This is a genomic window from Rothia mucilaginosa ATCC 25296 (genome assembly GCF_000175615.1).
GTDB lineage: Bacteria > Actinomycetota > Actinomycetes > Actinomycetales > Micrococcaceae > Rothia > Rothia mucilaginosa.
Genome location: NZ_ACVO01000015.1, coordinates 1 through 115,343 on the forward strand (window position 1 = coordinate 1; position 115,343 = coordinate 115,343).

Consider the following 115,343-nt stretch of genomic DNA (forward strand, 5'->3'; position numbering starts at 1 on the left):
CTTGATGCTGCCTATCAGGTGAGGCGGTGGCGCGGTGAGGCGTCTGCGGTACGTGCTTAGTTCTGCGCTGCCTCAGACTATTGAGCTGCCTCAGACTGCTGTGCCGCCTCAAGCTTGGCGATCCAGGTGCGTGCCGCCTCCCAGAGCTGCGGGTCATTGAACGAATCGAAGCGCCCAAAACCGGCCGGTGCCTTTGCCGGGTCGGTGCCTTCCGGAACGTAAATCATGACCTTCGTACCGGCGTCACGTGCCGCCTGCGCGCCCGCGGGGGAGTCCTCGAACGCCAGCGCCTCGTGACCTTCAAAGCCGAGGCGACGTGCCGCCTCCAGGTACATGTCCGGGGCGGGCTTACCGGCCGGAACGTCGTTGCTGCTGACCCAGGTGCGCACCAGCGGGGCGTAACCGTAGCTTTCCATTTTCAGGGTCAGAATGTTCGCGGTGGAGTTCGACGCCACCGCAACCGGCATGTGCTCGCTCAGGAAGCCCAGGAACTTCTGCGCACCCTCAATCAGGTCCACGCCGGAGCTGATGACCTCGTGCTCGGTGGTGAGCAGGTCCTTCATCACGCGTTCATGGTGTTCGGCGTACTCTGCGGAGGCGGTGTCCGGCTTCTGGCCGTTCTGCGCCTCGTAGGAGAGCAGTGCAAGCTCCTCGGCGACATCGGCTGCTGCCAGGCCGGTGAGGCGATGCTCCACCTCCTCGGTGAAGGGAACAGACCAGCGGGCGAAAAGCTCACGCTGCACATCGTTCCAGACGGTCTCGGAGTCGAGGAGGATGCCGTCGCAGTCGAAGATTGCGCAACGGGGGAACCAATCGGAGGGTACTGTGTGTTCAAACATAATGTCAGTCTCTCACAGGGTTTTAGGCTATGGAAGCGGTGGCCCGGTGCGTGAGAAAACATGCAGGGCGCAAACCGGGTGAGGGCACAAAAGCACACAACACAAAAGCGCACAGCACATCAGCAGACATAAAGAAACCCTCCCGCCGCATCCAGAACGGACGCAACGGGAGGGCAGAAGCTAAAACAGCTTAGAGAGCGGACACCGGCTTATGAGTCACCTGACGCATAAACGGAATGGTCGCCAACAGGCCCACATAGACCAGCGCCAGACCCAGCGCAATAGCGCCGAAGGTCATACCGAACATCTTCGTCAGAATCTCACCCGAAAGACCCTGCGCCGCAATCAACGCCGTCAGCGGCAGACCCAGCAGCGCAGAAACCACGCTAATGAGCACCAGCGGACCGAAAACCACGGTAAGGCGCGAAGCCTGCAACATCCTCGTGGGGGTACCCATCATATTCAGCGAAGAGTACAGGGAACCACGCTCGTAAATGGCGGCGCTCTGGTTCAACACTGCGGAGAGGGTGACCAGCAGGTACGAGAAGAACAGCATGAGCAGCATGCCCTGGAACATGTCCGACATGATGGTCATGAAGGGGCCGGCGGCGGGGCCTACCTCCTTCGCCGTTTTGTTCATCTCACCCGCCAGAATCAGGATGGGGCCGAAGAAGGTCACCAAGAAGGTCGACAGCGCCACACCCGAAACCTGACGCCACGCCCCGCGCGGGGACTCCAGCACCGCACGATAACCCAGCAGAACCGACGCCTTCTGGGTCATACGCACACGGATCTTTGCGTACGCCCACACCAGGAAGGTACCAATCAGGTCGATAGCAACCATCATCAGCAGACCCGGCAGAGCAATGAAAATCGCTAGGTTCTTAATCGCACTATCGGCACCGCCGTCCTGGAAGGGTGAGAACATGCTAAAACCCTTCGAGGTCGAAGCCAGAATCATCACGGCAATGACCAGAACAACACCGATACCCAGAGCAATGTAACCGGCGGAACCAGCCTTCGCGCGGGTACGCACACCCAGCGGGCTGATGCTGACCTTCGCCAGACCGAAGAGGGAGCTGAGAGCCGCCAAAACCATACAACCCAGGAAGCAGTAGAAAATCACGCTCACCGGCAGGAGCATATTCTCAGCACCCAGCGGAACGTTCATGAAGTGCAAAGCGCCAAAGGGGAAAATCAGCACCAGGTAAAGCAGCAGACCGATGATGAAACCCACAAGAGAGTACACCAGCGCGTCCGCAACAGACAGACCCACAATCAGGGTCGTGGAGGCACCAATCAGGCGCAGGGACGCCAGACGCTCATCACGGCGGCGGGCACTCAAACGAGCAGCCGAAGCGCCCAAGGTAAAGAGCGGAACAATCAGCACCAGAGCGGCAACCCACGCCAAACCCATGTAGAGCTTCTGAATGCCCATCAGGTTGATCATTTCGTGGTCAACATTGGCGTGCTCAAGCCACGTACTCAGCGCTTGAACACCACCGGCAACCGTCAAAAACAGTGCCGAGGAGGCGGCAAAAGCCAGCACGGGAAGAATCGCCTGCGAACTCCATAGGGTTCGTTTGGCGAGTAGAGCATAGATTTGCATTATGCACCTGCCTGAGACTGAGCGCCGAAGCTCTGAGCGTGGTTCTGGGAAGCGGGAACACCGCCCTGGTTATTGCGCTGGTCGCTCACGATCTGACCGTCCTGCAGGTACACCACGCGGGAGCACGCCGCCGCCACGTTCGGGTCGTGAGTCACCACCAGCAGAGTCTTACCCTGCTGCGGAATCATGGTCAGCAACAGCGCCATCACCTCACGCGCGGTCTTCGAATCCAGTGCGCCGGTCGGCTCATCCGCGAAAGTCACGGGGGCACCGTTTACCTGGGAGCGGGCAATAGCCACACGCTGCGCCTGACCACCGGACATCTCACCCATACGGCGGTCCAGCATCTGCCCCAGACCCAGACGGTTCAGCAGATCAGCCGAAATGGAACGCGCCTGCTGGCGGGGAACACCGGCAATCATCGCGGCGAGGGAGACGTTCTCCTCCGCGGTCAGCTCGGGAACCAGCAGACCCTGCTGGAACACGAAACCAAACGAGTTAGCGCGCAGGGAGGTGCGCTCACGCTCGCTGAGGGACTCCACCGCCACCTGACCGGTCGGGCCGTTGAACAGTACGGAACCGGCATCGAGCTTGATAATGCCCGAGAGCGCATGCAACAGGGTGGTCTTACCGGAACCGGAAGGACCCATAATCGCCACGGACTCGCCGGGGAAAATATCCAGGCTCACGTTACGCAGTACCGGGTTATTGCCGTACGACTTGTGCAGGTTACGGGCAGAAATAATCGCGCCGCGCGCGAAGGGCGCCTGTTGCATCTGCTGAGGTGCCTGAGCCGGGTAGCCCTGCGGCTGACCCTGATAGTAGCCCTGCTGGCCGGGCTGACCCTGCTGAGCGGAATACTGACCGGCAGGCTGCGCCGCCTGCGGAGGGGTCATTGAATACGGGTTCTGAGCCTGGAACTGCGGGTTCTGAGATTGAGGATTCTGCGTCATGACAACCTTCATTGGGTATGAACTAACGGAAGTACTCTTCTATCATCTCAGCTTCTTGGCGGCTCACCCCTCCGTCTGGAGGCTGAAAAATATGGGAATACCCTGAAAAAATTTGCCCGATCGGGTGCTCAACCGCCCCGCAGCTCATACCGCGGGATGAGTGCGCTTCATGAGAGAATACGCCTCTTGCCCCCTTGAACTGCGCGGGGGCAATGCCATACTAGAAGGATGACCGACGCACAGAACACCCCCATCATCACTCCGGTACCCAACCCCGAAGCAGGAACCCGCATCATCTTCCTGCGCCACGGCCAGACCGACTGGAACATCGACCACCGCTTCCAGGGCGGCACCGACATTCCCCTCAATGACACCGGCAGGGAGCAGGTCCGCGCCGCTATCGGCGCCCTGCAGCAGGCAGCAGCTGAGGGCACCACCGTGGACGCTATCGTCTCCTCGCCCCTTTCCCGCGCCGTAGAAAGCGCCGAAATCGTAGCCAAAGGCCTGGGCGTACCCTACCGCGGTGCCATTGACGGCTTCCAGGAACGTTCCTTTGGTGACCTGGAAGGCCAGATTGCTACCCGCGAGCTGATCCTCGCCTCCCGCCAGTCCAACAATGCTTTCAATGTGGAACCGAAGAAGGACTTCCTCGCCCGCTCCCTCGCGGCGCTGAACCGCGTCCGCCGCGAATACGAGGGTCAGACCGTTGTGGTCGCCGCGCACGGCATGCTGATTGCCATGACCATGACCGCCCTGGTCGCTGAACGCCACCCCGAACTGCTCAACGAGGACGGCATCTACCCGATCCCGGTGAACGCCTCCCTGACCGAGGTGCCCCTGCAGTACCTGGACGACGCGATCGATCGCCTGGTTGTGCAGCACCTGGAACCCGAGCTGAGCCCCGAAGAGGTCCCGGCGGGTGCCGAGAACACAACCCTCACCCTGATTCGTCACGGCCAGACCGACTGGAACAAGGCGAACCTGATGCAGGGCATCACCGACATTCCGCTCAATGACACCGGCCGCGAACAGGCACGCACCACCGGCAAGAAGCTCGCCGACATGGGTCTGGAGTTCACCGTGCTGGTGTCCTCGCCGCTGTCCCGCGCCCACGAGACCGCGCAACTGGTCGGTGAGCACTTCGACCTGCAGGTGCACAAGACCTACCCCGAACTGGTGGAACGCGCCTACGGTGCCGGCGAGGGCCTGGACATTCCCGCCCCCGAACGCCGCGCCCCGGAACGCTACTACCCGAACGTGGAATCCGAACGTGACGTGTACATCCGCGCGGTGCGTACCCTGCGCAATATCGTGCGTGAACTCTCTGAAGCCGCGGGCGACCAGAAGATTATTGCCGTCAGCCACGGCAGCTTTATCCGCCGCGCCCTCTCCGCAGCGGCCGGTGAAGAATGGACCGTGACCGTGCCGAACGCCGAACCGCTCACGATTGACGTGCCGGGCCTGTTCGCGTGGGACTCGAGCAAGCAGTTCGACGAGGTGGGTCGCCTTGTTTGGTAAAAGTTGGTCTAGCGCTCGCGTGTGGCGGCTGATTCTCTGGCCGGTCACGGCGCTGTACTGCGCGGTGGTGGCGAGTATTGTGTTCGCCCCCGTGCACGTGGACGATAACGAGATGGGCGGCCGCCTGGCGCAGCTGCTGGATACCGGCCACGCTGAGGGTTGGTTGCCTGCGTTCATTACCTATTCGAGCATTGAGCAGCTTTCGAACGTCATCATGTTCATTCCGGGCGGTTTTCTTTTCGCCCTGCTGCTCAAGCCGAAGGCTCGCCCGCATGTGCTGTACTCGGGATTTTTGGTCAGCGCCTGCATTGAGACGATTCAGAGTTTCATGCCTGATCGCACCGGCGACCCGGTGGATGTGCTGATGAACGGTTCGGGTGCCCTGCTGGGTGCGGCGGGTGCTTTGGGCGTGCATCGTTGGCGTCGCGTGCGTCGCGAACGCAAGGGCAAGTAAACGAGCACCCAAATAAGCGCGTATTAATTGCACATGCTCTGCTGGTGGAGGCGCCGGTTCCGAGGGTTTATCGGAGCCGGCGCCTCCACTTTTTGCCCTGCTGTGGGTGTGCTGGCGGGGCCTATCAACACCGTGGGTGGTGGGGGAGCGGGAAAACCCAACAGTTCATTAGGTCAAACAGACATAAACAGGCAACAGCTCGCAAACAGGTGTGGTTTCGGTAGGGAACAATCGGGTAATATTCCGGCAAATACAGCGTTTTATATTGACTTACCCACAAAAACCCACATAAAATCAAGTATTACCCTAAAGCGTTCTGTCGGTTCGCTGAAACCATGTCTCTCACGGTCCTGAAAGCCGAGCAGAACGCAGAAAAGAACGCACAGATTTCCTCCCACTAGCCCAAAGGAACACCAGATTTATGTTCGCAGAAGAACGCCGTGCCGAAATTGCAAAGCTTGTTGCCTCCGCACGTCGTGTCAACGGCGCTGACCTTGCGCGCCGTTACGATGTGACCATGGAGACCGTGCGTCGTGACCTCGCCGCACTGGAAGAGGCAGGTAAGCTCCGCCGTGTCCACGGTGGTGCTGTCACCATTGAGCAGTCCACCTCCCTGGAGTCCTCCATCTCCTCCCGACAGGGCATGAACACCCCCGAAAAGCGCCGCATCGCCACCAAGGCATACCAGATGCTGCGCGACTCCGAGGCGGGCTCCATCGTCCTGGACGCAGGCTCCACCATCGAAATTCTCGCCGACCACATCGGCGCCGAGAACTTCAGCCTCAAGACCGGCAATGACCGCATCGTCATCACCCACGCACTGCACATTGCAGTCAAGCTCGCCGAAGCCGAGGGCGTGACCCTTGAACTGGTTGGCGGTCAGTTGCGCAAGATGACCTGGGCTGCTGTTGGTGCACGCGCCGCAGAGCACTTCGGCACCATGCGCCCCGATATTGCTTTCATTGGTGCCAACGGTATTGAAGCCCACTTCGGCATCTCCACCCCCGGCATGAACGAAGCCATCGTCAAGACCGCAATTTGCAAGGCGGCCCGCCGCGTGGTCTTGCTCTGTGACTCCGCGAAGTTCGGTCAGGAATCCCTGGTCCGCTTCGCCGGATTTGAGGATATTGACACCCTCATTACCGATCGCGAGCCCGAAGGTGCCCTCCGTCAGGCGCTTGAGGCCGCAAACGTTGAGATTGTGATTGCCTAATGATTATTACTCTGACCGCAAACCCCAGCCTGGACCGCACCATTGAACTCGGCGCGCCCCTGGCCCACGGTGCCGTGCAGCGTGCTGTCGGTGCCGTACAGGATCCCGGTGGCAAGGGCGTGAATATTTCCCGCGCCCTGCAGGTTTCCGGCGTGCCGACCCTCGCCATTGTGCCCGGTGAAGCCACCGACCCGGTGCTGACCGCACTGCAGGCTGTGGACGTTGAGTTCGCTAACCTGCCCACCGGTGAGCCGATTCGCTCGAACATCACCGTGGTTGACCCGGACGGCACCACCACCAAGCTGAACGCCCCCGGCACCGTTTTTGATGCTGAACTGCGTCAGAAGCTGGACGAGCTGGTGGTTGAGCGTTCCAAGGGCGCCGACTGGGTGGTTTTGGCTGGTTCGCTACCTCCGGGTCTGGAACCGACCTACTACTCCGAACTGGTGGCGGCACTGCGCGCCTCCGGCTACGAGGGCAAGATTGCTATTGATACCTCTGAGGCGCCGCTGATTGCGACCGTCGCCGGTGAGCACAAGCCCACCCTGATTAAGCCCAACTCGGAGGAGCTGGCTCAGCTGACCGGTAGCGATAACTGGGAGGAGCTGGAGGCTAGCCCCGAGCTGACCGCCCGCACCGCCCAGAAGCTGCTCGGCGACGGCATCGAGTACGTGCTTGCCACCCTCGGCGGCGGCGGTGCAGTGCTGGTCACTGAGCAGGGTATCTGGCATGCTGTGCACGAGCCGATTCAGGTTCGTAGCACTGTGGGTGCCGGTGACTCGTCGCTGTCTGGTTTCTTGATTGCTCACACCCGTGGTGAGGATGCCCCCGGTTGCCTGGTTCAGGCGGTAGCTCACGGTTCGGCTGCTGCTGCTCTGCCCGGTACCCGCATGCCTTCGCTGGAGCAGACCACTCCTGAGAAGGTCACTGTTCGTCAGCTGCAGCTCTAATTCGGGCTGTTTTCGCACCTCCAGCTTTTATTCTCAGAAGGGAATATAAGCTGGGGTGCTGTGCGCATATGTCACACATATACGCACGCTGCACACTCAACACACACTGCGCACACTTTGAACTCATATAGGGGAGAAGCCCGGCACCGCTGAGCGAATCCCCGCCCCAACACATACCCGAGGAGGGAATATGTCTGATCTGATCACCGCAGATCTCGTCCTGCTGGACGAGAACCTCGGCGAGACCCGATTCGACGTAATTGCCAAGCTCGCCCAGGCAGTCGTAAATGCCGGACGCGCTACCGACTTCGAGCAGCTCTACGCGGCTGCCGAGGCACGCGAATCCAAGACCGACACCGGTATCCCCGGCGGTATTGCGATTCCGCACTGCCGTAGCGCCGCCGTCACCGAGCCGACCCTGGCAATGGCACGCCCCAACCCGGCAGTTTCCTTCGGTGCAAAGGACGGCCCCGCCGACCTGATTTTCTTCATTGCTGCACCCGATGGCGCTGACCAGGCCCACCTGAAGCTGCTCTCCACCCTGGCACGCTCCCTGATGAAGAAGAGCTTCACTGCGTCCCTGCGCGAAGCCTCCTCGGCTGAAGAGATCGTTGAGCTGGTTAACGGTGCGCTCGGCGTGGGCGAGAAGAAGGCAGAGGCTAAGCCCGCCGAGGCTGCGCCCGCCGCCGCACCTGCCACCTCCGCTCAGAAAACCCCCGCTGCTTCGGCTCCGGTGAAGAAGATTGTTGCTGTGACCGCATGCCCCACCGGTATCGCTCACACCTACATGGCTGCGGACGCCCTCAAGTACGCTGCTGAAGAGCTCGGCTACGACCTGAAGGTTGAAACTCAGGGCTCCTCGGGTAATGAGAAGCTGACTCAGGCTGATATTGACGCCGCAGACGCCGTGATTTTCGCGGTGTCCGTGAACGTGCGTGAGCGTAACCGCTTCGCGGGTAAGCCCTTCGTTGAGTCTCCCGTCAAGCGCGGTATTGACGAGCCTAAGGAAATGATTGCGGAGGCTCTGGCTGAGGCCGAGAACCCCAACGGTGCACGCGTTGCCGCTGCCGCATCCAGCGGTGAGGACAGCGCAGGCGCTACCGAAGGCGCTTGGGGCTCGCGCATCTACAAAGCTGTGATGACCGGTATCTCCTACATGATTCCGTTCGTTGCCGCCGGCGGTATTCTGGTTGCCCTGGGCTTCGTTTTCGAGGCAATTACGGTGCCGAACCTTGGTGATGTGAACACCAAGGCGATTCTCGACTCGGCAACCCTGTTCAACCTCGGTGATGTGCACTGGACCCTGTACCTGGGTGCTGTTCTGCAGACCATCGGTGGTTTCGGTCTGAGCCTGATGGTTCCGGCTCTTGCCGCGTACATTGCGTACGGTTTGGCTCAGCGTCCCGGTATTGCTCCGGGCTTCATCGCCGGTTCGGTGGCTCTTGCGGTGAACGCGGGCTTCCTTGGCGGTATTGTTGGCGGTATTCTCGCCGGTCTGATTGCGTACGCTCTGGGCACCCTGAAGCTGCCCCGCTGGCTTGGCTCGATGATGCCCGTGGTCATCACCCCGCTGGTGACTTCTCTGGTTGCCGGCCTGGCAATGTACCTGTTGCTCGGTGCGCCCCTGGCGTGGGTTATGACCACCCTGCAGGATTGGCTGACCTCCATGTCTGGTGGTTCCGCTCTGCTGCTGGGCCTAATCCTGGGCGCTATGATGGCTTCTGACCTGGGTGGCCCCATCAACAAGGCTGCTTACCTCTTCGCAACCGCTGGCCTGTCCTCGGGTGCGACCGTGAACCAGGAAATCATGGCTGCCGTCATTATTTCCGGTATGGTTCCGCCGCTGGCTATGGCTCTGGCAACCACCCTGCGTCCCAAGCTGTTCAACGAGAACGAGCGTGAGAACGGTAAAGCTGCGTGGCTGCTGGGTGCATCCTTCATCTCTGAGGGTGCTATTCCCTTCGCTTCGGCTGACCCGGCTCGCGTGATTCCTTCGACCATTGTTGGTGGCGCTATTGCCGGTGCAATCTCTATGGGTGCGCACGTGGCTTCCCCGGCTCCGCACGGTGGTATTTGGATTATTGGTCTGGCGCAGAACCCGCTGATGTTCCTGGCGGCTGTTGTTGCCGGTACCGTTGTTTCGGCGCTGCTGTACGTGGTGCTGAAGTCTTTGGGTGCCCGCTCTAAGGTATCCGCATAAAGGCCGTATAACCTCACCTTCATTTGATCGTCTGTTTGCAGGCGTGAGCGTGAAAAAACACGTTACACTGTAGACAAACCACAGATAGGACATGAACTCTATGACTACCTACAAGGGCGTCGGCGTATACGCCGGCCGCGTTATTGGCCCCGTTCTTCAGATGCCTAAGCCCATCGAGGAACCCAAGGATGGTCTGCGTCTGAGCGGCGAGACCGCTGAGGCTGCAGCGCAGCGCATCAAGGACGCTTCGGTCCGCGTGAAGGAAGACCTGCTCGCTCGTGCAGAGCACGCCAGCCGTGACGGCAAGGCTGTTCTGAAGTCCACCTCTCAGATGGCTACCGACCGTGCACTGATTAAGAGCGCTATCAAGCTGGTTGAGACTCAGGAGATGGCGCCCGAGCGCGCAATTTGGGAGGCTGCAACCTCCTTCGCAGACCAGATGGCTGCCCTGGGTGGCTACATGGCTGAGCGCGTCACCGACATCCACGACGTGCGTGCCCGCATCGTTGCTGAGCTGACCGGCCAGCAGGCTCCCGGCATCCCCGTTTCTGATGAGCCGTTCATCCTGGCTGCTATTGACTTGGCACCGGCTGATACCGCGACTCTGGACCCCGAGAAGGTTATCGCTCTGATTACCTCTGATGGTGGCCCCCAGGCACACACCGCTATTCTGGCTCGCGGCCTGGGTCTGCCCGCTATTGTGGCGGCTAAGGGCGTGACCGAGATTGCTGACGGCACCGTCGTCTACGTGGAATCCAACGAAGGCATCGTTGATACCGAGCCGACTGACGCTGACCGTGAGGCAGCAATCAAGTACGCAAACCGTAAGCCCGTCGCTGACTTTGACGGTCAGGGTGTGCTGGCTGACGGCACCCGTGTTGAGCTGTACGCAAACGTTGGTGACGGCAAGTCCGCTGAGAAGGCTGCAAGCCTGAAGGCTGAGGGTGTTGGCCTGCTGCGCACCGAGTTCGGCTTCCTGGGCCACGACTCTGAACCTTCTATCGAGACTCAGGCTAAGACCTACAAGTCCGTGTTTGACGCATTCCCCGGCAAGCACATTGTGGTTCGTACCCTGGACGCTGGTGCTGACAAGCCCCTGCCGTTCCTGAACGTGAACCCCGAAGAGAACCCCGCACTGGGTGTTCGTGGCTTCCGTACTGACTGGACCGTTCCGGGCGTTCTGACCCGCCAGCTGGAGGCTATCAAGGCTGCTTCTGAGGACTCCGACGCTGACATCTGGGTTATGGCTCCGATGATTTCGACCACTTCCGAGGCACGCAACTTCGCGAACATGCTCAAGGAGATCGGCCTGCCCGTTCACGGTGTGATGGTTGAGACCCCCGCAGCTGTGATGAACGCTGAGGCTATCCTGGGCGAGGTCGACTTCGTGTCCATCGGCACCAACGACCTGACCCAGTACACCATGGCGGCTGACCGTCTGCTGGGCGACCTGGCGCACCTGAACAACCCCTGGCAGCCTGCAGTGCTGAAGATGATCAAGATGACTGTTGAGGGTGCTCAGCGTGCATCGGTCACCGCGGGTAAGAAGAAGTACGTGAGCGTCTGTGGTGAGGCTGCGGCTGACCCGGCTCTGGCTGTTGTTCTGATTGGTCTGGGTGTTGACACCCTGTCCATGAACGCTGGCGCTATCCCCGCTGTGGCTGCGGTTCTGAAGTCCGTGACCAAGGAGAAGGCACAGCAGATTGCGGCTATCGCTCTGCAGCAGATTTCTTCTGCTGAGGCGAAGGAGAGCGCACGCAAGGCTCTGCCGATTCTGGACGAGCTGGGCCTCTAAGCCTTAAAACGATTTCGGGGCTGCCTGCCGCTTCTTGATGGGGTGTGCTGGGCGGTGCCTGAGTCCATGAAAATGCCGGGTGTAGAGTTTTATTTCTGCATCCGGCATTTTTTGTACTTGTTAGCGTATGGCTGAACGGTACAATTTATAGAGTAAGGGCGGGTCCTGAAGCGCCCCGTTCATTTAGAATAGGTACTGATATATTTCGGTTCCTTGATCAAAGGAGAAACATAATGGCAGAGCGCGAAGCCACTATTGCAAGCCGTGTTGGCCTGCACGCACGTCCGGCAGCTATCTTCGCTGAGGCAGCTGGCGACCTCCCCGTCGAGGTCACCATCGCAGCTAAGGGCGAGCCCGCAGATGAGGCTATGGACGCTGCATCGATTCTGTCCCTGATGTCCCTGGGCGCAAAGCACGGCGACGTTGTTGTCCTGCGCGCTGAGGGTGAAGGTGCTGAAGAGGCTCTGGACTCGCTGGTTAAGATCCTCGAGACCGACCACGACGCTGAGTAATTGACTTTCGCCTCTGAAGTGACCCCGAGCGGTGCGCTTCGGATGCTGTGAAGGCTACAGCCTTAAAGCGTGAATATCCCGTCACTTCGGTGGCGGGATATTTTTTTTGTTATGAATAATTCATTTCTTATTGAGGTGCGAGTGGGGGTAGGTGGGGGATATTTCTCTGCAAATCTTAATGTACATATAACCTTTATTTTTCCTCGAAAATAGCTCTAGAAATATCTCCCAAAATATCTTCTGTACAGTAGTGACCTGGATTTCTCTTCATATCAATGAACCTTTCTGCCGTAAGTTCCGCAGAGCGCTTTTGCTCACAAAATCACCGGGCAGAAAAGTGATATTTCTGCTCTTCAGTGCTACCGCAGAATCGTGCCCTTGTTAGACTAAAAAGGCACTGTCTATCTGGGAGGGACATTGGCAGAATCGAGGAACACCCCCGCGACCCCCACATCGCGGGAAGCTTCGCATGCAGGCGAAGCAAACACTGCCGCAACGGAAGGAAGCGAGCAGAATACCACCGCGGGCTACATCGCCGGCAAACGCGGTTTTCCCCTGGTTTCACTAGACCAGGTCACCGACGAGAAATTGCGCCGCGTGCTGGCTCAGCATGCCGCCTCCGCGAAGAACCCCGAGGGCACCGTTAAGGCAGAAGCAGTGAGTGAGGTGCTCCAGGAAGCTGCTGCCGACATGGGCATTACCCCGCAGGAGACCGCAGAGCCCGATTGTGGCCCGGAACTGTGCCCCCACGAGCACGATCATGGGGCGCGCACCGTCATTGACCCCTCCCTCGTGCCTGATGACGACCTGGATGCGTACCGTGAGGACCCTAACCCCGTCACATCCAGCAACTTGGTAACTGAGGCGGCGCTGACTCGCCCCTCCCAGCCGGTGCCCATGACCGGCATGATTCCGCAGGTGCCCAACTCTCACGCAGCCCGCCGCTTTGGCGCGGATCCTACCGCAAGGCCGAAGACCGGGCCTGTCTCGATGCCCACCACCTCCGTACCGCTGGTTGAGGGCGGCTCTCGCGGCCTGTTTGGGCGCGGTAGCGGTGGTCGCTGGGGTTCGCGTCGCTTCCGCTCCTTCGTGCGCACTGAGGAGGCGGCACCCGCCGCCCCGCGCGGTGCCCAGCGCATCGCGCAGCGCCAGTTCGTGCCGACGATCCGCTCTGAGGAGCATGAGCGCCGTGAGGCGTTCCGCCGTGAGAAGGAGTACGCCCGCGATACTCTGAACTTCACCCTGCGCCTGGCGGAGGCGATGTTCCACTACGGTGCGGACGCAATGGACGTGGACTCGGCGATTATTGCGGTCTCTTCGGCGTACGGGCTGGACTCGGTGGAAGTCGATATTACGAACCAGTCGGTGACCATCAACTACACGTCGGACCCCGATATTTACATGGAGTCCCGCATCGCCAAGCGCAATGCGAACGCTGACGAGCGCTTTACCCACACCCTGGTGCGTGTGGTTCGTTCCTCTACGGAGAACTACGAGGCGCTTTCTGAGGTGTACGGCCTAATCTACAAGATTACTCGCGGTGGTATGACCCTGGAAATGGCTGATTTGAAGCTGAACCAGATTACCCACCGACCCAAGCCGTTCCCGCCTCTGGTGGTGTGGTTGGCGAACCTGGCGTGTGCCGGAACCCTAACGGCGGCGCTGGGTGCAAGTTTTGCGACGGCGTTGAGTGCGGCGATTATTTTTATTCCGGTGTACCTGCTGATTCAGTGGTTGAGTTCGATTGGTATTCCGGCGTTCTTTCGTATGGCTGCTAGTGCGGGTCTGATGACCTTCTTGGCGATTTGGCTGGGCGGTGAGGGATCCATTCTTTCGGTGTTGCAGCGTCAGGGGGAGGCGATTTCGGCGCCTCTGGTGGTGGCTGCGGGCATGATTATGTTCTTGCCGACTCCGCGCCTGGTGGGTGCCGTGCAGGACGCGATTAATGGCTTCCCGGTGACGGCTGCGGGTCGTTTCGTGTCTACGGGCATGAGCTTCTTGGGTCTGGTGGTTGGCATTGCGACCGCGGTGAGTGCGATCAATATTTTCAACGGCCCGACCCTGGATATTGAGCAGCTGCGTTTTGAGCCGACGACCCCGCTGGTGGCGTCGTTCTTCTTCCTGGTGGCGATTGCGACCTTTGCGATTACCTTGCAGACGAAGCTGGTGAAGGTCGGGTGGCTGATGGTCATCACGGGCTGCGGTCTGGCGGCGTATTACGGTTATGAGTTGCTGGCTGGCCCGAGTACGGGCCGCGGTCCGACGGCGTGTGCGGCGGTTGTGATTGGTGCGTTGAGCACGTATTTTGCGTACCGTCTGCATGTGCCTCAGGCGATCTTCTCGATTCCGGCGATTACGTTCTTGCTGCCGGGTCTGTCGTTCTTCCGTGGCATGTATCTGTTGACGGTTGAGACGGACGTGATTCTGGGTATGCAGAATATGATTACGGCGGTTTCGATTGTGGTGGCGATGGCTTCGGGTGTTGCGTTGGGTAATTACACGATGCAGTATGCGCTACAGCGTTTTACGACTCCGAGGAACGTGGAACCGGCGGATTCTTAGCCCTTTTTCAAGGTATATAGCCAATATTGCATATATTGGTGGCGAAAAAGGGGCGGTAGCTTGCGAGTTCAACTCACAAGCTACCGCCCCTTCACTACGCCCAATGCGCCAGCTCTCATACTGGCTCATGTGCTGCGCCTAGCGGACCGTCCAATCCACCGGCTCAGCACCCTGCTGCACCAGCAGGGAATTTACGGTCGAAAACGGGCGCGAACCAAAGAAACCACGACGAGCAGATAGCGGCGAAGGATGCGCCGACTCCACGCTCGGGTACGGCTGCAACATGGGTGCGCACTTGCGCGCATCCGCACCCCACAGCAGACCCACCAGCGGCTGATTACGCGCCACCAGTGCACGGATGGCGCACTCGGTAATCTCCTCCCAACCCTTGCCGCGGTGCGAACCCGCATCAGACTCGCGCACCGTCAAAACCCTGTTGAGCAGCATGACGCCCTCATCAGCCCAACAGGACAGGTCGCCGTGATCAGCCGGGGCGATACCCAGATCGTCTTCAAGTTCCTTGTAAATATTGTTCAGCGAACGAGGTAGCGGCATACCGCGGTGCACCGAGAACGACAGACCCATCGCATTGCCCGGAGTAGGGTAGGGGTCCTGGCCAATAATGAGGACCTTCACCCCGCTCATCGGGCGGCGGAACGCATTGAAAATATCGGCGGCAGGCGGGAAAGTACGGTAGTCCGCCGCGTGCTCCTCACGCAGGAAAGCGCCCATGGCGTGAATCTGCTCTTCGACGGGGGCGAGTGCTGCCGCCCAATCCTCGCTCATAATGCTGCTGAGGGGCTGGTTCATAAATCTCCTCGGGCTGATGCGGCTCCGGCGGTCACGGTGCCGGGCGCGCTGCGGTTACTTCTCTTCTAGACTAGGGGATGACGAATACTTGCGGTAGGCGACGCCAACCGCGGCAGACGAGCTGCAGACAGGAGGGAACGTGTCAGAACAGGAACGAGCTGAAACCGCTGAGGCCCAGCCGGAAGCACAGAACCAGCCGGAGGTAGGGAGCCAACCCGATGGCCTGACCCCGGTGGAGCGCCGCATTCTTGAGGTGGAGCGCCGCCGCTTCAAGCACCAGGGTTCCAAAGAGAAGGCGATTATCGCCGCCGGATTCACCCCGATTGCCTACTACCAGCGCCTGAACGTGATGCTGGACGATGAGCGGGTACGCGCCGTAGCGCCGCAGATGATCGACGTTCTGCGCGTCCGCCGAGACGCTGACTAGGGGCTCAAACTGGGGGAGTCGTGCGAGCTTTCCAACTCCTGCTTTCAACCCCGCGCACCTCAAGTTCAGCTAGAGATTGAACACTGTGCGGTGCCCGTCTCTTTCACAGCCGGTTGCGGGGCGTTCACGTTGGTTCTCGCTAGTTGAGACGGTACTCTAGGTACTAGAACACCAAGACCGTACCTTCCGTAGCCGCGCGATGCGTCAGCCCATGCGCCAGGCAGGACGGTACGGTACCAGCCGGTAAACAGAGACCCGTGAAATGAGGATAAATGAGCTACCCCCGCGACGAATTTGACGAGGTAGACGAAAACACCGCCCGCCGCGGAACCTACCGCGCGGTCAATGCTGACCCGGCAAAGAGCCCCAAGGGTGCCATCCCCCTGGTAGCTGCAGGCGTAGTTGGTCTGCTCATCGGCGGCGCAATGTACGTGTACGCGCCGCGCACCGCCTCCCCGCAGTATTCGGCGTCCACCGCGAAGAGTAGCTCCGCCCCCGCAAGCGCCTCTGCGTCCTCTGCTCCGGCTAAGGCTTCCGCCTCGGCAAGTGCTACGAAGACCGGTCTGGCTGAGTCCATCTCTGTGGCGGTCTACAATGCGGCGGCTCCGGCGGGTAGTGCATCCCGTGCGGCGGCTCTGCTGACCGGCTACACCATCAACGAGACGGCAAACTACACGGGTGTGGCACCGGCAACCAGCGTGGTCTACTACGCTGAGGGCTACCAGTCGCAGGCACAGAGCATCGCCTCGAAGCTGGGCATTACTCAGGTGCGCCAGGCGACCGCCAACGTTGAGATGGGCAACCACGAGGTCATCGTGATTCTGTCGTCGGATTACACCGCCTCCGCTACTGCCGCGGAATAGGTTTAGGCGGTTGCTCGGGTGATTCTAAGCCCGCGCCAGCTGTTTCACCCATAACGACTTCTGCTCAACCCCACCCGTGCATTCCCACTGATGCACCGGTGGGGTTGATGCTTGTAACGCCCCTTTTGACGGGGTTGATGAGCGCAGATTAAGCACTGGGCGATTAACCCTTCAACCTTGGGCTTAAACGTTTGCTCCATGCCGGTGCGGGTGCCACAATTGATGTAGCGTTCGGGTGCTTTATGCCCTACTCTGCCCGCGCCTCCGTAACGGGGGCGCTGTGGAGGGGCAGCCACCCGATTTTAGATGTACCGCACCCGCAGGGGTGAAGGAAAAAATCCGATCGTCCAGGAGGACACTTATGGCAAAGCTCATTGCTTTTGACGAAGAGGCACGCCGCGGCCTTGAGCGCGGTTTGAACACCCTCGCCGATGCAGTGAAGGTGACCCTCGGCCCCCGCGGCCGCAACGTTGTGCTGGAGAAGGCGTGGGGCGCCCCCACCATCACCAACGACGGTGTCTCGATCGCGAAGGAAATCGAGCTGGAGGATCCGTACGAGAAGATTGGTGCGGAGCTCGTCAAGGAAGTTGCTAAGAAGACTGACGACATCGCAGGTGACGGTACCACCACCGCTACCGTTCTGGCTCAGGCACTGGTCCGCGAGGGCCTGCGCAACGTGGCTGCTGGCGCTGACCCGCTGAGCCTCAAGCGCGGCATTGAGAAGGCTGTTGAGGCTGTGACCGAGGCTCTGCTCTCCTCCGCGAAGGAAGTTGAGACCGAGGAAGAGATCGCTGCAACCGCGTCTATTTCCGCTGGCGATGCTGAGATCGGCAAGCTCATTGCTGAGGCAATGGAGAAGGTCGGCAAGGAAGGCGTCATCACCGTTGAGGACTCCAACACTTTCGGTCTGCACCTCGAACTGACTGAGGGTATGCGCTTCGACAAGGGCTTCCTGTCCGGTTACTTTGTGACCGACCCGGAGCGTCAGGAAGCAGTCCTGGAGGACCCCTACATCCTGGTTGTGAACCAGAAGATTTCGAACGTTAAGGACCTCGTCCCCGTCCTGGAGAAGGTCATGCAGTCCGGCAAGCCGCTGCTGATCGTTGCTGAGGACGTTGAGGGTGAGGCTCTGGCTCTGCTGGTGCTGAACAAGATGCGCGGCTCCATCAAGTCTGTTGCTGTGAAGGCTCCGGGCTTCGGTGACCGCCGTAAGGCTCAGATGGCCGATATCGCCATCCTGACCGGTGGCCAGGTCATTACCGAAGAGGTTGGCCTGTCCCTGGACGCAGCAACCCTGGACATGCTCGGTTCCGCTCGCAAGGTCGTTGTGACCAAGGACGAGACCACCATCATCGAGGGTGCAGGCGACGCAGCGGCTATCGAGGGTCGCGTGGCTCAGATTCGCGCAGAGATCGCTAACTCTGACTCTGACTACGACCGTGAGAAGCTGCAGGAGCGCCTGGCTAAGCTCGCCGGTGGCGTTGCTGTGCTGAAGGCTGGTGCCGCAACTGAGGTTGAGCTGAAGGAACGCAAGCACCGCATTGAGGATGCTGTGCGTAACGCTAAGGCTGCTGTTGAGGAGGGTATCGTCCCCGGTGGTGGCGTTGCTCTGATTCAGGCTGGCGTAAAGGTCTTCGACAAGCTGGAGCTGACCGGCGACGAGGCGACCGGCGCGAACATTGTGCGCGTGGCTATTGACGCACCGCTGAAGCAGATCGCTGCTAACGCTGGCCTGGAGCCGGGCGTTGTGGTTGACCGCGTTCGTTCCCTGCCTGCTGGTACCGGCCTGAACGCTGCGACCGGCGAGTACGAGGACCTGATGGCTGCTGGTATTGCTGACCCGGTGAAGGTGACCCGTTCGGCTCTGCAGAACGCTGCGTCTATTGCTGGTCTGTTCCTGACCACTGAGGCTGTTGTTGCGAACAAGCCGGAGCCCGCTGGTGCGCCCGCTCCCGGTGCGGACGGCATGGCAGGCATGATGTAGTAGAAATTTATCCCTGATGGGGTAAATTTCTACGGAATCCGTGGCACGCGAAGCGTGACACGGTGGTGACCTAACGCTGGTACCCAAACCGGCGCAGGTCCACGCATCCGTATGAGGCGGGGGCGGCTACCCATGAAGGGTGGCCGCCCCCGCTTTTTCTGTGCCGTTTGGGCGGTAACTCAAAGAGGCGTTTGCGAGGCGAGGAGGGGGCAAACGATATGCTGAGAACATGAGCTCTCACACTACGTCATCCCGTCATTTCTCGCAGACCCCGGACCGCGCCAATCGGAGCGTGAAGAGCATCGGATCGCGGGGCTCGATTCTGAGCATCGGGTCGGTGAACTCGTTCTGCAGTATTGGCTCCGTGAACTCGGCGTTTTCGATTGGCTCGGTATTCTCGCTTGGGTCCATCGGCTCTGTCTTTTCTGCCGGGGCCATTGCCTCGTGCCTGGGCTTTCTTGGGGTGCTGTCAGTCTTTTCGGGGCTCTCCGTGCTCTCGGTGGGGTCGTATCGGTCGGTGCTGCAGGTAAATCGTCGCCAGGGGACTCGGCCATCCGATTCTTCGCGTTCCTAAGCGCCCGCGCGTCATGGGCCGGCGGCGTGCTGGCTCGTGGAGGCGGTAGAATGGCTCCTTATGGAATGCGCCTATTTTCGTGATGACCTCTGCTCCTCCTGCCCCAGCATTGAGACCGCCTACACCGCGCAGGTGCAGGCGAAGCAGGAGCACGCCCGCGCCCTGCTTGCCGCCCACCCTCAGCTGCAGTGGCTGGACCCGGTGACCAGCGCGGAGGCGGGCTTCCGCAACAAGGCGAAGCTCGTGGTGGGCGGTTCGGCGAAGAACCCGACCCTCGGCATTGTGGATTACCGTACGGGCGCCTCCACTGATCTTGGCGAATGCCCGCTCTATATGGAGCCGATTCAGGCGGCTATTCCGGTGTTGCGTGAGCTGATTCAGCGCGCGGACCTGACCCCTTATGACATTCCGAATCGTCGCGGTGAGCTGAAGAATATTCTGGTGACTGCTTCGGCGGCGGGTGAGCTGATGGTACGTTTTGTGTTGCGTTCGAAGAAGCTGCTGGTGCCGATTCGCCGCCAGATGGACTGGCTGCAGGAGCAGCTGCCGAACCTGGCGGTGCTGTCGGTGAACCTGCTGCGTGAACCGGTGGCGCGCGTTGAGGGCGATGAGGAGATTATCCTTTCGGAGCGTCAGACCCTGCCGATGCAGGTGAACGACCTGACTCTGCATCTGCGTCCGCAGAGCTTCTTCCAGACGAACACGAAGGTTGCGGAGGCGATGTACGCGCAGGGCCGTGAGTGGGTGCGTGAGGTGGCTCCGCGCTCGCTGTGGGACCTGTACTGCGGCGTGGGTGGTTTTGCTCTGCATGCCGCTTCGGTGATGGACGGCGGTTCGGTGACGGGTATTGAGATTAGTGCGGAGGCGGTCGCTTCGGCGCAGCGCACGGTGGCTGAGTATGGGCTGGAGGGCGTGGGCTTTTCGGCTCAGGATGCTCCGGAGTTCGCGGTGTCTTCGGGCACGGTCCCGCAGATGCTGGTGGTGAACCCGCCGCGCCGCGGTATTGGTGAGAGCTTGTGCGCGTGGATTGAGGGTTCGGGTATTGACCGTGTGGTGTATTCGAGCTGTAATGCGGTGACTTTGGCGAAGGACCTGGAGCGCATGCCCTCGTATGCGCCGGTGCAGGGCCGCGTGTTGGACATGTTCCCGCATACGGACCACTACGAGGTCATGGTGCTGTTGCAGAGGCAGTAGCGGCTTTCATACATGTAGGCGGTGGCGTCTCGGACGGTCGTGTCCGAGGCGCCACCGCTTTTTCGTGCCTGCTGTTGGGGTGAGGTTTAGTTCTCCGCTCTTAACCCTGCGCGGCGAGAATACCCGCCGCGTACGCCGCCTGACCCACGTGCTGTACCGCGTCGTCAATCATGCTGACCAGGCGCACACCGCGAGTCACCGGCGGAGTCCACGAACGGTCAATAATCTCACTCAAATCAGCCTCGCTCAGCGTCTGCGCGTAGTCGGCGAGCGCCTCGCCGGTCGCCACAAGGTACTCCACCAGTAGCGCAGAATCTTCAACCACGATGGAGCGCGCCTGCTCGGCGGTGTGGCCGTAGCCCATGGTGTCGCCGAGTTCGCCCAGGTTGAAACGTTCCCTGAAGCCCTGAGCCTCCCAGACCTGCGGCTGACCGTTCAGCGCGGAGAGCTGCATGTCCATCTGTCGTCCGGCGTGCCAGAGCAGCCAGGCGATAGAGTTCGGGTGCCCGCCCGGGTGGGCGTTGAGCGCCTCGGGGGATAGCCCCTTGACGGCTACGGCGGCTTCGATACCGGGGCGGCTGGCGGCGTCACGCAGAATATCGTGGGTTTTCATGGAATCCTCCTGAATTTGCTGGCTTCTTGTAGGGAGCCGGGTAGTTTTAGTCTACGCCCGCGCGGACTGAGGGGTGGCTGTGGAAGAGGGGAGGGCGCTTTGTGTTTATGGCGTACATCCTAGAGATAAAACTTGACGGTGTAAGTTTTTACTGTCATAGTTGTACTTGTACCCGATACGGATACAACTAAGGTATGCGGCACACAACCCAGGAGGGGACATGGACACCAAATTCTCGGTAGCACTACACGTCCTAACGATGATCAGCGAAAGCGAAAAAACGCTCAGCTCCGAAGACCTCGCGCGTAGCGTCGGCACCAACGCCAGCTACATCCGCAAAATCATCACCCTCCTCAAAAAGGCAGACATCCTCAGCTCCCAGCGCGGCAAACCCGGCTACCAGCTCACCCGCCCGGTAGAGAACATTAGCCTCCTCGACATCTACCTTGCCGTCCAGGAAAGCCGCAGCATCAACCTCTTCCACACGCACCACAACGCGAACGAAGAATGCCCGGTCGGCGCCCACATCCTCCAGGCGGTCAACCCCATCTTCGAAGAAACCCAGCGGCACCTGGCTCAAGACCTCGCACAGCGAAGCCTGCGCAACGTCATCACGAACCTCTACACTGTGGCAGGAAAAACCCCTCCCGCATAACCGGCTCAAACACGGCTAAACCCGGCACCAGAACTTACCGAATAACACCACACCCGAAAGGACACCCCATGAAGGCAGCACAGATCGTTTCTTACAACAAGAACAACATCGCCCTCACCGTCACCGACGTACCCGCACCCCGCCCCGGCGCACAGCAGATACTCGTCAAGGTCAGCACCGCAGGTGTCAACCCCCTCGACAACATGATTTCTCGCGGTGAAGTCAAGCTCATCACCCCCTACGCACTGCCCCAGATCGCAGGCAACGAAATCGTCGGCCGCGTAGAAGCCCTCGGCGAAGGCGCCACCTCCTTCAAGGTCGGCGAGCGCGTCTTCGCCCGCCTGCCGCTGAACAGCATCGGCGCTTTCGCAGAATACGTAGCCGTGGATGCGGCCGCCCTGGCTCGCGTACCCGAATACCTCAGCGACGAAGAAGCGGCGGGCGTTCCCCTGACCGCCCTGACCGTCATGCAGGCATTCGACCTGATGGGCGCTCAGCCCGGCAAGACCATCTTCATCTCCGGCGGTACCGGTGGTGTGGGTGCCATGGCAATTCCCCTGGCAAAGGCTAAGGGCCTGACCGTCATCACTAACGGTAGCGCCTCCGGTAAGGAACGCGTGCTGGGTCTTGGCGCTGACCGCTTCATCGACTACAAGACCGAAAACTACGCTGAAACCCTCAGCGGTATCGACTACGTGCTCGACACCCTCGGCGGCGACGAGACTGAAAAGCAGATGAGCATCATGGCGCCCGGCGGTCAGCTCGTCTCCCTGCGCGGCATGCCCAACAAGGCATTCGCACAGCGCATGGGCATGCCCTTCTGGAAGCAGCTGCTCTTCGGCGCGGCAGGTCGCACCATGGACCGCAAGGCGCAGAAGTATGGCGTGACCTACCACTTCATCTTCGTTGAATCTAACGGTGCGCAGCTGCAGCAGGTTGCTGACATCTTCGCTGAGCGTCAGATTAAGCCCTCCATCGACACCGTCTTCCCCTTCGAAGACGTCAATGCCGCCCTGGACAAGGTCGCTAACGGCCGCTCCAACGGCAAGACCGTCATCTCCTTCACCGCATAAGCGCCTCACTCAACGAAAAGAAGAATCGTGTCTTACCTCGAAACTCCCACCCGCCACATCACCGTCAACAACCAGAAGATTGCCTACCGAGAGCTCGGCGAAGGCAACTCGGACATTCCGCTGGTCATGCTCGTGCACCTCGCCGCCACCATGGACGACTGGGACCCCAAGCTACTTGACCTGCTCGCTGAGCGCCAGCACCTGATTGTGATGGACCTGCCCGGCGTGGGTTCCAGCGAAGGCTCTGTTGCGACCACCATCCCCGGTATGGCTCACCAGGCAGCAGAAATTATTCAGGCCCTCGGCTATCAGAAGGTCAACCTGCTGGGCCTGTCCATGGGTGGCATGATCGCTCAGGAAGTTGTGCGCGCATACCCCGCCCTCGTCAACCGCCTGGTGCTGGTCGGTACCGGCCCGCGCGGTGGCGCTGGAATCGATGCCGTCACCGGAGCCACCTTCGGCTACATGGCGCGTGCAGCCCGCGAGAAGATCAGCCCCAAGCGCTACATCTTCTACACCCACGACGCACAGGGCGGCATTGAGGCGCAGCGCGTGCTGGACCGTATGGATGCCCGCACCGAGGCGCACCGCGGTGCCCCGATGAAGGTTGTCGGCTTCCTGCGTCAGCTGGTGGCTATCCGCCGCTGGGGCAAGCAGCCGCAGGACGATATGGCATACATTGCCCAGCCCACCCTCATCGTCAACGGTGAAACCGACATGATGGTGCCCAGCGTCAACTCCTACGATATGCACCGCAAGGTTGCCCAGAGCGAGCTGAAGATGTACCGCCGTTCCGGTCACGGTGCTCTCTTCCAGTACGCAGATGAGTTCGCTGAGGACCTGCTGAAGTTCCTGGAAAACTAGAGTCCCGGCCACTGACATGGGCGAATACGGCAAGTAATCCGCCAAAATATCACCCATAAAACCTACTTTGAGGCCCCTGCCGCGCCCCCTGCGGCGGGGCCTCACCTTATACCCCATCGCCTGAGCCTGCCCCAAAGAAAACCGGCACCCGGAAATAATACGCCTGCACCCTCGTTGAACTCTGCGAAGACATCATCATCTAAATTTCACAGGAGAATATTATGACCACCCCCGCTCAGCTGCACTTTGACATGGTCGTCATCGGCTTCGGCAAGGGCGGCAAGGCCAACCGGTGCAATAACGCTCACCGCCGCCGCTCTTTCACAACTGACTCTGCGCAACAACCTCATGGTAGTGCTCGCCCCACGCCCACAGCGCATCGAACAGGGTGCGCATGCTCTGCCCCAGCTCGGTCAGCTTATACTCCACGCGCGGCGGCACCTGCTCGTAAACGGTGCGGGTGAGGATTCCGCGAACCTCAAGCTGGCGTAGATTTTCGGTGAGCACCTTCTGCGAAATATCGCCAAGCGAGCGCTGAAGCTCCTTATACCGCAGGGGCCCGTTGAGCAGATTGCGCACAATCAGGGCACCCCAGCGAGTTGAAATAACCTCCAGAGTGGTTTCGACGGGGCACTGCGGCAATTCGGCATTTTGGTAAAGGTACTGGTCCGTCACAATGGTTTCCTCGGGGTAACTGGGGCACTTTAAAGTGCCGTCTTCACAGGTGTTTATCGCGTCGGTATCATTGAATACGTCCTAAGAATACAACGTTTATCGCGGAGGAAACATGAAAATCGCAGTCATCGGTGCAAACGGTAAAGCCGGTACTCTCGTCGTGCGCGAAGCCACCGAACGCGGGCATGAAGTTACCGCTATCATGCGGTCCGAACACCCCACCCAGGCGCAGCACGCACTCATTAAGGACGTTTTCGCGCTCACTCGCAACGACCTGTCGGGGTTCGATGCAGTGGTAGACGCCTTCGGCGCGTGGACTCCCGAGAGTCTGCACCTGCACAAGGACCACCTGGTCCATCTTGCAGAGGCGCTCAGCGGCACCCAAACTCGTCTGCTCGTTATCGGCAGCGCCGGTAGCCTCTACCCCGACTCGACCACGGATCAGCGGCTTGTAGACTCGCCCGCTATGCCCGAAGAATTCAAACCGCTGGCTACCGCGATGGCGCAGGCGTATGATGCGCTGCGCATCCGTGAGGATGTTGCCTGGACCTACCTGAGCCCGGCCCTGGTGTTTAACCCTGAGGGTGAGCGCACGGGTGAATACCAGCTGGCAGGCGATGTGCTGACGATGAATGCCGCCGGGCAGAGTGAAATTAGCTATGCGGATTTTGCGGTCGCCGTGCTTGACCTTATTGAGTCGGGGGAGCATCAGCGCGAGCGCGTAAGCGTGGTGTCGCGCTAGCTTACGCCCCTGCTGCTGGGTGTAAAAAGAGCCTTTATGTGAATATAGCGTTGGAAATCCCGCTTTATTCACATAAAGGCTCTTTTTAGGTTGCCTGGAAAAGGTAGGCACCCCCAGCGCAGCGTCAAGAAAAAATGTGGCGCGCGGGAATAATACTCATTTCTTCCCGTTGAACTCTGTGAAGACATCATCATCTAAATTTCACAGGAGAATATTATGACCACCCCCGCTCAGTTGCACTTTGATATGGTCGTCATCGGCTTCGGCAAGGGCGGCAAGACCCTCGCCGGCGCATACGCCAAGACCGGTAAGAACGTTGCCCTCATCGAACAGTCCACCGGTATGTACGGCGGCACCTGCATCAACATCGGTTGCGTACCCACCAAGGCGCTCGTGCACCGCGCCGATGAGTTCCGCGCCAGCGGCGAGCGCACCCTTGAAGAGGCAAACGCCGCCTACGAATCCGCCGTGGTTTTCCGTGATAAGCTGACCGGCATGATGCGCGCCAAGAACCGCGAGATCCTGCTGTCCAACGAGACCGCTAAGCTCATTGACGGTCACGCACGTTTCATCTCCGACACCGAGGTTGAGGTCACCGCGGGCGAGGACACCCTGCGCGTTACCGCCGACTACTTCATCGTCAACACCGGTGCCGTGTCGGTTATCCCGCCGATTGAGGGTATCCGCGAATCTGAGCGTGTGCTCACCTCCACCGAGCTGCAGAAGCTCACCCCGCGCCCCAAGCGTCTGGGCATTATCGGTGGCGGCCCCATCGGTGTTGAGTTCGCCGGTATTTTCTCCTCCTACGGTACCGAGGTGACCATTCTGGATGGCGCACCCGCCCTCTTCGGCCGCTACGACGAGGACGTTGCCCAGGTCGCCCGCGAGATTATCGCAGACCAGGACATTACCGCTCACACCGGCGTGCGCGTGCAGTCCTTCAAGGACGGCGCTGACTCGGTGACCGTGACCTACCTCGACTCCGAGGGCGCTACCCAGCAGCTGGAGGTGGACTACGTGATGGTTGCGACCGGCCGCAAGCCCGCCACCGAGTGTCTGGGTCTGGAGAACACCAGCATCGAAACCAACGACCGCGGCGCAATTGTCGTGGATGAGCACCTGCGCAGCACCGTGCCAAACATTTTCGCGCTCGGTGACGTGAACGGCGGCCCGCAGTTCACCTACATCTCCATGGATGACTACCGCGTGGTGCTTTCCCAGCTGGTCGGTGACGGTTCCCGCTCCACTAAGGACCGCAAGGCAGTGGCTTCGACCATTTACATGAACCCGCCGCTGTCTTCCGTGGGCCTGACCGAGCGTGAGGCAATCGAGGCTGGCCACAAGGTGAAGGTCGCTTCGAAGCCGGTTGCCGCGGTTGCCGCGATGCCGCGTGCGAAGACCCAGGAGAATCCGCGCGGCATCATGAAGTTCGTGATTGACGCGCAGACCGACCAGATTCTGGGTGCCCAGCTGCTGGTAATCGAGTCCATGGAGGTTATTAACCTTGTGGCTCTGGCGATGCGCCACGGCATTACTGCCTCGCAGCTGCGCGATGAGATTTACACTCACCCCTCGATCACTGAGGGTCTGAATGAGATTCTTGCCGTCGCGGTGCCCGTGAACTAGTTGAACTAGAATCGCGTCTGGATTCGCGGTTCATATAGCGTTTCTGCTTGTCCGAGTGCTTCCCTGCCCGTTCCGCCCGTTGTGCCATCAACGGAGGTGCGGGTGGGGAAGCATTTTTGTTAAGGCTCATATATACCTAGTAGCTAAGCATGCCCTAAGATGGTTATGAGATAAGCGCAAGCTCACCGGTTGGGTGGTCAGCGCGAGAGGGCTCGGAGGAGACACCCACTCGCTGCTACACCCGCCACAGTGCACCGCCTGCGCCGCGCATACAACCGAAAACCAAAGGCACGAACCGGGAGAATCATGGCACTGCCCAAAATTAAGCCCTACACCTACGTCGACCGTGAACACAGCAACCGCGTGAGCTGGCCCGTGGACCCCTCCCGCGCTGTACTGCTCGTGCACGACATGCAGGTACACTTCGTCCAGGCTTTCGAAGGCGCCAACCTGGGTGAGAGCAACGGCAACCCGGATGCCCAGATCAACATCGCCATTCGGAACCTGCGCCGCCTCATTGACGCCGCCCACGCCGCCGGAATCCCGGTCTACTACACCGCGCAGCCCCCGCGCCAGAACCCCGAAGACCGCCGCCTGCTCATCGACTTCTGGGGCGACGGCCTGCAGAACGACGAGTCCGCCCGCGTGCTTGACGAACTGGCACCCACCGACCGCGACACCGTGCTGACCAAGTGGCGCTACTCCGCGTTCGTGCGCAGCCCCTTCGAGGACCTGCTCAAGGAGTCCGGTCGCGACCAGCTCATTATCGGCGGCGTGTACGCGCACATTGGCTGCCTGACCACCGCCCTGGAGGCGTTCATGCGTGACATTCAGCCGTTTATGGTTGCGGATGCGCTCGCCGACTTCTCGGAGGAGGAGCACCACACGGCGTGCGAGTACGCTTCGGGTCGTTGCGCCCGCGTGCTGAACACCGCCGATGTGCTCGCAGACCTGCAGGCTGCAGAAGGTGCTGAGAAGGCTGAGACTGCTGAGGAGGCGCGCGCATGAGCTGGGTCATTGTGACCGGCGCGAACGGCGGTATTGGTGAGGCAACCGTCCAGCAGCTCATCAAGAACGGCTATTCGGTGTTTGCGGCTGACCTTGCAGAGCAGCCCATTGCCTCCTTCGGTACCTACGGGGACGCGATCTTCCGCTACCGCGCCGTAGACGTTACGAGCGAAGAGTCCGTCACCGCCCTCGCCAACGCTGTAGCGGCACTCGACGAACCCATCACCGGTGCGGTGCTCGCCGCGGGCATCGCCCACAGCCAGCCGCTACTGGAAACCAGCTTCGACACCTGGAAGCGCCTGCACGCGGTCAACTCCGACGGCGTGTTTCTGTGCCTGCGCGAATTCGCGCGCATCATGATTGACCAGCAGGAAACCGACCCGGCGAACAGCCGCTCCCTGGTGACGGTCGCCTCCAACGCGGCGCGTGTGCCCCGCGCGGAGTTTGGTGCCTACGGTGCGTCGAAGGCGTCGGCGGCGCGCGTGAGTTCCAGCTTCGGTCTGCAGCTTGCCGCGCACGGTATTCGCGTGAACTCGGTCTGCCCCGGCACCACCCGAACCCCCATGGTGACTGACGCCTGGGAGGGCGAGGACCGCTCCGCCCTGCCGGTTGCCGGTAACCCGCAAACGTTCCGTCTGGGCATTCCGCTGCGCCGTATTGCCGACCCGGCGGATATTGCGGCGGTCAACGCCTTCCTCATCTCGGAGGCGGCCCGCCACATCACCATGCAGGAGATTGTCGCCGACGGCGGCGCGACCCTCTAACGGCACCCCGCGTCCGGCGTTTAGATGCCCGGCGCGAACCCACACACCACTGATAGAAGTACGATGACGAACCTTCCCGACTTTATCTTTGCCACCGGCACCCGCGTTCTGCGCGCATCCGGTGCGATGACCCCTGTAACCTTCGATAATGCCCTGGACGAGGCGAAACGTGCCGGTAGCGCCGTCGTGGGTCTGATTCCTTTTGACCCCGATATGCCCGCCTACCTCTTCGTGCCTGAACGCCTGGAGGAGCAGCAGGTGCCGGTCCCCGAGCAGACCGTGGCGCTTGCCGAACCAGTATCGGTCACCGGCCGGCAGAACGACCGATTCCGTGCCGCCGTTGCGACCGCCGTGGAGCGCATGAAGGCGGGCGAGCTGAGCAAGATTGTGCTTTCGCGTGTGCTCACCGCCCGCTACGCACCCGGCGCCCTCAACCTGGAGGCGCTGTACAACAACCTGCGCGCCCAGCAGCGTTCCGCGTTTAACTTTGCGGTGCGCCTGCCCGACGGTGAGCGCGGCATGAACGGAAGCTACCTGATGGGTGCCTCCCCGGAGCTGGTGTTCCGCACCGAGGGCCGCGCCTTCAAGACCCACCCGCTTGCCGGTAGCGCCCCGCGCATTGCCGAGCCCGGTAGCGCCGAGGACGAGGCGATTCGTGACCGCCTGTTCGCCTCGCCGAAGGACCGCCACGAGCACGCCTACGTCATTAACGATATTGCCGAGCGCCTGGCACCCATCGCCGAGGAGCTGAACGTGCCGCAGGTGCCCTCGCTGCTACAGACCCCGCAGCTGTGGCACCTGGCGACCCCCATCGACGGTGTGCTGAAGGAGGGACTGACCTGCCTGGACGGTGCCCGCGCGATCCACCCGACCCCCGCGATTTGCGGTGCCCCCACCGAGAAAGCACTCGATTTGATTCGTCAGCTGGAGTCTTTCGAGCGCCGTTACTTTGGCGGTCTGGTCGGCTACATGGACGCCGAGGGTAACGGCGAGTGGGCGCTGGTGCTGCGCTGCGCCCAGGTCAGCCCGGACGAGGCGGTTCTGTACGCTGGCGCGGGTATTGTGGCTGAGTCTGACCCGGAGCTGGAGCACACGGAGACCGGCACGAAGCTCGGTAGCTTCGGCCGCGCCCTGGGCGTGGATACCCTGGGCGAAGATACCCCTTAGGCTCTGCCACGAACGCCTTGACGAGGCAGAATACAACGACTGAATACAACGACGGAACGCGCTCGCTGGCATGGCGGGCGCGCTCTGTCGTTGTATCAAGTGTTAGGAGATTGAGCGCGGCTAATCGGTGAGCAGGCGCTTGAGCTCCAGGGGAGTGGCCACGGGCAGAAGCTCGACCTCAACCTGCGCGGGATCGCCCTCGGCGGGGTTCTCAACGGCCAGGGCGATGAGCATCTTCTGCACGTGCTCGGGGTTCTCCGCGTCGGGGAGCGCCACGGGTACCCACTGCAGGCTAAAGCTTCGCTCGGCAGCCTCGCCACCCTGATTACCGCCCTGATTACCGACATGGGGCGCGCTAAAGGTCGCTTGGGCGGTCAAGCTGTCCTGAGTCAGTACGCGCAGGGCGGTCGGCTCGGGAGCGTCGCTACCCAGAAGGTCCCCCGGGACCTCTTCGTGCATGGCAAGTTCGAGCGCATCCAACAGGTCATCGGTGAGCTGCACCCGAACCAGGGACGGCACCACGCTCAGGCCGTGGCCGGTCGCTTTGAGCACCGCCTCCTTAGCAGTCCACAGCGCCACCGAGAGCAAGTGCAGTACGGGCGCGGGGCGTTCTTGCGCCACCCGCTCATAGAATGTACGTTCTTCATCGGAGAGCGCCAGACGCGCAAAACCGGAGAACAGACGCGCATCCAGGGTTTCAACATCCACGCCGAGCACCGCCGAGGAATTACGACTAAACGCACCCACCACCAGCGGATTCACCTGCGACATATTGAAATTTACGCCCGCAATGCGCGGCTTGCCGTGCTTCTTACCGCTGGTGCACAGGGTGCAGGAACGATCCACCTCAATCTCAGAAGCGGCACTGGACGGCACATCCAGACGCGCCGCCGCCATGGCACGCATGAGCGCCTGAGTGCTCAGGTAGCTGACCGCCGCCGTGGAGGTCGGCAACTGCGCCGCATGCTGCTGCTCAGCAAGCCCCAGGTAGCTCAACCAGCTAAAACGCAGGGAACCGTACATCGTGCGGGTGGGAAGAGCGAAAATCTGCACGCACTCGCTCGGACGGGCGGTAGGGTGCTCCGGGCGCTGTGCGCTGGGTGTTTCGGGGGCAGAATAGCTCATAGGTTTAGTGTACCCGCCCGGCATTACGGCAATTCGCGTTGCGAGGCTGCTTGAGGTTGTCCACAGCTGCGACCGCGCGCTACGCACCCTCGCCGCCGGTGCGGTAAAGTCATCACAGACATCATTACGGACTGCCGCCCGCACGATAGAGCGGCGGCGCAGAAAGAAGGTACCGTGAACAGCACGCAAGAGATCATTGCCGCCGCAGACGGCTCGGCGCTGGGCAACCCCGGACCGGCGGGCTGGGCATGGTATATCGACGACGACCACTGGGCGAGCGGCGGCTGGGCGCACGGCACCAACAACATGGGCGAGCTCAAGGCTGTCCTGGACCTGTTCGAGGCGACCGCATCCCGCCCGGAGGCGAAGCTGCGCGTGTACTGCGATAGCCAGTACGTCATTAACTCGCTGACCAAGTGGATGCCCGGCTGGAAGAAGAAGGGCTGGAAGAAGTCTGACGGCAAGCCCGTGCTCAACCGCGACCTTCTGGAGGCGCTGGATCAGGCGCTGACCGGCCGCGACTACGAGTTTATTTGGGTGAAGGGCCACGCGGGTCACGAGCTCAACGAGAAGGCGGACTCCCTGGCGAATGGTGCTGCGCGCGCCTATCAGGAGGGTCGTGAACCCGCGCACGGCCCCGGCTTCGGCGCGTCTGCTGAACCCGCTACTGTGGCTGTGGAGACCCCGGTAGCTGAAGCCCCGATTGTGAACGCTCCGGTTGCAGAACCTGCACTCTCTGACGTTGCCCTCTCTGAGGTTGCGTTCTCTGAGCCGGAGCCCTCCGAGTCTTCCGCGGACGCCCACCTGCCCGTACAGGAATTCACCGCAGCCGAGATTGAGAACGCCCAGCGCGGCGTGGAGAGCCTGCGCCTGTCCGGTCTGCTGCGCCCCGCCTCCGCAGTGAACGCCCCCGACCCGGAGGCAGTTCGCACCCGCAAGGAACAGCTGGCGCTCGCGGCAGAGCGTGCCGCTGAGCGTGACGCAAAGGTGCTGGCTCGCCAGCAGGAGACCGCTCAACAGGCATCCAACGCCGCGCAGGCGGAAGAAGGGGATGACCTGACCGGTCTGGAAGAGTTCGCCGGCATGGATCCGAACGATGTTGACCCGGCGGAACTGCTGGGTGAGACCGAAGGACATGCAGAAGAGCAGGCGGTAGAGCCTGCCGCGGCGCCCATTCAGGATGCTCCCGCTCAGCCTGCTCCTTCCCAGCCCGCTGAGCCCGCACCGTCTGCTCCTGCGGCACCCGCGGCACCCGCTCTGAACCCCGAGGAAGCCGCCACCGCAGAACAACTACTCGAAAGCCGCGGCTCCGTCATGGAGGCGCCGCAGCTGGAGTCCATGTTGCACGAGCGTCTGGTGTGGGTGACCGCCACCGGTAAGTCGGTGTCCCGCTCCTCGGTGCTGCAGTACCGTGAACGCGCCTTCGCTCAGCAGGGTGCCCCGCTCAAGCAGGGTGTGCAGGTGCTGGATTCTTCCAGCGTGCTGGTTATGGCGGCGGTTGCGACCGCGCGTGGTCGCGTGAGCCGTTCGAGCATCTGGCATTACGATGCTGAGCGCGGCCTGTGGCGTCTGCGTTTCCGTCAGGAGACCCCTGCTTCCTAAAGCCCAGCTCCTAAGGAATGGGCTCTTGGGCGCAAAGATTTCCGTGCAATAAAACCCCGCCGCATCCTCACTTTCGAGGATGCGGCGGGGTTTTCTCAATAGATATTCGCCGCCTTCTGGCGAATCTGGCAGGCGGTGTGCCGTGCGGCCGGGACCTTTTAGCTGTCCGGTCTGCCACCTGCCTGCGGGTGGGGTTTTGGGCTTGCCGCCCTGACCCCTTAGCCGACGAACATGGAGGCGTTAGCCTGCTCGGTGTCTGCGTAGTTTACGCCTGCGCGGGTGAGTGCCTCGTTGATCTGGGTGATGGATGCTTCGACCTGGCGCTGGGTTGCGTGCCACTGGTCCAGTACGCCCTGGAAGTTGGCGGATGCGGAGCCGGTCCAGGAGCTCTGCAAATCGTGCAGGGATGCGGTCATGCCGTTGACGTCTGCGGTGATGGATGCGACGTAGGATCGTGCCTGTGCGCTCTTGGCTGCGATGACTTCGGAATCGACATTGAACTGTGCCATGGTTTTTCTCCTTTGAGATATGTGAGATAGGTGGGGCGGTTGCCCCGTGGTGGCGCTTGGGGTTTGGATCTCTGGAAGGGTTGAGTTCCTGACCGGAAGCTTGTTATCACTATATCTTTCAAAATGCATCAAATGAGCTGAAAAATGATTATTAAATAAATCTGTGGATAAACCCGCCAGATTCACTCCAGAATCTCGAAAAAATCGAAAACCTTCCCGAAAATGACGCCGCCATGACGCGCGCTCGGCTACTCCCGCTGTTCTTTAGCCGCGCCGCTCCTTCTTACTCGTGCTCTCCTCACTCGCACCGCCGCGAGTTATCATCCCGCCTCCGGCGCACAGCAAAACCCCCGAACCGTAGAACACTCAAGTTCCACAATCCGGGGGTTTATGCATCAGCGCTACTTCATCAGCTGATCATCCGAGACGGGCGGCGGATAGAACGGCAAAGAAATCACGAAGGTAGCACCGCCACCATCGGTCTCTTCAATGTGAATCCTGCCCTCATGCTGTTCAATAATCGCAGCCACAATGGACAGACCCAGACCCGTACCGCCGGTCTCACGCGAACGTGAAGCATCGGTGCGGTAGAAACGCTCGAAGACGCGCTCGCGGTCCTCGCCGTGAATACCGGGGCCGTGGTCGCGCACCTCCAGCACGGACAGCGGGAAGCCGTGAACTTCTTCGCGTACGCCCACCGCAATCTCCAGGGGAGAGCCGTCGGGGGTGTAGCGCATGGCGTTGGTCAGCAGGTTCGCCACGACCTGACGCAGACGTGATTCGTCGCCGAGCACGGTTGCGGAGGTCGGCGCCACCTCTTCGTTCAGACCCACCAGGGACACCGCACGATCGGGTGCCGTAGCGTAGGCGTCGTTCGTAGCGTCCACCGCCAGGTTGAACAGGTCGAAGGGCGCCAGCTTGGATTCACGGCGCTCATCAATGCGCGCCAGGGTCAGCAGGTCTTCCACGAGCTGGCCCATACGCTTGGACTCCGATTCGATGCGGCTCATCGCGGTAGCAACAGCCTCGTCGGTCGGTAGCGCGCCCTGACGGTACAGCTCCGAGTAGCCTCGAATACTGACCAGCGGGGTGCGCAGCTCATGCGAAGCGTCACCCACGAAGCGGCGCATTTTCGCCTCGCTCTTCTCGCGGGCTTTGAAGAGCATTTCAATCTGGGTGAGCATCGTGTTCAGCGAAACCGCGAGGTTACCGATCTCGTTGCTGGGGTTGTAGTCCTCAATACGCTGAGAGAGGTCACCGGCAGCGATCTTGGCGGCGGTCTGCTCCACGCGAGCCAGCGGCTCGAAGGTGCGGGTCACAATCACCCAGGTCATCGCAATTGCGGAGGCGAGAGTCGCCAAACCAAACGCGAAGGTCAGCACACCCACGAGGGCGACCACCTGGTTCGTTTGTTTCAGCGGCATGGCAATAACCATGGATGCCGCCTCCGTCAGCCCAGAAGAATCTTTCGATTCAATGGGTACGGCGAGCACGCGCCAATCGGAGGAGCTGCCCACCGAATTGACGGTGACCGCCTCCTCGTTTTGCTTGCGAACCTTCTCTTCGGTCCAGCCTTGCAGCGCCGGCTCGCTGAACTGTTCGCTGTCCTCGGACTTGAGCGAGTACAGTACGTTGCCGTCCTTGTCGAGCAGGTACAGGCGGTAGGTGCTCAGGGATTGTTCCTGATTGCCGGAGGGGCGCACGGTCGCCAGCTGCACGAGTGAGGGGGCGCTGTTCTTCATCTCTTCATCCAGCTGGTGCACCATCTGGGCGCGCAGAGCGGAAATCGCCACCAGGCTCGTCACCGCAATGGAGAGGGCGATGAGCATGGAGGTGATGAGCACCAGCTGGGTGCGAAGGGAAAGAGACTGGGGGATCCGGTCGAGGGGTTTGAGCGCCACGTTAGCCTCGAGAACCGCGAATCATGTAGCCCACACCGCGCTTGGTGTGGATGAGCGGCTCGTGGTTTTCACGGTTGTTGTCGATCTTGCGGCGCAGGTACGAAATGTAGGACTCAACGATGGAGGAGTCGCCGTTGAAGTCGTACTCCCACACGTGGTCGAGAATCTGCGCCTTGGACAGCACGCGGTTAGCGTTGAGCATCAGGTAGTGCAGCAGGTTGAACTCGGTGGGGGAGAGGTCAATCTCTTCGTCACCGAGGAACACTTCGTGGGTGTCCACGTTCAGGGTGAGGGCGTCAACGCGCAGTACGGCGTCGTCCTCTTCCTGGACGCTGCGGCTACGGCGCAGAATAGCGCGGATGCGGGCGATCACCTCGTCGAGGGAGAAGGGCTTGGTGACGTAGTCGTCACCACCGGCACCCAGACCGGTCACCTTGTCTTCGGTGGCGTCCTTTGCGGTCAGGAACAGCACGGGGGTGGTGGTGCCGTTTTCGCGCAGGCGGCGGGTCACCTCGAAGCCGTCCATGCCGGGCATCATAACGTCCAGGACAATGAGGTCGGGATTTTCGGCGTGTGCCTTTTCGAGGGCTTCGCGGCCGTTGCCGGCGGTAACTACTTCAAAACCGGCGAAACGCAGGGAGGTGGCGAGCAATTCAAGAATGTTGAACTCGTCATCGACGACTAGGAGTTTTGCTTCAGCAGACATACTCTATCTTTCTCTCTGAATGGCAGGCTGTACTTGATAAGTGAATGATGTGTGTGAGCTTGCGGCTCAAATCTTTATGCCTTGTTGCGGCGCATGACCGACAGGATGAGTGCGGCCATGAGGGCGATAAAGGCGACGGGGAGGAGGACCAGCGGAATCTGGCTCATGAGGGCGGGCGGCGCTGCCCCAACCCACTTCATCACGAGCATGGCGACTCCGGTGAGCAGGCAAATCAGGGCGAGAAGCGCACCTGCCGCGCCGAGCCAACGGATAGCTCCGGCGTAGGGAAGGGGCGCGGGTGCCTGGTCTGCGGTACTGCGCGTGTCCTGTACGGGTTCATTACTCATAAATTTAACCGTATCAGCTCACACACAGCTGTTAATGGGTGAAGCCCCAGATTTAGCGGTTTGAGACTCAAATTCACAGCGTATGCGAAGCTTGGGGCGGGCGCCGCAATGTTTGCGCACGCGAGATGCTTTAATAGGGGTATGTCTGAACAGGTTATTGAACTGCTCCCCGAAACTACGCCCGCTACTGACGCGCCTGCAGAGTCCGTTGCGCCTTCTGCCGCGCCTGAGAGCACCGACGAGGGTAGCGCTGTACCTGCTGAGACTCAGCCCTCCGTGAACGCTGAGGAGACTGAGGCGGCTGATACGACCGCTGAGGAATCTGCTGCCGAAGAAACCGCACAGAACGAAGACTCCACCCCCGACCCCTTCACCCCGCTGGATGAAGAGGTGGGTGCCCCCTCCCTGGGTGTTCCGCACAAGCTGCGCCGCACCTCCAAGGTGGACGAGATTCTTGCCGCCGCCAAGGATGTGGCGTTGCAGGGCGTTCAGGAAATCGCCCCGGCACACGCTATCGGCCTGGTGCACCACGTGCGCGCCGAGGAAGAGCGTCTGAGCACTCACCTTTTCGAGTGCACCCTGCCCGGTTACCGCGGCTGGTTCTGGTTCGCGACCCTCTCGCGTGCGCCTCGCTCCCGCGTGGCAACGATCTGCGAGGTGGGCCTGCTGCCCGGCGACGACGCACTGATTGCGCCGGATTGGGTGCCGTGGGCTGACCGCGTTCGCCCGGAAGACCTGGAGGAGAACACCGCGCAGGAGAACGCAGAGTCTGCTGAAACCGCTGAGGCAGAGGAATCTGCTGAGCCCGCAGAGAACAAAGCGGAAGAGAACGAATCTGCCGTGGAAGAAACCGCTGAGGCTGAGTCCGCAGAATAAGCCTACCGTCTACTCCTCTTAATAAGGGGTGGGTTAGCAAAAGCGTATATATCAAGGTGTCTTGAGTCGTCCAATGAGTTTTCATTGGACGACTCAATGACTTAAGCCGTGGCAAAAGCCGCTGAAAAAGTACATAATAGATTATTGAATTAAGTAACGACTTAGGCAGTGCTATCTAAGTACTGTTGCGGTGATAGCTGGGAGAGATATATGACAGACCTCATCGATACCACAGAGATGTATTTGCGCACCATCCTCGAACTGGAGGAAGAGGGCATCGTCCCCATGCGTGCGCGCATCGCTGAACGACTCGAGCACTCCGGCCCGACCGTTTCCCAGACTGTGGCACGCATGGAGAAGCACGGCCTGCTCACCGTTGAGCCGGACCGCCACCTCGAACTGACCGAGGAAGGCCGCCACAAGGCGGTCGAGGTGATGCGTAAGCACCGCCTGGCTGAGCGCCTGCTCTCCGACATTATTGGTCTGGAACTTGAGTACGTGCACGAAGAGGCATGCCGCTGGGAACACGTCATGAGTGACAAGGTGGAGAAGCGCATCCTGGAGATGCTTAAGGACCCCAAGTTCTCCCCGTACGGTAACGCTATCCCCGGCCTGGAGGATCTGGGCCACACTAGCGAGAAGAACGACGAGCGTACCGTGCCCATGTCCCTGGCGGCACGCGACTCCGGTCCCGAGGACCGTTTCACTATCTCTCGTTTCCCTGAGTCCATTCAGACTGACATTGAGTTGCTGAAGCTGCTGGCTGACGCAGGTATTGTCTACGGCGCTTCGGTGTCCGTGGTTGCTGGCCAGGACGATGACGTGATTGTTCACGCTGACGGTGAAGAGGACACCCTCTCCCTGGATATGGACGTGGCAAACGCAATTGTGGTCAAGCGCGGCGGCAACCTCTAAGCTCTAAATTCTGAGAATCCGCTAACCCAGTTCACGCTAAACGGTGGTATCGCCTTCCTTAGTGGAGGCGGTGCCGCCGTTTTTGTGCGCGTGTTAGGGCTACTCGGTCTTGCGGGGAGGTTTTGGGGAGCTGAGGTGCCTGGTGGGTGGGGTATTTCAGAGTTTGGTCATGTGCGTGGGCGCATATACTCCTCTCTCAGAGTTTTAGCAACTGCGCTTGAGTGCATTTTTCGGGTTTTTCGCTTAAATCTAAGGTTGAAACTGAGGGAAACGCCGATGTTTGAGCAATCTCTGAGAATGGACATTTAAGAGATAAGGGTCATTTTTAAGAGTTTTGAACCCTGTCCTTAAGGGGTGCTGGTGCATTAAAAGCGAATGTGCATCCTTGTGAAATGCCTAGTCAAGTGCCTTAAAAGGTAGATAAGGGTTCCGTTGAGAGGGGGTCAAATGCCTGGAGTGCCAAGTTTTCCCCCAGGGTGAAAGTCCAAAATTTAAGCCCGAATGAAGTGACAACTGGGAGTTTTCTGTGTATTCTCGATTTGTGCCCAAATCCTCATCGTAAGAGAGCACCGTCGAAGCAGTTCCGCTGAGTTCTGCCAACGCTTCGATGTACGTCTACCCAATATGGCAGAAGCGGGGGACCCAATCCCCAAGCTGGGATACGGCATCTCAATCGAGAAGCCTCGGGGCTAAGTCACTTCGGTGGCCGAGCGAATCCATGCTCGAGCCCGACAGCTCACCTCGTCAGGCAATGGAGGAATTACCAATGGCTAAGAAGATTGTACGTACCGCAGGTGCAACCCTCGCAGCAGGCGCAATCCTGCTCGGCTCGACCGTTCCCGCGAACGCATTCGCACAGATCCCCGCTGCGGCTGATCTGTCCTACGACTACACCAACTACGAGTTCGACTACACCAGTTACAACACCCCCGCAACCACCTACGTTGCACCCCAGGCTCAGGCACAGCAGACCTACGTTGCTCCCGCAGCAGCTCCGGCACCCGCAGCTGAGACCACCTACGTAGCACCCCAGGTTGAGACCCAGCAGGCTTACGTTGCACCCGTTGCAGCACAGACCGAGGCTCCCGCAGCTTCCTCCGCTTCCACCGGTAACGCATCCCGCGACGCAATCGTTGCAACCGCAATGAGCGGTCTGGGCGGCGCATACGTTTGGGGCGGCAAGACCTTCGGTGCATGGGACTGCTCCGGCTTCACCTCCTGGGTTTTCGCTCAGCACGGCATCAAGCTGACCGCTTTCACCTACGCAATGAAGAACGAGCTGCGCCCGACCGCTAACCCCCAGCCCGGCGACATCGTCTTCCAGAACGGCTACAGCCACGTTGGTATCTACCTGGGCGACGGCAAGATGATCTCCGCTCTGAACCCCACCAACGGTACCCTGGTGCACCCCACCTCCTGGATGTCCGTTGACGGCTACTACACCGCTCTCTAAGCCTTAGCGCATAAGAGCTGGGTCTAGCCCAACATACTTCTCAAAAGGCGCCTACCCCGCACGGGGTGGGCGCTTTTTGCGTACCCGAGAGATTCTATGAAAATACCGCCGAGAACGCGCCTTAGTATGGGTGCATTCTCGGCGGTATGTGTTTTAGGTGTATGCGGCTAGGACGCGAGAGCCTGCAGAAGCCCCTGCGGGTCCTGTGCCCACTCGCTGAGCTCTGCCTGCAGATTAGTCTGCGCGGGCTCCTCCCAGAGCTGTAGAGCCTGTTCGGAGAGGAAGATACGCTTACGCCCCAGGATCGAACGCAGGAAGGTCGTACGACCGGTGCGGAACGCCTCATCGTCAAAATGGGAGTACTCGCTACGCACCCCGCGCAGGTAGCGGCGGTAGCGTGCCGAATCAGCCGCCAGGATAGCCATATCGGCATCGAGGAAAAACTGAATATCCGCCGGCTCATAGCCCGCCGGTAGGTCAACAGACTCGGGCAACTCGTGGGTTGCCGTGGCATGCACCAGAAGGCACACCATCTGCAGCTCGTCACCACTGAGCAGGCCCGCGGTAACCAGCGGCTCCAGGGAGATGCTCGCCAGCTGCTCGCTACGGCGCTCATCCTCACCCGGTGCGCCCTCATAGACCGCGTCGTGGAACCACGCCGCCAGAACCAACGCCAGGGGAGTAGAACCCTGCATGCGGTGTGTGTAGAGGCGGTCCAGGTCGGTGAGCATCTGCGAAAGGTGCCCGCTGTGGTGGTAGGCGCGGTGCGGCTGCTCCCACGCCTGCAACAGGCTCTCACCCAGCTCCGCCACCTGTGCCGTGAGCTGAGTCCGCAGCTCGGCAGGAGCCTCCACATGCTTGAGACGGGGTGTATTAAGGCGGGGCGCAAACGCCGCCTCCCAGGCGCGAAGCAGGCGCGGGCGAATCTTCTCGGGGCGTTCCTTCAAGGGAATCCGCAGACCGCTGGCAATGAGCGTGCGAGTTAGCTCCGCACCGCTGAGCTCAACCGCGCCCGCCCGCACCAGCTCGTCGTAGAGGTGTGCCGGCACGTCGTAGTGGTCGCGGTCGAAAGCACGCACACTGATGCCCGCCGCTGCGGCGAACTCGTGCAGTTCCGCCAGGGATACATCGGAGATGAGGTGTGAGAAGACGGTGCCGTGTGCGGGCCAGGTGGGCGGGTCAATGTAGATGCTCATTCGTACATTGTAGGAGCGGTTCTGCTGCCGGGTGCGGGTGTCCTCAGGCGGTGAACACTGGCTGGGGCAGGGATTGGGGCAGGGGATGGGCGAGGCGCGGTTGCGGGTGGATGCTGGCGGCTTGGGCGGGCTGTGCGGACTCGCGGTGCGGGGTGCTTTATACTGGATAGGTACGCCCTCGTAGCTCAGGGGATAGAGCACTTCTCTCCTAAAGAAGGTGTCGGACGTTCGAATCGTCTCGGGGGCACACAGAACCGGTAGTCACGCCGGTACGAGAAAACCGCCCGTCGCTTGCAGTAGCAGGCGCGGGCGGTTTCTCTGTTTCTGCACGTAACGAGCACTCAAGAAAACACGTTGTTATAGCTGAGACAGGTCAATCTTGCCCATCAGCAGGATCTTCTGGCGAGCGGCCTTATCCGCCATCAGCTCAGCAATATTGTGCGGGACAACCTGCCAAGAAATACCCCAGCGATCTACACACCAGCCGCAACGCTCCGCCTCAGGTATAGCCGAGAGCTGCTCCCAATAGTAATCAATCTCCTCCTGGGTACGGCACAAAAGAACTACCGAAACCCCCGGCGTGAATGTGAAATCGTGGAAAGTACCGGAATCAGTAGCCGCCATCCAGGTGCCGTGCAGGTTGAAGTCGGTAAACATGACCGCATCTGCCTCAAAGGGGCTACCTTCCGGATAGTGGTACAGGGTGCCGCGGCGGGCATCATCAAACATGGAAATCCAGCCGTTGGTGGCTTCCTCTGCATTGCCGTGATTCGTGCCGCCAAACATGAAAGAAGGCACGACGAAGGGTCGCGGGTCCCCTGCAGGATTGGTAAGCATCAGCTGCCAGGTCATACCAAAACGATCACGCACCCAGGCGTAGCGTGGGGAGAAAGGATACTCACCCAGTTCCATCAGCACACCGCCGGTACTTAGCTCTTCGTAGAGTTCATCGAGGTATGCTTGCGCCTGCGCCTCACCGCCGAAGAGGAGCGGGTCAAAGTTTAGGATGCAACTGATGGACTGGTTCGGGACGTACCGGTCATCACCGTTAATGAGCGAGAGCTGGAAGCCGTGGATGCTTAGAGTCGTGAGTCCGGGCACCTGTTCCATGATGGAAGCATCGCGAAAAACCCTGGTATAGAACTGTGCGGCTTCGTCGGCTGAGCCATTGCACCATAGGGCTATTGAGAGGCTCGGAGGTAAGGTCTGGGTCATGCGGTCATCCTAGCATGACTATTCTGTGCCACCGGTGTGCCGTTGCCGATTTAGGCTGTGAGGCTGATTGACCGAACGGGTGGGAGCCGCGGAGTAAATGCGGTAGCATGGAATATCGAACGTGTATTCTAGGCAGCGAGGTAGATGATGAGCGACAAGCCCGAACAGCAGAAGCAGCCCTTCACCGAACAGGACGGCCTGTTCGCCGCCGAACTCGTCACCCCCGCAGCACCGGTAGCGGATGATGAGCCGCCCTTCGACCCCTACTACGACGTACCCCCTGCCGAGGACGACTACTACGCCCCTCCCATGGACGCCGCAGTGATGAATGCTCCGGTGATGGAGGCGCCCGCACAGGACATACCCGCCGCCCTGCCCACCGGCATGCCCGCCTACGGTGCCCCTGCTACCAGCGCGCCCATTCCTGAACCCGGCGCACCCGCAGCCTTCACCGCCGCAGACCCGCTCGGCGACTTCATGCCGCCCGCCTACCGAGTCGGCGGCTACGGCGATGACTTCGACCCCGCCGACCCCTACGGCGAACGCACCCATAGCCTCAACGCTGTAGACCCCGCCTCCCTCACAGCCGGACTCAACGAACGCCAGGAAGAAGCCGTGCTGCACTCCGGCTCGCCCCTGCTCATCGTCGCGGGCGCCGGCTCCGGCAAGACCCGCGTGCTCACCCACCGCATCGCCTACCTGCTCGCAACCCACCGCGCGACCCCCGGCCAGATTCTCGCCATCACCTTCACCAACAAGGCTGCCGCCGAAATGCGTGAACGTATTGAGGCGCTGGTCGGCCCGCGCGCCAAGCACATGTGGATTTCTACTTTCCACAGCTTCTGCGTGCGCGTGCTGCGCCGTGAGGCCGCCGCCCTGGGTCTGAAGTCCACCTTCACCATTTACGATTCGACCGACTCGCAGCGTCTGCTGAGCCTCATCATTAAAGAGCTCAACCTGGACACCAAGAAGTTCACCGCCAAGGCCGTGGGTAACCGCATCTCCGCGCTGAAGAACGAGCTGGTCAGCGCCGAAGCGTACGCATCCCGCGTGGCGAGCGATAACCCGTACGAGAAGACCATCGCGCAGATCTACACCGTCTACACGCAGCGTCTGCGTGCCGCCAACTCCCTCGACTTTGACGATCTGATTGGCCGCACCGTCTTCTTGCTCAAGAAGTTCCCCGAAATCGCGAACTACTACCGCCGCAAGTTCCGCCACATCCTCGTGGACGAGTACCAGGACACTAACCACGCCCAGTACCAGCTGGTGCGTGAACTGGTCGGCGCCCACACGAAGGCACCGGCTGATCGCGGCCCCTACCCGGACGCCGTGCCCCCTGCCGAGCTGACCGTGGTGGGTGACTCCGACCAGTCCATCTACGCTTTCCGCGGCGCGGATATCCGCAATATTACGGACTTTGAGAAGGACTACCCGAACGCCCACACGATCCTGCTGGAACAGAACTACCGTTCCACACAGAACATCCTCTCCGCGGCGAATGCGGTCATCGAACGTAACCCCGACCGTCGCCCCAAGAAGCTGTGGACCGCCTCCGGCGCGGGCGCGAAAATCATCGGTTACGTCGCCGAATCCGAGCACGCCGAGGCACGCTACATCACCCGCGAAATTGACCGCCTTGCCGATGAGCACGGCGTGCAGCCCGGTGACGTCGCAATCTTCTACCGCACCAACGCGCAGTCCCGAACCCTCGAGGACATGCTCATGCGTGCCGGCCTGCCCTACCGCGTGGTCGGTGGTACCCGCTTCTACGAGCGTAAGGAAATCAAGGACGCTCTGGCGTACCTGCGCGCCCTGAGCAACCCCGATGACGACGTGAACGTGCGCCGCATCCTCAACGAACCCAAGCGCGGTATCGGTGCCAAGTCTGAGTCCGTGGTGGCGGAGTACGCGAGTGCGAACCGCATCTCTTTCTACGTCGCCGCACGCCAGGCAGCCGACATCCCCGCCCTGGGTGCCGCCGCGGTCAAGAAGTACGCCGAGTTCGTGCGCCTTATGGACGACCTGGCGCAAATTGCCCGCACTGAACCCGCCGCAACCTGCCTGGAAGCGGTCCTGGAGCAGACCGGGTACCTGGCGGCCCTGCGTGCCTCCAAGGACATTCAGGACGAATCGCGCGTGGAGAACCTCTCCGAGCTGCTTGACGCCATGGTCGAGTTCGAGACCGAGAACCCCGGCGCCGACCTGGAGCAGTTCCTCGAACACGTGGCTCTGGTCGCTGATGCTGACTCGATCCCGAACCGCCCCGCCAGCGCGGAGGGTGAGAACGCCTCCGCCGCACAGATTGCCGCCGAAGCCGCCGAGGCGAAGGCGCAGGGCATGGTCACCCTCATGACCCTGCACACCGCCAAGGGTCTGGAGTTCCCCGTGGTGTTCCTGACCGGCATGGAGCACGGCCTGTTCCCGCATCAGCGTGCCCTGACCGATGAGAAGGAAATGAGCGAGGAACGCCGCCTGGCGTACGTGGGTCTGACCCGCGCCATGGAGCGCCTGTACCTGACCCGCTCGGAAACCCGCACCATGTGGGGTAAGAGCCAGTTCAACCCGCCCTCGCCCTTCCTGGAGGAGATCCCGGAGGAGCTGATTGAGTGGAAGCGCACCGCCGGTTTTTCGGGCTTTGGCGCCTCCGGTATGGGCGCGTATGGCGCTCGCGGCGGAGGTTCCTATGGCGGCAGCTCCTACGGTAACTCGTACGGTGGCGGCTATTCGGGCGGTTCCCGTTCCGGCTACGGTTCTGGCGGCTACTCCGGCGGCTATGGCTCGGGTGGTTACAGCTTTGGTGGCTCGCGCGGCTCCTACGACCCCTACGAGTCTCGCCCCGCACGCCGTTCTGAGCCGTCCACCGCGGATATTAATGGCTCGGCAAGCTACGGGCTGGCGGCGGCGGCCTCGAAGGTGACGAACCGTTCCCGTGTGCACCAGAGCAAGGAAATCCCGACTCTGGCGGTCGGCGATACCGTGCGCCACACCAAGTTTGGTGAGGGCCGCGTGCTCGCCGTTGAGGGTAGCGGCGATAAGACCGTGGCGAAGGTCCGTTTCGGCTCGGAAGAGAAGCGCCTGCTGCTGCGTTACGCGCCGCTGGAGAAGGTGAGCTAACGCGTCAGGTGTGAGAACCTAACAACGTCGATGGAGGGGCGGGCGCCTAAGGGTGCCCGCCCTTCTTTTGCGTGCTGTGCCGGGCGTGTTGTCCGCCTGCTGAGAAGGTGGCCGGGGCTTTGCAGAGCACGGCGGTAAACGCCGCATTTTCACCGGTATTTCGCGGCGGATGGGGGAGTGCTAGTTCGGGTTAGTTACCCGGTGCACAGCCTTTGGGTGGAATGTACCCAAAATATTTGTGAGCTGAGTCGCTAAAATCTCAGATTTGGGGCTCTGTGAGTGCGAGCTCACGCCGAATCCGATAGAGTAGAGACGAGAGAAATTCCCCGCGTCAATGATGCGTGTGCGCCGGGTGCGAGAGACCCCTATCGCACCGTACTGACCACACGGGGGAACCTCCTCTAATGAGACCAGGCCGAGTGCACCAGTACTCGGCACCACTTCGAAGAAGAAGGACACCTGTGGACCTTTTCGAATACCAGGCGCGCGAGCTCTTCGCAAAGCACGGTGTACCCGTGCTCAAGGGCATTGTTGCGACCACCCCTGAAGAAGCAAAGGCAGCAGCTGAGGAAATTGGCGGCCTGACCGTCATTAAGGCTCAGGTTAAGACCGGCGGCCGCGGTAAGGCTGGCGGCGTTAAGCTCGCAAAGTCCCCCGACGAAGCTTACGAGCACGCTAAGGCAATTCTCGGCATGGACATCAAGGGCCACACCGTTCACCGCGTGCTGGTCGCTGACGGCGCAGACATCGCCGAAGAATACTACTTCTCCCTCCTGCTGGACCGCGCAAACCGCTCCTACCTGGCAATGTGCTCGGTAGAAGGCGGTATGGAAATTGAGCAGCTCGCTGCTGAGCGCCCCGAGGCACTGGCAAAGATCGAGGTTGACCCGCTGGTCGGCCTGGACCAGGCTAAGGCTGAGGAAATTGCTAAGGCAGCAGGTTTCTCCGCAGAACTGCAGGAGAAGGTTGTTCCCGTTCTCGTCAAGCTGGGCGAAGTCTACACCAAGGAAGACGCAACCCTGGTTGAGGTTAACCCCCTCGTTCTGACCCCCGAGGGCACCATCCTCGCTCTGGACGGCAAGGTCTCCCTGGATGACAACGCAGAATTCCGCCAGCCCGAGCACGAGGCTCTCGTGGACAAGTCCGCTGAGAACCCGCTGGAAGCTAAGGCAAAGCAGTTCGACCTGAACTACGTGAAGCTGGACGGCGAGGTCGGCATCGTTGGTAACGGTGCAGGTCTGGTTATGTCCACCCTGGACGTCGTTGCATACGCTGGCGAGAACCACGGCAACGTCAAGCCCGCAAACTTCCTTGATATTGGTGGCGGCGCGTCCGCTGAGGTTATGGCTGCTGGCCTGGAAATCATTCTGGGCGACGAGCAGGTCAAGAGCGTTTTCGTGAACGTCTTCGGCGGCATCACCGCATGTGACGCAGTGGCAGACGGCATTGTGAAGGCTCTGGAGATTCTGGGCGACGCAGCAACCAAGCCCCTGGTTGTGCGCCTGGACGGCAACAACGTTGCTGAGGGTCGCCGCATCCTCTCCGAGGCGAACCACCCGCTGGTTGTTCTGGCTGAGACCATGGACTCCGGCGCTGACAAGGCAGCAGAGCTCGCTCACAAGGCGTAATCGCCAGCAAAGGATTTCAAGGAAGTAATATGTCTATCTTTGTGAACAAGGACTCCAAGGTCATCGTTCAGGGCATCACCGGTGGCGAGGGTACCAAGCACACCGCACGCATGCTCGCAGCAGGCACCAACATTGTGGGCGGCGTGAACGCTCGCAAGGCTGGTACCACCGTCACCCACAAGGCGAAGGACGGCTCCGACATCGAGCTGAACGTGTACGGTTCCGTAGCTGAGGCTATGGAGAAGACCGGCGCGAACGTCTCCATCGTCTTCGTTCCCCCGGCCTTCACCAAGGCAGCAGTTCTCGAGGCTATCGAGGCTAAGATTGGCCTCGTCGTCGTCATCACCGAGGGCGTCCCGGTTCAGGACTCCGCAGAGTTCTGGGCAGCTGCTAAGGCATCTGTGGACGAGAACGGCAAGCAGATCACCCGCATCATCGGCCCCAACTGCCCCGGCATCATCTCCCCCGAGGAGTGCCTGGTTGGTATTATCCCGGCGAACATCACCGGCAAGGGCAAGATTGGTCTGGTTTCCAAGTCCGGTACCCTGACCTACCAGCTGATGTACGAATTGTCTGACATTGGTTTCACCACCGCTATCGGTATTGGTGGCGACCCCATCATCGGCACCACCCACATCGACGCTCTGGAAGCTTTCGAAGCTGACCCCGAGACCGAAGCAATCGTCATGATTGGTGAGATCGGTGGTGACGCTGAGGAGCGTGCTGCTGAGTACATCAAGGCAAACGTGACCAAGCCCGTCGTTGGGTACATTGCAGGCTTCACCGCTCCTGAGGGTAAGACCATGGGCCACGCAGGCGCTATTGTCTCCGGTTCCTCCGGTACCGCTCAGGCGAAGAAGGAAGCTCTGGAAGCAGCAGGCGTGAAGGTCGGTAAGACCCCCTCCGAGGCTGCAAACCTGATGCGCGAAATCTTCGCAGCGAAGTAAACAGCATAGTATTGCGGCAGATGCCGGTAGTCGAAAGACTGCCGGCATCTTCGCGTTAAATCAGGTTTTGAAAAAAGTTCAGTGAGCTGAAGAGCCTATTTTGTTATATATATCATGCGAAACAAATGAAAAGTCTATGCTGAAGGACTATACAATAGAACGCATTGAGCCTAGTCAGATTGTTATACCAGCGGGCTCTATCTATATGTCATCACATACGAGGAGAACATTCACTCATGACTCAGCCCATTTCCCGTCGTTCTGTCGCGAAGGCAGGCGTCTGGTCTGCACCTGTTATTGCGACTTCTGCTGCTGTGCCGGCCTACGCAGCATCCTCCAGGAGCGATGATTCTGAGGAGAAGCTGACTATCCAGAGCGGCCTGTTCGTCAGCGCTCAGTACGGTGGCGGCTTTGTTGGTTACGCTTCGTCCACCAGCACCGGTCCGATTCACCCGACCACTCCTGAGGCGTACTTCGCATCTTCTTCCAAGCCCCAATCCGACCTGAACTGGGACGATAGCGCTTCCAAGCCTACCAACCCTGACCTGTTCATCAACGGTGAGGGTACCTTTACCCCGGTTAACAACTCCCAGACTGCATCCCCCGGCTCCTACGTGGCATCTAGCGGTTTCTGGTGGTCTGTCCCGACCACTGCGCCCAAGACTGGTACCGGCTACGTTGCAGGTTCTACCGCGACCCTGGCTGCCGGGGCAACCTTCGTGACTGATGTTGAGTACACCGTGCCTGCTAATGCTCTGAACGGTGCTAAGAGCGGTAAGGTCAACGGTCAGGCATGGACCCCCAACGGCCGTGCGCCGAAGGGTACGCTTGCAGAGCTGGTTGCTTCGGCAGGTCAGGCACGCTACCTGTCGGTTGCTCAGGCAGCAGGCAACTGGTCTGCTTCGGTCCCGACCGTGACCAAGAATTCTGATGGCACCTACACCTTCAAGGGCCGTATTACCTTCACTACCACCAAGGCGTACACTCTGAAGCAGACCGGTAACAAGCTGTACGGTCAGGTCGTCATTATGCCCGGTATTGTGTTCTTCAATCCTGCACAGGGTTGGGTCTCCTACAAGCAGACCTCCAGCATCCAGAATGCAACCATTAACTACTCGGGTAACGGCTACACCGACACCAAGGTGCTCTCTGGCGCTGAGACTACCACCCAGATTAACCCCTAATCTGGTTATACTGTAGGGCCTCAGCTTAACGCCCCGTGAGGTTCGCCTCGCATTGTTGCTTGCCCCCTGCTGAGCGGTGCAAGTGCAGAGAGTGATGAATCCCCCGGCGGGTACACTGAATGTATCCACCGGGGGATTTCTGCATCTGTATAGTTCTCAAATGCTTGAAAACAAATTCCAGAGCGGCTATATACACTTGTCGGGAGATTATGGGGGTGCGACTAGCCAACCGTCGTGCCGAACGCCAGACCCAGCAGGTAGGTCACGAACGCAGCACCAAAGCCAATTAGAATCTGGCGAACACCGCGCCTGAGCGGGGAAGCACCCGAAAGCAGGCCCACCACGCCACCGGTGAAGCCCAGCGCCGCACCCACAAACAGCAGAGATAGCACCATCGCGAACACGCCCGAAAAACCGAAAATATAGGGCAGAATCGGAACCAGTGCACCCGAAGCAAAGAACGCGAACGACGCGGCGGCGGCACCAATATCGGTACCCAAAGCCACATTCTCCTCACGATCCTCATCCTCGCGGTGAGACAGCGACGGATCGCAGTCACAATCCAGGTAGCCGAAACGCTCCATCGCACGGTGATGCGCCGCGTCCGGCTCCATGCCGCGGGCACGGTAAATGAGCTCCAGCTCGTTCGAATCCAAATCCAAATCGTGCGCAACACGCAGGGTCACCTGGGTCGGCTGGGAGGCATCCAGTAGTTCACGCTGAGAACGCACTGACACAAACTCACCCGCCGCCATCGACAGCGCACCCGCCAGCAGGCCCGCAATACCCGAGAGCAGAACCATCGAGCTGGACGCGCCCGAGGCGGTAATACCCATAGTCAACGCCAGGTTCGACACCAAACCGTCGTTAGCGCCAAAGACCGCCGCACGGAAATTACCCGAAAGCTTCTCCCTGCCACTGGTCGCCAGGGCACGGATAATTTCCTCGTGAATCGCCTCGTCAGCCGCCATTTCCTCGGTAGCGTCCGGATCCTCAGCGTAAGGGGAACGGGACTCGGCGCGCTGAGCCATCGCCAGAATAAACACCGAACCGAAGTTCTTCGCCAAGAACTGCAGTAGCTGAGACTGCATGGACGGGCGCACGTGAACATCCGCGTGTTCGCCGAGCATGTCACGCCAATGCTGCTGGTGACGCTTCTCCGCCTCGGCAACCTGCAGAAGGATTTCGCGGTCGGTACCCTCGGCGCGGCGAGCCAGGTAGCGGTAGATGCGAGCCTCCGACTCTTCATCAGCCAGGTAGCGGCGCCAACGCTTAATCTGCGCGGGGGAGGGGGAAGTAACCGCACTGTGGCGGGTCGGCTTGTGCTCGGTCGCCTCAGCTGCGGTCCTTTCAGTCTCGGCCGCATCAGCCTGAAGCTTCTCGGTCTGCTCGCCGTACGTGTCTTCGCCGTGCTCGTTCGGGGCGTGCGTGCTCATATCTCTCTTTCCGCCGGATGCGGGTCGTGCCGGGTATCTCCCGGGCGCGCAATCATGCGTTCGATCTGTGTGTTCTGAGTTGATCAGTGAACCACTGTAGAGCACTCCGAACAGAAAATCTAGGACGGCCTAACCCGGTGTTATTGTTCGCCTCAACGTACTTTGTGATACCGCACGGGCGAGGACTCAAGTGCCGGGAAAGGTAAAAGTAGTTGTGAAGAAGCGGGGCAGCTTCGAGCGTAAAAAGCCGGGCGGGTGCACCCTCCATAAGGAGAGCGCACCCGCCCGGTTTGTGACTCTAAAAGCTAACGCCTATATGGTGTGCCGCCATAGGTAGGCTGCAGTTTAGAGGTTACAACTTAGATGGTTGCGGCTTAGATGTTGCCTTCGCCGTTCTCCAGGAACGCGCGGATGAACCACTGGAACTTCTCCAGCTCAGCGGTCTGACCGATCAGCAGGTCCTCAGTGACGGGGTCGGACTCACCGGCAAAAGCAATAGCCTTGCGGTGATCCTTGATCACACGGGTGTACACGTCGTTCAGGGCGTGCAGGTGGTCAGCAACGCGTGCGCGGCCGACGGGGTAGTCCTCGACGGTGCGCTGTGCGACCAGTGCGCCAGCCAGGCCGTTGGGGGTTGCACCCAGGGTCGCCATACGTTCTGCGATGGCGTCGACGAACTCGCGGACGGTGTCGACCTGGGGGTCAATCATTTCGTGAACGGCGATGAAGCCGGGGCCGGTCACGTTCCAGTGAGCGTGCTTCAGCAGCAGGTGCAGGTCGTTCAGGTCGTGCAGACGTGCCTGGAGAACCTCGGAAATGCCCTTGCCTTCTTCGAGGGTCAGGCCGGGTGCGGTGTAGTTTGCGAATGCCATGATGGTCTCCTTCATGATGCTGTGATGCTTGTAGTTCGGTGGGATTTGTCGCCCCGCCGAATCGTTATTATGAGTAAATCATTTTAAGGAACAGCTGTCAAGGTTATTTTGAGTAATTCGTAATAAATTGTCATCTATGTGTCGCGCCGCACTTAAAAGCCCCCGCCCAAACGCCCCTGCTCACCCCCCCCGCTCGTCGTCCAGGCACGCACAAAGGGTGGGATGCGCGATATCTCATCTTGTGCATCCCACCCTTTACGGTGAAGTGTATTCAGTTTTCTGTAGAGCTTTCAGCCCGCAAACTACGCGGCTACGCCAGCGCGCGAACCGCCTCCAGGGTCAGCTCCTCATGCTTGAGGCGCGCGGTGCCCAGCTCCGCCGGAACCTCCAGCTCGCCCGGCACAACAATGACGCGCATACCCGCCGCGGTCGCACTGCGCACGCCCGAAGGGGAATCCTCGAGAGCCACGCACTGAGTCGGGTCAACACCCAGACGCTCTGCCGCCAAAAGATAGGGCTGCGGGTCCGGCTTGGGGTTGGTGGTCTCATCGTTACCAATAACCACTGAGAACGTGCCCTCGGGTGCCGCGGTCGCGGTGCGGCGAGCCACGGAGGTGGTCGCGTTCGTGACGATAGCGGCCGGAATCTGCGCATCGTGAACCTCCGAGAGGAAACGCTCAATGCCGGGCAGGAATTCGACCGGCTGCTGCGCCAGGGCCTCGCGCACCTTTGCCACCAGTCGATCGTTAATCTCCTCGTTCGGCAGGTTCACGCCGCGCTCGCGTAGGCGATCCAAGGTGAACTGCATGGACAGGCCCAGGCAATCAAGGGTGTCCTGCTCAGTCCAGGTGCCGCCAAATTCTGTGGTGAGAGCAACCTTTGCGGCGGCCCATACGGGTTCAGTATCGACGAGGGTTCCGTCGTGGTCGAAGAGAATGGCGGCGGGGAAGGTGTTCGTAGTCGTCATGTCATTAAGCCTACCGGTTTATTTCTGGCGCGAGCGTAGGGCAACGTCCCCAATCGTCACCAAAAAATCTGTGCCCGCGTTCTGGGGGTTCTTGGCGATAGTAAGCAGCGCATCGGCAACGTCTTCACGGGCAATCGTCGGAATGCCCGGAGTTCGCTCGACACTCGCCATATCAAACACCTTCACCCCGCCCTTACCTGGCTTATCGGTCAGCCTGCCCGGATGTGCACGCGAAATATACGGCTGATATTCGGCAACCAGGGCGTCCGCCTTAACCTTGTCGGTAAAAATGCCGCGCATGATGACCTTGCATACCAGGCGCATGGGCAGGGACGCGGTCCGTACCGTATCGCCCACACCGTAGGCGCTCATCAGAACGCAATGCTTCACGCCTGCGCCCGTGACCGCCTCCATGATGAGGGGCAGGCGCTCCTGCATGAACGTGGAGGAGAGAAACTCTCGTACCGTGGCTTTCTGGCCCAGGATGCTGACCATCACGTCTTGCCCGGAGGATGCTGCGGCGAGCTGCTCGGCATCGTTCAGGGCTCCCGGAACGATAGTGAGATTTTGGTGCGCTCCCAAAAGTGTTAGCGCCTTGTCGGGGTTGCGCACGTAGGCGGTGACGGTGTGCCCCTCCTCTAGGGCTTTGCGGGTGAAGAGGTAGCCGGTGCGGCCGGTTACGCCTAGAACCAGTATTTTCATGTGGGTCCCCATTCGTGACTGTGATTGTTGTGGGAGCCCGCAAGCGCCCAGCCTCGCAAGTACCCAATCCGGTCAGTATAACAATGCGGTTTTGACTGGGGCTTTTGTTTGGGGGTCAGGGGGTGTGAGGTGGGGCGAAAAATACGAAAATTTTTTTGCAGGAGGCTTGCGAAACATAATTGAGTGGAGTAGACTCAAGTTATGTAATGCAGGGGCGCATAGGATAAGCCCCTCGAAACACGAAAGGAACATCATGGACAACAAGTTCACCACCAAGAGTCAAGAAGTCATCTCGGCGGCAAATACTAATGCTCAAACCGCCGGCAACCCCACTATTGAAACCGCACACATCCTCAAGGCCCTCATGGACCAGCGCGAAGGCGTCGCCGTAGCAGTCCTCAAGGCTGCAGGCCTGGATGTGGACGCTATCTCCGAGGCGGCATCCGCTGAAATCAAGAAGCTGCCGAAGGCATCCGGTGCCTCCGTGCAGAACGCCTCCCTCAGCCGTGCCGCGCTCTCCGCTCTGCAGGCGGCACAGACCCGCGCCCAGGGATTCGGAGATACCTACGTTTCTACCGAAATGATTCTGCTGGGCATTGCCAGCGGAACCGATAGCACCGCTGAAGCAATGCACAAGCTCGGCGCTACCGCAGAGCTCATCGCACAGACCATCCCCAACGTCCGAGGAGACCGCACCGTGGACACCCCCGACCCCGAGGGCACCTTCCAGGCTCTCGAAAAGTACGGCACCGACCTGACCGCCATTGCCCGCGCAGGCAAGCTTGACCCGGTCATCGGCCGCGACTCTGAGATTCGCCGCGTCGTGCAGGTGCTCTCCCGCCGAACCAAGAACAACCCCGTTCTGATTGGTGAGCCCGGCGTCGGTAAGACCGCCGTCGTGGAAGGCCTGGCACAGCGCATGGTTTCCGGCGACGTGCCCGAATCCCTGCGCGGCAAGACCCTCATCAGCCTGGACCTGGGCTCCATGGTTGCAGGCGCAAAGTACCGCGGTGAATTCGAGGAGCGCCTGAAGGCAGTCCTCGAAGAAATCAAGAAGTCCGAGGGCCAGATTGTGACCTTCATCGACGAGATTCACACCGTTGTCGGTGCTGGCGCATCCGAAGGCTCCATGGACGCAGGCAACATGCTCAAGCCCATGCTTGCTCGTGGCGAGTTGCGCCTGATTGGTGCCACCACCCTCGACGAGTACCGCGAGAACATCGAGAAGGACCCCGCCCTGGAGCGCCGCTTCCAGCAGGTGTACGTGGGCGAGCCCAGCGTAGATGACACCATCGGTATTCTGCGTGGCCTGAAGGAACGCTACGAGGCACACCACAAGGTGCAGATCGCTGACTCCGCGCTGGTTGCCGCTGCAACCCTGTCCAACCGTTACATTCCCTCCCGTCAGCTGCCTGACAAGGCAATTGACCTGATTGACGAGGCAGCATCCCGCCTGCGCATGGAAATTGACTCCGCACCGGAGGAAATCGACCAGTTGCGCCGCGCCGTGGACCGCCTCACCATGGAGGAACTGGCACTTGCCGACGAGACCGATCCCGCATCGGTTGAGCGTCTGGAAGCACTGCGCAAGGACATGGCTGACAAGAAGGAACAGCTCGACGCCCTCAACGCTCGTTGGGAGGCCGAGAAGGCTAGTCTGAACCGTGTGGGTGACATCAAGACCCAGATTGACGAGCTACGTTCCCGCGCAGAGGTTGCACAGCGCGAGGGTAACCTCGCTGAGGCATCCCGCCTGCTGTACGGTGAGATTCCCGCAAAGCAGGCTGAACTGGAAGAAGCACAGCGCGCCGAGGATACCGCCAAGAACGAATCCATGGTCTCCGAAGAGGTCACCGCGGACGATATTGCCGAGGTTATCTCCTCCTGGACCGGCATTCCCGCAGGCCGCATGATGCAGGGTGAGTCCGAGAAGCTGCTCGACATGGAGAAGCGCATCGGTGCCCGCCTCATCGGCCAGGAAGCCGCAGTGGTCGCTGTCTCTGACGCTGTGCGCCGCGCCCGCGCCGGTATTTCCGACCCGAACCGCCCGATTGGTTCCTTCCTGTTCCTGGGCCCGACCGGTGTTGGTAAGACCGAGCTGGCTAAGGCACTGGCTGAGTTCCAGTTCGATGACGAGCGTGCCCTGGTGCGCATCGACATGAGCGAGTACTCCGAGAAGCACACCGTTTCCCGCCTGGTCGGTGCCCCTCCCGGATACGTCGGCCACGAAGAGGGCGGTCAGCTGACCGAGGCTGTACGCCGTCGCCCCTACTCGGTGGTCCTGCTCGACGAGGTCGAGAAGGCACACCCCGAGGTCTTCGACATCCTGCTGCAGGTACTCGATGACGGCCGCCTGACCGACGGTCAGGGCCGCACCGTGGACTTCCGCAACGTCATCCTGATCCTGACCTCGAACCTCGGTTCGCAGTACCTGGTCAACCAGGACCTGCCCTTCGACGAGCGATCCGAGAAGGCTATGGAGGTTGTCCACCAGGCATTCCGCCCCGAGTTCCTGAACCGACTGGACGACATCATCATGTTCCAGCCCCTGTCGGCTGAGAACCTGGGTCAGATTGTGGGCCTGCAGATCAAGAGCATGGCTAAGCGTCTGGAGGACCGCCGCCTGACCCTGAACGTCACCCCCGCCGCTCTGGAGTGGCTGGGTAAGACCGGCTACGACCCGGCATTCGGTGCCCGCCCGCTGCGCCGCCTGGTTCAGCGCGAGATTGGCGACCGTCTGGCTCGCGGCATCCTCTCCGGTGCTATCCACGACGGCGACACCGTGACCGTGGACGTGAACCCGGACGTTGCCAGCGATGGCCTGTCGGTGACCTCCGAGCGTGAGCAGAAGGCTGAGAACTAAGCTCAACCGGTTGGCTGGGCGGACTTAGCCTGTGGCTGAGTTTGCACATTCGAAACCATAAGAAATAGGCTGTGGGGTACCCTCGAAAGGGGGTGCCCCACAGCCGTTTAACGCGTTAGAACCGCGCTGACTGCACTAGTACCAGAGCATTGAGGAGAAGAATGGACCGCTGGACTGACCACCAGAACTTCGCCGCCGCCGGTGAGCAGCGCGAAGAAATCGCCTCCGTGCACCGTGCCGCGATCCGCTCGATTCAGCGCGTTGTCTCTGAGAACGCCACCCCGCACGACGAAGAATACGCCTCCGCGGGTATTGCCGAGCTGCTCAAGGGCGGTAAGGTTCTCGTGCTCACCGGCGCGGGAGTAAGCACCGAATCCGGCATCCCCGACTACCGTGGCCCCGGCGGATCCCTGCACGACCACCGCCCCATGACCTACCAGGAATTCCGCTACGATGACGTAGCCCGCCAACGCTACTGGGCGCGCTCCTACGTGGGTTGGCGCCGCATGCGCCGAGCCGAACCGAACCGCGCCCACTATGCGCTCGCCGAGCTGGAGCAGCTGGGTGCCGTGAGCGGCGTGATTACGCAGAACGTGGATGGGCTGCACGCCCGCGCTGGAAGCTCCCGCCTGCTGGCGCTGCACGGTGACCTCTCCCGTATTGTGTGCCTGGACTGCGGGCAGGATGAGAACCGTGAAAGCCTGGATGCGCGCCTGGACGCGGCGAACCCCGGCTACCTGGCGCGCCTTGAAGACGAAGAGTTGCGCGTGAACCCTGACGGTGACGTGGAGCTGGACGAGCGCTATATCCGCGATTTTCAGATGGTGCCCTGCATCGCCTGCGGTTCGACCCGCCTCAAGCCGGATGTGGTGTACTTTGGCGAGTCCGTGCCCGCCGAACGTAAGGCACTCAAGGACGCCATGCTCGCTGAATGTTCGGCGCTGCTGGTGGTGGGCTCCTCGGTGGCGGTTATGAGCAGCTACAAGATTGTGCTGGAGGCTCTGCGCGCCGGCAAGCCGGTCGCTGTGATTAACGGCGGCCCGGGTCGTGCGGATGCGAAAGCAACCTACCTGTGGCGCAGCGGCGTGGGTGAGGCGCTGGAACTCATGCTCGACGCTGTTGACGTTTAAGGTTGCCGGGGGGGGGTGTTGCCGGGGTCGCTGCAGGGGTCTAGGCGGCGCTGTTTCCCCAATGAATGCTGTTTCTCTGGCGAATTTTGCCGTGCGTGCACTGACCCATCATTAAGTGCACGAAAGTGCTATTTTGTGTTGCAAGTCATTGCAAATAGCCCCTGGACAGGCGGATATGCCCACCGTGCGGGGATAAAATGATGGGATGGACATTCGACACACTATCACTCGCTTCGGTGCCACCGCCCTAATCGGTTGCGGTCTGGCGGTCACCGCAATCCCCGCAACTTTCGCTCAGAACGGTGAAGAGTCCGTCACCTACGTCTACTCCGACAAGGCAACCTCCCACATTTCTGAGGTCTGGTACAAGGGCGAAACCCTGAAGATTACCGGCGAAGGCTTCCTGACCCAGGACGGCACCTCCGGCTCCACCATCGCTATCAAGCTGAACAAGGGCACCGTCAAGATTGACGGCAAGGACTACCTGGAAGTTCAGGCTGACGAGAAGGGCAACTTCTCCGTTTCCATTCCCTGGCAGGACGACCTGGATGAGCGTATCTCCGTGGACGTCTACCTGCTCTCCGGCTCCCTGAAGGACAATGACACCGCTCGCGGCGGCAAGGCAGCCACCGTGAAGATTCAGGCTCGCTCCGTTCAGGAAGCAACTCCCTCCGCTACCGCATCTGCGAGCGCTTCGGCAACCGCTTCCGTGGTGGCTACCCCCTCCGCATCTGTAACCCCCTCTGCTTCCGCGACTGCTTCGGCTACTGCCGCTGATGAGGTTGTTGCCTCCGTGGATGCAAAGATCAAGGACCGTGCCGAGGAGAAGGCGTCCGCTACCGCTTCGGTGAGCCCCTCGGCTACCGCATCGGCTTCTGTGGTGGCTACCCCCTCCGCTTCGGTATCTGCTACCGAGTCGGCTTCTGCTAATCAGAACGCAGTCGTTGCGAATGAGGCGAAGGATCAGCTGGGTGATTCCACCTCCGCTACCGAGCAGGTGACCGCTTCGGCTGAGAGCACTCGCTTCGCGAACTGTGCAGAGGTTGCGGCCGCTGGCCTGGCGCCTATGCACGAAAGCCACCCGGACTTCCGCAAGAAGTTCGACAACGACGGTAACGGCCTGGGCTGCGAGGTTATTAACAGCGAGGTCACTGACGGTTCCTCCTCCAACAGCTCCTCGGGTTCTTCGTCTCGCAACTCTGGTGGTCTGGATAATCTGGGCGGCGACTCCTCCTCTTCGAGCAGCTACACTTCGAGCCGTGCTCAGCGCTCTTCCCTGGCTAACACCGGTGTTTCTAACGCCTTCACCATTGCCGGTATGGGTCTGGTAGCTCTGGGCCTGGGTGTTGCTGGCGTGTCTGCTGTGCGCAACCGCAAGAACTCCTAAAACTATTGCCGCCGCCGGGTGCGGTGTGCATGAGGGTCCCTTCCCCTGAATGCTTTTGAGCGTTCAGGCGGAAGGGATTTTCGCGTTTAACGGGGTGGTTTTTGCTGTTGGTTTGTGCTGATGGGGTGGGGTATGTACTTGTTAGTTTCTTCAATGCTAGGTTGAGAGTTTGGGTGTGCACAGCGGTGTAAAAGGCTCATATAGTTCAATCACGTCTTCAAGAAACCTTCAAGAAAACCCCTATTTGTGAGTTAGGTCATGGCAAATTGACGTCTTGGGGGCCGGTATCTCAAGCTTCGCTCGTTAGAATGGGGGGCATGAACATTCGAAACAACATCGCACGCATCGGCGCCACCGCACTCATCGGCTGTGGCCTCGTTGCTTCTTCCGTCCCCGCGACCTTCGCTGTTGAAGGCGCGCCTCAGACTGTCCACACCTACGCAGACTCTGCACAGTTCATCGCTCCCGACGTATGGGTTGAGGGCCAGGGTCTGAACATTGGTGGCGAAGGCTTCAAGACCGCTGATGGTACCTCCGGTTCCGTTCTGGCGCTGAAGCTGAACAAGGGTGCCGTTAAGATTGACGGCCAGGACTACCTGGAAATCCACGCTGATAGCGATGGTACCTTCTCCGTTACCATTCCCTGGCAGGCAGAACTGCACGGCAGCGTTTCCGTTGACATTTACCTGCTGTCCGGCTCCCTGAAGGACGGCGACGTTCCCCGCGGTGGTAAGGCAGCTACCGTGACCATTAAGGTTGCAGAGCAGCCCGCACCGGCTCCTTCGGAGGACCCGACCCCCGCTCCCTCTCAGGACCCGACTCCGGAACCCACCCAGGATCCCACCCCCGAGCCCTCCAAGGAAGCAACTGCTGAGCCGACCACCGAGGCTCCCAAGCCTGCTGATGAGACCTCTGCACCTGCTGAGGAATCCTCCAAGCCTGCTGAAGAGAACGCGGCTCCCCAGCCTGCAGAGAACTTCCGCTTCCAGAACTGCGCCGACGTTGAGGCTGCAGGTGAAGCACCGATCCGCAAGGGTCACCCGGACTTCCGCGAGAAGTTTGATGCTGACAGCGACGGCGTCGGCTGCGAGCAGCCCGCTGACTACGAGAACTCTAACTCTGTAGATAACCAGAGCAACGGTGGTCAGAACTCTGGCGGTCAGACCTCTATTAACAACCTCTCCGCTGGTCAGAACTCTGGTAACGCTACCGAGAGCCACCGTTTCCAGGACTGCGCCGACGTTGAGGCTGCAGGCCTGGCACCGATTAGCAAGGATCACCCGGACTTCCGTGAGAAGTTCGATGCTGACCACGACGGCATCGGTTGCGAATGGCCGGTTGACTACGAGAATGCTACTAACGCATCCTCCAAGAGCTCTTCTTCCCTGGCTAAGACCGGTGCATCCGATGCGATGACCGCTGCTGGTCTGGGTCTGATTGCTCTGGGTGCTGGTGGCGCGACCATCGTGGCAACCCGCATGCGCAAGAAGGCATAATAACGCCTAGTCGCTAAGTTTTTAGCTGCTTTTATGGGCTCCCTCCATATCGGAGGGGGCCCATTTTTTTGTGCCTTTTGACACCGCAGAAGATGCAGAAAACGTAGTGGAGAGAGGAAAAAATAATAGCCTCTAGTGTATCTGACCAGCAGATTTACTAGAGACTTCTAACACTTATCTCTAAGTTAAGGGCAACACAGGGCAAACACAGCTTCGACCGGGATTCTAGATACCAAGCAGAAAACGAAAGACGCAAAGCACTGAGCTGAAGAACAGACAGCTAGAGCTAAGCGAACATCACGACACGATATCTGGAGCACCCAATGACTATTCTGACCATGGCGATTGCCGATGCCATAGCCATCGCAGCTCTCTGCACCCTCTACATGGTGCGGCACCGCAACCGCGAACTGATGATTTCCTACGCGGTCATCAACGCCGGCATCTTCACCGTCTCGGTGGCGCTGGTATCCGCCGGATCGAACGCATCCGCTATGGGTATGGGCCTCTTCGGTGTCCTGTCGATTATCCGATTGCGTTCCACCGCCCTGAGCCAGCGCGAGGTGGGTTACTACTTCGTAGCCCTCTCGGTCGGCATGATCGCGGGTGTGAACATTAGCCCGGCGTACATCGCCTTCGGCCTCATGGCTACCCTGGTCGGCCTCATCGCGATTCTCGACTCGCGCAGCACCCCGGTTTCTAAGGAGCTGACTCAGACCGTCACCGCCGATCGTGCGATTAGCGACGAGGAAGAGCTCAAGGCATACCTGAGCGCTCGCCTGGGTTACACCGTCACCTCGGCGAAGATCACCGAGCTGGACATGGTGAACAACCTGACCCGCGCCACCGTCACCTACCAGTCCAAGGAAACCACCGAGGGCGGCACCCCCGCGGCAGTGGAGGCGGCACCGGCTAACGCAGCACCGATTGCGGCTCAGCCGGTAGCATCGCAGGCTCCTGCGGCTTACCCGGCAGCACCTCAGGTTCCCACCGTCGAGGCGCACACCACCCTGGACACCAGGATGGTTCCGCTCCAGCGCACCCTGGTGGGCAAGTAAAACCAGCCGGTACAAAAGCCTCCGATTCACTCCAACTGCACAAACATCTCCGATACCCACGACACGCCGCCCCCCCCAGCGCACAGCACGCAGGGGCGGCACCCCAGAAGGACGAAGACCCATGACTAACGCAGCCGCAAACATCATCCCCGCAGAGTGGAAGAGCATCAGCCTCGAAGCCATGAACGAGAAGGCAGCCATGCAGACCCGTGTGGACCGCAAGTACATTGTCGACGCAGAAACCGCCGCCAAGGTACTCTCCATGCTCGACGCAGACGCTTCCGTCATGGAAATCAAGGGCCAGCGCGACTTCGCCTACGACTCGGTCTACTTCGACACCCCGCAGATGCAGAGCTACCACTCGGCAGCCTACAGCCGCGATGACACCTTCAAAATCCGTACCCGTAGCTACCTGGACTCGGAGCTGACCTTCCTGGAGGTCAAGACCGACGGTGAGCAGGATATGACCGTCAAGAAGCGTATCCCGTACACCTTCGAGAACCGCGATACGCTCACCGCGGAAGGTCACGAGTACATCACCGCAGCACTCGGCGATATTCTCGCCGGCCCCGTGCACAAGCTGGAGGCGGTCCTGACCACCGGCTACCGCCGTACCACGGTCTTCCTGCCGCAGAGCGAGAAGAACCCGGTCGCCTCCCGTATGACCGTAGATAACGCCCTGACCTGGACCCCCATGTCTGAGAACATCCTCATGGCGGGCGTGAACTACCGCAACTTCCACGGCAACCTGGTTGGCACCACCTACGGTCTGCCGAACGCGGTCATCATCGAAACCAAGTCCGGTGTGGAGCCCTCCGTGGCAGATCAGCACCTCTGGGATGCGGGCATCACCCCCGCGAAGATTTCCAAGTTTGCAACCGGTATGGCGGCGCTGAACCCGCAGCTGGCAAGCAACAAGTGGGAAGAAACCCTGAAGAACTGGATGCACCTGGAACCGGTTGAGGGCACCCGCCTGAACGTGGATGACATGACCGAAGAGGATTACCAGAAGCTGCTGACCGAGCGTTTCGTAGCCGCCTAAATCGGCAATCTGGCTAAAACGGCAATCTGGGATGCGCGGGTAGGGTAGTGCACCTACCTTACCCGCACCCCCAGCCCCTCATCTATATCCCCCGAATCAAGCACAACATCGGCTTTATTCGGCCCACACAGGCAATAACCGCTCTCACACATTTCACATACAACCTGTACTCCCTAAATCTGTGGCGCAAAGCTCTCCGCGAGTAGTCACCCAAACACAAAGGAAAACCCGTGAAAAAGAGCAATATGATCAAGAGCGCAACCTCCATTACCCTCCTGGCAGCCCTGGCGTTGACCGGCTGCTCGGCAACCTCGGCATCGAACACCAGCGCGACGAGCGCAACCAGCACCTCCGCTTCGAGCACTTCGGACACCACGTCGAAGGTGGCAGACTCCTTCTCCACCGACGTGAAGAGCGGCGCGAAGCTCGCCGAGGACACCCACTACTCCGCAAAGGACGTCACCTGGGATTCCTCCAGCGAAGTCACTATCGATCTTTCGAACCCGACCGCGACCGACGGCGTGACCGTCAGCGACGGCGTCATCACCATCACCAAGGCGGGCAACTACAAGCTCACCGGCACCTACGAGGGCCAGATTAAGGTTGAGGCAGCCGACAGTGACATGGTCCGCCTGATCCTGAACAACGCGACTATCACCAATTCCACCGGTGCAGCTATCAACGTTGTTGAGGCGGACGAGGTCGTTATCTACACCGCCTCGGGTACCACCAACACCGTCTCTGACGGCTCCTCCTACTCGGATACCGCCAGCGGTAGCCCCGACGCAGCTATCTACTCCAAGAGTGACCTGACCCTGGCGGGCGAAGGCACCCTGAAGGTTGAAGGTAAGTACGAAGAGGGTATCCACACCTCTGATGGCCTGGTCCTTGCCTCCGGCACCCTGGAAGTGAACGCGGCAAACACCGGCATCAAGGGTAAGGACTACGTTGATATCCTGGACGGCACCATCACCGTGACCGCAACCAAGGACGGCATCAAGGCAACTAACGACACCGACGGCAACCGCGGCTGGGTGCGCCTGAGCGGCGGTACCGTGAACATCTCTGCAGGTGATGACGGTTTCAAGGCTGAGCGCGTGCTTGAAATCTCCGGCGGTACCCTGAACATTACCAAGGCGAACGAGGGTATTGAGGCGCAGTACATCAACATCCTGGACGGCACCGTGAACGTGACCAGCTCCGATGACGGTATCAACGCCTCGTACAGCACCACCTCGACCAGCACTGAGTCGACTACTGCAACCTCGACTAAGCAGAGCGCGCAGGGTGGCCAGAACTCTGCACCCCAGGCGCCCAGCGGTAGCGCAGGTCAGGCACCTGCAGGTGGCGGCCAGGCACCCTCCGGTAACATGGGTCAGCCCCCGGCTGGCGGTGGCGCAGGCGGCGGCATGGGTGGTGGCGGCGGCACCTTCGAGGTCGTCGACGCAACCATCAACATCACCGGCGGTACCGTCACCGTGAACGCGAACGGCGACGGCATCGACTCCAACGGTACGGCAACCCTCTCGGGTGGCACCCTGATCGTGAACGGTCCCTTCACCGGCGGTAACGCATCCCTGGACACCAACGGCGACCTGCTGCTCAACGGCACGACCGTGGCCGCGGGTAACTCCGGTGACATGTTCGAGGCACCCTCGACCAACTCCACCAGTGGCTACGTGAAGATCAGCAACGTATCGAACCTGAGCGCCGGCACCACCGTACAGGTTGCCGACTCCTCCGGTAACGTGGTGGCGAACTACAAGGTGACTAACTCCAGCACCGCACTGATCCTGGTTTCCAGCTCCAAGATCACCAAGGGCGAGAGCTACACCGTGTACACCACCACCGATAGCGTGGATGCCTCCAGCACCACCCTGGCTTCTAACGCCACCTCGCTGGGCTCCTTTACCGCAAGCTAAGCGGGGGCGCCCTCCCTAGACTCCGTGCGGGATGTCATGACCTGCACGGTACCCTCTCTGAACCCGGTCTTGTGAGTGAGCCGGTAAGGAGAGACACTCGCCCCGCATCGGATGTAGTGATATATCCGGTGCGGGGCTACGTGTTATATAGGGAGTGTGGCGGCTGGGGTAAAAAGCCGCGGGTGCAAAATAAAACGGTTGTTCCGGTGCGAAGAAGTGTCATGATACGCAAAATAGGTGCCGTTGAGCGAGACATTCAGGGCTGAAACAGGGTACTCTATAGTGTAGTAAAGACTGTTGAACGATCCGAGAGCGATGCGCCGCGCGTGCTGTTCGCCTCGGACAGGATGAAAGAGGGGGTCACGCCATGGGGCGCGGCCGTCAGAAGGCTAAAGCAACAAGGCAGGCTCGGGAAATGAAGTACTTCAGCCCCGAGACCGACTACAGCGCACTCGAGCGCGAGCTCAGCAGCGCGAAGAAAACGAAGTCCTCCGATTCGTCCCGCCGTCGCTATGACGACGAGGACGACTACTCGGCATACGCAGAAAAGTACGCGTCCTACGAGGATGAGGCATAAAGAATACGCGGAATGATTCGGTGCATATCGACCGAGCGTATTTCATAGATGATGAACCGGCTTGAGGCCCCGCACGGGGTGCTCAGCCGGTTTTTTTCGTGCCCCCAGTTTTTGTGCCTGCGGCTTGTTCATGTTCGTAGATTGTTCGTACCCGCAGTTTGTTCGTGCCCGCAGTTTTTGAGGATGCACTCTCAGGTGTGTGCGCGAGGACAGGTTGCCCGCGGGGGTTCTTGACTATGCGGAACACAAAGCCAATACACATGTTTATACATGAATATGCATAGCACCATCTGGTAATAAAGCATAGGCAGTAATAAAAAAGTTTGAAATGAATAAGCATACATAGCTTTTGCACAGCTTAGTCATGCCTGGCGCAGAGAATAGCCCGGCATTCTAGAGACATGAACAACGAACAGAACATGACTCAGAACAGCAACCAGACCACCCAGGCCGCGGCAGAACAAACCGCCGCAGAGCAAGCCGCAGTAGAACAGAAGCTCGCCAAGAAGAAGCTCACCCGCCGTATCTTTATCGGAGGCGGCCTCGGCGCACTCGCAGTAGTCGGCGGCGGCGCAGGCTGGGCCTACAACCGCTACCTGGCAGAGCACACCGAAATCGAAGACACCACCGCCTACGAGGCGGCAGCAGCTCAGGCAAACGCAAGCGCCTCCGGCTCAGCCACCGCAGATCCTACCGAACTGACCGGCGTGAAGGTCAACGGCCAGAGCCTCACCGCTAACGAAGGCTCAATCACCATCACCTCCAACACCACCGGCAGCGGCTCGGACGCGGTCGTCTCCTTCGTAGCAGACATCAAGCTCGACAACGCAACCCTGCTGCGAAGCGCCTTCGCCAACAACAAGTTCGGCCAGAACATCATCGACACCCCCTCGAACATTGCCTCCGAACACAACGGCATCTGGGCGATCAACGGCGACTACTACGGCTTCCGTACCACCGGCATCGTGATCCGAAACGGTGTTGTCTACCGTGACTCCGGTGCTCGCGAGGGTTTGGCCTTCTACCGCGACGGCTCCGTCAAGCTCTACGACGAAACCGCAACCAACGCCCAGACCCTCGTCAACGAGGGCGTGTGGAACACCCTCTCCTTCGGCCCCGCACTGGTCAAGGACTCCGCAATCGTCGACGGCATCGACAGCGTCGAAGTGGACACCAACTTCGGTAACCACTCCATCCAGGGCAACCAGCCGCGAACCGGTGTGGGCGTGCTCGGCACCAACCACCTGGTCTTCATCGTGGTCGACGGCCGCTCCACCAACTACTCGCGTGGCGTGACCATGCCCGAGTTCGCCCAGATGTTCAAGGACCTCGGCTGCGTGAGCGCCTACAACCTGGACGGTGGTGGCTCCTCTGCCATGGTCTTCAACAACAAGCTGGTCAACCGCCCGCAGGGTGGCACCAAGGAACGTGGCACCAGCGACATCCTCTACATTGCAGGGAGCGCATCGTGATTATCCTGATACCAGCCTATAAGCCGGACCAATCACTGGTCCGCCTTGCCCGGGCCCTGCGCGAACAGGACCCGCATGCCGAAATCCTCGTGATTGACGACGGATCCGGCAGCGCCTACGCACCCATCTTTACCGAACTGCGCATCGACGGCGTGACCGTGCAGACCCACCCCGCCAACAGGGGCAAGGGTGCGGCACTGCGCACCGGCATCGCCTGGGCGAAAGCAAACCGCCCCGGCGAGGTCATCGTCACCGCCGACGCGGACGGCCAGCACCTACCTCGGGACATCTTCCGTGTGGGCGTGCGCACCGAAACCGCCGCGGTGGCAGGTCAGCGGAGCATCATCCTCGGCGTGCGTACCAAGCCCGACCCAAACGCCGGCGAAGAAGGCACCAAGGTGCCGCTGCGCTCCAAGATTGGCAACAGCACAACCGTAGGCTTCTTCGCCCTGGCGACCGGCGCTCGCGTGGCAGACACCCAGACCGGTCTGCGCGGCTTCACCCCGCAGATCCTGGACTGGCTGTTGCAGATTCCCGGCGATAAGTACGAGTACGAGTTCTCCATGCTGCTACGCGCAACCCGCGCAGACGTGGAACTGGTGCAGGTGCCCATCGTGAAGGTCTACGAGCCCGGCAACCCGACCAGCCACTTTAGGCCTCTGCAGGATTCGGCGCTCATTTACGCACCGCTGCTTGCCTTCCTGGCATCGTCTTTCCTGACCGGCTTCCTCGTGGATGCTATCGCCCTCTTCGTCCTGGTGGGCATGGGCGCTCCGCTGCTGGCGGCCGTAATCGGTGCGCGTGTCATCTCGGCGCTGACGAACTTCACCGTCAACCGAATGCTCATGCACGACGGAGGCGCACGCCCCTCGGCATCCTCCTCGCTGGTACGGTACACCGTGCTGGCGGTGGGCATCCTCGCAGCCAACGCGGCTCTGATGGAAGCTTTGACCGGCCTGGGTGCGTCCCTGCTGGTCGCTAAGATCCTGACCGAACTGATTCTGATCCCGATCAGCTTCGCGGTCCAGCGCCGCTGGGTTTTTCTACCCACCCAGCGTCAGGAAAATACGCGAGAAAAGACTCAGGCAATCGCCGCCTCTTCCGGCTTGCGCGCGGTGAGCTACGAGTCCACTCGCATGGAGGCTGCCGGTATCCGTACCGGTGTGCGCGCCTCCCAGGTACGCCCCTAGCTCGCTTACCCTAGCCTCCAACAGGCTCGGGGCGTACCCAAAGATTTCTCCCACCTGTTAGTCGTGAGGGTGGGTGGGAGAAGCAAGCTGCAGCCCCAAAAGCCGCAGCGTTCTGTTCACGAAAAGCCCCCGCTGAGAAAACTCAACGGGGGCTTTTTGTATGTGGCATCCTTCAGAAGCCTATTGGCTCACCGGCTTCCGAGCTGGCAACATGCCGATTACTGACCGGGAATCAGGCCGTGAGCAGTAATCAGGAACGGCGGGTTGTGGTTAACAGCCGGGTTAGTTACGTAACCAACACGAGCCGCACGGGTCGGGTGCTTGGGTGCACGCTTCGGCCAGGGCTTTGCCTGCGGGTTCGGGTCCTTCTTGCCCTGCACCATAGCCAGTGCGCTCGCGGCGTTCACAATGCCGGAACCGCAACCGTTCACATCGCAGGTGAGCGGCTTGGAGCTCTGCTTCAGAATCTGCTTTGCACGCTCAGCGTTCAGCGAGGGATCCACGGACTTCATTAGAGCAATCACGCCAGCAACCTGGGGTGCCGCCATGGAGGTGCCGTCGTACTCGGTGTAGCCCGCACCCTTGGAAACGGTGGTACCCAGATCCACGGTGGACATGATGCTGCTGCCGGGGGCGCTCACATCAACAATCTTGCCGTAGTTGGAGAAGTCGCTACGCTTACCGTTCTGGTCGGTAGCGCCCACCACGATCGAACCGCCGCAGTTAGCCGGAGCGACCTTGGAAGCATCCTGACCATCGTTACCAGCTGCGACAACGAGAATCGCGCCGCGCTTGTTCACCTCAGCAATAGCCTTGGAGTAGGTTGCGGGGCAGGTGCCCTCGCCGCCGAGGGAGAGGTTAATGATCTTAGCGGGGTTGGAGTTCGCGGGAACGCCCTCAACGGTGCCGCCGGCTGCCCAAACCATTGCATCCGCAATGTCGGAGTCGTAGCCGCCGCACATGCCCAGGGCGCGCAGGGGCAGAATCTTGGCGTTGGGAGCCACTCCCGCGATGCCGCGCTTGTTGTTCATAATCGCCGCGATGGAGCCGGCAACGTGGGTGCCGTGCCAGTTCGACTCGCTTGCCTCTGCATCAGCGTCGCAGACGCCCGCTTCTTCCCAGTTGCCCTGGTCGGTCGGGTCGGAGTCGCGGCCGTTGCCGTCACGAGCAATGGAGGGCTCGGTGATGAAGTCGTAGCCGGGCAGGACGTTAGCGTCCAGGTCGGGGTGCTTGACGATGCCGGAGTCAATTACAGCAACGGTCACGCCGGCACCCTGGGTGGTCTTCCACGCTTCGGGGGTAGCCAGACCCTTGGTGCCGTGCAGGTTCCACTGCTGCGGGTAGAGGGTGTCGTTCGGCGCCACAACCTGGTTCGACGCCTGGGCAGCCTGGGCTACCTGAGCGACCTTGGAGTTTGCGGCGGTACGGGTGCGTGCGTTGGAGCGGCGCAGCAGGTCGGGCTCAACCGACGCGACGGAGGGGTTAGAGCTCAGCGCCGCCATGTACTTCTCTGCCTGCTCCGCGGTGAGCTTGGAGGAGAGAGTCACCACGGTTGCCTTCTGAGCGGTGGTGCGTACGTAGCTGGTCTTGATTTTGAAGAGGTCATCGACGCTCTTCACCTCGGAGGTGAGACCCTGGTAGAGGCCGTCGTTCCAGGTGGCAACCTGGGTGCCTGCGGGGCTTGCCCAGTTGATGCCACCTGCGTTCAGAGCGCTATCGGTGTAGGTGATAACGAATCGGTTGAAGCCTGCCTTCTGCTGTGCGGAGCTGAGGGAGGAAATGGTGGTGTGCGCCTTGGCGCGCTCGGCTCCGTTAGCCTTGGCGGGTGCCGCGAAGGATGCGGGGGCGCCCAGGGTCGTGACGAGTGCTGCGGCGGTGCCCAGGCTCAGCGCGGTGCGTGCGACACCGCGCGCTGAGGGGTGAGTGGTAAAAGACATCGGGGTCCTTTGCGTATGTGAGTGCCGGAAGCGGCAAGTGGGTTGGTCATCCACTCACATAAATGCACCTTCGAGAAAATATTTGCATTCTTTTGCATATTTGCTTGTGAGGAGCGAATAGAAAAAGAAAATGCACATCACTGCATTGATGTGTATTTTTCTCTAAACCCCCGTGCGGGAGTTCATCGGAAGTAGTTTATGTGGTGAGATATCGCTATCCTAGCACCTTTTTCTATGTTTGGCGGGGCTAAAACTCGATAGTGTGGCGTAAATAATGAGATTTTTCTTTCATGTAAATGCAGATAAAGAAATGCCTAGTCGGAATATTCTCGCGACTTAAAGTAGTGATTTAAGTTTTACTCATCTATGCATAAAATGACCTGCATCACAAAGGTTATTTTATTCATAAAGTAACTGAAAAAGGGTGCTAGAGTATCTCACGGTGCGTACCCGTGCACGCACATTGTGGAACCACTTCACAGCACACACAATGCACCAACACCTCACTCTTCCGTATTCACTCGTACCGAGCACACGCCCTCAACGCGAGACGGCAACGCTACGCCGCATCGTGCGCACCCGGTACCACTCACCTCAAGGACGTCCATGCTTCGCATTGCTCGCCCCTCGCAGGCACGCTCCTCACAGCGTTCCCTGCTGAGCTTCGTCACCGCAACTTGCCTGCTCTCGGCAAGCGTGATCCCCGCCGTGGCGGCACCCACCGCGCAGGCTACCCACGCAACCCAGGCTTCTGTGGCGACACAGGCTTCTAACACCACCCAGTCCGCGCCCGTGGCATACAACCGCTTCATCATCACTTACACCGATGAGGCGAAGAACGCCGCCTCCGCTGACGCCACCGCAGATCAGATTGACTGGTCCGCGGCCGCCGGCACCCAGCAGGCAACCTGGAGCGACGCACTCTATGCGGGCATCAGCTCCGAGGTGCAGAGCATTGACGAGCTGCTGAACATTAAGACCAGCTACGTCCGCTCCACCGCGTTGGATGCCAGCGTGGTCACCACCTCCGCGGAGCTCACCCCCGCTCAGGCGCAGCAGTACATGGACGCCCTGAGCGCGAACTCCAAGGTCGCCTCCGTGTCGCCAGATATGCGCCGCTACGCCACTGTGGACAACACCTCGGAGACCGTCAAGATCAACGACCCGAAGATGAACCGAATGTGGTCCCTCACCGGTGATAAGGGCATCTCCGCCCTGGAGGCGTGGGGCACCACCCGCGGCAAGGGCGTGACCGTGGCGGTGCTGGACTCCGGCATTACCGCCCACCCGGACCTGGACGCTAACGTGCTGCCCGGCTACGACTTTATTGCCGAGTCGGCGTTCTCCAACGACGGTAACGGCCGCGACTCCGACCCGACCGATGCCGGCAACTGGACCGTAGATAACCAGTGCTTCACCGGTTCGAAGGCGACCGCCTCCGACTGGCACGGCACCCACGTGGCGGGCACCATTGCCGCTATCGCGAACAATAACGAGGGCATTGCCGGCGTGGCACCCGAGGCGAAGATCGTGCCCGTGCGCGTTCTGGGCGCCTGCGGCGGCTTCGACTCGGACATCACCGACGGCATTATTTGGGCTGCCGGTGGTAGTGTGCGCGGTGTCCCCGCAAACCAGAACCCCGCCCAGGTCATTAACATGTCCATCGGTAGCGAGGGCACCTGCACCACCCCGTACCGCCAGGCGATTGCTCAGGCGAATAAGCGTGGCTCCATCGTGGTCGTCGCAGCGGGTAACAACAACTTTGATGCCTCGAAGTCCAGCCCCGGCAACTGCGAGGACGTCATCAATGTGGGCGCAACCGATAAGAATGGCAAGCGCTCCTACTTCTCCAACTACGGCTCCCGCGTGGACGTGAGCGCACCCGGTGGCGACCGCCGCTACTGGGGTGGCGGTATTCTCTCCACCCTGAACGCCGGTAAGACTGCTCCCGGTAAGGCCGACTACGCCGAGTACCAGGGCACTTCCATGGCGGCACCGCATGTTGCCGGTATTGTGGCGCTCATGAAGTCGGTCGACCCGAAGCTGACGTACGCTCAGGCGAAGAAGGCTCTGCAGTCCACCTCTCAGGGTGTTGAGTGCGACCAGTCCGCGTGCGGTTCCGGCATTGTGAATGCGGCCCGCGCGGTTCAGCAGGTCCGCTCCGACCGTGAGGCTGCCGATGCCGCCGCGGCTGAGGCAGCACGCAAGAAGGCGGCTGAAGAGGCGGCACGCAAGAAGGCTGAAGAGGACGCTAAGCGTCAGCAGGCCCCCGCGCCTAAGGCAACCCCGGCTCCGAAGGTGACCCCCGCTCCTAAGGCTAGGACCCGCCCGTCCCGCCCGGTGACTCGCCCCTCCTACCCGTCGCGTCCGCGTCACGGTCACACCTCCCGTTACCGCTCCTGGTACGGTGCATCCGCGAACACCTACCCGAGCAGCGGTTACCCGAGCAGTGCATACCCGAACACTGGCTACCTGGGCTTCGCGACCGGTAATCACCGCTAGTCAAAACTGATTTTAGATACGAAAAGCCCCCGATGAGTTCTCTCATCGGGGGCTTTTACTATGCGCTGTCGACTGGGCCTGGTGCGGAGCCGGTAGCGGATAGCTTATTGTTCATTGACCTCGCGGGGCTTCTGCGCGGGGTTGGTGACCAGCGGTTCGTCCTGGGTGATGGGCTCGGCGTCACCGTTCAGGTCGTAGACCTGGGCATCTTCGGGGATTTCCATGGCGGGCGCGCCGGGAATCCGGTCGTAGTCACCGGTGAGGCTCTCGCCGTTGGCTCCTGCCGTGAGAGCTTCTGCGGTTGCTTCGGCTGCCTCGTCGGCGGCGGCTCTATCGGCAATCTTAGTGTTAGATGCGCCTGCGCTCAGTCCCTTAGAGATCACCTTGATCGTCTTGCGCGGTCGCAGGTAGGTCACCCTACCGTTCGCGTCCAGGTTTCCAGCCTGTTTAGCCAGTTTGAAGCTGTTGATAATGCCTCGTCCACAGAAGTACTTATCGCATTTGATGCGGTTCGTCCCCATGAGGGTGAACGCCTCCTCGACCTGCTTAGTGGTCATGGAGGTGCCGTTGACCAGCTGCTGTGCCAGCAGAGCGGAGACGTGCGGTGCCGACATGGAGGTGCCGCTCTCATAGTCGTAGCTGAACTTAGTGTTATCAGGGCGGTCGAGGCTGTTCATGGACAGGGTGAGGATGTCCTCACCCGGTGCCGAGATGTTAACCCTCGTGCCGTAGTTGGAGAACGAAGCTCGCGTGCCAGCCTTGGTGGTTGCACCAACCGTGATGACGCCCATGCAGTTGGCGGGCGCGTACTTGGACGCCTCCGTGTTGCCGTTACCTGCCGCGGCGACCACGATTGCGCCCTTGGAGCGGGCGATGTTGATGGCGCGCTGGTAAGCGGCGGGGCACTGGGTTACGGTGCCGATGGACATGTTGATAATCTTGGCGGGGTAGGTGTTGTCCGGCACGCCGTCAACGTGTCCGCCGGCAGCCCAAATGATGGCGTCGGCAATGTCGGAGGTGCGGCCACCGCATCGGCCCAGCACGCGCACGGGCTGTACGCGGGCGAGGTCGGCGGTACCAACCATGCCCATGCCGTTATTGCCGCGGGCGCCGATAATGCCGGCAACGCTGGTGCCGTGCCAGGTGGAGGTGTGGGCGTTCGCCTGATCCTTGCAGAGGTTGTAGGGTGCGTAGTCGCCTTCATCCCTGGGGTTGGGGTCGCGGCCGTTGCCGTCGCGGGCGCTGAGCGGGTCGCTGATGAAGTCGTAGCCGTTCGCCATGCCGGTGACCAGGTCGGGGTGCGGCACATAGCCGGTGTCGAGTACGGCGACCTTCACGTATGCGCCGCGGCGCAGGCGCGCATTACCGGTGTTCTGAACGCCGGTGGTGGGGTTGGTGAGGTTCCACTGCTTGCTGTACTGCGGGTCGTTGAACTGGAAGGTGATGTCGCCCTCTGCGGCGGGGTAGTTGATGTAGTCGGGCTCGACGGAGGCTACGTCCGGGTCGGAGGCGACCTTCGCCATGAACTCCTTCGCCTCGTTTTTGTTGAGGGTTTTGGAGGTCTGGATGACGGCGTCATCGGTGGAGGTACTGCGCAGGATTTGAGTGTCAACGTTCAGAGATTCACTGGCAACATCAACGGTGTCTTTAACGTCATTAGCAATGTCTTGGATTGCATCCCGATTGCCTTCGTTCTGCTGCTTACGCTGCTTGGCTTCGTCGGTGTAGGTGACGATGAATCGGTCGAAGTTCTGCTGGGGAAGCGTGCCGGGGGCTGCCGCGGTGGGGGTGTTGGGGCGTGCCGTGCCGTTGCGCGTGAGGGTGAGGGGGCTGACGGGCCCTTCAATCTGGGGCGCTGCCTGAGCTGCTGCCAGGGTGGCTTCGTCGCTGGGTGCCTGCGCGAGGACTGCGGGTAGGTCGCCTCCGAAGAGGAGTGCGCCGGCGGCGAGCAGGCTCATGGCTGCGTGTGCGGGGCGCTTGCGGCGGCGGTTATCGGGGCAGGGGTCATCGGTGCGGCGGTTATCGGGGTAGTGGCGAGGAGGTGTTTCGGTGCGCTGCGCACCGATGTATGGAAGCCTCATCTGGTTCTCCTGATGTAGGTGGTATGCGAACTGTGTGATGTGTACTGGTGTTTCCGTCTGTAGGTGCACGAGGTGCGCATAGGGTTTTTGCGGGGCGGCAAAGGGGCCTGTTTTTGGGCGCGCTGAAGTAATGAATGGGGTGAGGGAATAGTGTTTTGTAGACCCTTTTTCGTACCGAAAGAACCCTTTTTTTGGACGGTGTGCAACGTACATTTCTAAGGTATCACTTCAAGGTGAACTTGAGGGATTTTTGAGGTGCTTTTCACGGGTTAATGTGCAGAAAATCAACCTCTGGAGGCTGAATAGCGCCCAATGATTGAGAGTTTATGTAAGTAAAGCTTGAGGGTTGGAATATGCGAGGCAGGATATGCGGTACCTCTTGCTGACAGGGGAGAGAAATAAATGTTTTAACACTGTAGTGTAAGCACTAGAATGCATTAAAAATGCAGTTGATAGCAAAAAATAAAAATAGCCTGAAATGCGCGTGAAAATAAATAAAAAGCTGGCATCAATACGCTGGACAGCACGCACCGCCGGTAGACACACAGACCGGGGCGGCCACCGCGTTGGTGACCGCCCCGGTCTATAGAATCATCAGCACCAGCACGCTGGCGCTCGCTACCTACTGGAGAAAGCGTCCTTAGGAAGCGTAGGAGCCCAGCAGGCGAACCGCGCCGCCGTCCACGCCCTTAGCGCCCTGAACGTAATCAGGGTTGTTAGCCTCGGGCTCACCGGCGGCAACAACGTCACCCATAATCCAGGAGGGGATACCGCGGTCGTTCAGACGCTTGGTAGCAGCCTCAGCCACGGAGGGGTCAACGATAGCAATCATGCCCACGCCCAGGTTCAGGGTGCGCTCCAGGTCGGCAAGGGGCACGTTGCCCAGCGAACCAATCAGGGAGAAGATGGCGGGAATCTGCCAGGTGGAGCGGTCCACGCGACCCTCCAGGCCCTGGGGCAGAACGCGAGCCAGGTTAGCAGCCAGGCCGCCGCCGGTCACGTGCGAGAAGCCGCGTACACCGCTGTCGGTGGTGCCGTCTTCGCCGTTGACGGGGAATGCTGCCGCCAGGTCCAGGCAGTCTGCAGCGTACACGCGGGTGGGTTCGAGCAGTTCTTCACCGATGGTGCGGCCCAGCTCGTCCACCTGGCGCTCCAGACCCCAGCCGGCAACGTTCAGAACCTTGCGGACCAGGGAGTAGCCGTTGGAGTGAATACCGGAGGACGCCATAGCAATCAGCACGTCGCCCTCACGCACGCGGTCCGGGCCGAGCAGCTCGTCAGCCTCAACCAGACCGGTTGCCGCGCCCGCAACATCGTACTCGTCTTCTGCGAGCAGGCCGGGGTGCTCAGCGGTTTCGCCGCCAACCAGGGCGGTGCCAGCCTGTGCACATGCGCCAGCGATACCGCGCACAATGTCAGCGATACGCTCGGGAACGACCTTGCCGGTGGCAATGTAGTCGGTCATGAACAGCGGCTTAGCGCCGCACACGACGATGTCGTCCACGACCATGCCGACCAGGTCGTAACCGATGGTGTCGTGAATATCGAGTGCCTGCGCAATAGCGACCTTGGTGCCCACACCGTCAGTAGAGGTGGCAAGGTAGGGCTTGCGGTACTTGACCAGCTCGGAGACGTCGTACAGGCCCGCGAAGCCGCCCACGCCACCAACGACGGAGGAGTTGTGGGTTGCCTTGATAGCGCCCTTCATCAGCTCAACGGCGCGATCGCCAGCCTCTACGTCAACACCTGCGCTTGCGTAGGTTACGGTGGTGGTGTTCTCGCTCATTAGGATTCCTTCGGGGTAGTGGTAGCGGAGGAGTTTGCGGGGGTGCGGTCCTGCTCGGTGAGCAGTGCCTCGAGGTCGGCGTCGGGGCCGGGGTTGCACATGCCCATACCGGCATCGTCTGCGGCAATCTGTACTGCGGAGGGGTCGAACTTCGTTTCGAGAGTTTCGGTACCTTCGCGGGTTTCAATGGAGACAGCCTCGGCGTGCTCGGGCTTGGAGGGAACGGGACGTTCCACGGTCACCTCTGCCGCCTTACCGGCGAGGGGGCCGCCCTTGCCCTTTTCTTCAGCGTCAAAGAGGGACTTGCCGCGTCGTTCCTCGCTGGGCAGTTCAATCGGGTATTCGCCGGTGAAGCATGCGGTGCACATGTTTTCGGTGGGCTGTTCGGTGGCTGCCATCATGCCGTCCTGGGAGATGAAGCCGAGCGAGTCGGCACCCAGGGAGGAGGCGATTTCGTCCACGGACAGGCCGTTAGCGATCAGCTCCGCGCGGGAGGCGAAGTCAATACCGTAGAAGCAGGGCCACTTTACGGGCGGGGAGGAGATGCGCACGTGCACTTCCTTAGCGCCGGCTTCGCGGAGCATACGCACGAGGGCGCGCTGGGTGTTACCGCGAACGATGGAGTCGTCAATAACGACGAGGCGCTTGCCAGCAACCACGGACTTGAGCGGGTTCAGCTTCAGACGGATACCGAGCTGGCGGATGGTCTGCGAGGGCTGAATGAAGGTTCGACCCACGTAAGCGTTCTTGACCAGACCGTTACCGTAAGGAATGCCGGACTCTTCGGCGTAACCGATAGCAGCCGGAACACCGGATTCGGGGGTGGGCATGACCAGGTCAGCTTCGACGGCGTGTTCGCGGGCGAGCTGACGGCCCATTTCTACGCGGGATTCGTAGACGCTACGGCCGGAGATGGTGGTGTCCGGGCGAGCGAGGTAAACGTACTCGAAGACGCAACCTGCGGGCTTAGCCTCAGCGAAGCGCTGGGAGCGCAGGCCGTTCTCGTCGATGGTGAGGAATTCGCCGGGCTCAACTTCACGCACGAAGGACGCGCCGACAATGTCGAGTGCCGCGGTTTCGGATGCGACAACCCAGCCGCGCTCCAGGCGACCGAGTACGAGGGGGCGTACACCCTGCGGGTCGCGTGCGGCGTAGAGGGTGTTCTCATCCATGAAGGTGAGGCAGAAGGCACCGCGCAGGGTCGGCAGCAGGTCGAGTGCTGCTTCTTCGAGGGAATCGAAGTCGTGCTCCGCCAGCAGGGCGGTGACGAGTGCGGTGTCGGTGGTGTTGCCCTGGGCGAGTTCGCCGTGCTTGGGGGGCTTGCCGCCATTCTTAGCGATGACTCGGTCGTAGAGATCAGCCGAGTTGGTGAGGTTACCGTTGTGCGCCAGGCAGAGCGTGCCGTGCGGGGTGGTACCGAGAGTCGGCTGTGCGTTAGCCCAGTGGGATGCGCCGGTGGTGGAGTATCGGGCGTGGCCGATAGCGTGGTCGCCGGGCATGGAGCTGAGGGTGGCTTCGTCAAAGACCTGGGAGACGAGTCCCATATCTTTGTACACGTGGATACGTTTGCCGTTACTGGTTGCGATACCTGCTGATTCCTGGCCGCGGTGCTGGAGTGCGTACAGGCCGTAGTAGGTTAGCTTTGCCACGTCCTCGCCGGGTGCCCAGACGCCGAAGACGCCGCAGGCGTCCTTGGGGCCGTGGTCAATCGGATCGAGGTCGTGAGTGAGTTTTCCGTCGGGGCGAATCAATTCACTTCTTTTCGACGTTGGGACTGCGGATGCGTCTGCGCAGGCGCAAGATTAGGGCGTGTTGCCGCACTCACACCTGCCTGCGTGTGCCGTAGCATACACCAGACCTTTAAAAGTGTACCGGGTTTCGGGGTCGATGCGGTGAAGGATATGCTAAATACCTCAGGATGGACCGCTAGAACGGGCAACAAACACACCAAATCACGAAAACTGCGTGGGCCTGCGGGCTCGTAGCAAGTTCTAGAAAAGCGGCAACAGGCCCGAAAGATCACTGCGCTCGCCCGAAGCGTCCAGCGCACCGGCACCCACCGCCTGCGCCCACGAACACGCACCCAGCACCAGCGCCGCCCACACGAGCGGGCGCGCCTCCACCACGGACGGCGGGGTGCCGCGCGTATGGCGAGGACCCGCCACGCACTGGGTCACACCCAGCGGGGGCACACGCACCTCCACACTATTGCCGGGGGCTAGGGTGGCCAGCTCTTCGAGGGTAAAACGCACGAAGGTTGCGCGCACGGAGCGGGGGAGCGCCGCGAACGCCTGTTCTATTTCGACGGGTACGAGTGCGGTCTCGGAAGGCTCAGAATCAAAGGAAGCGAAGAGTGCGCGCACTTTGCGCACCGCCGCCATGCCCGCCTCTTCGCTGGTTTTGCGTCGAATAGCCACGGCTACTTTCCCTCCGGAGCTTCAGTAAAAAGCTCCTCGTGCACGCGCAGCTCGCCCACCTCAACCGGCTTGCCGTCTACGTAACCGCCGGTCACCGGACGCACCACCAGCGCGAGTAGGCGCTCGCATTCCTCGGCGCTCAGGTAGCCGCCAGCAGCGAGAGCGCGCAGTGCCACGGCGTACATGGCGCGGGGCGAACCGTCGCTCATCTTCACCACCACGGACGCGCCCGAACGCAGACCAATGCAGAGCACGCCCTCCGCGCCGCCCTTGACGATCGCGTCCAGTTCTTCGCTGAGCACGGTGTCGGGGGAACCGGGTGCCTGAATCAGCTCGGGGTAGTCCACCATGGCGGTCGCGACCGTGGAGGCGCGCGCATCCGCCCCGAGGTTGCGGATTGCCGCACCCAGGGTCGAATAGGCGCGTGCGGCACCGGCAAGGGAGACGGCGTGCACGGGCGCACCGCAGCCGTCAACGCCGATAGCGGCTACCGGTTCGCCGGTGAACGCCTCAATCTCTTCGGTGATGACCTGCTGCAGCGGGTGGGCGGGGTCGAGGTAGTTGTGCAGGGTCCAGTTCTGCGAGCCCTCTTCGAGGTCGCCGCGCTCAAGCTTTGCGGTGCACGCCCACAGGAACGCGGCGTGCTTGCCGGAGCAGGGGTGCGCCAGGGCAGTAGCGGCAAGGTTCGCCTGAACCATTGCCTGGCGTGCCTGCTTGTCGGAGGGGAGCGTGGGCTTGAGCGCCAGGTTCGCCGGGGTGAGCGGGTTGGTTTCGGTGCTGCCCTGGGTGAGTACGTCCTGCACAGCGCGCATCTGCTCGAAGGTGCCTCGATGCGAGCCGCAGGCGATGGCGACCTGGGAGCCGCGCAGGGGCGCGCCCGCCTTCATGGATCCGATGGCCTGCAACGGTTTGGCGGCGGAGCGCAGGTAGAAGGGCTCGTGAATGTCGCCGAGGGCAAGCTGAACATCACCGTCGGGGCCTAGCAGGATGAGGCGGCCGCGGTGGCGTGCCTCGACAAAGTTGTTGCGGGTGAGCTGCGCGAGTTCTACGTCGAAGGCGCTGCTGTGGTCGGTGGTGTGAGTGGTTGCCTGTGGGGTGGTGCTGTTGGTCATTCTTCTAGTTTAAACGGGGCGTGCGGCTTGACCCTATTCGTGCTCAGCGGCGCGGAACTAGGATAGGCTGGCGCGGTCGAGGGAGAGCCCTGTGAAGAGATTCACGCCCACTACGGGTTGAAGTTATGAGTAACTCATTTTTATAATTGAAGTGTGCTCAAGCGCAACGGGTAAGACTAAGGTAAGTGAGCGAGGCACAGCCCGCACGAACCGAAAAACCCAGCACCGCATAGGACCGACCACGATCGACGCCCGACGAACCATTCCGGCGCCTCGACGTACCGCCTCATGAATACGGCGATGACCAAGGCAGCGGCAGATGAGCAAAACCCCACCCCGTCAATCGATGAGCTATGAGTGTATCCACGGTTCATCATCTCTGACATGCCCCAATATGCAGTCTGAGAACGGGCGTATGTATCCAGTTAGGAAAATGATGCGGCCCCGGGGTCCTATATCTAAGCAAAACTAGTTAGACGTGACCCGGTACGAGTATGCATCGCTTAATGCCCCTTACCCCTCAACTCACTCTTGATTGGTGAGCGGCAAACCATGTAAAGGAGTACATCCATGGCAGAGCAGAACAACACCTCCGCAAACACCTCCGCACAGAACACCTCCCCCAAGGGCGGTTTGAGCGCAGAATCTGAATTCCACGCAAAGTTTTTCCCCATCCTGGCTCGCGTTGCTTCTGTGACTGCAGTGCTCATGTACGTCTTCTACTTCCCGCAGATTATCGGTAACCTGAACGGTCACAAGGGTGACTGGATTCAGCCTCTGGTTGCTGCTGTGAACTGCACCCTGTGGGTTCTGTACGGCCTGTGGCGCCCCAAGAAGGATGTTCCGATTATCATCGCGAACCTCCCGGGTATTGTCTTCGGTGGTGTGGCTGCTATTACCGCCCTCATCTAAGGCTTTAGCTTGATTCGGTAGCTTCGGTTACCGCGCCGTGCGGCTCTTCTCTAGCGTGCATTCGTGCGAATGTGCCGCTACATGAGAAGGGCCGCATTTTTAGTGTGCTCAGCTCACATTTTTGAGAGGGTACCGGGTACCCTAAATACTATGAAGGTTTTGGTACTGGGCCCCGGCGGCCGCGAACACGCAATTATTCGAGCGCTTCTGCGCGATTCTGAGGTGACTGAGGTACACAGCGCCCCCGGCAACGCCGGCATTGCCCAGGATGTTCCCGTCCACGCAATTGATGCGAATGACCCCGCCCAGGCAACCGCCCTGGCACGCGAACTGAGCGCCGACCTGGTCGTTATCGGCCCGGAGGCGCCCCTGGTCGCAGGTGTCTCCGATGCACTGCGTGAGGCGGGCTTTGACGTTTTCGGACCCTCCGCAGCTGCCGCGCAGCTGGAAGGTTCCAAGGCTTTCGCTAAGCAGGTCATGGAAGAGGCTTCCGTACCGACTGCCCGCGCCTACGTGGCATCGAACGCCGCTGAGGCGCAGGCGGCACTGGACGAGTTCGGTGCACCCTACGTGGTGAAGGACGACGGCCTGGCTGCAGGTAAGGGCGTTGTGGTGACCGAGGACCGCACCGCGGCACTGGAGCACGCTCAGGCTTGCTTCAACGCCGGCGGCACCGTGGTCATTGAAGAGTTCCTGGACGGCCCCGAGGTGTCCCTCTTCGTCATCTCTGACGGTAAGAACGTTCTGCCGCTGTCTCCGGCTCAGGACTTCAAGCGCATTTTTGATAACGACGAGGGCCCGAACACCGGCGGTATGGGCGCCTACACCCCGCTTCCCTGGCTGCCTGAGGGCTTCGTGCAGGAGGTCGTGGAGAAGGTGGCACGCCCGACCGTGGCTCGCATGGCTGAGCGCGGCACCCCGTTCGTGGGTGTGCTCTTCTGCGGTCTGGCTGTGACCAGCCGCGGCGTGCGCGTTATCGAGTTCAACGCACGCTTTGGCGACCCGGAAACCCAGGCGGTTCTGGCGCGTCTGCGCACCCCGCTGGGTCAGCTGCTGCGTGCGGCTGCTCGCGGTGAAATTTCTGAGGGTACCGAGCTGGATTGGGATCCCCGCACCGCAGTTGACGTGGTTATGGCTGCTGAGAACTACCCGGACACTCCCCGCAAGGGTGACGTCATCTCTGGCCTGGATGAGGCGAACGCCCTGGAGGGCGTGCACGTGATTCACGCGGGCACTGTCGCATCCGAGGAGGGTGTGCTGACTGCTGGCGGTCGTGTGCTGGCTGTTGTTGCTCTCGGCGATGATCTGGCTGCTGCCCGTAACGCCGCCTACGAAGGTGTTCGCGCTATCTCCTGGGCTGGCGCGCAGTACCGCACCGATATCGCGCTGAAGGCTGTGGAGAACCGCATCCACATTCCCGCCCCGCGCGGCTAAAACCTAAGGTGACCGGCTTCCCCGCTTGAGGGTGGGGGAGCCGGTCGCTTCTTTGCCACTCGCTTCTTTGCCTCCTACTTCTTGGCTTCTTGCCGCCTCGGCTTTTCCCGGTCGGGGTGCAGTCGGCGGCGACCGGGGCAGGTTGGGCTCTCAAGATTGTGCCGTATTGATGACTGATGGCACTATCGGGAGCCGTGCCTGTCGCGGTATTGTAATTACACAGACTTTTTGCATCCACATCACACCACCTCATCAGGAGAAATTCTCATGACTTCTCGTTCTAACCCCGTGGAAATCCCGGGCTGGACTCACATTTATTCCGGTAAGGTCCGCGACCTGTACGTTCCGAATGAGGAACGTTTTGACGCTACCGGCCTGACCGTCAATGATGACGCTGAGCTGCGTGCCGGTTCGGTTATGGTTGTTGCCTCGGACCGTATTAGCGCTTTTGACCGTATTCTGCCCACCGAGATCCCGGATAAGGGCAAGATTCTGACTCAGATGTCCCTGTGGTGGTTTGAGCAGCTTAAGCAGGTTCCGAACCACGTGCTGTCCACTGACGTTCCGGATGTTGTGGCTGGTCGAGCAATGATTTGCCGCTCTCTGAACATGTTCCCGGTGGAGTGCATTGTGCGCGGTTACCTGACCGGTTCCGGTTTGGCTGTGTACAACGAGACCGGTGAGATTGCTGGTGTGAAGCTGCCTGCGGGTCTGGTGGATGGTTCCCGCCTGGAGACCCCGATTTTCACTCCGACCGGTAAGGCTGAGGTGGGTGAGCATGATGAGCTGGTGACCCGTGAGGAGCTGTACGCTGAGGTGGGTCAGCCGGTGGGTGAGCGCCTGGAGGAGCTGAGCCTGAGCCTGTACACCACCGCGGAGAAGATCGCTCGCGAGCAGGGCATTATTCTGGCGGATACCAAGATGGAGTTCGGTACCGATTCGTACCGTGGCGAAATCACCCTGGGCGATGAGGTGCTGACCCCGGACTCTTCGCGTTTCTGGGATGCCCAGCAGTATGAGCCGGGTCGTGCGCAGCCGAGCTTCGATAAGCAGTATGTACGTGACTGGCTGCGTTCCCCGGAGGCGGGTTGGGACGGTTCGGATAATGTGCCGCACCTGCCTGAGGAGGTTGTGGAGAAGACTCGTGCCCGTTACGTTGAGGCGTATGAGCGTCTGACCGGAACGAAGTTCTAAACTCTATATTTCCGGCTGAAATAAGTCTTTGAGATAGCTAAAGGGCGGTGCCCCGGAAGGTCATTCTTCCGGGGCACCGCCCTTTAACTCATAAGCCCTTTTACATGCATTCTTATAGGTGCTATATGTCATAAATATATCTTGTGTGTCTATTGTGCGGGGGGGGGGTGTCCTCTATCATACTTAGTAATCGGCTCATGATGCTTCTACTCCGCAAAACGCAGGTTCACGCCATGTAGCATGTCTGTAGATAGCCCTCACGATACGCCCGTATCACTGCCGGTTCTCGCCCATCAATGATGCTTGAGAAAGGTGAAGTCCATGGCAAAGAAGCCCTTCGCACCCCTCGCCCTTATCGGTATTGCCTGTTGCCTAGGCGTATCGAGTTGCTCCACCACCGTTGAAGTTAAGCAAGACATTCGTAATGTCCTGGCAAGCTACGAGAATCCCTCCCCGGATATTAACGTGGCCCTCGTTAACGAGGTCAAAAAGTGTATGAGCGAGAAGTCCTTCACCTACTCCGGTAGCCAGAACATTATTGACGGCTCCTCCGTTCATGAACTTGCGATGAGTGGCGCCCACTTCGCCAACGAAGAAGCGGCCACCCAGGGATACTGGTCCACCCGGCAGGGCAACGCTAGCTCCAGCAACGCACCCGTGATGGAAAACCCGGCATACGGGAAGGCGTTCCTAGGCGACCCTCAAGCCCCAGACAGTAAAACTATCACCATCACGATGAGTAACGGTGCCCAGACCAGCATGGCAACAGATTCATGCCTGGGACGTGCGGCAGAAGCTGTCTTCGGCTCAGCAGAAAACTACCTCAAGTACATCAACTTCGTTAACGAACTCAACACGGGCGGATCCAAAAACAACGCGGTAGAAGAAATGGGGAAATACTACCGTAATGACACCACCTACGGTGCATGCATGAAAGAAAGCGGATACGCCGATATCCAGCACTTCGGAGATGCTCCCAGCTACGCAGAGAAAACCTGGGGTAAGTACAAGGCAGCCAATGTAGCCGCCAATGCGGAAGAGCAGTCCCTAGCTCACGCCGACTACAACTGCCAAAAGTCCACTGGAATCCTGACTAAGGCACAGAATATCTACTACGAAAAGGCTGCGACCTGGCTCAATGAGCATGAGCCGCTCATCCTTGAAGTACGCGATATCGAACGTCAGGCCCAGGAGCGTGCCGCAGCTCTACTCAACGGCAACTAGCCAAGGGCAACTAGCCAACGGCAAATAGTAAACGCTGATTCCTCGTTGGACATTTTCTAGCGAGATTTTTCTACCGATCCTCTGCTCTCAACCGCTTTCACCCGCGGATGAGAGCAGAGGATACACCCCTTTATTCAGTCCCCGCCACGTTGTTACCCTCAGCAATTACCCCTAGTCCCACCCCATATTTCACCGCAGAAAGGTGAACCCATGAACACGCAGCAGAGTTCAGAAAACCCCCGCCGCGCCGCCACGACGGCAACCATACGCGCCTACCTGGTTCCGGTGCTCGTCATTCTGCTCGTCATCACCGGCGGGTTCTCCATCTACGCACTTAATACGGGGCTACGCACCAATGTTGAATCCAATGCGCAGCCGTCCCGCGCCGCGCAACTAACAACCCGAATCAGCACGCAGACTGTTACCCGCACCTACTCGGGAGAAGTTAGCGTGTCACCCGCCCGAAGCTACACCGTAGGAACCCCTCAAGGAGTGGTGACCAGGGACGGCGCCAAGGCGGGTACCCAGATGAGTAACGGCTCAATTATCACCACTATCAACGAGCGTCCCATCATTGCGTTCAAGGGTAGTATTCCCGCCTACCGCGACCTTGCCGTAGGCGCTCGCGGCGATGACGTTAAACAGCTCCAAGAAGCTCTAGAATCGCTCGGCTACAGTATCTGGGATGAGGAAGGAAACTACGGCGAAGCAACCGCCAACGCTGTCTACCGTTTCTACCTCGACCGAGGCTACTACCCTCCCGGGGATACTGACCGAACCGAAGAAGGACGCTACAACACCGCCCTGCCGCTCTCTGAATACCTCTTCGCTGACGGCAATGAATACACCGTAGACAACAGCTGCGGCACCAAAGGCCAAACCTCAACTCCGGCGCTGTGCACCCTATCCGCGGGTGGGTACCGTCTGGTACTCTCCGCGGACGGTAGCGCTCTCAGCAATGAACTCGCTGAAGGACAGAAAGTCCAGATTCTTACCGATAACGGAAGCCCGCTCGAAGGCACCCTGGGTGCGGCCCTCACACCCGAAGGCTCAACTAACGCTGACGGCGGCGCTAACGCAGGTGCCTCCAACGGTGCGCAGAACAGCGCGCGATCTAACAGCGATACCTCCGCACAGGGAGCTAACGCACGGAAACGCTACCCCATCAAAATCGACTTGCCGGAAAACACGACGGCATCAACACGTTTTCAAGCAACCGTTACCCTCAACCGAGGCGCTGAAAACGCCCTCGCAGTGCTCGAAGGCGCCGTCAAAACCGAAGAAAACGGAACACACTCCATCACCCTGGATAACGGTCAGAGCGTTCCCGTCACCCTTGGCGTGTGCTCCGCCGGAATCTGCGAGCTCGTCAACCCCGCTGCAGAACTCAAGGCAGGTACCGTCGTGAAGCTGAAGGAGCGCTAAAATGCCTCATCACGAGACAGAACGTGCCCTCCCCACGAGCGCTACCGCCGCAAAACCTAATATCGAGTGCCACAATATTGCGCGTTTCTTCCCGCCCTCCACCTGGGCGCTAAAGAACGCAACCCTCAGCATTCATGAAGGCGAATCAGTGGCCATTACCGGCGCCTCCGGAAGCGGAAAATCTACGCTCCTCTCTATCATTGGGCTACTCGATCAGCCCTCCGAAGGTGAGCTGAAAATATTGGGCCAAAACATGGGCACCGCCAGCGACGCCGAGCGAACTGTAGCACGCCGTGAGCACATCGCTTTTGTCTTTCAGGCGTACCACCTCATTGCTCATCTGAACGCCACCGAGAACATTGCCCATACCCTCCGGATGCGCGGCGTACCGGGCCGTCAGGCACATCAGCGTGCGTTGCAGGCACTCGAACAGGTGGGTTTGGGGCACCGTTTGGAGGTTCTTCCACGCAACATGTCCGGTGGTGAACAGCAACGAGTCGCGGTTGCGCGCGCGTTAGCCTGCGCCCCGCGTATCCTACTGTGCGATGAGCCTACAGGAAACCTCGACACTGAAAACTCTCACAAGGTGTTGGATCTGCTCCTCGCCGGCCGCGCGGAGAAGCAAAGCCTGGTCATCATCACCCATGAACCCGATATCGCGGCTCGCTGCGACCGGCAGCTGCACATGGTCGATGGGATGCTCGTTAGCCCCGAACTCACTCGTCCCGAAGAATCGGCCCACCAAATGCTCACAGAACCCGTTGTCAGGGGAGGATAGATGCTAAGGAATAACCTTCACTACGCTCTCCTTGCAGTTGTTCGCCGTTGGCGCCGCAACCTGCTCACGGTACTGGCGATGCTCGCGGGAACAACCACCATCATCATGCTGGTGGGCGTCAGCGAGTCATCGGCGCTCAATACGAGCTCGCAGCTGGCCAGCTACGATTCCACCCGGCTCGGTGTGCGCCTCCAGCCGCAGACCTGGGATATACCGGAGGATGAACTGCTCTGGCGCGTTAACCAAGTTCCAGAGGTCAAAGCTGCCGGTACAGTCACCATTGATACGCAGACAACGCGTCCGCAGGTCAACAGGCCGGGGCAGGAGGGCCAACAAACACCCCTCGCAGTCGTCTCGGAAGCAGGTTTGAAAGCACGAGGCGCGCACATTGTCGAAGGGCACTTTTCGGAACCTGCCCGCGAACGCCCCGGTGAGCCTACCGTCTGTCTGGGCGTTGCCCTCGCGAAAGAGCTAGGGGTCAGCACTGAGCCCGGGCGGAACATGATTGAGGTCAACGGAATGCGAGCCTACGTGCTCGGCATTATCCGTGACGGCGGTAAAAACGCTGCTCTCAGTAGCGCTCTTATCCTGCCGACCACCTCCACTTTCTTGCCGCAAGCCCACACCCTGCAACGCGGTATGGACGTCGTCGTGAATCCAGGAAGTGCAGATACGGTCGCGGAACAGCTCAAGCAGGTACTCGATCCGCAGCGCGCCCCCGTTGATACAAACATTGAGATTCCGCCTTCACCGGTGACTCTTCGTGCTTCCTTGACGAAGGATAGCCGAGCTCTTACGACCATCATTCTGGTGGTTCTTATCGCCTCGACAAGCTTCGGCATTGTGATGACCATGCAGATTTCGGTCTGGGAACGCCGCAGGGAAATCGGCATCAACCGTGCATTAGGGCTGGGACGGCGAGATGTGGCGGTGAGCTTCCTGGCGGAGGCAGCCCTCCTCGGGGCCCTAGGCGCTCTTGGAGGCTTCATCCTCGGTATTCTCGGTTCCTGGGTTGTGTGCCTTCTCAACGGATGGGCACTATCTCTGCCACCCCTTATCCTCGGGATTCCTTTCCTCGGCTTGGGTGTGGGCATCGTGGCGGGTGCATTGCCCGCCTACGCGGCAACGAAGGTTCAGCCGCTTGAGCTGCTACAATAACTGCCCCGCTGAAATAATTGCTCGGCGCATAAGGGCGGTGCCCCGGAAGATCATTCTTCCGGGGCACCGCCCTTTAGCTATGTGGGTTTATACGATTGAAGGGCGAAGCCTAGCCGGCGTGAACGTCTTCGTCGTGTACGTTCTCGTGGCACAAATCCTCGTGCAGAATATCCCGCGCCGGATGCTGCCGCGCCCGCTCCTCCGCAGCACGGTCAGACAGCGAATAAAACCACGTAATGTGCTCACACACCCGCTCATAGGCTGCCTGCTCATCGTGAGAGGCAATCGCCTCAATAATGCCGTAATGCTGCTGCTGCAACGTGCGCTTGACCGCCTCCCAATCCTTTAGGAAAGGAACCGCCTCCTGCACATAACTCATCGTCGCCATGTGCAGAGAGTCAATCACCGTATCAAGCACAATATTGCCGCCGAGCTTCGACAGCTCATAGTGAAAACGCGTATCGCAGAAATGGAAGCGCTCATCGCTGATCTGCTCATCCATCTCTGCCAGATGCACGCGCGCCCGCTCCAACGCTGCCGCACGCTCCGGGGTGTCCGGCGCGGCAGCCGCGGCACGCGCCGCAGGGCCCTCCAGTAGCAGGCGGGTTGAGACAACGTCCTTCACCGGCAGGCTACGGGTCGCAATGTGCATGCGCAGCGCCCAGCTGAGCGCATCCGACGGCTCCGAAATGATAATCGCGCCCGACTTCGGTCCTGAACCGGTACTGGAACGAATCAGACCCAGCGCGTTCAAAACCCGAAGGCCCTCACGGACCGAGGGGCGGGAAATGCCGTGCCGTGCCGCCAACTCACGCTCGGAGGGGAGCTTATCGCCCACACGCAACTCACCCAGGCGCAGGCGCCGCTCAAAGGTCTCCAGAATGATGCTGTAGCTGCGGTCCGCCAGAATCGGCTGGCGCTCAACCACAGGGGGCGCCTCTGCAGGCTGGGTGTCGTCAAAAGAACGAGGCATACTCTCTCCTGATAACGAGGCGGATAACGAAAAGAAGTCTCGACTCAGCATGTTCCCGAGAACTATCGGGGCAACCTGTCGAGTCATAAGGGGCATAAAAAGCGGGGCGGCAGAACCGATAAGGTTCGCCGCCCCGCCGTGGCCACCGGAAAATACCGGGGCGAATGTCCTACGGCCCTTGAGGCTTTCGCCTCAAGAACTCTCTAAGGGGTGAGCCTCAGATTAGGGAACCAGGAAGGACAGAACGTTGGTCTGCAGGAAGACCAGGACGCAGACGACCACGAGCATACCGAAGGACCAGGGAACAACAGCCTTGAGGATGTCGGATTCCTTACCTTCCATGTCCACAGAGGTAGCAGCAATAGCCAGCGACTGCGGGGAGATCATCTTACCGACCACACCACCGGTGGTGTTAGCAGCCAGCATGAGCTCGGGGGTTGCGCCGTGGATACCTGCGTGCTGCAGGTTCTCAGCAGCAGACACCTGCAGCTTGGAGAACAGTGCGTTCGCACTGGTGTCCGAACCGGTCACAGCGGTACCGATCCAGCCCAGAGCCGGTGCGAGGAACGCGTAGACGGTGCCCAGGCCTGCCAGGAAGGTACCCATAGCGATGGTCTGACCGGAGAAGTTCATGACGTATGCCAGTGCCAGAACCGAAGCAATGGTCAGGATGGACCAACGCATGCGGTAGACAACGGAACCGAACTCGGTGAAGATTGCCGGGAACTTGAAGGCGTAGCGGCCCTTCTCGTTGAAGAAGAAGTAGACGACAGCAACAACCAGACCGGAGATAATCAGCAGGGTGCCGGGGTTGGACATCCACGCGAAGTTGTAGACAGCGTCCTTGACAGGCTTGCCGTCAGCGGTGACGAGGCGGGAGCTCAGAGCCTGGATATCAATCTTGATGACGAAGCTCTTCAGCCATGCCTTCAGGCCAGCGTGCAGGTTAGCAACACCGAAGATTGCAACGACGATGACGTAGGGCAGCAGTGCCATCCAGACGCGAACGGCGGGCAGAGCTTCCTTCTCTTCAGCCTGTGCGGGCAGGCCGTAGCGTTCACGAACGCCTGCGACGCCGCGGGGCTTCCAGAACTGCAGGAAGACAACAGCAACACCCATGGAGACGATGCAAGCAACAACGTCGGTCAGGTTGTATGCGGGGGTAGCAGCGGTGACCCACTGTGCAATTGCGAAGGAGACACCGATGATCAGTGCGGGCAGCCATGCGTCCTTCAGACCCTTCATACCGTCAAGGATGACGAGCAGGATGAGCGGAACGAGCATTGCCAGGAACGGAGCCTGGTGACCAACGATGGTTGCGATAACGTGTGCGTCCTTGCCGCCAACGTCACCTGCGGTGGTAATCGGGACAGCAACCGCGCCGAATGCCACGGGGGCGGTGTTAGCGAGCAGAACGGTAATAGCAGCCTTGAGGGGCTTGACGCCCAGGGCGAGAATCATGGTTGCGGTAATTGCAACGGGAGCGCCGAAGCCAGCCAGTGCCTCGAGCAGACCGCCGAAGCAGAATGCGATGAGGATAGCCTGGATGCGCAGGTCGCCGCCGCCGAGGCGGTCGAAGACGCGGCGCAGGTCTTCAAAGCGGCCGGAGAGAACGGTGAGCTGGTAGAACCAGATTGCACCGAGGATAACCCAGCAGATGACCAGGCCGTAGATGCCACCGCGGACGGCGCTCAGACCGGCGAGGTCAGCGGGCATGTGGAAGCCCAGCGCTGCTACGAGGATGGATGCTGCCAGTGCCACGAGTGCGGACCAGTGAGCGCGTGCCTTAACGCCCAGTAGCATCACAAAGAAGGTGAGGAGGGGAATGGTTGCCACGAGCGCGCTGAGGCCGAGGCTACCTCCCACTGCATTGGTTACAGCGGTATAAGTTTCCACTGGAACTCCTTTGGTTCAGGGTGTGTTTTGTGTGTGGTCAGACCATAGATAATTCTGTGGGGAACGAGTCATTGTTCCCTGCACGGGGATGTGGTCAGACCATTGATCGCATGTTTAGAAGAGTACCGGATAATGTGGTGTTTCACCAAAAGTGACCTGACTCATTTTCACAGCTAAGGGGTGCTTGGTGGGGTTGAGCCCTGTGAATTTACCGAAATATTGCGACTCTGACAGTTAATGCCAGCTTCTGAAACTCAGATATTTCTGAGGGCGTAATGAAATGGGTGTATGAGTGATTGGCTTATCCAGTAAGAAATCTCCAACTGTGGGCACATTCCCGAAAAGAATGTTGTGTTAAAGAGGAATCACCCCACGAAACAATCATTAATGCTTCAGAAAGGCGGATTTCTAGGGGGTTTAGCTACCGAAGATGTGCGTTTGATAAATGTTCAATAAATAAAGAGGCATAGGGGATAGGGTGAGGCTGAAAACTAGATGAGGTCATATATACCGGAAGGTAGGGAAATATACCTTAAGGTCAGGTTGACCTAACCGGTTATTTAACAAGGAAAGTATGTGCTATTCCAACTAGAGAAAAGCCGCCCAACGGTGTTAAATGGCTAGGAAGATAAAAGACATCACCACGGTTTCTGATCCCACCGCATCCCACCTCCACTTGGGGCGCGCACATTAGCCGGAACCATCCGGCCCAGCTTCCCCGACTCAATACATCTGAGTCGCTTCTTTGGAAGACCGAACTTGTTCGGACTGTGCCCCGCCTGCCCCAGACGCAGGCGGTGAGACCGAGAAACTCTGAACACAGAGGAAAGGACGGACAAGTCATGCGCATTGCACTCTTCTCCACGTGCATCGTTGACGGCATGTACCCCCGCGTAGCACGCGCCACCGTCGAAATTCTTGAGCGCCTGGGCCACGAGGTTGTCTTCCCCCCGAACCAGACCTGCTGCTCTCAGATGCACGTCAACTCCGGCTACTTCGATGACGGTTACGAAGTCATCAAGAACCACGTTGAAGCTTTCGACTCCTGGGACTGGGACGTAGCTGTTGCGCCCTCCGGCTCCTGCGTTGCTTCCCTGCGTCACCAGCAGGCAATGGTCGCACGTAGCCGCGGCGACGAAGCGCTGGCTCTGAAGGCAGAGCAGATCGCTTCCCGCACCTTCGAGCTCTCCCAGCTGCTGATCGACATCCTCGGTATCACCAACGCTGCTGAGCAGCTCGGTTCCTACTTCCCCGAGCACGTCACCTACCACAGCTCCTGCCACGGTATGCGTATGCTCGGCCTGGGCACCCGCCAGCAGGACCTGCTCCGTACCGTCGAAGGCATCAAGTACACCCAGCTCGAGGGCATGGACCAGTGCTGTGGCTTCGGTGGTACCTTCTCCTTCAAGAACGCTGACGTCTCCGGCGCAATGGTCAACGACAAGGCAGACAACGTTGAAGCAACCGGCGCGTCCGTCTGCAGCGGTGGCGACTGCTCCTGCCTGATGAACATCGGCGGTGCGCTGATGCGTCGCGGCTCGGACGTTCAGACCATCCACTTCGCTGAGATCCTCGCATCCACCAAGGAAAACCCGCTCAAGATCAACTCCGAGCGTGTTGAGCTCTCGATCGGCTAAGGAAAGATAAGACCTCATGACCGCTATTCAGCTTGGTATGCCCAAGGTCGTTCACTACGGCGAGGGCAACATTTTCGAAGAAACCCCCTTCCCCAAGTACGCGAAGGAAGAGCTCAAGAACGAGCAGCTACGCGCCAACCTGCGCTTCGTGACCCACGCGATTCGTAACAAGCGCGCACGCGTCACCGCAGAGGTGCCCGACTGGCAGGACCTGCGTAACACCGGTGAGTCCGTCAAGAACTACGTTCTGGCGAACCTGCCCGAGCTGCTCGAACAGTTCGAGCGTAACTTCACTGCCGCAGGCGGCCACGTGCACTGGGCACGCAACGCCACCGAGGCAAACCAGATTGCTCTGGACCTGATCCGCGAGCAGGGCGTGGACGAAATCATCAAGATTAAGTCCATGGCAACCGCAGAGACCGGCCTGAACGAATTCCTCGAGGAAAACGGCATCAACGCTATTGAGACCGACCTCGCGGAAGAAATCGTCCAGCTCGGCCACGACCGCCCCTCCCACATTCTGGTGCCCGCAATTCACCGCAACCGCCGCGAAATCCGCGACATCTTCCTGCGCGAAATTGAAGGTATTAACCCGGACATCACCGATGAGCCGGCAGAACTGGCAGAGGCATCGCGTAACCGTCTGCGTAACAAGTTCCTGAACACCACCGTGGCAGTCTCCGGCACCAACTTCGGTATTGCTGAGACCGGTACCCTGACCATCGTGGAGTCCGAAGGTAACGGCCGTATGTGCCTGACCCTGCCCGACACCCTCATTACCTTCATGGGTATTGAGAAGATTCTGCCCACCTTCCAGGACTACGAGGCATTCCTGCAGTTGCTGCCCCGTTCCTCCACCGGTGAGCGCATGAACCCCTACACCTCCATGTGGACCGGTGTGACCCCCGGTGACGGCCCGCAGAACATGCACGTCATCCTCATCGACAACGGCCGTACCGCCGTTCTGTCCGACGAACTGGGTCGCCAGGCACTGCGTTGCATCCGTTGCTCCGCTTGCATGAACGTGTGCCCCGTGTACGAGCGCGCAGGTGGTCACGCCTACGGCTCCACCTACCCGGGCCCCATCGGCGCGATTCTGTCCCCGCAGCTCTCCGGTATCGAGGCAGCAGAGAACAACTCCCTGCCGTACGCATCCTCCCTCTGCGGCGCATGCTACGAGGTCTGCCCCGTGAAGATTAACTTCCCCGAGGTCCTCGTGCACCTGCGCGCTAAGGACGTCGAGTCCAAGCACGCTATCCGCGAGTTCGAGGGTAACAAGAAGGCTCCCTTCTCGCAGATGGACGGCATGATGCTCGGTGCGAAGAAGCTCTTCACCTCCGGCAAGATGATGTCGATTGCAGAGCGTGGTCTGCCCATGTCCCGCCTCATCAGCGGCCGCAAGCACAGGATCACCGCTGTTCCCGGTATCGTCGGCGGCTGGACCGCTTACCGCGACATCCCCGAGCCTCCCAAGGAATCCTTCCGCAACTGGTGGAAGAAGGAGAAGGGTCAGGCTCCGGCACGCGATAACGCTCAGCGCGTTGACATTCAGGCCCTCATCGAGGCTAACAAGGGTAAGGCAGCTGAAGCGGCTGCAAACGCTAAGGCTGCTCAGGAAGCCCGTGAAGCTAAGGAGAACAACTAATGTCCTCTGCTAAGGAAGATATCCTCGCACGTATCCGCTCGTCCCTGGCTGACGCACCCGTCGCCCCCGAGCCCGTACGTAACTACCGCCGCGTCAGCGAGCTGAACGAAGAGCAGACCATTGAGATGCTCGTCGACCGCCTCATTGACTACAAGGCAAACGTGTTCCACGCGAACAAGGAGAACATCTCCGAGATCATCGCAGAACGCCTGGGTGAAAAGTCCACCTACGTGGTTCCCGAGGGCCTGAACATGGAGTGGTTGCCGGCTGACACCGCTGACCGCAAGCGCGTTACCGACTCCGGTAGCACCCTCAAGCCCGGATGCCTGTCCCTGAAGGAACTGGACGCAGTTGACGCTGTGGTGACCGGTTCGACCGTCTCCTGCGCAGAGACCGGCACGATCTTCTTGAACACCAACCCCGATGAGGGTCGCCGCGCCATCACCCTGGTGCCCGACCACCACATCTGCGTGGTGCCCCGTTCCACCGTGGTGGAGCTGGTTCCCGAGTCGATCGAGCGTATCACCTACACCCGCCCCGTGACCATGATTTCCGGTCCGTCGGCAACCAGTGATATCGAGCTGATCCGCGTGGAGGGCGTGCACGGCCCCCGTACCCTGGACGTCATCATCTACGACGCCTAAGGTAAAGCGCCAGAAGGTAAACCTCTAAAGAAACCGCCCGAGAGCTAAGGCTCCCGGGCGGTTTCTTTATGCCCTCTCGGCTTCTGCATCTTTCAGAGCAGTAAGAGCGGCGGAGAAGACAAGCGAACGGTGGCGGGCCCATGTTTCCCGCCACCGTTTGTGCTTTATAGGGTGGTGTATCGACGGTTAGCGTCGTAGCGCCCCGTGAGGGTGCTTAGGCGCGTGCGTCGAAGTGCTGCAGACCGGAGTCCTCACGGCTACCGCCCTGGCCATCGCCAACATCGTGGTAGTCCTTGATCCACTCGATCTTCTGAACCCACTTGACCATCTTGTAGCCGTGCATGGAGTCCGCACGCAGACGGAGCGGGCCACCGTACACATCCGGCAGGGGCTTGTCGTTCATGCCCCACGCCAGGATAGTCTCATCTTCCATTGCCATGGAGATGTCCAGGCACTCGTAGTAGGGTTCGGTCGGGCGGCCGTCGTAGGTGTGGCCCACGTGGCCGAAGGAGGTCACCATAACGTAGCGTGCCTCGTCGGTCTTCTCGACCAGTGCGAGAACGTCGCGCAGGCGCACGCCCTCCCACTTGGCGATGCCGGTCCAACCCTGCATGCAGGTGTGCATGGTGATGTTGACTTCCTTGCCCAGCTGCTTGAGCTCGTCAATGCTCAGGGACTTGGATTCCTTCACCAGGCCGCCCAGCTCGAGGCGGTAGTCAACGAACTCGTGCTCCTTCAGGCGGTTCCACTCGGTGCTCTCACGCTCTGTCGGCGGGCGAGTGTTAACCCAGTGGAAGGGCGAGATGTCGGCATCGGTGAAGGTCTTCTTCTGCACCTGACGGGAGGTGATACGGTCCAGCAGGACGTTACGAATCGGCTGGGTCAGACCCCAAATGAAGGTCTGGGTGAATCGCAGGTCGCGCAGGGACCAGTACGAAGCGAAAATCCACAGAGCCACAGCGAAGACAATGCCGCCAATGAGCATGGTGACTGCCTGAGCGAACTGTGCTGCGTCGACCTCGTTGTAGGGCTTGTTCAGCATCATGTGGGCGATGTTGTACTGGGGGTGAACCACGAACACCAGCGCCACGTGAATGACGGTGAAGACGCAGTAGAACGCCATGCCCAGGAAGTGGATGGAACGTGCGGTCTGGCGGTTACGGAAGAGGCGCACGTAGCCGGGGAAGCGGCCGCAGAATGCCGGGCTCATAATCGGGCCGGTTGCAATCATCAGCGGTGCCACGATGAACACCACAGTGAAGTACATAATCTGCTGCAGAGCGTCGTACGGCTGGAAATGCTCAATCGAGGGAATCTGGAAGCCAGCGTAAATCTGGATGGATTCCCACGCCTGCGGGATGATGTCCCAGCTGGTCGGGACGATGCGGCGCCACTGACCGGTCAGGAACAGCAGGGAGACATATACCAGACCGTTAACAATCCAGATGACGGTCACCAGCGCGTGCCATGCGCGGCCCAGACCAATCTGGGCTTTACCGGGCAGAGAAATCAGGGGAGACAGGGTGCGCTGGTCATCGCGCGCAGTAAATGCGCCGGGGGTGGTAGGGACCTTGTCCTTGGTGAACTTAATCCACTCAGAACCCGGGGTGCAGTGGTTGTTCCAGTACAGGCGGGGGTGAGAGGCGAGAACTTCCCAACCTGAACGAATCAGGAAGCCCATCATAATGAAGTTGATGAAGTGCGTAATTCGGAGCCAGGCCGGGAAGTCCAGCTCTACGCCACCAGTGCTCGCGGTGAGGAGTAGTTGGTGCATGATATTTCCTTCGGAAATGACTGTGTGTGCAGACAATCGTTAGGATTCAGTGCGAGGCCTTGAGATGCGAAGTTAGAAATAGTTACCTTTCTGAACCATATGATCCTCCTCCATGGTTGGGAGCCGCCGGGGGTATCGTCGCGGATACTCCCGAAAGGGGCGCCTCCCGTGTGTGAGATGGGAGGTGCGCCAGCTCCCGCTGGGGCGGAAGCGACTCTGTGTATGTATGTTGGTTTATGTGTGTTTTAGGGAAATTCCCTGTCCGCTTTCAATTTTATAGGACAAAGTGTCAGTCGTGAAAGCTAAGACACGTCATGTTCTGTAATATTTGCATAAAAAATCCGAATTTAAGGAAGATTCTCATCTTTCCGCGGTTTATAGGGTCTTTCGGGTGCAAAAAACCCACCGCAGCCTCAAGAGGGGATGCGGTGGGTTTTGATTCTATATGTGGGATGCATGTTGGTTTGCAGGGCTTTAACTGCCTGGTATTGTGTGGTTTTATAAATTCAATCCCACATAAGGTTGCGGTGACTGTAAGCGAGATTCTCACTCAAACCGGTTTGTAACCCGACCTTGAAACGCCGAAGGCAACCGTACCGTAGCCGCTGCTAGATCTCTGCAGAACCCGTATTTTCCGCAGAACCCTTACGCTTCTTTGCCCCAGCTCGAGAGGCTGCTCGGGACGCAACGCTAGAACCAGCGGAAGCGCCCGCAGCGCCCTGAGAGTCGCTCTGAGCATCAGAGCTATCCGCCGTATCAGCCTGAGACTTCAAACGAACCACCGGAATCATGCCCGTGGCAAGCTTCGCCTGCGCATTACGCTGAGCCTTCAACGCATTCATCTGCTCCTTACGGCTCGGCTCCTGCTGAATCGGCTGACCAGAACCAAACGCCTGACGAATACCCAACGCCCATAGCGGGAACAGCAGAACCGTCAGCGCGCCGCCGGCAACCAGCAGCGACGCCGTGGACTCCTCCAAAAGATCCGAACTGGTCGCAACCTCCGTCACCGCCACAATAATCGGCAGACCCGCAGCCGAATACAACGCCAACTGCGCCTTCTGCGCGCGAGTAGTCAACCCCGAACGGGTATCAAAGAAATGCTCCGCCAAAAGAACCGGAACGCCGCGGCACAGCAGAATACCCACCACCACGGCAAGCAGACCCAAAGGCTTAGCCACCACAGCAGAGACATCAATGCCCATACCGCTAACCACAAAGAACAGCGGAATCATGAACGTAAAACCAACCACCTCAAGGCGGCGAGTTATCATATGCAAAGCCGCCGGAGGGGTCAGAGTACGCAGAATCAAGCCCGCCGCAAAGGCACCGAGCACCGCATCCAAATCAAAGAGGGCAGTGCACATAATCAGGGTCGCCAGCAGGAACATCGCAAGACGCAGAACCGTCTGACCGGTCGTATTCGCCTCCGCAGCCATAATCTGACGCAGACCCGGCACATGCGCAAACAGACGGTGAGGAATCAGCGCCACAATCACCGCCACCACCATAAACGCCAGCAACACCACAATCGCCATGCCCGGCGAACGCGAAGACAGCAGCAACGAGATAGCGAAAATCGGCAGAAGCTCACCCACAGCACCGTGCACCAGCACCGCATTACCCACCGGCGTACCGGCAGCACCGTGAGACTTCAACATCGGTAGCAGAGTACCCAATGCCGTGGAACTCAACGCCACGCCCACCGCAATATACGTATTCAGCTCATGCGAGAACGACGTAATAACCGCCGCACCCGTCATACCCAGAGCAAAGCACACCACCCACGTGGCGATAGCGCTATAACCCTGACGGCTACGCAACGACGACACGTTAATCTCAAAGCCCGCAATCAAAAAGAGCATGCCCAGACCAAGCTCCTTCAGCAGCGGGATACCGCCCTCACTGCTGGCAAGGTTGAGCATATTCGGGCCGATGAGCAGACCAAAAATAAGCAGGAAGACCACATCAGGGATCTTCTTACCCGTCAGACGCGAAAGAATCGGGGACAGCAACGCAACCAACGTAATCCAGAAAATGGACACAAACTGGCCGCTATCGTGGCTCGACCCTTCCGACAGAGTCGTACCCGAAGCAAGAAGAGCACCAGAAGCCCCCAAATCCGTCAAGAAAAGCGGGGAAAAAGTCGAAAACATAAAACCTCAACGTGGTGTGTGCAGGTGAGGCGCGTTTGAGACAGTGAACGGGGCGAAAATATACGCCCGCCGGATTGCCCCACCTTTAAGAACGTACCAATGGTACACACCTAACCTCGTGCAACAACACTTGAACAGCACGTATCGAGCGCCTGAACACCGAAAATAACCGCACGAGGAAACCACATGAGAGCAAAACCTCCGCGACACCGCCGGACCAGACACAGCTTCCACCGTTACACTTAACACCTATGCCAGCGCATCCGGCTCACACCACCGGACGCGGCAGATACCCCGGCAGGGCACACCCCCTGGCGTAGCCCTAGCAGGGCGCACAGACTCTCAAACACGGCACTACAAGGAGCGAGGACATGGCAGCAGGGCGCACACAACCCATCCCCACCGTCAGCAGCGGGGCACGCGCCGCCTCCCTCGGAGGCACCCGACGCGACCTCGGGCTCGACCTCGCCCGCGCCTTCGCCGTGCTCAGCCTGCTCATCCCCTTCGGATACTGGCTGCAACTGATCCCAGTGTCCTGGAAGTTCTGGATCCCGCAGACCCTCGTGCCGGCTGAACCGCTCTTCGCCGCAATCCTGGGTGCCGCCGCCTGGCGCTACGCCCGCACCGCAAACTTTCCGCAGCTCTTCGCCGGAACCATCGTGCGATTCCTCGCGCTACTCCTGCTGGGCGTGGCACTCATGCAGGGCATCACCTACCTGCCGCAAGCTGACGTGACCGTACCTGCGCAGGGCTTCTCCTACTCCCTGCCCTTCGACATGCTCGTGCACCTGGCGCTACTCACCCTGCTGACCCTATTCGTCGTGCACCTTCCCCTGTGGGCAATCGCAGTGCTAGCGGTAGTCACCAGCCCCTTCATTACCTGGACCTACACCCTGCTCATGGACGTAGCCGCCCAGGCAGATGCGTGGACCGCCGTCCAGCTACCCTTCCTCGCAAGCCACGGCGTCAACCACGCCCAAAGCGCCCAGCTCATCTGGGTCATGTGCCTGGGCATCGTACTCGTGCGCCTCTACGACAACCTGCAAGCAAAGCTCGCAATCCCCGTGGTACTCGCCGTGCTGGCGCTCGCCGTCTACCGCACCTTTAACCCCTACACCGAGCTCGGCTTCCTCAACAGCCCGCAGGTGCTGCTAACCCTAAACCTCGCGGCAACCCTCTACTTCTGGGCCGAATGCGCGCGCCTGCTCTCCGCACAGGCGGGAATGCTCACCCCCATCGCCCGCCTGGGCCAGATGTCGCTGAGTGCCTCCATTGTGCTGAGCGGAATCATCATCTACGCCGGACCCACCATCAAGGCATTCACCGTCGGCGAGCACTACGTCGCCACCGGAGGCTGGGGCACCGCCGTGTACTGGAGCGCCTTCCTGCTGCTCGGCGCCGCAATCGCCCTGGGCTTCTGCACCCTCTGGTCACGCATGGCACGCTCCATTGCCGGACGCGGCCCTCTAGAGGCGATTCTCGCCCTCATCTCCGGGCGCGGCTAAACGGAACTGAGCTCGATACGAAAGCGACCCCCTCGCCCGCGTTCCTGCGCGGGTAGGGGGTCGCCTCTATGTGCTCAACATCTGCAACAGAAATACTGCGGGTACGACAAAGCCCCGGTCCAGAGGACCGGGGCTATCTGTCGGGATGACAGGATTTGAACCTGCGACCTCGTCGTCCCGAACGACGCGCGCTACCAAGCTGCGCCACATCCCGATGTTGACCTATCAGCGAATACCGTAGGCAACTCACCTAGGATAACCCAAAAAAATTCAGAACGCAACACAGCGGCACACCATCGGTCGAGGAGAGGCAAATAAAGTTCCTAGGCTTCAGCCTCCTGAACCTGATTCAGCTCATCCCAGGAGGCGTACATCGCCGCAAAACGACCGTCGGAAGCAATCAGCTGCTGCGGGGAGCCATCCTCCACCACGGAACCCTCATGAATCACCAGCACACGATCAGCACCCAGAACCGTCGAGAGACGATGCGCAATCACCAGCGCCGTACGCCCCGCCAACACGGTTCGCAGCGCCGCCTGCACCGCACGCTCACTCGGAATGTCCAGCGAAGCCGTCGCCTCATCCAGAATCAGCACCCGCGGATTCGCCAAGAACACGCGAGCAAAGGACACCAGCTGACGCTGACCCGCCGACAGGGTAATACCGCCACGGCCCAGCTGTGACTCGTAGCCGTCACGCAGACGCTCAATGAACGCGTCAGCACCCACCGCCTTCGCGGCAGCCTTCACCTGCTCATCGGACGCCTGCGGGTTACCCATGCGGATATTCTCCAGAATCGACGCGGAGAACAGGAACACCTCCTGGGTCAGCATGAGCACCTCACGGCGCAGCTGCGCATCCGCCAGCTGGCGGACATCCACGCCGTCAATACGCACCTGACCGGCTGAAACATCGTAGAAACGAGCCACCAGCTTAGCGATTGTCGACTTACCGGCACCCGTAGCACCCACCAGCGCCACGGTCGTACCCGGCTCAATGCGCAGGGTCGTCTCCTTCAACGCGTGACGATCCGACGTGTACCCAAAGACCGCCGAATCCAGCTCCACCAGAGCACCCTGAACTTTGCCGGACGTGCCCGCAGCGGTACCGGTAGCAGACTCTACAGCGCGCTCATGCGGATGCTCCGGCTCAGCAACCTCCGGCTCCTCAGCCAAGAACGACGACAGCTTCTCCAGCGCGGACATCGCCGACTGGAACATGTTGTAGAACTCAGAAAGCTGCATGACCGGCTCAAACACACGGTTCGCGTAAATCACCAGCGCCAGCAGAGTACCGATCTGCATGGTGCCGCCCAGCACCGCATAACCACCCAGCACCAGCGCACCGGCAATAAACACATTGCCCAAAAGCATCAGCACGGGTGAGTAGACGCCGAAAATCTTAATGGAATCCATCACCGCAAGGCGGTAACGCTCCGACGCCTGAGCGTACTCATAACGCATCTGCGCCTCCGCACCAAACGCCTTCACCGCACGGATACCCGTAAAAGTCTCCACAAAACGGCTCGTCAAATGCGCAGACTCGGTACGCATCGTACGGAAAACCGGCACCGCAGCCTTCTGGAACCAGCGCGTCAAGAAGTAAATCGGCACGCCCATGACCAGCATGAACAGACCAATACGCCAATCTAGAAGGAAAATAGCGACCGCAGAAATCACCATGGACAGCAACGTAATCGCCAACTGGCTGATGCCGCTGTCCAAGAAGCTGCGGACCGTATCAATATCGCTGGTCAAACGCGAAATGACCTTGCCCGAGGTGTACCGCTCATGGAACGACACGCTCAGCGACTGCGCGTGACGGAACACCCGCTTACGCAGGTACACCACCACACCCAGCGACACACGCACCGTGTACGCCACGTTGACCCACGAAAAAATCGCGGTCACCGCGGTAGCCGCCACAAAAAATACCAGCAGGGTCAGCAGAGGAGAAACGTCGCCCTGCTTGAGCGGCTCAATGGAACTATCCAGGACGCGGGCAATCAGAATCGGCGCAACCGCCGAGGAACCCGAGACCAAAAGCACCGAAATAATCGACAGAGCCAACGCCCCACGATGCGGGCGCAACATCTGGCGTAACAGCGCCATCGAGCGTTCACGGGTCTCCGCGCGCTCCTGCGGGCTCATCTGTTCCCGCGGCTCCGCCGGACGATGATGGGCCATTAGCCCTCCTCCATCGTCATCAGCTGACGGTACTGCTCCGAAGAGTCCATCAGCTCAGCGTGAGTGCCCTCGGCGACCACGGCACCGTCAACCATCAGCAGCACGCGGTCCGCCAACGCCACCGTGGAGGGGCGGTGCGCCGTCAACAGGGTAGTAGCGCCGCCCAGGCCCTCCAGACCCTCACGCAGACCGGTAATAATACGTTCCTCGGTGTTCACGTCCAGCGCCGAGAACGGGTCATCCAGCAGCAGCACGGAGGGGCGCTTCGCCAAAGCGCGCGCCAACGACAGACGCTGACGCTGACCACCCGAAAGGCTCAGACCCTCCTCACCAATGACGGTATCCAGACCCTGCGGAAGCTCCGCCACGAAATCGCACGCAGCCAGCTGCAGCGCGGTCTGGAGGGTCGCCTCCAGCTCTTCTGCGGCGGGGTAGTCCTCATCCTCGGTGCCGTGCTCGTACTGCTCGGCAACGCCCATCAGTACGTTCTCGCGGACCGTGCCGGAGAAGAGTACCGCCTCCTCAAAGACGAATGCGGTCTGGGCGCGCACCTCCTCAAGAGACATGTCGGCGGTATCTCGGGTGCCAAAACGCAGGGAACCGGAGGTCGGCTCGTAGAAACGCGGAACCAGCGACAGCACGGTCGACTTGCCGCTACCGGTTGCACCCACCAGCGCCAGAATCTCACCCGGGAAGACCTTGAAGTTTACGTCCTTCAGCACCGAAACCTCGGGTGCCTTCACCTCAGAGTTCGCGTCGGTATCCTCAGCAGAAACAGGTGCTTCGGCAGCATCGTAGCTGAACTGAACGTGATCGAAAGTGACAGATACTGCGCCACCGCTGGGGTACTGCATAGTTTCCTTCCCGGAGCCGCCCTCGGCAGACACTCCAGCTACTGTTGACGAATCAGAAGCACCCTGCGGATGCTCGGGCCCAGACACAGCCGCGGAGCCACGAACCAGCGGCACCGCCTCAAAGCCGGGCTCGTCCATAACCTCGTTGTGGCGTTCCAATGCCACCTTATAGCTCAAATAGGCAGACATCAGCGCGGTCGAGCGCGTCACGTGGCTGAGCACGGTCGTCTGCACCGCAAAGTAGGCGGTCATCGCGCCCAGGCTCAAGGTGCCCGCCGCAACCTGCGAAGCGCCCACAGCCAGCGCCACCGCCGTGGAGACACCCACAATCAGGCCCTGGTACAGGGCAACACGAGCCACCAGCATCGACCTGCCGTACTCGCGCACCTGCAGGGCGTCCACCGACTCGGAATATTCCTGAATCTGCTCGGGGGAGCGGCCCAGCGCCTTAATCACGCGGATGCCGCGCACCGACTCCTCAATGCGGGTGGAGAGGTCGCCCGTCATCTGCTGAATCTCATGTGAAGCGCGGTAGTACTTGCGGGTGAAGTTCACCAGCGACAGCACCAGAATAGGCACGGTCACCACGAACACCAGCGCCAGAGACGGCGAAGAACGCAGCATGAAGAAGCCACCGACCAGGAACATCACCGCAACAGTCAGCATCTGAACAATACCGAAAGACAACCAACGGCGAATCGTCCCCAAATCGCTCATGGAGCGGGTCAGCAACTGACCGGAGGGCCAACGATCCAGCAGAGAAAGCGGGGCACTGAGCAGGCGGTCAAAGAAGTTCATGCGCATGGACAGCTCAATCGTGGAGGTCGGGTCCACAATCAGCCAGCGCCTCCAATACATGAAGGAGGCATGCGCAATACCCAGCAGAAGCACCAGGCCGCCGGCAATCCAGATGGCGCTCTCGGTGGTGCTCTGCGAGAGATGATCCACAATAATCTGCAGTACCTGCGGGATGGAAATCTCAAGGGCACCGGCACCGAACGCCACGAGCAGACCCACGCCCCAGCGCACACGAATCGGACGCGCATACGCGGCGAGGGTGTGCGGGGCACGCTGACCGTGCGCGTAGTCGATTGGGCTGGGGGTTGGTTCGCTCGCGGTCTCCAGGAAGGGGTTGCGGCGCCGCTTAGGCGTGCGTGCTGTAGAAGCCTCGGACATTAGCGGCGGCCACCTTTCGAAGCGGCGGCTTCACCCTTATCGCGAGCCGTGAGGGTCACCAGGATTGCCTCCGGCGGGCAGAACAGACGCACCGGCGCAAAACGAGAGGTACCCAAACCGGCAGAAACCTGAACCGGAATACCGGACTGCTCACTGACACCCTTCGCACGCGAAGGCGGCAAATCGCAGTTGCTGACCAGGGCATGACCGCCGGGCAGGCAGACCTGACCGCCGTGCGTATGACCGGCAAAAATAGCCTGCGCACCGTCCTGCACGAAGCGGTGCAGGGTACGCATATAGGGGGCGTGCGCCACGCCGATACGGACGCTCGGCTCCTCACCCTCATCGAAGGCGCCGGGAGCGAAGCCGGGGTGCTCATCGTAGCGCAGGTGCGGGTCATCCACACCGGAGAACTCCAGACGCAGACCCTTAAGGTTCAGCGTATCGTAGCGGTTGACCAGGCCCGTCCAGCCGCGCGACTCGAACGCCTCGTGCATCCGCTCAATGGGCAGTGCTACACGCGAGCCCTCCTCAATCATCTGCGGGGTGCGCGGCTGCCACAGGTAGCGTGCCGGGTTCTTGAAGACGGGCGCGAAATAGCAATTCGAGCCGGGCACAAACACGCCGGGGAAATCCATGAGCGGGTCGAGCGCCTCCAGCAGCGGACCCATACCGTCCACGTGGGAGAGATTATCGCCCGTGTTCATCACCAAATCCGGCTCCAGGGCAGCTAGCGAGTGCATGAAATCAATCTTCTTCTGCTGGCCCGGGATCATGTGCATATCCGAAATATGCAGAATCCTGAAGTCAGGACTACCGGCGGGCAGTACTGGCAGGGACTCGGTGCGGAGCTGAAAATTGTTCAGCTCAATAAAGTGCCCATACGCCGCCGTGGCGGCCCCCAAGGCTGCAGTGGCGGCTACCGCCCCCGCTACCTTCTTCAGGAGCGGGGAGGAGCCGCGTGCGCCGGGGACCGCCACGGGGACGCGGGCGTTGACTGCGTTTTCACACATTATCAATCGCCTTTCAGGCTTCAGCTGATGAGCTGTGATTCTAGCTGTACGACAGAATCTTATCGCTGGGGGTGGTGAAGTCCTTCGTGTTGTACTTCGGTGCGATCGTCTTCATGAACGACTGCCACTGAGCACCGGCGTAGGTCGCACCATCCACATAGTTCAGAACACGACCGTTAATGCCCACACCGTTCAGGGAACGGAAGCCGAGGTTGTTAGAACCAACCCAAGACGCGGTGGACAGGCCACGAGTGTAGCCAACCTGCCAGGTCTGGGAGGAGTTATCGTTCGTACCGGTCTTCGCAGCCGAACCGTTCGGCAGACCAATACCGCGCTGAGAAGCGGAACCGCCAGGCTGGATAACACCCTTCAGAACCCAGCTGACACCGTTCGCGATGTCCGGATCCAGAACCTGCTCACACTGGTTCTGGTATTCCTTCATGGTTTCACCGTTGGTCTTGGTGATCTTCTCGATGGGGCGCGGGGTGCAGTACTTACCCTCAGAAGCGAAGATAGCGTACATGGATGCGCTGGTCAGCGGGGAGATACCGTACTTGGTACCACCAATGTTGGTACCCAGGTCGGGGATGCTGTGCAGCGGTTCGCCGGTACCATCCAGGGCGTGCATCTTGATGGACAGGTCGTGCACATCGCACAGGTCAATCTGGGAGAGCATGCCGTACAGGTACGAGTTCAGCGACTGGCGAATACCGTATGCAGCGGTACCGTAGGTCAGGCCGCCGTTGACTGCGTTCTTGTAGGACCAGCCGTTCGGCTGACCGGTGTAGTAGTACTTGCCGCCGTCGTAGCACTTGGCGTTCCAGCCGAAGCTGGTGGGCCAGAACAGCTGGGTGCCGTTCACGGTAGCGTTAGCGCCGCGGCCGCTGATGAGCCACTGAGCCAGAATAATCGGCTTGAACGTTGAACCGGGCTGGAAGCCGCGGGTACCACCGTAGGCGCTATCAACGTTGTAGTTGTACTCGGTCTTGGAGTGGTCGTTTGCGTCTGCGGGGCTACCGAGCTCGGTGTTCTGTGCCATCGCGATGACGCGGCCGGTGCCGGGCTCAACACTGGTCAGCGCGGAGTTCACGTCGTTCCAGTTGGTTGCTGCCGGCTGGGTGGAGTCAACTGCCTGCTTTGCCGCGGTCTGAGCCTCGGGGTTCAGGGTGGTGATCACCTTCAGGCCGCCACGCTTGATGGCGGTGTTACGCAGCTCAGCGGTTGCGCCGAGGGACTCATCCTGCAGCAGGTAGTTGACCACGTAGCGGCAGAAGAACGCCTTGTCGCCTGCCAGGGAGCAACCCTGGGACTTGGTGTGGACGTTGAGCTTAATGTCGCTGGCGATGGCGTCGCTGTATTCCTTGTCGGAAATCTTGCCGTCGCGGAGCATAGTGCCCAGAACGATGTCGCGGCGTTCACGGGCGAGCTCGGGGTTCACGGTCGGGTCGTACACGTTCGGTGCCTGCACCAGACCAGCCAAAAGCGCGGACTGTGCCACGTTCAGGTCCTTAGCGGAAATACCCCAGTAGTACTGTGCAGCAGCCTCAACACCGTAGTTCGAACCGCCAAGGTTCACGATGTTCAGGTAGCCTTCAAGGATCTCGTCCTTGGACTTGTTCTGCTCCATAGAAATCGCAAGCTTCATCTCGCGAATCTTTGCGGCGTAGGTCTTGTTACCGTTCAGGGTTGCGGTAGCGTCCTCACCACGAGCCACAGCGGAGTCAACAATGAGGTTGTTAACGTACTGCTGGGTCAGGGTAGATGCACCCTGACGGCGGCCGCTGTTGGAGTTAATGATGTTGTTCAAGAACGCACGACCGATACCGATAGCGGAGACCGCACCGTGGTTGTAGAAGTCACGGTCCTCCACTGATACGATAGCGTCCTTCATGTGCTGAGAAATCTGATCCAGCTTGACCGGTTCACGGTTCTCTTCAAAGAAGGTTGCGATTTCGGTCTTGCCATCAGCAGCGTAAATAGTAGAAGGACGGGAGGAAATGCCATCGGCAATGTCGTCAGGAAGGTCCTGGAACCATGACATCGACGCGTTCGCGACCATACCGGCACTCACTGCCGGGGGTACGACAATAATTGCCGCGAGGAAACCGGCAATCACGCTGAACGCGAGGAACTGCAAAAAATCTCCCGGGCGGCGACGCGCACGGGTTTTCTTAGATGAAGCCATTCATTCAGTTTATCCCATGAAGCTGTGAGAGAAAGCCCGTCTCGCCGCCCCACAGGGAGGTGGGCGCCTCAGCGCTGAGAATAAAGCCCCAAAAAGCCCCGGACATTGACCGAAACCATAGTTAATCCCTTTTACTTATTCGACCCTGAAAGCTAGGCTAGAGGGTATGAAGAAATGGGAATACGCAACTGTACCGCTGATGATCCACACGACCAAGGCAATCCTCGATAACTGGGGTGAAGATGGCTGGGAGCTCGTCACCGTGCTGCCCGGTGCCTCCGCACCTGCCGGTGCAACCCCCGCATCGAACATGGTCGCTCCGACTCAGGGCAACCCCATCGCCTACTTTAAGCGCGAGAAGGCTGACTAAGAGCAGCGTACCCGGCGGTCACCTCGCTATCCCGGCTCTCCTTTAACTAGGGGAGCGCGGGAATAGATGAGGAAGGCCGCCGGTTAGCCGTTTAACAGCTGCCTGAATATCAGTAGCGTTTAGATTTACGGCATTTCCCCTATCACCGTTTGGGTGCCATCACCCGCCATCCTTCTGGAGTAATCATGACTGAATCCCGTATTGAAGCACGTATCCGCGAACTCGGTTACGAACTGCCCGTAGCACCCGCCCCCGTTGCCGCATACGTTCCCGCGGTGACCTCCGGCTCCTACGTGTACACCTCCGGCCAGCTGCCCTTCGTTGAGGGCGCCCTGCCCGAAACTGGTAAGGTGTCCGACTCCGGTGCTGAAGGCTTCGTGACCCCCGAGAATGCGAAGAAGTACGCGGGTATCAGCCTGCTCAACGCCCTGGCAGCGGTCAAGTCCGTCATTGGCGACCTGGACCGCGTGCAGCGCGTCGTGAAGGTTGTCGGCTTCGTGGCATCCGAGGTGAACTTCACCGCTCAGCCCGCCGTCATTAACGGTGCCTCCGAACTGCTCGGCGAAATCTTCGGTGAGGCAGGCCAGCACGCCCGCTCCGCCGTCGGCGTTCCCGTTCTTCCCCTGGACTCGCCCGTAGAGGTCGAGATCATTGTTGAATATGTCTAATCTGTACACCGGCGCGCTGCCGCTGTCTGCTATTCGTGCTGCCCAGGCTCAGCGGGCAGCACAAAGTGGCGCCCAAAAGACGGTGAACGGTATCGACGGTCACGGATCCGGCGAATCGCAGGATATCAAGACTCTGCCCCTGCCGGTGCAGGAACGCCGCTTCGGCACCCCCACCCCGGCTGAAGGCGTGGAACGCCCCCGCATGTTTACCGGCCGCCAGTCTGCGGCTAACCCGCGAACCTCCTGCATCCAGCGTCTCTACACGATTCCCGAGTTCATGCGCACCGCAGCCGAAAGTTGGCGTGAAGGCGGTAACGAAGGTGCGACCGGCTGTACGATGCGCCAGGCGGCATCCGTCATTTTTGTGCGCGATGGTGACAACGGCCTTGAAACGATTCTGACCTACCGCCCCGGCACCTCTCCGTTGGGCGTGGTGGCTTTCCCCGGTGGTACGGCTCTTCCCGGTGATGATGAGGCGGCCTCCTGGGTCGGCCCCGGCGCCGAATACTGGGAAGAACAGTTCCACTTCTCTGACGTTACTCAGGCACGCCGCAGCGTCATGGCTGCCATCCGTGAGTCCTTCGAAGAGACCGGCATCCTACTTGCCGGTGAGGACGACCAGGACGTGGTGGAGCGCTCCAGCACTCCCGAGCTCATGAGCTGGCGTGAAGCGGTTGCGGCACAGGACAAGAGCTTCTCAGACTTTCTGACCTCCAGTGGTTTGAGCGTGCGCGCCGACCTGCTGCGCCCCGTGGCGCGTTGGCAGTCCCCGGACTTCTTCCTCAAGCGTTACGACATTGCCTACTTCACTACGGCGCTACCCGTAGGCCAGGACCCGAAGCTGCTGCTCGGTAAGGGTGTGTGGGGCGACTGGCTGAACGTGCGTGAACTGCTCGAAGCTAAGGACACCAGCGAACTGGGCGACCGCATCGGCCAGCCCAACACGGTGGGACGCACCCTCGACCAGCTCATCACCCCCGGCGTGATGTGCCTGCTCGAATCCCTGGCGAAGGCACAGACTTCCGTGGCGTGGCTGTCTAAGCGCCGCAATATTGAGGTGAAGAAGCCCGTGCTCGTCACCCACAACGGTGCGTGCATGCTCTCCTTCACCGAGGTGGTTCCGGCTACCACCGGTTCCATCTACACCGGCGCGATGGGTGCGCTCTAAGAGGGTATTGCAGCCGTTCGCTCGTACGATGAAGCGTTAAAGAAATTAGGAGCCGTTTCCCCATGCAGAGGGAAACGGCTCCTGATCTATTTAAGCTGTGCGTCTTTCAGTGAGGGCATCCTAGAATACCCTAACTCAAAGAGACCTTAGCGAGAACGCTGGCGCAGGCGGGGCAGGTCCAGAATGACAACTGCGCGTGCCTCCAAGCGAATCCAGCCGCGAGAAACGAACTCGGCAAGTGCCTTGTTCACGGTCTCGCGGGATGCGCCAACCAGCTGTGCCAGCTCTTCCTGAGTCAGCTCGTGAGCAACGAGCACACCGTCGGTTGCGGGGCGGCCGAAGCGGTCAGCCAGGTCCAGCAACGCCTTAGCGAGGCGGCCGGGAACGTCGGAGAAGACCAAATCAGCCAGTGCCTCGTTAGCGTGGCGCAGGCGGCGAGCCAGAGTCTTAATAACCTGATCGGAGATCGAAGGATCCAGCTGCTGTGCGCGCTTGAAGGACTCGTGCTTAATGGCAGCCAAGCGGGTCTCAGAAACAGCCACAGCGTTGGTCGAACGGGGCGAGGGGTCGAAGAGAGCCATCTCGCCGAAAACATCACCGGGACCCATAATCGCGACCATGTTCTCGCGGCCGTCAGCGGCGGTACGGCCCAGCTTGACCTTACCGGAGAGCACAGCGAAGAGCTGGTCGTCCTGGTCACCCTCGTAGAAAAGGACAGCGTTGCGGGAGAGGTCAATCTCCTGAATGTCATCGGTCAGCAGAGCGAAAGCTGCGTCGTCGAGGTTAGCAAAGAGAGGGGTACGACGGAGGATCTCGAGATCCATAAAGTTCTCCTAGATATGAGGTGATGAGCCGAAACTCGTAAATGTTCAGTGAGTGAGCCCGAACCGGTGCCATGCGTCTCAACATCTGAAATGTGAGAAGGCTCAAGCTAGTGTGACATATTCAACTGATATGAGCGTACCCTAAAAAAGCGCTTTATGCATTCCGATAGGGCGAGCTTTACAGCAAAAGTTATTTCTTCCGAGAAAATTCAAAGCTTACCCACAGGTTCAGCACCTAATATCAGGCATTCAGGTGTGTACTTTTTTCGGTACCAAGCACGCAGACACCCTCATGACAAGGAGGCACCCGCCTCCACACACGGTACGATGCGACGAGGCAGAAACCCGAGCCCAAAAACCCCGGGAACACAAGCCCGCCGCACCCACCACTGGGTGTTAACGCGCCGCCACACTCACCGGGCACAGCCCGCACCAACCACATGGGCACACCGTGACCATTTCTACCCACCAAGGAGGCAATTAGTCGTGACGACTGGCATCAACCTGCTTGATATTGCTATCCCCATCATTCTGCTGCTCTACTTCCTCGCCGGAGTCCGCAGCGGATTCTTCACCACCCTCGGAACCTTCCTCGGCCTGGGTCTGGGCGTCTGCGCCGCAGCCTGGCTCGTACCCCTTGCCGTGGCATCCGTAGGAACCCAGTGGAGCCTCATTACCGCCGTCGGTGTGCTCGTCATCTGCCTGACCATCGGACAGTGGCTCGGCCTCGTTGCTGGACGCACCATCCGCCGCGTCACCGATATCACCCCGCTCAAGGGCGTAGAACGCTTCTTCGGTGGCGTGCTGAACCTCGCCGCCTGCGCCCTGGTCATGGTCGTGCTGACCATCTCCATGCGCACCGTACCCATCCCGCAGCTCAACACTGCGCTCAGCGACTCCAAGACCCTCTCCTGGATGGTCGCCTCCACCCCCGAGGTCGTCAAGGACCGCATTAACACGGTACGCAATGACGTGCTCGCCTTCGGAACCATTCCGGAAGTCAGCCAGCTCATCGCCCCCGAAACCAGCGCCCCCACCGAGACCGTAGAATCCGCGGCACTGGACCGGGCGGCTGCCTCCGTGGTTGAGATTCTGGGCGCCGCAGAGCAGTGCGGCTACACCTCCACCGGCTCCGGCTTCGTGGCGGATAACGGCCTGGTCGTCACCAACGCCCACGTGGTCGCCGGCGTGACCTCCCCGGTCGTGCAGGACTCCCGCGGCCGCACCTGGCCCGGAACCATCGTCTACATGGACACCGAACAGGACCTCGCCTTCATCAGCGTGCCCAAGCTGCCGCTCGAACCGCTGAACATCGGCACCAACGCCACCGCAGGTAGCCTCGTGACCTTCATGGGCTACCCCAAGGGCGGCCCGTTCAAGGCGTTGCCCGCCACCGTGCAGGGCATCGGCAACACCCAGACCATCGACGCCGACACCGGCCGCGCCAACGCCATGCGCCAGGTCTACCAGCTGGCAGCCGACGTGCAGCACGGCAACTCCGGCGGCCCCGTCCTCGACGAAAACGGCAACGTGGTCGGCGTGATCTTCGGTAGGGCAACCACCGGCCAGACCGGCTACGCCATCACCGCAAGCACCCTCAAGCAGGCACTGGCCGAAGGCGGCGACAATACCGCCGCAGTCTCCACCGGCACCTGCCGCAAGTAACTAGCCGCTAAATAGCGATAAAAGTTCAGGCTCCCGCCCTCACACGAGGAACGGGAGCCTGAACTATTTAACGAAAGGAGGCGGCGCGCTGTTATTCCGCGAAGCGCTGGGCTATTCCGCCAAATGCTGCGCTGTTATTCCGCCAAATGCTGCGCCAGGAAATCAACCGCCATGACATAGCCGTACGCACCCGCACCGGCAATCACCGCGGTAGCCTGCGGCGACACAAACGAATGATGACGGAACTGCTCACGACGATGCACATTCGACAGATGCACCTCAACCACCGGAAGCTCAGCCGCCTCCAGCGCATCGTGCAGCGCCACCGACGTGTGCGTGTACGCCGCCGGGTTGATAATAATCGCCGCGCCACGAGTACGAGCACGCTGAATCTCATCCACCAGCGCACCTTCATGATTCGACTGCATAAACTCAACATCAAAACCATGATCCGCCGCGCGCTCACGCACCATACGCTCAATATCGTGCAGAGTGGTGTAGCCGTACACCTCGGGGCGGCGCTGCCCAAGCAGGTTCAAATTCGGTCCGTTAAGCACAAAAATCGTATCTGACATAAAACCAGTGTGGCACAGTGAGCGCCCACTGAGCGCTAGCCGGCGCGAACTGCCCAGAAAATGATGGGGAGCGGGCCAAGTACGGTGAACCTCGCTACCGCCCACACGCCCAAGCCCGGTACCCTCGCGCTATGACCGAGAACGCCACCCAGCCCGCAGCGGGCGCACAGAACACCGCAGCAGAGGACACCGAATCGCTCCTGCAGATCCGATTTGTTCCCGAATTCAAAGCCGCAGCCGCCGCCCGCCGCCTCAACGCCCGCGCACCCGAAAGCCACCTCGCCACCGTGCGCCGCGCCCGCAAAATCAACCGCATCCTCGGCGAAACCTACCCCTACGCCGTCGCAGAACTCGACTTCGACAACCCCTTCGAGCTACTCATCGCCACCGTGCTCTCGGCACAAACCACCGACGTGCGCGTCAACTCCGTCACCGGTGCACTCTTCGCACGCTACCCGGACGCCGCCGCGCTCGCCTCCGCACGTACCGAAGAGGTCGAACCCTACATTCAGTCCCTCGGCTTCTACCGCGCCAAGGCACGCTCCATCGTCACGCTCTCCCAGCAGCTCGTCGAACGCCACAACGGGCAGGTCCCCTTAACCCTCGAAGAGCTCGTAGAACTCGCCGGAGTCGGCCGCAAAACCGCGAACGTGGTCCTCGGAAACGCCTTCGACGTGCCCGGACTGACCGTAGACACCCACTTCGGCCGCCTCGCCCGCCGCATGGGATTCACCACCGCAGACGCCCCCGAGACGGTCGAAAAAGACGTCGCCGAACTCATCGAACGCAAAGACTGGACGCTCTTCTCACACCGCATGGTCTACCATGGCCGCCGCATCTGCCACGCCAAAAAGCCCGCCTGCGGCGTATGCCCCGTCGCCGATCTCTGCCCGTCCTATGGCGCTGGGGAGACGAACGAACAGGCAGCACGTAAACTCATGAAATACGAAATGGCACCCGGCCGAGAAGACCTGCACCTGCGATTCCTGCAGGGCGCAACCCGCCGCGAACTCATGGCAGAAGGCTACCCGCTCAGTGCCTAACGGCGACTGAGCCGAACCGGAATGCATCCGCGCAGAAGAGAGGTACACAGATGAGCGCACCCGAGCAGTCGGTACAATCCGAACCGGCGCAACCCGAACAGGTGCAATCCGAACAGGTGCAACCCGAACCGGCGGGGCAGGATGCACAGCACCCCGCCCAGCAGGCACTGGCGGCTCTCGCAGAGGGCGGCGTGGAATTCGACGTCCAAGCCCTGCTGCGCAGCGCACCCGCCAGCCCCCTGAGCAAAGAAGCCGCCGTGCTGATCCTCTTCGGCGTGCTCGATAACTCGCCCTCCACCGGCGAATTTGACGGCTGCCCCGACAACGTCAGCGCCGACCTGGATGTACTGCTCCTCGTACGTGCCGCAACCCTGCGCTCACACGCCGGTCAGCCCGCCTTTCCCGGCGGCAAAATCGACCCCGAAGACTACGCGCTTGCCGAAACCACCGGCGAACCCGTCGCCCACATCGCCGCCCTGCGCGAGGCGGTCGAAGAAACCGGGCTCGACCCCGCCGGCGTGCAGATCCTCGGCCAGCTGCACACCCTGCCGCTACCCATCAGCAACTTCATGGTCACTCCCGTCATCGGCTGGTGGAACAGCCCCGTGCCCGTCGAAGTCGTCGACCACAACGAGTCCGCGCTCATCGCCCGCGTACCCGTGCGCGACCTGCTCAACCCCGCCAACCGGCACACCGCCTACGTCAAACGCGGCCGCACCTCACACCGCACTCCTGCCTTCGAGGTGCGCATGCCCGGTGGCGAAGAATTCACCGTCTGGGGATTCACCGCAATTCTGCTGGACCGGATCTTCGACTCGCTCGGCTGGACCGTGCCCTGGGATACAAAAAAGATGCGCCCGGCACCCGGCTACGAGGAGTAAAGCTCTTCACAGAATAAGTGCCTGACCAGCGGATACAGGGTGCAGAATAGTGCGCAGATAGGGGCGGCAGGTAGCTTGAATGAAGCTACCCGCCGCCCCTATTTTCGCTGTTGCACGGTGCCGCTTATGCGCGGCTGATTATTTACCGCAGATTATTTACCCTCAGCGTAGTTGCGCACCCGCGCCACCGACACCGGAAAATCAACCGGCACCCGACCGAACAGCAGACGCGCCGCCTCCGCAGCGCCCTCACGCACAATACGTTCCACGCGATCGGCCTCCAGCTCGGGACCACACAGCAGAAGCTCATCGTGCAAAAAATACACAATGCGGGTGCGCATCGGCATACCAAAAATCCGCTCCGACAACAGACGAGAACGCACCGCGCCCATCCAACACAGAGCCCACTCAGCTGCCGTACCCTGCACAATAAAATTGCGGGTCATACGCCCGTGTGCACGCGCACTCGACACCGCACGCGACTCAGCCGCCGGCGAAGACCGATCAGCCACAATCTCACGGAAACGCTCATCCACCGGCGGGGAGGTACGACCCAAAAAAGTCGTCACCTGACCGCCCGCCTCACCAATACGCGCGGCACGCTCCGTAAAGTCCATCGCCTGCGGAAAAAGCGCCGCCACATGCGGCAACAGGGCGCCAATCTCACCGCTGCGGCCGCCATACATAATCGCCAGCATGCCCACCTTCGCGTGGGAACGCTCCGTCAAACCCACACCCTTCATGCGCGCCAGCTCGGCAATACCCGCATACAGGTCAGCGCCACGACCCGCCGAAGCGAGCGCCTCATCACGGCTCAACGCCGCCAGAATACGCGGTTCAATCTGCGAGCCGTCCGTCACCGTCAGCACCTGACCCTCCGGCGCCTGCACCGCCTGACGAATCTCCGCCGGAAGCTGCAACGCACCACCGCCGGAAGCACCCCAACGCCCGGTCGCGGCGCCGCCCACCTCAAGATGCGGGCGGAACGCACCCTCAGAAACCCACGTATCAGCCCACGTCCAGCCGTTAGCAGTCCAAATACGGTACAGCTTCTTATAGCGCAGAATCGGGTCAATCATCGCCCAACGCTTCTGCCGCTGAGCCGGAATCGCATCCGCCCAACTCTTCAACTCCCACGAACGCGTAGACTTCACCGAAACCCCCGCAGACTGCAAAGCACGCAAAAGATCCTGCGGTGAATCCGGGTTCAACGACGGCATAAACAGCATGCGCTGAATCTGCTCCGCCAACTCCTGCATCTTCTGCGGGCGCTCCCCAGGTACCGGCCGCGGCCCCAACAACTCGCACAGATGCTCATGATGCGCCTGCACATTAAACGGGATGCCGTAATAACCAATCTCAGCCGCCACCAATGCACCAGCAGACTCAGCCGCTGCCAAAAGACGCAGTCGCTCCGGGTGCCTCGACTCGCTAATAGCGCGCGCCTGCGCCAACCACTCACGCATCAGCACACGCACCACTGGATGCTCCGGCAGCAGAGTCACCGGGCCCGCCGCCAACTGCGGGGCAAAAGGCTTATGAGGCGCCGCCTCCAGGAAATCCGGGGAGGAATCAGCAGGAGAACCGGCGGATGCGGCGGAAGAGGTAGCGGGCGCACTCAAAAAATCAGCGCCGAACAGCTCCTCCTGACCCTGAATCTGCCGCGCCACCGGCAGATACCCCTGAGGCTCAGCCGCCTCACGCACATCAGAAAGATCCAGCACCGGGCTGTACTCCACAAAACCGTTCGGATGCGTAGCGGCAGTCGTCAAAATTCGCTGCACCAGACGCAAATCATGGCACAGATGCACCCGCACCCCGCGGCGCAGAAGTAGCGGGTCAACGTGGCGGGTATCAGCCCAAATCCAGCGGGGAAAACGCGCCTGCGCCGAATCTGCCACCTGCCGTTCCACCTCTCGCACATACGCCGGAAGATTCGCCGCACTTACCCGATCTGCACGCGTAATCCGCGGAATAAAGGTCGGGTCCTGCAACTGCTCAGCGGTCGGCGCCGAAAAATGAAAAGCACCCCACGAGGTCACTGGCTGAGCATCGCGTGGGGACGC

The 115,343-nt window shown here is 60.4% G+C and carries 90 protein-coding genes, 2 tRNA genes and 1 riboswitch (1 of these 93 running past the window's edge); of the genes, 57 read left to right on the plus strand and 35 right to left on the minus strand.

The annotated features are described in order from the left end of the window. Positions 1-77: 77 nt before the first annotated feature. From ROTMU0001_RS03525 to ROTMU0001_RS03535, 3 genes are all read right to left on the minus strand, one after another. Positions 78-839, minus strand: a complete 762-nt coding sequence (locus ROTMU0001_RS03525) for an HAD family hydrolase (RefSeq protein WP_005508158.1) — start codon at positions 837-839, stop codon at positions 78-80. A 190-nt stretch (positions 840-1,029) separates the two neighbouring features. Next, positions 1,030-2,448, minus strand: coding sequence for an FtsX-like permease family protein (locus ROTMU0001_RS03530; RefSeq protein ID WP_005508160.1), 1,419 nt, complete (start codon positions 2,446-2,448; stop codon positions 1,030-1,032). After that, positions 2,448-3,401, minus strand: coding sequence for an ABC transporter ATP-binding protein (locus ROTMU0001_RS03535; protein WP_005508164.1), 954 nt, complete (start codon positions 3,399-3,401; stop codon positions 2,448-2,450). The genes ROTMU0001_RS03530 and ROTMU0001_RS03535 overlap by 1 nt, the downstream gene beginning before the upstream one ends. 228 nt (positions 3,402-3,629) lie before the next feature. On the opposite strand from ROTMU0001_RS03535, the gene ROTMU0001_RS03540 reads away from it, so the two are divergent. The 8 genes from ROTMU0001_RS03540 to ROTMU0001_RS03575 all read left to right on the plus strand — a co-directional run bounded on the left by ROTMU0001_RS03540 (position 3,630) and on the right by ROTMU0001_RS03575 (position 14,605). Continuing rightward, positions 3,630-4,919: a 2-carboxy-D-arabinitol-1-phosphatase gene (locus tag ROTMU0001_RS03540; RefSeq protein ID WP_005508165.1), complete on the plus strand. Its 1,290-nt coding sequence runs from the start codon at positions 3,630-3,632 to the stop codon at positions 4,917-4,919. Then, entirely contained in the window at positions 4,909-5,373 is a 465-nt protein-coding gene (locus ROTMU0001_RS03545; protein ID WP_044142295.1) for a VanZ family protein, read from the plus strand. The genes ROTMU0001_RS03540 and ROTMU0001_RS03545 overlap by 11 nt, the downstream gene beginning before the upstream one ends. 421 nt (positions 5,374-5,794) lie before the next feature. Then, entirely contained in the window at positions 5,795-6,586 is a 792-nt protein-coding gene (locus ROTMU0001_RS03550) for a DeoR/GlpR family DNA-binding transcription regulator (protein WP_005504500.1), read from the plus strand. Continuing rightward, positions 6,586-7,536: a 1-phosphofructokinase family hexose kinase gene (locus ROTMU0001_RS03555; RefSeq protein ID WP_005508167.1), complete on the plus strand. Its 951-nt coding sequence runs from the start codon at positions 6,586-6,588 to the stop codon at positions 7,534-7,536. The genes ROTMU0001_RS03550 and ROTMU0001_RS03555 overlap by 1 nt, the downstream gene beginning before the upstream one ends. 190 nt (positions 7,537-7,726) lie before the next feature. Next, a complete protein-coding gene (locus ROTMU0001_RS03560; RefSeq protein ID WP_005508168.1) occupies positions 7,727-9,736 on the plus strand; it encodes a PTS fructose transporter subunit IIABC in 2,010 nt (669 codons plus the stop codon). A gap of 100 nt (positions 9,737-9,836) precedes the next feature. Continuing rightward, entirely contained in the window at positions 9,837-11,531 is a 1,695-nt protein-coding gene (ptsP, locus tag ROTMU0001_RS03565) for a phosphoenolpyruvate--protein phosphotransferase (RefSeq protein WP_005504505.1), read from the plus strand. A 233-nt stretch (positions 11,532-11,764) separates the two neighbouring features. Beyond that, positions 11,765-12,043, plus strand: a complete 279-nt coding sequence (locus ROTMU0001_RS03570; protein ID WP_005504506.1) for an HPr family phosphocarrier protein — start codon at positions 11,765-11,767, stop codon at positions 12,041-12,043. Positions 12,044-12,460: 417 nt separating this feature from the next. Next, on the plus strand, positions 12,461-14,605 hold the full coding sequence (locus ROTMU0001_RS03575; protein ID WP_005508169.1) for a threonine/serine exporter family protein: 2,145 nt from the start codon (positions 12,461-12,463) through the stop codon (positions 14,603-14,605). 138 nt (positions 14,606-14,743) lie between these two features. On the opposite strand, the gene ROTMU0001_RS03580 is transcribed toward ROTMU0001_RS03575, so the two are convergent. Beyond that, positions 14,744-15,415, minus strand: a complete 672-nt coding sequence (locus tag ROTMU0001_RS03580; protein WP_005508170.1) for a uracil-DNA glycosylase — start codon at positions 15,413-15,415, stop codon at positions 14,744-14,746. A 139-nt stretch (positions 15,416-15,554) separates the two neighbouring features. Between ROTMU0001_RS03580 and ROTMU0001_RS03585 the strand changes: the two genes are divergently transcribed. The 4 genes from ROTMU0001_RS03585 to rlmC all read left to right on the plus strand — a co-directional run bounded on the left by ROTMU0001_RS03585 (position 15,555) and on the right by rlmC (position 20,457). Then, positions 15,555-15,842, plus strand: coding sequence for a DUF3263 domain-containing protein (locus ROTMU0001_RS03585; RefSeq protein WP_005508171.1), 288 nt, complete (start codon positions 15,555-15,557; stop codon positions 15,840-15,842). A 272-nt stretch (positions 15,843-16,114) separates the two neighbouring features. Continuing rightward, positions 16,115-16,705: a LytR C-terminal domain-containing protein gene (locus ROTMU0001_RS03590; protein ID WP_005508172.1), complete on the plus strand. Its 591-nt coding sequence runs from the start codon at positions 16,115-16,117 to the stop codon at positions 16,703-16,705. A 361-nt stretch (positions 16,706-17,066) separates the two neighbouring features. Continuing rightward, entirely contained in the window at positions 17,067-18,689 is a 1,623-nt protein-coding gene (gene groL, locus ROTMU0001_RS03595; protein ID WP_005508173.1) for a chaperonin GroEL, read from the plus strand. Positions 18,690-19,323: 634 nt separating this feature from the next. Beyond that, the gene (gene rlmC, locus ROTMU0001_RS03605; RefSeq protein WP_005508174.1) at positions 19,324-20,457 is read left to right on the plus strand and encodes a 23S rRNA (uracil(747)-C(5))-methyltransferase RlmC; all 1,134 of its coding nucleotides are present in this window, start codon (positions 19,324-19,326) and stop codon (positions 20,455-20,457) included. Between the two features lie 100 nt (positions 20,458-20,557). Here rlmC and ROTMU0001_RS03610 read toward each other — a convergent pair whose 3' ends face one another. Beyond that, positions 20,558-21,070 carry a mycothiol transferase gene (locus ROTMU0001_RS03610; protein ID WP_005508175.1) on the minus strand — a complete coding sequence of 171 codons (513 nt, stop codon included), beginning with the start codon at positions 21,068-21,070 and terminating at the stop codon, positions 20,558-20,560. A gap of 220 nt (positions 21,071-21,290) precedes the next feature. Between ROTMU0001_RS03610 and ROTMU0001_RS03615 the strand changes: the two genes are divergently transcribed. From ROTMU0001_RS03615 to ROTMU0001_RS03625, 3 genes are all read left to right on the plus strand, one after another. Beyond that, positions 21,291-21,725 (plus strand): Rrf2 family transcriptional regulator, encoded by a 435-nt coding sequence (locus tag ROTMU0001_RS03615; RefSeq protein ID WP_044142300.1) that lies wholly within the window; start codon positions 21,291-21,293, stop codon positions 21,723-21,725. Between the two features lie 68 nt (positions 21,726-21,793). After that, the gene (locus tag ROTMU0001_RS03620) at positions 21,794-22,798 is read left to right on the plus strand and encodes an NADP-dependent oxidoreductase (RefSeq protein WP_005508177.1); all 1,005 of its coding nucleotides are present in this window, start codon (positions 21,794-21,796) and stop codon (positions 22,796-22,798) included. A 27-nt stretch (positions 22,799-22,825) separates the two neighbouring features. Continuing rightward, on the plus strand, positions 22,826-23,662 hold the full coding sequence (locus ROTMU0001_RS03625; protein ID WP_005508178.1) for an alpha/beta fold hydrolase: 837 nt from the start codon (positions 22,826-22,828) through the stop codon (positions 23,660-23,662). Positions 23,663-23,983: 321 nt separating this feature from the next. Here ROTMU0001_RS03625 and ROTMU0001_RS03630 read toward each other — a convergent pair whose 3' ends face one another. Beyond that, positions 23,984-24,337, minus strand: coding sequence for a winged helix-turn-helix transcriptional regulator (locus tag ROTMU0001_RS03630; RefSeq protein WP_005508179.1), 354 nt, complete (start codon positions 24,335-24,337; stop codon positions 23,984-23,986). A 112-nt stretch (positions 24,338-24,449) separates the two neighbouring features. Here ROTMU0001_RS03630 and ROTMU0001_RS03635 point away from each other — a divergent pair, with 112 nt between their 5' ends. The 5 genes from ROTMU0001_RS03635 to ROTMU0001_RS03655 all read left to right on the plus strand — a co-directional run bounded on the left by ROTMU0001_RS03635 (position 24,450) and on the right by ROTMU0001_RS03655 (position 29,644). Next, positions 24,450-25,079, plus strand: coding sequence for an NAD(P)-dependent oxidoreductase (locus ROTMU0001_RS03635; protein WP_005508180.1), 630 nt, complete (start codon positions 24,450-24,452; stop codon positions 25,077-25,079). Between the two features lie 216 nt (positions 25,080-25,295). Next, positions 25,296-26,705 carry an FAD-dependent oxidoreductase gene (locus ROTMU0001_RS03640; protein WP_005508181.1) on the plus strand — a complete coding sequence of 470 codons (1,410 nt, stop codon included), beginning with the start codon at positions 25,296-25,298 and terminating at the stop codon, positions 26,703-26,705. A gap of 306 nt (positions 26,706-27,011) precedes the next feature. Beyond that, a complete protein-coding gene (locus ROTMU0001_RS03645) occupies positions 27,012-27,713 on the plus strand; it encodes an isochorismatase family protein (RefSeq protein ID WP_005508182.1) in 702 nt (233 codons plus the stop codon). Then, positions 27,710-28,477 (plus strand): SDR family oxidoreductase, encoded by a 768-nt coding sequence (locus ROTMU0001_RS03650; protein WP_005508183.1) that lies wholly within the window; start codon positions 27,710-27,712, stop codon positions 28,475-28,477. The genes ROTMU0001_RS03645 and ROTMU0001_RS03650 overlap by 4 nt, the downstream gene beginning before the upstream one ends. Positions 28,478-28,540: 63 nt before the next feature. Further along, the gene (locus tag ROTMU0001_RS03655) at positions 28,541-29,644 is read left to right on the plus strand and encodes an isochorismate synthase (RefSeq protein WP_005508184.1); all 1,104 of its coding nucleotides are present in this window, start codon (positions 28,541-28,543) and stop codon (positions 29,642-29,644) included. A gap of 120 nt (positions 29,645-29,764) precedes the next feature. Here the strand turns inward: ROTMU0001_RS03655 and ROTMU0001_RS03660 are convergent, their stop codons facing one another. After that, on the minus strand, positions 29,765-30,769 hold the full coding sequence (locus ROTMU0001_RS03660) for a 4'-phosphopantetheinyl transferase family protein (protein ID WP_005508185.1): 1,005 nt from the start codon (positions 30,767-30,769) through the stop codon (positions 29,765-29,767). Positions 30,770-30,943: 174 nt separating this feature from the next. Here ROTMU0001_RS03660 and ROTMU0001_RS09260 point away from each other — a divergent pair, with 174 nt between their 5' ends. After that, the gene (locus tag ROTMU0001_RS09260; protein ID WP_005508186.1) at positions 30,944-32,371 is read left to right on the plus strand and encodes an RNase H family protein; all 1,428 of its coding nucleotides are present in this window, start codon (positions 30,944-30,946) and stop codon (positions 32,369-32,371) included. Between the two features lie 218 nt (positions 32,372-32,589). Here ROTMU0001_RS09260 and ROTMU0001_RS03670 read toward each other — a convergent pair whose 3' ends face one another. The 4 genes from ROTMU0001_RS03670 to ROTMU0001_RS03685 form a co-directional block, all read right to left on the minus strand. Beyond that, a complete protein-coding gene (locus tag ROTMU0001_RS03670) occupies positions 32,590-32,880 on the minus strand; it encodes a WXG100 family type VII secretion target (RefSeq protein WP_005504526.1) in 291 nt (96 codons plus the stop codon). 401 nt (positions 32,881-33,281) lie between these two features. Beyond that, complete coding sequence (locus ROTMU0001_RS03675) at positions 33,282-34,781, minus strand: sensor histidine kinase (RefSeq protein ID WP_005508187.1); 1,500 nt, start codon at positions 34,779-34,781, stop codon at positions 33,282-33,284. Between the two features lies 1 nt (position 34,782). After that, a complete protein-coding gene (locus ROTMU0001_RS03680) occupies positions 34,783-35,487 on the minus strand; it encodes a response regulator transcription factor (protein WP_005504528.1) in 705 nt (234 codons plus the stop codon). A 74-nt stretch (positions 35,488-35,561) separates the two neighbouring features. Continuing rightward, the gene (locus tag ROTMU0001_RS03685) at positions 35,562-35,834 is read right to left on the minus strand and encodes a hypothetical protein (protein WP_005504529.1); all 273 of its coding nucleotides are present in this window, start codon (positions 35,832-35,834) and stop codon (positions 35,562-35,564) included. 141 nt (positions 35,835-35,975) lie between these two features. On the opposite strand from ROTMU0001_RS03685, the gene ROTMU0001_RS03690 reads away from it, so the two are divergent. The 3 genes from ROTMU0001_RS03690 to ROTMU0001_RS03700 all read left to right on the plus strand — a co-directional run bounded on the left by ROTMU0001_RS03690 (position 35,976) and on the right by ROTMU0001_RS03700 (position 39,078). Next, positions 35,976-36,710 carry a DUF3027 domain-containing protein gene (locus tag ROTMU0001_RS03690; protein ID WP_005508188.1) on the plus strand — a complete coding sequence of 245 codons (735 nt, stop codon included), beginning with the start codon at positions 35,976-35,978 and terminating at the stop codon, positions 36,708-36,710. A 210-nt stretch (positions 36,711-36,920) separates the two neighbouring features. Then, complete coding sequence (locus ROTMU0001_RS03695) at positions 36,921-37,625, plus strand: iron-dependent transcriptional repressor DtxR (protein WP_044142303.1); 705 nt, start codon at positions 36,921-36,923, stop codon at positions 37,623-37,625. A gap of 606 nt (positions 37,626-38,231) precedes the next feature. Further along, positions 38,232-38,391: riboswitch (cyclic di-AMP (ydaO/yuaA leader) on the plus strand. Further along, entirely contained in the window at positions 38,392-39,078 is a 687-nt protein-coding gene (locus tag ROTMU0001_RS03700) for a C40 family peptidase (protein ID WP_005508190.1), read from the plus strand. It begins immediately after the preceding riboswitch. A gap of 167 nt (positions 39,079-39,245) precedes the next feature. Here the strand turns inward: ROTMU0001_RS03700 and ROTMU0001_RS03705 are convergent, their stop codons facing one another. Further along, positions 39,246-40,274, minus strand: coding sequence for a DUF4031 domain-containing protein (locus ROTMU0001_RS03705; protein ID WP_005508191.1), 1,029 nt, complete (start codon positions 40,272-40,274; stop codon positions 39,246-39,248). Positions 40,275-40,448: 174 nt separating this feature from the next. Between ROTMU0001_RS03705 and ROTMU0001_RS03710 the strand changes: the two genes are divergently transcribed. Next, positions 40,449-40,521 (plus strand) — tRNA-Arg (locus ROTMU0001_RS03710). Between the two features lie 110 nt (positions 40,522-40,631). Here the strand turns inward: ROTMU0001_RS03710 and ROTMU0001_RS03715 are convergent. Next, complete coding sequence (locus tag ROTMU0001_RS03715; protein WP_005508192.1) at positions 40,632-41,489, minus strand: VOC family protein; 858 nt, start codon at positions 41,487-41,489, stop codon at positions 40,632-40,634. 144 nt (positions 41,490-41,633) lie between these two features. Between ROTMU0001_RS03715 and ROTMU0001_RS03720 the strand changes: the two genes are divergently transcribed. From ROTMU0001_RS03720 to ROTMU0001_RS03735, 4 genes are all read left to right on the plus strand, one after another. Next, complete coding sequence (locus tag ROTMU0001_RS03720; protein ID WP_005508193.1) at positions 41,634-44,606, plus strand: UvrD-helicase domain-containing protein; 2,973 nt, start codon at positions 41,634-41,636, stop codon at positions 44,604-44,606. A gap of 461 nt (positions 44,607-45,067) precedes the next feature. Next, a complete protein-coding gene (sucC, locus tag ROTMU0001_RS03725) occupies positions 45,068-46,234 on the plus strand; it encodes an ADP-forming succinate--CoA ligase subunit beta (RefSeq protein ID WP_005508194.1) in 1,167 nt (388 codons plus the stop codon). 29 nt (positions 46,235-46,263) lie between these two features. Continuing rightward, positions 46,264-47,181: a succinate--CoA ligase subunit alpha gene (gene sucD, locus ROTMU0001_RS03730; RefSeq protein WP_005508195.1), complete on the plus strand. Its 918-nt coding sequence runs from the start codon at positions 46,264-46,266 to the stop codon at positions 47,179-47,181. 236 nt (positions 47,182-47,417) lie between these two features. Continuing rightward, positions 47,418-48,365 (plus strand): hypothetical protein, encoded by a 948-nt coding sequence (locus ROTMU0001_RS03735; protein ID WP_005508198.1) that lies wholly within the window; start codon positions 47,418-47,420, stop codon positions 48,363-48,365. 221 nt (positions 48,366-48,586) lie between these two features. Here the strand turns inward: ROTMU0001_RS03735 and ROTMU0001_RS03740 are convergent, their stop codons facing one another. The 4 genes from ROTMU0001_RS03740 to ROTMU0001_RS03755 form a co-directional block, all read right to left on the minus strand. Next, positions 48,587-49,801: a VIT1/CCC1 transporter family protein gene (locus tag ROTMU0001_RS03740; protein ID WP_005508200.1), complete on the minus strand. Its 1,215-nt coding sequence runs from the start codon at positions 49,799-49,801 to the stop codon at positions 48,587-48,589. 374 nt (positions 49,802-50,175) lie between these two features. Next, complete coding sequence (gene dps / locus ROTMU0001_RS03745) at positions 50,176-50,673, minus strand: DNA starvation/stationary phase protection protein Dps (protein ID WP_005508202.1); 498 nt, start codon at positions 50,671-50,673, stop codon at positions 50,176-50,178. 310 nt (positions 50,674-50,983) lie between these two features. Next, a complete protein-coding gene (locus ROTMU0001_RS03750) occupies positions 50,984-51,640 on the minus strand; it encodes an HAD family hydrolase (protein ID WP_005508203.1) in 657 nt (218 codons plus the stop codon). 18 nt (positions 51,641-51,658) lie between these two features. After that, the gene (locus ROTMU0001_RS03755; RefSeq protein ID WP_005508204.1) at positions 51,659-52,342 is read right to left on the minus strand and encodes an NAD(P)-dependent oxidoreductase; all 684 of its coding nucleotides are present in this window, start codon (positions 52,340-52,342) and stop codon (positions 51,659-51,661) included. Positions 52,343-52,595: 253 nt separating this feature from the next. Between ROTMU0001_RS03755 and clpB the strand changes: the two genes are divergently transcribed. From clpB to ROTMU0001_RS03805, 10 genes are all read left to right on the plus strand, one after another. Beyond that, positions 52,596-55,205 (plus strand): ATP-dependent chaperone ClpB, encoded by a 2,610-nt coding sequence (clpB, locus tag ROTMU0001_RS03760; RefSeq protein WP_005508205.1) that lies wholly within the window; start codon positions 52,596-52,598, stop codon positions 55,203-55,205. A gap of 161 nt (positions 55,206-55,366) precedes the next feature. Beyond that, positions 55,367-56,335: a Sir2 family NAD-dependent protein deacetylase gene (locus tag ROTMU0001_RS03765; RefSeq protein WP_005508208.1), complete on the plus strand. Its 969-nt coding sequence runs from the start codon at positions 55,367-55,369 to the stop codon at positions 56,333-56,335. A gap of 205 nt (positions 56,336-56,540) precedes the next feature. Then, a complete protein-coding gene (locus ROTMU0001_RS03770) occupies positions 56,541-57,722 on the plus strand; it encodes an excalibur calcium-binding domain-containing protein (protein WP_005508209.1) in 1,182 nt (393 codons plus the stop codon). Between the two features lie 317 nt (positions 57,723-58,039). Beyond that, positions 58,040-59,218 (plus strand): excalibur calcium-binding domain-containing protein, encoded by a 1,179-nt coding sequence (locus tag ROTMU0001_RS03775; RefSeq protein ID WP_005508212.1) that lies wholly within the window; start codon positions 58,040-58,042, stop codon positions 59,216-59,218. 323 nt (positions 59,219-59,541) lie between these two features. Next, entirely contained in the window at positions 59,542-60,276 is a 735-nt protein-coding gene (locus ROTMU0001_RS03780; protein WP_005508214.1) for a DUF4956 domain-containing protein, read from the plus strand. A 121-nt stretch (positions 60,277-60,397) separates the two neighbouring features. Continuing rightward, positions 60,398-61,318, plus strand: a complete 921-nt coding sequence (locus ROTMU0001_RS03785; RefSeq protein WP_005508216.1) for a polyphosphate polymerase domain-containing protein — start codon at positions 60,398-60,400, stop codon at positions 61,316-61,318. A gap of 230 nt (positions 61,319-61,548) precedes the next feature. Continuing rightward, complete coding sequence (locus ROTMU0001_RS03790) at positions 61,549-63,240, plus strand: carbohydrate-binding domain-containing protein (protein ID WP_005508217.1); 1,692 nt, start codon at positions 61,549-61,551, stop codon at positions 63,238-63,240. 367 nt (positions 63,241-63,607) lie between these two features. Next, a complete protein-coding gene (locus ROTMU0001_RS03795) occupies positions 63,608-63,817 on the plus strand; it encodes a DUF3073 domain-containing protein (protein ID WP_005504588.1) in 210 nt (69 codons plus the stop codon). Positions 63,818-64,218: 401 nt separating this feature from the next. Further along, the gene (locus ROTMU0001_RS03800) at positions 64,219-65,289 is read left to right on the plus strand and encodes a phosphodiester glycosidase family protein (protein WP_005508219.1); all 1,071 of its coding nucleotides are present in this window, start codon (positions 64,219-64,221) and stop codon (positions 65,287-65,289) included. Then, a complete protein-coding gene (locus ROTMU0001_RS03805; RefSeq protein ID WP_005508220.1) occupies positions 65,286-66,479 on the plus strand; it encodes a bifunctional glycosyltransferase family 2/GtrA family protein in 1,194 nt (397 codons plus the stop codon). Before ROTMU0001_RS03800 ends, ROTMU0001_RS03805 begins: the two co-directional genes overlap by 4 nt. Before the next feature lie 218 nt (positions 66,480-66,697). Here the strand turns inward: ROTMU0001_RS03805 and ROTMU0001_RS03810 are convergent, their stop codons facing one another. Beyond that, positions 66,698-68,416 carry a S8 family peptidase gene (locus ROTMU0001_RS03810; RefSeq protein ID WP_005508221.1) on the minus strand — a complete coding sequence of 573 codons (1,719 nt, stop codon included), beginning with the start codon at positions 68,414-68,416 and terminating at the stop codon, positions 66,698-66,700. 606 nt (positions 68,417-69,022) lie between these two features. On the opposite strand from ROTMU0001_RS03810, the gene ROTMU0001_RS03815 reads away from it, so the two are divergent. Next, positions 69,023-70,918: a S8 family peptidase gene (locus ROTMU0001_RS03815; RefSeq protein WP_005508222.1), complete on the plus strand. Its 1,896-nt coding sequence runs from the start codon at positions 69,023-69,025 to the stop codon at positions 70,916-70,918. Positions 70,919-71,022: 104 nt separating this feature from the next. Here ROTMU0001_RS03815 and ROTMU0001_RS03820 read toward each other — a convergent pair whose 3' ends face one another. The 5 genes from ROTMU0001_RS03820 to ROTMU0001_RS03840 all read right to left on the minus strand — a co-directional run bounded on the left by ROTMU0001_RS03820 (position 71,023) and on the right by ROTMU0001_RS03840 (position 78,314). After that, positions 71,023-72,999, minus strand: coding sequence for a S8 family peptidase (locus ROTMU0001_RS03820; protein WP_005508223.1), 1,977 nt, complete (start codon positions 72,997-72,999; stop codon positions 71,023-71,025). A gap of 640 nt (positions 73,000-73,639) precedes the next feature. Beyond that, a complete protein-coding gene (purM, locus tag ROTMU0001_RS03825; protein WP_005508224.1) occupies positions 73,640-74,785 on the minus strand; it encodes a phosphoribosylformylglycinamidine cyclo-ligase in 1,146 nt (381 codons plus the stop codon). Next, positions 74,785-76,536 (minus strand): amidophosphoribosyltransferase, encoded by a 1,752-nt coding sequence (purF, locus tag ROTMU0001_RS03830; RefSeq protein ID WP_005508225.1) that lies wholly within the window; start codon positions 76,534-76,536, stop codon positions 74,785-74,787. The genes purM and purF overlap by 1 nt, the downstream gene beginning before the upstream one ends. 240 nt (positions 76,537-76,776) lie before the next feature. Beyond that, entirely contained in the window at positions 76,777-77,202 is a 426-nt protein-coding gene (locus ROTMU0001_RS03835) for a sterol carrier family protein (protein ID WP_005508226.1), read from the minus strand. Positions 77,203-77,204: 2 nt separating this feature from the next. After that, positions 77,205-78,314, minus strand: a complete 1,110-nt coding sequence (locus ROTMU0001_RS03840) for an asparaginase (protein WP_005508227.1) — start codon at positions 78,312-78,314, stop codon at positions 77,205-77,207. Between the two features lie 570 nt (positions 78,315-78,884). On the opposite strand from ROTMU0001_RS03840, the gene ROTMU0001_RS09195 reads away from it, so the two are divergent. From ROTMU0001_RS09195 to ROTMU0001_RS03875, 7 genes are all read left to right on the plus strand, one after another. Continuing rightward, positions 78,885-79,226, plus strand: a complete 342-nt coding sequence (locus ROTMU0001_RS09195) for a membrane protein (RefSeq protein WP_005508228.1) — start codon at positions 78,885-78,887, stop codon at positions 79,224-79,226. 150 nt (positions 79,227-79,376) lie between these two features. After that, positions 79,377-80,660 (plus strand): phosphoribosylamine--glycine ligase, encoded by a 1,284-nt coding sequence (gene purD, locus ROTMU0001_RS03850; protein ID WP_005508229.1) that lies wholly within the window; start codon positions 79,377-79,379, stop codon positions 80,658-80,660. 267 nt (positions 80,661-80,927) lie between these two features. Continuing rightward, positions 80,928-81,854, plus strand: coding sequence for a phosphoribosylaminoimidazolesuccinocarboxamide synthase (locus ROTMU0001_RS03855; RefSeq protein WP_005508230.1), 927 nt, complete (start codon positions 80,928-80,930; stop codon positions 81,852-81,854). A 321-nt stretch (positions 81,855-82,175) separates the two neighbouring features. Next, on the plus strand, positions 82,176-83,078 hold the full coding sequence (locus ROTMU0001_RS03860) for a hypothetical protein (RefSeq protein ID WP_005508231.1): 903 nt from the start codon (positions 82,176-82,178) through the stop codon (positions 83,076-83,078). 210 nt (positions 83,079-83,288) lie between these two features. Then, complete coding sequence (locus ROTMU0001_RS03865; RefSeq protein ID WP_005508232.1) at positions 83,289-84,503, plus strand: peptidoglycan-binding domain-containing protein; 1,215 nt, start codon at positions 83,289-83,291, stop codon at positions 84,501-84,503. A gap of 1 nt (position 84,504) precedes the next feature. Further along, positions 84,505-85,281: an ABC transporter ATP-binding protein gene (locus ROTMU0001_RS03870; protein WP_005508236.1), complete on the plus strand. Its 777-nt coding sequence runs from the start codon at positions 84,505-84,507 to the stop codon at positions 85,279-85,281. After that, entirely contained in the window at positions 85,282-86,439 is a 1,158-nt protein-coding gene (locus ROTMU0001_RS03875) for an ABC transporter permease (RefSeq protein ID WP_005508238.1), read from the plus strand. Between the two features lie 109 nt (positions 86,440-86,548). Here ROTMU0001_RS03875 and ROTMU0001_RS03880 read toward each other — a convergent pair whose 3' ends face one another. Then, complete coding sequence (locus ROTMU0001_RS03880) at positions 86,549-87,412, minus strand: FadR/GntR family transcriptional regulator (protein WP_005508239.1); 864 nt, start codon at positions 87,410-87,412, stop codon at positions 86,549-86,551. A gap of 222 nt (positions 87,413-87,634) precedes the next feature. Further along, positions 87,635-89,308: an L-lactate permease gene (locus ROTMU0001_RS03885; RefSeq protein WP_005508240.1), complete on the minus strand. Its 1,674-nt coding sequence runs from the start codon at positions 89,306-89,308 to the stop codon at positions 87,635-87,637. Positions 89,309-90,150: 842 nt separating this feature from the next. On the opposite strand from ROTMU0001_RS03885, the gene ROTMU0001_RS03890 reads away from it, so the two are divergent. The 3 genes from ROTMU0001_RS03890 to ROTMU0001_RS03900 are packed head-to-tail and all read left to right on the plus strand — an operon-like array spanning position 90,151 to position 93,234. Further along, positions 90,151-90,945 carry a (Fe-S)-binding protein gene (locus ROTMU0001_RS03890; protein ID WP_005508243.1) on the plus strand — a complete coding sequence of 265 codons (795 nt, stop codon included), beginning with the start codon at positions 90,151-90,153 and terminating at the stop codon, positions 90,943-90,945. Positions 90,946-90,961: 16 nt separating this feature from the next. Beyond that, a complete protein-coding gene (locus tag ROTMU0001_RS03895) occupies positions 90,962-92,590 on the plus strand; it encodes a lactate utilization protein B (protein WP_005508245.1) in 1,629 nt (542 codons plus the stop codon). Then, positions 92,590-93,234 (plus strand): LutC/YkgG family protein, encoded by a 645-nt coding sequence (locus ROTMU0001_RS03900; protein WP_005508246.1) that lies wholly within the window; start codon positions 92,590-92,592, stop codon positions 93,232-93,234. Before ROTMU0001_RS03895 ends, ROTMU0001_RS03900 begins: the two co-directional genes overlap by 1 nt. A gap of 214 nt (positions 93,235-93,448) precedes the next feature. Here the strand turns inward: ROTMU0001_RS03900 and ROTMU0001_RS03905 are convergent, their stop codons facing one another. Together ROTMU0001_RS03905 and ROTMU0001_RS03910 are read right to left on the minus strand one after the other, a co-directional pair. Continuing rightward, positions 93,449-95,008 (minus strand): molybdopterin-dependent oxidoreductase, encoded by a 1,560-nt coding sequence (locus ROTMU0001_RS03905; protein ID WP_005504634.1) that lies wholly within the window; start codon positions 95,006-95,008, stop codon positions 93,449-93,451. A gap of 608 nt (positions 95,009-95,616) precedes the next feature. Then, the gene (locus ROTMU0001_RS03910; protein ID WP_005508247.1) at positions 95,617-97,164 is read right to left on the minus strand and encodes a cation:proton antiporter; all 1,548 of its coding nucleotides are present in this window, start codon (positions 97,162-97,164) and stop codon (positions 95,617-95,619) included. Between the two features lie 371 nt (positions 97,165-97,535). Here ROTMU0001_RS03910 and ROTMU0001_RS03915 point away from each other — a divergent pair, with 371 nt between their 5' ends. Beyond that, positions 97,536-98,669 (plus strand): hypothetical protein, encoded by a 1,134-nt coding sequence (locus ROTMU0001_RS03915; RefSeq protein ID WP_005508248.1) that lies wholly within the window; start codon positions 97,536-97,538, stop codon positions 98,667-98,669. A 140-nt stretch (positions 98,670-98,809) separates the two neighbouring features. On the opposite strand, the gene ROTMU0001_RS03920 is transcribed toward ROTMU0001_RS03915, so the two are convergent. From ROTMU0001_RS03920 to ROTMU0001_RS03940, 5 genes are all read right to left on the minus strand, one after another. Further along, a tRNA-Pro gene (locus tag ROTMU0001_RS03920) sits at positions 98,810-98,883 on the minus strand. 109 nt (positions 98,884-98,992) lie between these two features. Continuing rightward, positions 98,993-100,855: an ABC transporter ATP-binding protein gene (locus tag ROTMU0001_RS03925; protein WP_005508249.1), complete on the minus strand. Its 1,863-nt coding sequence runs from the start codon at positions 100,853-100,855 to the stop codon at positions 98,993-98,995. Beyond that, positions 100,855-102,885: an ABC transporter ATP-binding protein gene (locus ROTMU0001_RS03930; RefSeq protein WP_005508250.1), complete on the minus strand. Its 2,031-nt coding sequence runs from the start codon at positions 102,883-102,885 to the stop codon at positions 100,855-100,857. Before ROTMU0001_RS03930 ends, ROTMU0001_RS03925 begins: the two co-directional genes overlap by 1 nt. Beyond that, on the minus strand, positions 102,885-103,898 hold the full coding sequence (locus ROTMU0001_RS03935) for a metallophosphoesterase (protein WP_005508251.1): 1,014 nt from the start codon (positions 103,896-103,898) through the stop codon (positions 102,885-102,887). The genes ROTMU0001_RS03930 and ROTMU0001_RS03935 overlap by 1 nt, the downstream gene beginning before the upstream one ends. Before the next feature lie 40 nt (positions 103,899-103,938). Further along, entirely contained in the window at positions 103,939-106,083 is a 2,145-nt protein-coding gene (locus ROTMU0001_RS03940; RefSeq protein ID WP_005508252.1) for a transglycosylase domain-containing protein, read from the minus strand. A 166-nt stretch (positions 106,084-106,249) separates the two neighbouring features. Here ROTMU0001_RS03940 and ROTMU0001_RS03945 point away from each other — a divergent pair, with 166 nt between their 5' ends. The 3 genes from ROTMU0001_RS03945 (at position 106,250) to ROTMU0001_RS03955 (ending at position 108,289) form a co-directional block, all read left to right on the plus strand. Further along, positions 106,250-106,453: a DUF4177 domain-containing protein gene (locus ROTMU0001_RS03945; protein WP_005504647.1), complete on the plus strand. Its 204-nt coding sequence runs from the start codon at positions 106,250-106,252 to the stop codon at positions 106,451-106,453. Between the two features lie 185 nt (positions 106,454-106,638). Further along, positions 106,639-107,121, plus strand: coding sequence for a RidA family protein (locus tag ROTMU0001_RS03950; protein ID WP_005508253.1), 483 nt, complete (start codon positions 106,639-106,641; stop codon positions 107,119-107,121). Beyond that, positions 107,114-108,289 carry an NUDIX hydrolase gene (locus ROTMU0001_RS03955; RefSeq protein WP_005508254.1) on the plus strand — a complete coding sequence of 392 codons (1,176 nt, stop codon included), beginning with the start codon at positions 107,114-107,116 and terminating at the stop codon, positions 108,287-108,289. Before ROTMU0001_RS03950 ends, ROTMU0001_RS03955 begins: the two co-directional genes overlap by 8 nt. Positions 108,290-108,435: 146 nt before the next feature. Here the strand turns inward: ROTMU0001_RS03955 and ROTMU0001_RS03960 are convergent, their stop codons facing one another. Beyond that, complete coding sequence (locus ROTMU0001_RS03960; protein WP_005504653.1) at positions 108,436-109,113, minus strand: Crp/Fnr family transcriptional regulator; 678 nt, start codon at positions 109,111-109,113, stop codon at positions 108,436-108,438. A 486-nt stretch (positions 109,114-109,599) separates the two neighbouring features. Between ROTMU0001_RS03960 and ROTMU0001_RS03965 the strand changes: the two genes are divergently transcribed. Continuing rightward, positions 109,600-110,778, plus strand: a complete 1,179-nt coding sequence (locus ROTMU0001_RS03965) for a MarP family serine protease (RefSeq protein ID WP_005508255.1) — start codon at positions 109,600-109,602, stop codon at positions 110,776-110,778. A gap of 134 nt (positions 110,779-110,912) precedes the next feature. Here the strand turns inward: ROTMU0001_RS03965 and aroQ are convergent, their stop codons facing one another. Then, positions 110,913-111,353: a type II 3-dehydroquinate dehydratase gene (gene aroQ, locus ROTMU0001_RS03970; RefSeq protein ID WP_005504658.1), complete on the minus strand. Its 441-nt coding sequence runs from the start codon at positions 111,351-111,353 to the stop codon at positions 110,913-110,915. 131 nt (positions 111,354-111,484) lie between these two features. On the opposite strand from aroQ, the gene nth reads away from it, so the two are divergent. Both nth and ROTMU0001_RS03980 read left to right on the plus strand, forming a co-directional pair. Then, a complete protein-coding gene (nth, locus tag ROTMU0001_RS03975) occupies positions 111,485-112,396 on the plus strand; it encodes an endonuclease III (protein WP_005508258.1) in 912 nt (303 codons plus the stop codon). A 50-nt stretch (positions 112,397-112,446) separates the two neighbouring features. After that, a complete protein-coding gene (locus tag ROTMU0001_RS03980; protein ID WP_005508259.1) occupies positions 112,447-113,277 on the plus strand; it encodes an NUDIX hydrolase in 831 nt (276 codons plus the stop codon). Positions 113,278-113,429: 152 nt separating this feature from the next. Here the strand turns inward: ROTMU0001_RS03980 and ROTMU0001_RS03985 are convergent, their stop codons facing one another. Beyond that, on the minus strand, positions 113,430-115,343 hold the 3' portion of the coding sequence (locus ROTMU0001_RS03985) for a bifunctional 3'-5' exonuclease/DNA polymerase (protein WP_005508260.1). 93 nt of this gene lie beyond the right edge of the window; 1,914 of the gene's 2,007 nt are visible here — the last part of the coding sequence; its start codon lies beyond the right edge, outside the window; the stop codon is at positions 113,430-113,432.

Coding starts and splice junctions, on each gene's coding strand:
- ROTMU0001_RS03940 (WP_005508252.1), bottom strand. CDS start 106,083: ATGGCTTCATCTAAGAAAACCCGTGCGCGTCGCCGCCCGGGAGATTTT.
- ptsP (WP_005504505.1), top strand. CDS start 9,837: ATGACTACCTACAAGGGCGTCGGCGTATACGCCGGCCGCGTTATTGGC.
- ROTMU0001_RS03560 (WP_005508168.1), top strand. CDS start 7,727: ATGTCTGATCTGATCACCGCAGATCTCGTCCTGCTGGACGAGAACCTC.
- aroQ (WP_005504658.1), bottom strand. CDS start 111,353: ATGTCAGATACGATTTTTGTGCTTAACGGACCGAATTTGAACCTGCTT.
- ROTMU0001_RS03635 (WP_005508180.1), top strand. CDS start 24,450: ATGAAAATCGCAGTCATCGGTGCAAACGGTAAAGCCGGTACTCTCGTC.
- ROTMU0001_RS03735 (WP_005508198.1), top strand. CDS start 47,418: ATGACTCAGCCCATTTCCCGTCGTTCTGTCGCGAAGGCAGGCGTCTGG.
- ROTMU0001_RS03955 (WP_005508254.1), top strand. CDS start 107,114: ATGTCTAATCTGTACACCGGCGCGCTGCCGCTGTCTGCTATTCGTGCT.
- purD (WP_005508229.1), top strand. CDS start 79,377: ATGAAGGTTTTGGTACTGGGCCCCGGCGGCCGCGAACACGCAATTATT.
- ROTMU0001_RS03800 (WP_005508219.1), top strand. CDS start 64,219: ATGAACAACGAACAGAACATGACTCAGAACAGCAACCAGACCACCCAG.
- ROTMU0001_RS03610 (WP_005508175.1), bottom strand. CDS start 21,070: ATGAAAACCCACGATATTCTGCGTGACGCCGCCAGCCGCCCCGGTATC.
- ROTMU0001_RS03715 (WP_005508192.1), bottom strand. CDS start 41,489: ATGACCCAGACCTTACCTCCGAGCCTCTCAATAGCCCTATGGTGCAAT.
- sucD (WP_005508195.1), top strand. CDS start 46,264: ATGTCTATCTTTGTGAACAAGGACTCCAAGGTCATCGTTCAGGGCATC.
- ROTMU0001_RS03765 (WP_005508208.1), top strand. CDS start 55,367: ATGGACCGCTGGACTGACCACCAGAACTTCGCCGCCGCCGGTGAGCAG.
- ROTMU0001_RS03865 (WP_005508232.1), top strand. CDS start 83,289: ATGAACACGCAGCAGAGTTCAGAAAACCCCCGCCGCGCCGCCACGACG.
- ROTMU0001_RS03670 (WP_005504526.1), bottom strand. CDS start 32,880: ATGGCACAGTTCAATGTCGATTCCGAAGTCATCGCAGCCAAGAGCGCA.
- ROTMU0001_RS03960 (WP_005504653.1), bottom strand. CDS start 109,113: ATGGATCTCGAGATCCTCCGTCGTACCCCTCTCTTTGCTAACCTCGAC.
- ROTMU0001_RS03945 (WP_005504647.1), top strand. CDS start 106,250: ATGAAGAAATGGGAATACGCAACTGTACCGCTGATGATCCACACGACC.
- ROTMU0001_RS03840 (WP_005508227.1), bottom strand. CDS start 78,314: ATGACCAACAGCACCACCCCACAGGCAACCACTCACACCACCGACCAC.
- ROTMU0001_RS03905 (WP_005504634.1), bottom strand. CDS start 95,008: ATGCACCAACTACTCCTCACCGCGAGCACTGGTGGCGTAGAGCTGGAC.
- ROTMU0001_RS03770 (WP_005508209.1), top strand. CDS start 56,541: ATGGACATTCGACACACTATCACTCGCTTCGGTGCCACCGCCCTAATC.
- ROTMU0001_RS03685 (WP_005504529.1), bottom strand. CDS start 35,834: ATGAGTAATGAACCCGTACAGGACACGCGCAGTACCGCAGACCAGGCA.
- groL (WP_005508173.1), top strand. CDS start 17,067: ATGGCAAAGCTCATTGCTTTTGACGAAGAGGCACGCCGCGGCCTTGAG.
- ROTMU0001_RS03580 (WP_005508170.1), bottom strand. CDS start 15,415: ATGAACCAGCCCCTCAGCAGCATTATGAGCGAGGATTGGGCGGCAGCA.
- ROTMU0001_RS03910 (WP_005508247.1), bottom strand. CDS start 97,164: ATGTTTTCGACTTTTTCCCCGCTTTTCTTGACGGATTTGGGGGCTTCT.
- ROTMU0001_RS03660 (WP_005508185.1), bottom strand. CDS start 30,769: ATGAGCTATTCTGCCCCCGAAACACCCAGCGCACAGCGCCCGGAGCAC.
- ROTMU0001_RS03810 (WP_005508221.1), bottom strand. CDS start 68,416: ATGTCTTTTACCACTCACCCCTCAGCGCGCGGTGTCGCACGCACCGCG.
- rlmC (WP_005508174.1), top strand. CDS start 19,324: ATGGAATGCGCCTATTTTCGTGATGACCTCTGCTCCTCCTGCCCCAGC.
- ROTMU0001_RS03690 (WP_005508188.1), top strand. CDS start 35,976: ATGTCTGAACAGGTTATTGAACTGCTCCCCGAAACTACGCCCGCTACT.
- ROTMU0001_RS03645 (WP_005508182.1), top strand. CDS start 27,012: ATGGCACTGCCCAAAATTAAGCCCTACACCTACGTCGACCGTGAACAC.
- ROTMU0001_RS03775 (WP_005508212.1), top strand. CDS start 58,040: ATGAACATTCGAAACAACATCGCACGCATCGGCGCCACCGCACTCATC.
- ROTMU0001_RS03785 (WP_005508216.1), top strand. CDS start 60,398: ATGACTAACGCAGCCGCAAACATCATCCCCGCAGAGTGGAAGAGCATC.
- purM (WP_005508224.1), bottom strand. CDS start 74,785: ATGAGCGAGAACACCACCACCGTAACCTACGCAAGCGCAGGTGTTGAC.
- ROTMU0001_RS03755 (WP_005508204.1), bottom strand. CDS start 52,342: ATGAAAATACTGGTTCTAGGCGTAACCGGCCGCACCGGCTACCTCTTC.
- ROTMU0001_RS03570 (WP_005504506.1), top strand. CDS start 11,765: ATGGCAGAGCGCGAAGCCACTATTGCAAGCCGTGTTGGCCTGCACGCA.
- ROTMU0001_RS03590 (WP_005508172.1), top strand. CDS start 16,115: ATGAGCTACCCCCGCGACGAATTTGACGAGGTAGACGAAAACACCGCC.
- ROTMU0001_RS03720 (WP_005508193.1), top strand. CDS start 41,634: ATGATGAGCGACAAGCCCGAACAGCAGAAGCAGCCCTTCACCGAACAG.
- ROTMU0001_RS03620 (WP_005508177.1), top strand. CDS start 21,794: ATGAAGGCAGCACAGATCGTTTCTTACAACAAGAACAACATCGCCCTC.
- ROTMU0001_RS03915 (WP_005508248.1), top strand. CDS start 97,536: ATGGCAGCAGGGCGCACACAACCCATCCCCACCGTCAGCAGCGGGGCA.
- ROTMU0001_RS03855 (WP_005508230.1), top strand. CDS start 80,928: ATGACTTCTCGTTCTAACCCCGTGGAAATCCCGGGCTGGACTCACATT.
- ROTMU0001_RS03795 (WP_005504588.1), top strand. CDS start 63,608: ATGGGGCGCGGCCGTCAGAAGGCTAAAGCAACAAGGCAGGCTCGGGAA.
- nth (WP_005508258.1), top strand. CDS start 111,485: ATGACCGAGAACGCCACCCAGCCCGCAGCGGGCGCACAGAACACCGCA.
- ROTMU0001_RS03540 (WP_005508165.1), top strand. CDS start 3,630: ATGACCGACGCACAGAACACCCCCATCATCACTCCGGTACCCAACCCC.
- dps (WP_005508202.1), bottom strand. CDS start 50,673: ATGGCATTCGCAAACTACACCGCACCCGGCCTGACCCTCGAAGAAGGC.
- ROTMU0001_RS03815 (WP_005508222.1), top strand. CDS start 69,023: ATGCTTCGCATTGCTCGCCCCTCGCAGGCACGCTCCTCACAGCGTTCC.
- ROTMU0001_RS09195 (WP_005508228.1), top strand. CDS start 78,885: ATGGCAGAGCAGAACAACACCTCCGCAAACACCTCCGCACAGAACACC.
- ROTMU0001_RS03980 (WP_005508259.1), top strand. CDS start 112,447: ATGAGCGCACCCGAGCAGTCGGTACAATCCGAACCGGCGCAACCCGAA.
- clpB (WP_005508205.1), top strand. CDS start 52,596: ATGGACAACAAGTTCACCACCAAGAGTCAAGAAGTCATCTCGGCGGCA.
- ROTMU0001_RS03860 (WP_005508231.1), top strand. CDS start 82,176: ATGGCAAAGAAGCCCTTCGCACCCCTCGCCCTTATCGGTATTGCCTGT.
- ROTMU0001_RS03615 (WP_044142300.1), top strand. CDS start 21,291: ATGGACACCAAATTCTCGGTAGCACTACACGTCCTAACGATGATCAGC.
- ROTMU0001_RS03950 (WP_005508253.1), top strand. CDS start 106,639: ATGACTGAATCCCGTATTGAAGCACGTATCCGCGAACTCGGTTACGAA.
- ROTMU0001_RS03530 (WP_005508160.1), bottom strand. CDS start 2,448: ATGCAAATCTATGCTCTACTCGCCAAACGAACCCTATGGAGTTCGCAG.
- ROTMU0001_RS03680 (WP_005504528.1), bottom strand. CDS start 35,487: ATGTCTGCTGAAGCAAAACTCCTAGTCGTCGATGACGAGTTCAACATT.
- ROTMU0001_RS03875 (WP_005508238.1), top strand. CDS start 85,282: ATGCTAAGGAATAACCTTCACTACGCTCTCCTTGCAGTTGTTCGCCGT.
- ROTMU0001_RS03880 (WP_005508239.1), bottom strand. CDS start 87,412: ATGCCTCGTTCTTTTGACGACACCCAGCCTGCAGAGGCGCCCCCTGTG.
- ROTMU0001_RS03780 (WP_005508214.1), top strand. CDS start 59,542: ATGACTATTCTGACCATGGCGATTGCCGATGCCATAGCCATCGCAGCT.
- ROTMU0001_RS03640 (WP_005508181.1), top strand. CDS start 25,296: ATGACCACCCCCGCTCAGTTGCACTTTGATATGGTCGTCATCGGCTTC.
- ROTMU0001_RS03695 (WP_044142303.1), top strand. CDS start 36,921: ATGACAGACCTCATCGATACCACAGAGATGTATTTGCGCACCATCCTC.
- ROTMU0001_RS03700 (WP_005508190.1), top strand. CDS start 38,392: ATGGCTAAGAAGATTGTACGTACCGCAGGTGCAACCCTCGCAGCAGGC.
- ROTMU0001_RS03705 (WP_005508191.1), bottom strand. CDS start 40,274: ATGAGCATCTACATTGACCCGCCCACCTGGCCCGCACACGGCACCGTC.
- ROTMU0001_RS03895 (WP_005508245.1), top strand. CDS start 90,962: ATGACCGCTATTCAGCTTGGTATGCCCAAGGTCGTTCACTACGGCGAG.
- ROTMU0001_RS03550 (WP_005504500.1), top strand. CDS start 5,795: ATGTTCGCAGAAGAACGCCGTGCCGAAATTGCAAAGCTTGTTGCCTCC.
- ROTMU0001_RS03650 (WP_005508183.1), top strand. CDS start 27,710: ATGAGCTGGGTCATTGTGACCGGCGCGAACGGCGGTATTGGTGAGGCA.
- ROTMU0001_RS03555 (WP_005508167.1), top strand. CDS start 6,586: ATGATTATTACTCTGACCGCAAACCCCAGCCTGGACCGCACCATTGAA.
- ROTMU0001_RS03535 (WP_005508164.1), bottom strand. CDS start 3,401: ATGACGCAGAATCCTCAATCTCAGAACCCGCAGTTCCAGGCTCAGAAC.
- ROTMU0001_RS03890 (WP_005508243.1), top strand. CDS start 90,151: ATGCGCATTGCACTCTTCTCCACGTGCATCGTTGACGGCATGTACCCC.
- ROTMU0001_RS03750 (WP_005508203.1), bottom strand. CDS start 51,640: ATGACGACTACGAACACCTTCCCCGCCGCCATTCTCTTCGACCACGAC.
- ROTMU0001_RS03525 (WP_005508158.1), bottom strand. CDS start 839: ATGTTTGAACACACAGTACCCTCCGATTGGTTCCCCCGTTGCGCAATC.
- ROTMU0001_RS03870 (WP_005508236.1), top strand. CDS start 84,505: ATGCCTCATCACGAGACAGAACGTGCCCTCCCCACGAGCGCTACCGCC.
- ROTMU0001_RS03935 (WP_005508251.1), bottom strand. CDS start 103,898: ATGTGTGAAAACGCAGTCAACGCCCGCGTCCCCGTGGCGGTCCCCGGC.
- ROTMU0001_RS03925 (WP_005508249.1), bottom strand. CDS start 100,855: ATGGCCCATCATCGTCCGGCGGAGCCGCGGGAACAGATGAGCCCGCAG.
- ROTMU0001_RS03740 (WP_005508200.1), bottom strand. CDS start 49,801: ATGAGCACGCACGCCCCGAACGAGCACGGCGAAGACACGTACGGCGAG.
- ROTMU0001_RS03655 (WP_005508184.1), top strand. CDS start 28,541: ATGACGAACCTTCCCGACTTTATCTTTGCCACCGGCACCCGCGTTCTG.
- ROTMU0001_RS03820 (WP_005508223.1), bottom strand. CDS start 72,999: ATGAGGCTTCCATACATCGGTGCGCAGCGCACCGAAACACCTCCTCGC.
- ROTMU0001_RS03900 (WP_005508246.1), top strand. CDS start 92,590: ATGTCCTCTGCTAAGGAAGATATCCTCGCACGTATCCGCTCGTCCCTG.
- ROTMU0001_RS03930 (WP_005508250.1), bottom strand. CDS start 102,885: ATGTCCGAGGCTTCTACAGCACGCACGCCTAAGCGGCGCCGCAACCCC.